Source organism: Micromonospora sp. IBHARD004, assembly GCF_052814115.1.
In genome coordinates this window covers 668,940-779,641 of sequence record NZ_CP199934.1, presented here as the reverse complement: position 1 = coordinate 779,641, position 110,702 = coordinate 668,940, and the positions used below count along the sequence as shown (strand labels likewise).

General features: G+C 72.8%; 115 protein-coding genes and 2 tRNA genes (2 of these 117 cut by a window edge). 42 read left to right on the top strand and 75 right to left on the bottom strand.

Annotated elements, in window-relative coordinates:
• Positions 1-796: the 3' portion of a putative RNA methyltransferase gene (locus tag ACTWO6_RS03900; protein WP_446218259.1), read on the top strand. 62 nt of this gene lie to the left of the window's left edge; 796 of the gene's 858 nt are visible here — the last part of the coding sequence; its start codon lies off the left edge, out of view; the stop codon is at positions 794-796.
• Positions 797-801: 5 nt separating this feature from the next.
• Here ACTWO6_RS03900 and ACTWO6_RS03895 read toward each other — a convergent pair whose 3' ends face one another.
• The 13 genes from ACTWO6_RS03895 to ACTWO6_RS03835 form a co-directional block, all read right to left on the bottom strand.
• On the bottom strand, positions 802-1,482 hold the full coding sequence (locus tag ACTWO6_RS03895; protein WP_446218258.1) for a DUF4272 domain-containing protein: 681 nt from the start codon (positions 1,480-1,482) through the stop codon (positions 802-804).
• Between the two features lie 110 nt (positions 1,483-1,592).
• Positions 1,593-2,873, bottom strand: a complete 1,281-nt coding sequence (locus tag ACTWO6_RS03890) for a thymidine phosphorylase (protein ID WP_446218257.1) — start codon at positions 2,871-2,873, stop codon at positions 1,593-1,595.
• 58 nt (positions 2,874-2,931) lie between these two features.
• Entirely contained in the window at positions 2,932-3,639 is a 708-nt protein-coding gene (locus tag ACTWO6_RS03885) for a cytidine deaminase (RefSeq protein ID WP_446218256.1), read from the bottom strand.
• Between the two features lie 122 nt (positions 3,640-3,761).
• Positions 3,762-5,042: an ABC transporter permease gene (locus ACTWO6_RS03880; RefSeq protein WP_446218255.1), complete on the bottom strand. Its 1,281-nt coding sequence runs from the start codon at positions 5,040-5,042 to the stop codon at positions 3,762-3,764.
• 3 nt (positions 5,043-5,045) lie between these two features.
• Complete coding sequence (locus tag ACTWO6_RS03875; RefSeq protein ID WP_446218254.1) at positions 5,046-6,380, bottom strand: ABC transporter permease; 1,335 nt, start codon at positions 6,378-6,380, stop codon at positions 5,046-5,048.
• Complete coding sequence (locus ACTWO6_RS03870) at positions 6,377-7,918, bottom strand: ABC transporter ATP-binding protein (protein ID WP_446218253.1); 1,542 nt, start codon at positions 7,916-7,918, stop codon at positions 6,377-6,379. The genes ACTWO6_RS03875 and ACTWO6_RS03870 overlap by 4 nt, the downstream gene beginning before the upstream one ends.
• A gap of 270 nt (positions 7,919-8,188) precedes the next feature.
• Positions 8,189-9,256: a BMP family lipoprotein gene (locus ACTWO6_RS03865; protein ID WP_446220554.1), complete on the bottom strand. Its 1,068-nt coding sequence runs from the start codon at positions 9,254-9,256 to the stop codon at positions 8,189-8,191.
• Between the two features lie 277 nt (positions 9,257-9,533).
• Positions 9,534-9,875 (bottom strand): hypothetical protein, encoded by a 342-nt coding sequence (locus ACTWO6_RS03860; protein WP_446218252.1) that lies wholly within the window; start codon positions 9,873-9,875, stop codon positions 9,534-9,536.
• A 57-nt stretch (positions 9,876-9,932) separates the two neighbouring features.
• Positions 9,933-10,064: a hypothetical protein gene (locus ACTWO6_RS03855; RefSeq protein ID WP_446218251.1), complete on the bottom strand. Its 132-nt coding sequence runs from the start codon at positions 10,062-10,064 to the stop codon at positions 9,933-9,935.
• A gap of 134 nt (positions 10,065-10,198) precedes the next feature.
• Positions 10,199-12,010: a glycoside hydrolase family 13 protein gene (locus ACTWO6_RS03850; protein WP_446218250.1), complete on the bottom strand. Its 1,812-nt coding sequence runs from the start codon at positions 12,008-12,010 to the stop codon at positions 10,199-10,201.
• A gap of 226 nt (positions 12,011-12,236) precedes the next feature.
• Complete coding sequence (locus tag ACTWO6_RS03845) at positions 12,237-13,136, bottom strand: sugar ABC transporter permease (RefSeq protein ID WP_446218249.1); 900 nt, start codon at positions 13,134-13,136, stop codon at positions 12,237-12,239.
• Entirely contained in the window at positions 13,133-14,773 is a 1,641-nt protein-coding gene (locus ACTWO6_RS03840) for an ABC transporter permease subunit (protein ID WP_446218248.1), read from the bottom strand. The genes ACTWO6_RS03845 and ACTWO6_RS03840 overlap by 4 nt, the downstream gene beginning before the upstream one ends.
• Entirely contained in the window at positions 14,773-16,029 is a 1,257-nt protein-coding gene (locus ACTWO6_RS03835; RefSeq protein ID WP_446218247.1) for a sugar ABC transporter substrate-binding protein, read from the bottom strand. Before ACTWO6_RS03835 ends, ACTWO6_RS03840 begins: the two co-directional genes overlap by 1 nt.
• Before the next feature lie 197 nt (positions 16,030-16,226).
• Between ACTWO6_RS03835 and ACTWO6_RS03830 the strand changes: the two genes are divergently transcribed.
• Positions 16,227-17,315 carry a LacI family DNA-binding transcriptional regulator gene (locus ACTWO6_RS03830; RefSeq protein WP_446218246.1) on the top strand — a complete coding sequence of 363 codons (1,089 nt, stop codon included), beginning with the start codon at positions 16,227-16,229 and terminating at the stop codon, positions 17,313-17,315.
• Positions 17,316-17,575: 260 nt separating this feature from the next.
• Positions 17,576-19,213, top strand: coding sequence for a glycoside hydrolase family 13 protein (locus ACTWO6_RS03825; RefSeq protein ID WP_446218245.1), 1,638 nt, complete (start codon positions 17,576-17,578; stop codon positions 19,211-19,213).
• 147 nt (positions 19,214-19,360) lie between these two features.
• On the opposite strand, the gene ACTWO6_RS03820 is transcribed toward ACTWO6_RS03825, so the two are convergent.
• The 6 genes from ACTWO6_RS03820 to ACTWO6_RS03795 all read right to left on the bottom strand — a co-directional run bounded on the left by ACTWO6_RS03820 (position 19,361) and on the right by ACTWO6_RS03795 (position 24,000).
• A complete protein-coding gene (locus tag ACTWO6_RS03820; protein WP_446218244.1) occupies positions 19,361-19,804 on the bottom strand; it encodes a hypothetical protein in 444 nt (147 codons plus the stop codon).
• A 140-nt stretch (positions 19,805-19,944) separates the two neighbouring features.
• The gene (locus tag ACTWO6_RS03815) at positions 19,945-20,313 is read right to left on the bottom strand and encodes a GntR family transcriptional regulator (protein ID WP_446218243.1); all 369 of its coding nucleotides are present in this window, start codon (positions 20,311-20,313) and stop codon (positions 19,945-19,947) included.
• Between the two features lies 1 nt (position 20,314).
• Positions 20,315-21,250: a YihY/virulence factor BrkB family protein gene (locus ACTWO6_RS03810; protein WP_446218242.1), complete on the bottom strand. Its 936-nt coding sequence runs from the start codon at positions 21,248-21,250 to the stop codon at positions 20,315-20,317.
• 57 nt (positions 21,251-21,307) lie between these two features.
• The gene (locus ACTWO6_RS03805) at positions 21,308-21,892 is read right to left on the bottom strand and encodes a 2'-5' RNA ligase family protein (protein ID WP_446218241.1); all 585 of its coding nucleotides are present in this window, start codon (positions 21,890-21,892) and stop codon (positions 21,308-21,310) included.
• 23 nt (positions 21,893-21,915) lie between these two features.
• Entirely contained in the window at positions 21,916-22,941 is a 1,026-nt protein-coding gene (trpS, locus tag ACTWO6_RS03800) for a tryptophan--tRNA ligase (RefSeq protein WP_446218240.1), read from the bottom strand.
• 33 nt (positions 22,942-22,974) lie between these two features.
• Positions 22,975-24,000 (bottom strand): hemolysin family protein, encoded by a 1,026-nt coding sequence (locus tag ACTWO6_RS03795; protein ID WP_446218239.1) that lies wholly within the window; start codon positions 23,998-24,000, stop codon positions 22,975-22,977.
• A 173-nt stretch (positions 24,001-24,173) separates the two neighbouring features.
• On the opposite strand from ACTWO6_RS03795, the gene galE reads away from it, so the two are divergent.
• The gene (gene galE, locus ACTWO6_RS03790) at positions 24,174-25,157 is read left to right on the top strand and encodes a UDP-glucose 4-epimerase GalE (RefSeq protein WP_446218238.1); all 984 of its coding nucleotides are present in this window, start codon (positions 24,174-24,176) and stop codon (positions 25,155-25,157) included.
• A complete protein-coding gene (galK, locus tag ACTWO6_RS03785) occupies positions 25,154-26,332 on the top strand; it encodes a galactokinase (RefSeq protein WP_446218237.1) in 1,179 nt (392 codons plus the stop codon). The genes galE and galK overlap by 4 nt, the downstream gene beginning before the upstream one ends.
• Before the next feature lie 105 nt (positions 26,333-26,437).
• Here galK and cysN read toward each other — a convergent pair whose 3' ends face one another.
• The 10 genes from cysN to ACTWO6_RS03735 all read right to left on the bottom strand — a co-directional run bounded on the left by cysN (position 26,438) and on the right by ACTWO6_RS03735 (position 34,850).
• Positions 26,438-27,748: a sulfate adenylyltransferase subunit CysN gene (gene cysN, locus ACTWO6_RS03780; RefSeq protein ID WP_446218236.1), complete on the bottom strand. Its 1,311-nt coding sequence runs from the start codon at positions 27,746-27,748 to the stop codon at positions 26,438-26,440.
• Positions 27,748-28,659, bottom strand: a complete 912-nt coding sequence (gene cysD / locus ACTWO6_RS03775; protein WP_446218235.1) for a sulfate adenylyltransferase subunit CysD — start codon at positions 28,657-28,659, stop codon at positions 27,748-27,750. The genes cysN and cysD overlap by 1 nt, the downstream gene beginning before the upstream one ends.
• 79 nt (positions 28,660-28,738) lie before the next feature.
• Entirely contained in the window at positions 28,739-29,572 is an 834-nt protein-coding gene (locus tag ACTWO6_RS03770; RefSeq protein ID WP_446218234.1) for an inositol monophosphatase family protein, read from the bottom strand.
• Between the two features lie 106 nt (positions 29,573-29,678).
• Positions 29,679-30,269 carry an aminoacyl-tRNA hydrolase gene (pth, locus tag ACTWO6_RS03765; RefSeq protein ID WP_446218233.1) on the bottom strand — a complete coding sequence of 197 codons (591 nt, stop codon included), beginning with the start codon at positions 30,267-30,269 and terminating at the stop codon, positions 29,679-29,681.
• 100 nt (positions 30,270-30,369) lie between these two features.
• Entirely contained in the window at positions 30,370-31,068 is a 699-nt protein-coding gene (locus ACTWO6_RS03760) for a 50S ribosomal protein L25/general stress protein Ctc (RefSeq protein ID WP_446218232.1), read from the bottom strand.
• Positions 31,069-31,353: 285 nt separating this feature from the next.
• On the bottom strand, positions 31,354-32,334 hold the full coding sequence (locus ACTWO6_RS03755) for a ribose-phosphate diphosphokinase (protein WP_446218231.1): 981 nt from the start codon (positions 32,332-32,334) through the stop codon (positions 31,354-31,356).
• A 52-nt stretch (positions 32,335-32,386) separates the two neighbouring features.
• Positions 32,387-33,865 (bottom strand): bifunctional UDP-N-acetylglucosamine diphosphorylase/glucosamine-1-phosphate N-acetyltransferase GlmU, encoded by a 1,479-nt coding sequence (gene glmU, locus ACTWO6_RS03750; RefSeq protein WP_446220553.1) that lies wholly within the window; start codon positions 33,863-33,865, stop codon positions 32,387-32,389.
• 161 nt (positions 33,866-34,026) lie between these two features.
• A tRNA-Gln gene (locus tag ACTWO6_RS03745) sits at positions 34,027-34,098 on the bottom strand.
• Positions 34,084-34,644: a hypothetical protein gene (locus ACTWO6_RS03740; RefSeq protein ID WP_446218230.1), complete on the bottom strand. Its 561-nt coding sequence runs from the start codon at positions 34,642-34,644 to the stop codon at positions 34,084-34,086. Before ACTWO6_RS03740 ends, ACTWO6_RS03745 begins: the two co-directional genes overlap by 15 nt.
• Entirely contained in the window at positions 34,641-34,850 is a 210-nt protein-coding gene (locus ACTWO6_RS03735; RefSeq protein WP_446218229.1) for a hypothetical protein, read from the bottom strand. The genes ACTWO6_RS03740 and ACTWO6_RS03735 overlap by 4 nt, the downstream gene beginning before the upstream one ends.
• A 122-nt stretch (positions 34,851-34,972) precedes the next feature.
• Between ACTWO6_RS03735 and ACTWO6_RS03730 the strand changes: the two genes are divergently transcribed.
• Both ACTWO6_RS03730 and ACTWO6_RS03725 read left to right on the top strand, forming a co-directional pair.
• Entirely contained in the window at positions 34,973-35,956 is a 984-nt protein-coding gene (locus ACTWO6_RS03730) for an acyl-CoA desaturase (RefSeq protein WP_446218228.1), read from the top strand.
• A 170-nt stretch (positions 35,957-36,126) separates the two neighbouring features.
• Positions 36,127-36,813 carry a TetR family transcriptional regulator gene (locus tag ACTWO6_RS03725; RefSeq protein ID WP_446218227.1) on the top strand — a complete coding sequence of 229 codons (687 nt, stop codon included), beginning with the start codon at positions 36,127-36,129 and terminating at the stop codon, positions 36,811-36,813.
• A 13-nt stretch (positions 36,814-36,826) separates the two neighbouring features.
• Here ACTWO6_RS03725 and ACTWO6_RS03720 read toward each other — a convergent pair whose 3' ends face one another.
• The 6 genes from ACTWO6_RS03720 to ACTWO6_RS03695 all read right to left on the bottom strand — a co-directional run bounded on the left by ACTWO6_RS03720 (position 36,827) and on the right by ACTWO6_RS03695 (position 42,847).
• Positions 36,827-37,303 carry a DUF4383 domain-containing protein gene (locus ACTWO6_RS03720; RefSeq protein ID WP_446218226.1) on the bottom strand — a complete coding sequence of 159 codons (477 nt, stop codon included), beginning with the start codon at positions 37,301-37,303 and terminating at the stop codon, positions 36,827-36,829.
• 113 nt (positions 37,304-37,416) lie between these two features.
• Positions 37,417-37,872, bottom strand: a complete 456-nt coding sequence (locus ACTWO6_RS03715) for a DUF4383 domain-containing protein (protein WP_446218225.1) — start codon at positions 37,870-37,872, stop codon at positions 37,417-37,419.
• A 93-nt stretch (positions 37,873-37,965) separates the two neighbouring features.
• Complete coding sequence (locus ACTWO6_RS03710) at positions 37,966-39,774, bottom strand: ABC-F family ATP-binding cassette domain-containing protein (RefSeq protein WP_446218224.1); 1,809 nt, start codon at positions 39,772-39,774, stop codon at positions 37,966-37,968.
• A gap of 236 nt (positions 39,775-40,010) precedes the next feature.
• Positions 40,011-40,964 (bottom strand): 4-(cytidine 5'-diphospho)-2-C-methyl-D-erythritol kinase, encoded by a 954-nt coding sequence (locus ACTWO6_RS03705; RefSeq protein WP_446218223.1) that lies wholly within the window; start codon positions 40,962-40,964, stop codon positions 40,011-40,013.
• 84 nt (positions 40,965-41,048) lie between these two features.
• Positions 41,049-41,918: a 16S rRNA (adenine(1518)-N(6)/adenine(1519)-N(6))-dimethyltransferase RsmA gene (gene rsmA, locus ACTWO6_RS03700; protein ID WP_130331454.1), complete on the bottom strand. Its 870-nt coding sequence runs from the start codon at positions 41,916-41,918 to the stop codon at positions 41,049-41,051.
• A gap of 32 nt (positions 41,919-41,950) precedes the next feature.
• On the bottom strand, positions 41,951-42,847 hold the full coding sequence (locus tag ACTWO6_RS03695; RefSeq protein ID WP_446218222.1) for a TatD family hydrolase: 897 nt from the start codon (positions 42,845-42,847) through the stop codon (positions 41,951-41,953).
• A gap of 82 nt (positions 42,848-42,929) precedes the next feature.
• Between ACTWO6_RS03695 and ACTWO6_RS03690 the strand changes: the two genes are divergently transcribed.
• Both ACTWO6_RS03690 and ACTWO6_RS03685 read left to right on the top strand, forming a co-directional pair.
• A complete protein-coding gene (locus ACTWO6_RS03690) occupies positions 42,930-44,180 on the top strand; it encodes a hypothetical protein (protein WP_446218221.1) in 1,251 nt (416 codons plus the stop codon).
• 132 nt (positions 44,181-44,312) lie between these two features.
• A complete protein-coding gene (locus ACTWO6_RS03685) occupies positions 44,313-45,164 on the top strand; it encodes an alpha/beta fold hydrolase (protein ID WP_446218220.1) in 852 nt (283 codons plus the stop codon).
• A gap of 64 nt (positions 45,165-45,228) precedes the next feature.
• On the opposite strand, the gene metG is transcribed toward ACTWO6_RS03685, so the two are convergent.
• Both metG and rsmI read right to left on the bottom strand, forming a co-directional pair.
• Positions 45,229-47,031: a methionine--tRNA ligase gene (gene metG / locus ACTWO6_RS03680; protein ID WP_446218219.1), complete on the bottom strand. Its 1,803-nt coding sequence runs from the start codon at positions 47,029-47,031 to the stop codon at positions 45,229-45,231.
• Between the two features lie 146 nt (positions 47,032-47,177).
• Complete coding sequence (gene rsmI / locus ACTWO6_RS03675) at positions 47,178-48,017, bottom strand: 16S rRNA (cytidine(1402)-2'-O)-methyltransferase (RefSeq protein WP_446220552.1); 840 nt, start codon at positions 48,015-48,017, stop codon at positions 47,178-47,180.
• Positions 48,018-48,109: 92 nt separating this feature from the next.
• Here rsmI and ACTWO6_RS03670 point away from each other — a divergent pair, with 92 nt between their 5' ends.
• From ACTWO6_RS03670 to ACTWO6_RS03660, 3 genes are all read left to right on the top strand, one after another.
• Positions 48,110-49,819: a dolichyl-phosphate-mannose--protein mannosyltransferase gene (locus ACTWO6_RS03670; protein ID WP_446218218.1), complete on the top strand. Its 1,710-nt coding sequence runs from the start codon at positions 48,110-48,112 to the stop codon at positions 49,817-49,819.
• A gap of 337 nt (positions 49,820-50,156) precedes the next feature.
• Positions 50,157-51,440 carry a VWA domain-containing protein gene (locus ACTWO6_RS03665; protein WP_446218217.1) on the top strand — a complete coding sequence of 428 codons (1,284 nt, stop codon included), beginning with the start codon at positions 50,157-50,159 and terminating at the stop codon, positions 51,438-51,440.
• Positions 51,441-51,442: 2 nt separating this feature from the next.
• The gene (locus ACTWO6_RS03660; protein ID WP_446218216.1) at positions 51,443-52,222 is read left to right on the top strand and encodes a peptidase; all 780 of its coding nucleotides are present in this window, start codon (positions 51,443-51,445) and stop codon (positions 52,220-52,222) included.
• Positions 52,223-52,274: 52 nt separating this feature from the next.
• Here the strand turns inward: ACTWO6_RS03660 and ACTWO6_RS03655 are convergent, their stop codons facing one another.
• Positions 52,275-52,541, bottom strand: a complete 267-nt coding sequence (locus tag ACTWO6_RS03655; protein ID WP_446218215.1) for a hypothetical protein — start codon at positions 52,539-52,541, stop codon at positions 52,275-52,277.
• A 146-nt stretch (positions 52,542-52,687) separates the two neighbouring features.
• Between ACTWO6_RS03655 and ACTWO6_RS03650 the strand changes: the two genes are divergently transcribed.
• Together ACTWO6_RS03650 and ACTWO6_RS03645 are read left to right on the top strand one after the other, a co-directional pair.
• Positions 52,688-52,903, top strand: a complete 216-nt coding sequence (locus ACTWO6_RS03650) for a hypothetical protein (protein ID WP_446218214.1) — start codon at positions 52,688-52,690, stop codon at positions 52,901-52,903.
• Positions 52,904-52,915: 12 nt separating this feature from the next.
• Complete coding sequence (locus ACTWO6_RS03645) at positions 52,916-53,572, top strand: 4'-phosphopantetheinyl transferase family protein (protein WP_446218213.1); 657 nt, start codon at positions 52,916-52,918, stop codon at positions 53,570-53,572.
• A 125-nt stretch (positions 53,573-53,697) separates the two neighbouring features.
• Here the strand turns inward: ACTWO6_RS03645 and ACTWO6_RS03640 are convergent, their stop codons facing one another.
• The gene (locus ACTWO6_RS03640) at positions 53,698-54,222 is read right to left on the bottom strand and encodes a DinB family protein (protein ID WP_446218212.1); all 525 of its coding nucleotides are present in this window, start codon (positions 54,220-54,222) and stop codon (positions 53,698-53,700) included.
• Positions 54,223-54,346: 124 nt separating this feature from the next.
• On the opposite strand from ACTWO6_RS03640, the gene ACTWO6_RS03635 reads away from it, so the two are divergent.
• On the top strand, positions 54,347-54,700 hold the full coding sequence (locus ACTWO6_RS03635) for a hypothetical protein (RefSeq protein ID WP_446218211.1): 354 nt from the start codon (positions 54,347-54,349) through the stop codon (positions 54,698-54,700).
• 51 nt (positions 54,701-54,751) lie between these two features.
• Here the strand turns inward: ACTWO6_RS03635 and ACTWO6_RS03630 are convergent, their stop codons facing one another.
• The 3 genes from ACTWO6_RS03630 to ACTWO6_RS03620 all read right to left on the bottom strand — a co-directional run bounded on the left by ACTWO6_RS03630 (position 54,752) and on the right by ACTWO6_RS03620 (position 58,442).
• Positions 54,752-55,645 (bottom strand): IS5 family transposase, encoded by an 894-nt coding sequence (locus tag ACTWO6_RS03630; protein ID WP_446218210.1) that lies wholly within the window; start codon positions 55,643-55,645, stop codon positions 54,752-54,754.
• A gap of 163 nt (positions 55,646-55,808) precedes the next feature.
• Complete coding sequence (locus tag ACTWO6_RS03625) at positions 55,809-57,782, bottom strand: potassium transporter Kup (protein WP_446218209.1); 1,974 nt, start codon at positions 57,780-57,782, stop codon at positions 55,809-55,811.
• A 126-nt stretch (positions 57,783-57,908) separates the two neighbouring features.
• Positions 57,909-58,442, bottom strand: coding sequence for a LysE family translocator (locus tag ACTWO6_RS03620; RefSeq protein ID WP_446220551.1), 534 nt, complete (start codon positions 58,440-58,442; stop codon positions 57,909-57,911).
• Between the two features lie 198 nt (positions 58,443-58,640).
• On the opposite strand from ACTWO6_RS03620, the gene ACTWO6_RS03615 reads away from it, so the two are divergent.
• The 3 genes from ACTWO6_RS03615 to ACTWO6_RS03605 all read left to right on the top strand — a co-directional run bounded on the left by ACTWO6_RS03615 (position 58,641) and on the right by ACTWO6_RS03605 (position 62,015).
• A complete protein-coding gene (locus ACTWO6_RS03615) occupies positions 58,641-59,585 on the top strand; it encodes a LysR family transcriptional regulator (protein WP_446218208.1) in 945 nt (314 codons plus the stop codon).
• Between the two features lie 594 nt (positions 59,586-60,179).
• Positions 60,180-60,716: a hypothetical protein gene (locus ACTWO6_RS03610; RefSeq protein WP_446218207.1), complete on the top strand. Its 537-nt coding sequence runs from the start codon at positions 60,180-60,182 to the stop codon at positions 60,714-60,716.
• A gap of 813 nt (positions 60,717-61,529) precedes the next feature.
• Complete coding sequence (locus ACTWO6_RS03605) at positions 61,530-62,015, top strand: hypothetical protein (RefSeq protein WP_446218206.1); 486 nt, start codon at positions 61,530-61,532, stop codon at positions 62,013-62,015.
• A 127-nt stretch (positions 62,016-62,142) separates the two neighbouring features.
• On the opposite strand, the gene ACTWO6_RS03600 is transcribed toward ACTWO6_RS03605, so the two are convergent.
• The 7 genes from ACTWO6_RS03600 to ACTWO6_RS03570 form a co-directional block, all read right to left on the bottom strand.
• Complete coding sequence (locus tag ACTWO6_RS03600; RefSeq protein WP_446218205.1) at positions 62,143-62,460, bottom strand: DUF4279 domain-containing protein; 318 nt, start codon at positions 62,458-62,460, stop codon at positions 62,143-62,145.
• A gap of 116 nt (positions 62,461-62,576) precedes the next feature.
• A tRNA-Ala gene (locus tag ACTWO6_RS03595) sits at positions 62,577-62,650 on the bottom strand.
• A gap of 199 nt (positions 62,651-62,849) precedes the next feature.
• On the bottom strand, positions 62,850-63,647 hold the full coding sequence (gene sepX / locus ACTWO6_RS03590; protein ID WP_446218204.1) for a divisome protein SepX/GlpR: 798 nt from the start codon (positions 63,645-63,647) through the stop codon (positions 62,850-62,852).
• Positions 63,648-63,825: 178 nt separating this feature from the next.
• Positions 63,826-64,434 (bottom strand): GNAT family N-acetyltransferase, encoded by a 609-nt coding sequence (locus ACTWO6_RS03585; RefSeq protein ID WP_446220550.1) that lies wholly within the window; start codon positions 64,432-64,434, stop codon positions 63,826-63,828.
• A gap of 88 nt (positions 64,435-64,522) precedes the next feature.
• Positions 64,523-65,836: a molybdopterin molybdotransferase MoeA gene (locus ACTWO6_RS03580; protein WP_446218203.1), complete on the bottom strand. Its 1,314-nt coding sequence runs from the start codon at positions 65,834-65,836 to the stop codon at positions 64,523-64,525.
• Positions 65,833-66,792, bottom strand: coding sequence for a UTP--glucose-1-phosphate uridylyltransferase (locus ACTWO6_RS03575; RefSeq protein WP_446218202.1), 960 nt, complete (start codon positions 66,790-66,792; stop codon positions 65,833-65,835). Before ACTWO6_RS03575 ends, ACTWO6_RS03580 begins: the two co-directional genes overlap by 4 nt.
• Before the next feature lie 9 nt (positions 66,793-66,801).
• Positions 66,802-69,021 (bottom strand): diguanylate cyclase, encoded by a 2,220-nt coding sequence (locus ACTWO6_RS03570; RefSeq protein ID WP_446218201.1) that lies wholly within the window; start codon positions 69,019-69,021, stop codon positions 66,802-66,804.
• A gap of 83 nt (positions 69,022-69,104) precedes the next feature.
• Between ACTWO6_RS03570 and ACTWO6_RS03565 the strand changes: the two genes are divergently transcribed.
• The 3 genes from ACTWO6_RS03565 (at position 69,105) to ACTWO6_RS03555 (ending at position 71,041) form a co-directional block, all read left to right on the top strand.
• On the top strand, positions 69,105-69,770 hold the full coding sequence (locus tag ACTWO6_RS03565) for a 5-formyltetrahydrofolate cyclo-ligase (RefSeq protein WP_446218200.1): 666 nt from the start codon (positions 69,105-69,107) through the stop codon (positions 69,768-69,770).
• A 40-nt stretch (positions 69,771-69,810) separates the two neighbouring features.
• Positions 69,811-70,167 carry an FmdB family zinc ribbon protein gene (locus tag ACTWO6_RS03560; RefSeq protein ID WP_446218199.1) on the top strand — a complete coding sequence of 119 codons (357 nt, stop codon included), beginning with the start codon at positions 69,811-69,813 and terminating at the stop codon, positions 70,165-70,167.
• Positions 70,168-70,609: 442 nt separating this feature from the next.
• Positions 70,610-71,041, top strand: a complete 432-nt coding sequence (locus tag ACTWO6_RS03555; protein WP_446218198.1) for a flagellar biosynthesis protein FlgA — start codon at positions 70,610-70,612, stop codon at positions 71,039-71,041.
• A gap of 54 nt (positions 71,042-71,095) precedes the next feature.
• Here ACTWO6_RS03555 and ACTWO6_RS03550 read toward each other — a convergent pair whose 3' ends face one another.
• A complete protein-coding gene (locus ACTWO6_RS03550; RefSeq protein ID WP_130331398.1) occupies positions 71,096-71,278 on the bottom strand; it encodes a hypothetical protein in 183 nt (60 codons plus the stop codon).
• A 218-nt stretch (positions 71,279-71,496) separates the two neighbouring features.
• Here ACTWO6_RS03550 and ACTWO6_RS03545 point away from each other — a divergent pair, with 218 nt between their 5' ends.
• On the top strand, positions 71,497-71,877 hold the full coding sequence (locus tag ACTWO6_RS03545; RefSeq protein WP_446218197.1) for a hypothetical protein: 381 nt from the start codon (positions 71,497-71,499) through the stop codon (positions 71,875-71,877).
• Between the two features lie 12 nt (positions 71,878-71,889).
• Here the strand turns inward: ACTWO6_RS03545 and ACTWO6_RS03540 are convergent, their stop codons facing one another.
• Positions 71,890-72,372, bottom strand: a complete 483-nt coding sequence (locus ACTWO6_RS03540; protein ID WP_446218196.1) for a DUF2231 domain-containing protein — start codon at positions 72,370-72,372, stop codon at positions 71,890-71,892.
• 200 nt (positions 72,373-72,572) lie between these two features.
• Between ACTWO6_RS03540 and ACTWO6_RS03535 the strand changes: the two genes are divergently transcribed.
• Positions 72,573-73,001 carry a Fur family transcriptional regulator gene (locus ACTWO6_RS03535; RefSeq protein WP_446218195.1) on the top strand — a complete coding sequence of 143 codons (429 nt, stop codon included), beginning with the start codon at positions 72,573-72,575 and terminating at the stop codon, positions 72,999-73,001.
• Positions 73,002-73,071: 70 nt separating this feature from the next.
• Positions 73,072-73,935 (top strand): oxygenase MpaB family protein, encoded by an 864-nt coding sequence (locus tag ACTWO6_RS03530; protein WP_446218194.1) that lies wholly within the window; start codon positions 73,072-73,074, stop codon positions 73,933-73,935.
• 6 nt (positions 73,936-73,941) lie between these two features.
• Here ACTWO6_RS03530 and ACTWO6_RS03525 read toward each other — a convergent pair whose 3' ends face one another.
• The 9 genes from ACTWO6_RS03525 to ACTWO6_RS03485 all read right to left on the bottom strand — a co-directional run bounded on the left by ACTWO6_RS03525 (position 73,942) and on the right by ACTWO6_RS03485 (position 81,200).
• Positions 73,942-74,772 carry a RecB family exonuclease gene (locus tag ACTWO6_RS03525; protein WP_446220549.1) on the bottom strand — a complete coding sequence of 277 codons (831 nt, stop codon included), beginning with the start codon at positions 74,770-74,772 and terminating at the stop codon, positions 73,942-73,944.
• A 146-nt stretch (positions 74,773-74,918) separates the two neighbouring features.
• Positions 74,919-75,533, bottom strand: coding sequence for a MarC family protein (locus tag ACTWO6_RS03520; RefSeq protein WP_446218193.1), 615 nt, complete (start codon positions 75,531-75,533; stop codon positions 74,919-74,921).
• A 31-nt stretch (positions 75,534-75,564) separates the two neighbouring features.
• On the bottom strand, positions 75,565-76,431 hold the full coding sequence (locus ACTWO6_RS03515; RefSeq protein WP_446218192.1) for a PHP domain-containing protein: 867 nt from the start codon (positions 76,429-76,431) through the stop codon (positions 75,565-75,567).
• 50 nt (positions 76,432-76,481) lie between these two features.
• Complete coding sequence (locus ACTWO6_RS03510) at positions 76,482-77,750, bottom strand: hypothetical protein (protein WP_446218191.1); 1,269 nt, start codon at positions 77,748-77,750, stop codon at positions 76,482-76,484.
• Positions 77,747-78,484, bottom strand: coding sequence for a SigE family RNA polymerase sigma factor (locus ACTWO6_RS03505; RefSeq protein WP_446218190.1), 738 nt, complete (start codon positions 78,482-78,484; stop codon positions 77,747-77,749). Before ACTWO6_RS03505 ends, ACTWO6_RS03510 begins: the two co-directional genes overlap by 4 nt.
• 104 nt (positions 78,485-78,588) lie before the next feature.
• Positions 78,589-79,464 carry a PH domain-containing protein gene (locus ACTWO6_RS03500; RefSeq protein ID WP_446218189.1) on the bottom strand — a complete coding sequence of 292 codons (876 nt, stop codon included), beginning with the start codon at positions 79,462-79,464 and terminating at the stop codon, positions 78,589-78,591.
• A 6-nt stretch (positions 79,465-79,470) separates the two neighbouring features.
• Positions 79,471-79,629 carry a hypothetical protein gene (locus tag ACTWO6_RS03495; protein ID WP_200215318.1) on the bottom strand — a complete coding sequence of 53 codons (159 nt, stop codon included), beginning with the start codon at positions 79,627-79,629 and terminating at the stop codon, positions 79,471-79,473.
• 118 nt (positions 79,630-79,747) lie between these two features.
• Positions 79,748-80,389 (bottom strand): DUF6758 family protein, encoded by a 642-nt coding sequence (locus ACTWO6_RS03490; RefSeq protein WP_446220548.1) that lies wholly within the window; start codon positions 80,387-80,389, stop codon positions 79,748-79,750.
• 187 nt (positions 80,390-80,576) lie between these two features.
• On the bottom strand, positions 80,577-81,200 hold the full coding sequence (locus ACTWO6_RS03485) for a TrmH family RNA methyltransferase (protein WP_446218188.1): 624 nt from the start codon (positions 81,198-81,200) through the stop codon (positions 80,577-80,579).
• Positions 81,201-81,344: 144 nt separating this feature from the next.
• Here ACTWO6_RS03485 and ACTWO6_RS03480 point away from each other — a divergent pair, with 144 nt between their 5' ends.
• Positions 81,345-82,010 carry a hypothetical protein gene (locus ACTWO6_RS03480; protein ID WP_446218187.1) on the top strand — a complete coding sequence of 222 codons (666 nt, stop codon included), beginning with the start codon at positions 81,345-81,347 and terminating at the stop codon, positions 82,008-82,010.
• Between the two features lie 77 nt (positions 82,011-82,087).
• Here ACTWO6_RS03480 and ACTWO6_RS03475 read toward each other — a convergent pair whose 3' ends face one another.
• Both ACTWO6_RS03475 and ACTWO6_RS03470 read right to left on the bottom strand, forming a co-directional pair.
• Positions 82,088-82,579 carry a hypothetical protein gene (locus ACTWO6_RS03475; protein ID WP_446218186.1) on the bottom strand — a complete coding sequence of 164 codons (492 nt, stop codon included), beginning with the start codon at positions 82,577-82,579 and terminating at the stop codon, positions 82,088-82,090.
• 95 nt (positions 82,580-82,674) lie between these two features.
• Positions 82,675-83,190, bottom strand: a complete 516-nt coding sequence (locus tag ACTWO6_RS03470; protein WP_446218185.1) for a MaoC family dehydratase — start codon at positions 83,188-83,190, stop codon at positions 82,675-82,677.
• Positions 83,191-83,735: 545 nt separating this feature from the next.
• On the opposite strand from ACTWO6_RS03470, the gene trxA reads away from it, so the two are divergent.
• From trxA to ACTWO6_RS03455, 3 genes are all read left to right on the top strand, one after another.
• The gene (trxA, locus tag ACTWO6_RS03465; protein WP_446218184.1) at positions 83,736-84,098 is read left to right on the top strand and encodes a thioredoxin; all 363 of its coding nucleotides are present in this window, start codon (positions 83,736-83,738) and stop codon (positions 84,096-84,098) included.
• Positions 84,099-84,268: 170 nt separating this feature from the next.
• Positions 84,269-84,709, top strand: a complete 441-nt coding sequence (locus ACTWO6_RS03460; protein ID WP_446218183.1) for a hypothetical protein — start codon at positions 84,269-84,271, stop codon at positions 84,707-84,709.
• A complete protein-coding gene (locus ACTWO6_RS03455) occupies positions 84,706-85,617 on the top strand; it encodes an MFS transporter permease (RefSeq protein WP_446218182.1) in 912 nt (303 codons plus the stop codon). The genes ACTWO6_RS03460 and ACTWO6_RS03455 overlap by 4 nt, the downstream gene beginning before the upstream one ends.
• 45 nt (positions 85,618-85,662) lie before the next feature.
• Here ACTWO6_RS03455 and ACTWO6_RS03450 read toward each other — a convergent pair whose 3' ends face one another.
• A complete protein-coding gene (locus tag ACTWO6_RS03450) occupies positions 85,663-86,082 on the bottom strand; it encodes a thiol-disulfide oxidoreductase DCC family protein (protein WP_446218181.1) in 420 nt (139 codons plus the stop codon).
• A gap of 92 nt (positions 86,083-86,174) precedes the next feature.
• Here ACTWO6_RS03450 and ACTWO6_RS03445 point away from each other — a divergent pair, with 92 nt between their 5' ends.
• Entirely contained in the window at positions 86,175-88,241 is a 2,067-nt protein-coding gene (locus tag ACTWO6_RS03445) for an intein-containing Rv2578c family radical SAM protein (protein ID WP_446218180.1), read from the top strand.
• A 26-nt stretch (positions 88,242-88,267) separates the two neighbouring features.
• Entirely contained in the window at positions 88,268-88,675 is a 408-nt protein-coding gene (locus ACTWO6_RS03440) for a CoA-binding protein (protein WP_446218179.1), read from the top strand.
• A 20-nt stretch (positions 88,676-88,695) separates the two neighbouring features.
• Here the strand turns inward: ACTWO6_RS03440 and ACTWO6_RS03435 are convergent, their stop codons facing one another.
• Positions 88,696-89,310, bottom strand: coding sequence for a TetR/AcrR family transcriptional regulator (locus tag ACTWO6_RS03435; protein ID WP_446218178.1), 615 nt, complete (start codon positions 89,308-89,310; stop codon positions 88,696-88,698).
• 95 nt (positions 89,311-89,405) lie between these two features.
• Here ACTWO6_RS03435 and ACTWO6_RS03430 point away from each other — a divergent pair, with 95 nt between their 5' ends.
• Positions 89,406-90,062 carry a PH domain-containing protein gene (locus tag ACTWO6_RS03430; RefSeq protein ID WP_446218177.1) on the top strand — a complete coding sequence of 219 codons (657 nt, stop codon included), beginning with the start codon at positions 89,406-89,408 and terminating at the stop codon, positions 90,060-90,062.
• 195 nt (positions 90,063-90,257) lie between these two features.
• Here ACTWO6_RS03430 and ACTWO6_RS03425 read toward each other — a convergent pair whose 3' ends face one another.
• A complete protein-coding gene (locus ACTWO6_RS03425) occupies positions 90,258-91,454 on the bottom strand; it encodes an acyl-CoA dehydrogenase family protein (protein ID WP_446218176.1) in 1,197 nt (398 codons plus the stop codon).
• A 182-nt stretch (positions 91,455-91,636) separates the two neighbouring features.
• On the opposite strand from ACTWO6_RS03425, the gene ACTWO6_RS03420 reads away from it, so the two are divergent.
• Positions 91,637-92,053, top strand: a complete 417-nt coding sequence (locus ACTWO6_RS03420; protein WP_446218175.1) for a DUF4190 domain-containing protein — start codon at positions 91,637-91,639, stop codon at positions 92,051-92,053.
• 7 nt (positions 92,054-92,060) lie between these two features.
• Here ACTWO6_RS03420 and ACTWO6_RS03415 read toward each other — a convergent pair whose 3' ends face one another.
• Positions 92,061-92,951, bottom strand: coding sequence for an SDR family NAD(P)-dependent oxidoreductase (locus ACTWO6_RS03415; protein ID WP_446218174.1), 891 nt, complete (start codon positions 92,949-92,951; stop codon positions 92,061-92,063).
• Positions 92,952-93,071: 120 nt separating this feature from the next.
• Here ACTWO6_RS03415 and ACTWO6_RS03410 point away from each other — a divergent pair, with 120 nt between their 5' ends.
• Entirely contained in the window at positions 93,072-93,599 is a 528-nt protein-coding gene (locus ACTWO6_RS03410; RefSeq protein ID WP_446218173.1) for a DUF4190 domain-containing protein, read from the top strand.
• Between the two features lie 67 nt (positions 93,600-93,666).
• Here ACTWO6_RS03410 and ACTWO6_RS03405 read toward each other — a convergent pair whose 3' ends face one another.
• Positions 93,667-94,623: an HpcH/HpaI aldolase/citrate lyase family protein gene (locus ACTWO6_RS03405; protein WP_446218172.1), complete on the bottom strand. Its 957-nt coding sequence runs from the start codon at positions 94,621-94,623 to the stop codon at positions 93,667-93,669.
• 127 nt (positions 94,624-94,750) lie between these two features.
• On the opposite strand from ACTWO6_RS03405, the gene ACTWO6_RS03400 reads away from it, so the two are divergent.
• The 3 genes from ACTWO6_RS03400 (at position 94,751) to ACTWO6_RS03390 (ending at position 97,134) form a co-directional block, all read left to right on the top strand.
• Positions 94,751-95,575 (top strand): SDR family NAD(P)-dependent oxidoreductase, encoded by an 825-nt coding sequence (locus ACTWO6_RS03400; protein WP_446218171.1) that lies wholly within the window; start codon positions 94,751-94,753, stop codon positions 95,573-95,575.
• Between the two features lie 49 nt (positions 95,576-95,624).
• Entirely contained in the window at positions 95,625-96,404 is a 780-nt protein-coding gene (locus tag ACTWO6_RS03395; protein WP_446218170.1) for a GNAT family N-acetyltransferase, read from the top strand.
• A gap of 142 nt (positions 96,405-96,546) precedes the next feature.
• On the top strand, positions 96,547-97,134 hold the full coding sequence (locus ACTWO6_RS03390; RefSeq protein WP_446218169.1) for a hypothetical protein: 588 nt from the start codon (positions 96,547-96,549) through the stop codon (positions 97,132-97,134).
• A 3-nt stretch (positions 97,135-97,137) separates the two neighbouring features.
• Here ACTWO6_RS03390 and ACTWO6_RS03385 read toward each other — a convergent pair whose 3' ends face one another.
• The gene (locus tag ACTWO6_RS03385) at positions 97,138-99,297 is read right to left on the bottom strand and encodes an amino acid permease (protein ID WP_446220547.1); all 2,160 of its coding nucleotides are present in this window, start codon (positions 99,295-99,297) and stop codon (positions 97,138-97,140) included.
• 101 nt (positions 99,298-99,398) lie between these two features.
• Positions 99,399-100,355, bottom strand: coding sequence for a DMT family transporter (locus ACTWO6_RS03380; RefSeq protein ID WP_446218168.1), 957 nt, complete (start codon positions 100,353-100,355; stop codon positions 99,399-99,401).
• A gap of 104 nt (positions 100,356-100,459) precedes the next feature.
• Between ACTWO6_RS03380 and ACTWO6_RS03375 the strand changes: the two genes are divergently transcribed.
• Positions 100,460-101,173 (top strand): HAD family hydrolase, encoded by a 714-nt coding sequence (locus tag ACTWO6_RS03375; RefSeq protein ID WP_446218167.1) that lies wholly within the window; start codon positions 100,460-100,462, stop codon positions 101,171-101,173.
• Between the two features lie 46 nt (positions 101,174-101,219).
• Here ACTWO6_RS03375 and ACTWO6_RS03370 read toward each other — a convergent pair whose 3' ends face one another.
• Both ACTWO6_RS03370 and ACTWO6_RS03365 read right to left on the bottom strand, forming a co-directional pair.
• On the bottom strand, positions 101,220-101,684 hold the full coding sequence (locus ACTWO6_RS03370) for a hypothetical protein (RefSeq protein WP_446220546.1): 465 nt from the start codon (positions 101,682-101,684) through the stop codon (positions 101,220-101,222).
• A 150-nt stretch (positions 101,685-101,834) separates the two neighbouring features.
• Positions 101,835-102,704: a PhzF family phenazine biosynthesis protein gene (locus ACTWO6_RS03365; protein ID WP_446218166.1), complete on the bottom strand. Its 870-nt coding sequence runs from the start codon at positions 102,702-102,704 to the stop codon at positions 101,835-101,837.
• Between the two features lie 33 nt (positions 102,705-102,737).
• Here ACTWO6_RS03365 and ACTWO6_RS03360 point away from each other — a divergent pair, with 33 nt between their 5' ends.
• The 3 genes from ACTWO6_RS03360 to ACTWO6_RS03350 all read left to right on the top strand — a co-directional run bounded on the left by ACTWO6_RS03360 (position 102,738) and on the right by ACTWO6_RS03350 (position 105,882).
• The gene (locus tag ACTWO6_RS03360) at positions 102,738-104,024 is read left to right on the top strand and encodes a magnesium transporter MgtE N-terminal domain-containing protein (protein WP_446218165.1); all 1,287 of its coding nucleotides are present in this window, start codon (positions 102,738-102,740) and stop codon (positions 104,022-104,024) included.
• Entirely contained in the window at positions 104,017-104,622 is a 606-nt protein-coding gene (locus ACTWO6_RS03355) for a DUF1003 domain-containing protein (RefSeq protein ID WP_446218164.1), read from the top strand. Before ACTWO6_RS03360 ends, ACTWO6_RS03355 begins: the two co-directional genes overlap by 8 nt.
• Before the next feature lie 111 nt (positions 104,623-104,733).
• Positions 104,734-105,882 (top strand): Mrp/NBP35 family ATP-binding protein, encoded by a 1,149-nt coding sequence (locus ACTWO6_RS03350; protein ID WP_446218163.1) that lies wholly within the window; start codon positions 104,734-104,736, stop codon positions 105,880-105,882.
• Between the two features lie 66 nt (positions 105,883-105,948).
• Here the strand turns inward: ACTWO6_RS03350 and ACTWO6_RS03345 are convergent, their stop codons facing one another.
• Together ACTWO6_RS03345 and ACTWO6_RS03340 are read right to left on the bottom strand one after the other, a co-directional pair.
• Positions 105,949-106,374, bottom strand: coding sequence for a preprotein translocase subunit TatB (locus tag ACTWO6_RS03345; RefSeq protein WP_446218162.1), 426 nt, complete (start codon positions 106,372-106,374; stop codon positions 105,949-105,951).
• 72 nt (positions 106,375-106,446) lie between these two features.
• A complete protein-coding gene (locus ACTWO6_RS03340) occupies positions 106,447-107,757 on the bottom strand; it encodes a S1C family serine protease (RefSeq protein ID WP_446220545.1) in 1,311 nt (436 codons plus the stop codon).
• Between the two features lie 254 nt (positions 107,758-108,011).
• Here ACTWO6_RS03340 and ACTWO6_RS03335 point away from each other — a divergent pair, with 254 nt between their 5' ends.
• Positions 108,012-108,620 (top strand): O-methyltransferase, encoded by a 609-nt coding sequence (locus ACTWO6_RS03335; protein WP_446220544.1) that lies wholly within the window; start codon positions 108,012-108,014, stop codon positions 108,618-108,620.
• Between the two features lie 58 nt (positions 108,621-108,678).
• On the opposite strand, the gene ACTWO6_RS03330 is transcribed toward ACTWO6_RS03335, so the two are convergent.
• Positions 108,679-110,151: a leucyl aminopeptidase family protein gene (locus ACTWO6_RS03330; RefSeq protein WP_446220543.1), complete on the bottom strand. Its 1,473-nt coding sequence runs from the start codon at positions 110,149-110,151 to the stop codon at positions 108,679-108,681.
• Between the two features lie 144 nt (positions 110,152-110,295).
• On the bottom strand, positions 110,296-110,463 hold the full coding sequence (locus ACTWO6_RS03325) for a DUF3117 domain-containing protein (RefSeq protein WP_007455245.1): 168 nt from the start codon (positions 110,461-110,463) through the stop codon (positions 110,296-110,298).
• A gap of 188 nt (positions 110,464-110,651) precedes the next feature.
• Between ACTWO6_RS03325 and ACTWO6_RS03320 the strand changes: the two genes are divergently transcribed.
• Positions 110,652-110,702 carry the start of a PaaX family transcriptional regulator gene (locus ACTWO6_RS03320; RefSeq protein WP_446218161.1) on the top strand. It continues 768 nt past the right edge of the window, so only the first 51 of its 819 coding nucleotides appear in the window; it begins with the start codon at positions 110,652-110,654; the stop codon falls past the right edge of the window.

Sequence of the window (110,702 nt, the reverse complement as noted above, 5' to 3'; positions counted from 1 at the left end):
CACCGCGGGCACCGCCCGCGCGCTGCGCTGCCCGCGCCGGCACAGCTTCGACGTCGCCCGCCAGGGATACGTCAACCTGCTCGCCGGCCGCGCCCCGCACGCCGGGGACAGCGCCGAGATGGTCGCCGCCCGTGCCGACTTCCTCGCCGCCGGCCACTACGACACCGTCGCCGAGGCCCTCGCCACCACCGCGCTCCCGTACGCCGAGCGCCCCGGCCAGCCGTACCCGCTGGTGGTGGATGCCGGCGCCGGGACCGGCCGGTACCTCGCCGCGGTGCTGGCGGCGCTGCCGGACGCCGCCGGTCTGGCCCTGGACGTCTCCAAGCCGGCGCTGCGCCGCGCGGCCCGGGCCCACCCACGCGCGGCGGCGGCGCTCGCCGACACCTGGCAGCGCCTCCCGCTGGCCGACGCCTCCACCGCCGTGCTGCTCAACGTCTTCGCCCCGCGCAACGGCGCCGAGTTCCACCGGGTGCTCGACCCGGCCGGCGCGCTGCTGGTGGTCACCCCGGCCGAGGACCACCTGGTCGAGCTGGTCGACGCCCTGGACCTGCTCAAGGTGGACCCGGCCAAGGCGGACCGGGTCGCCGGCAGCCTGGCCGGGCACTTCACCGAGGAGTCGAGCGAGGTACGTCGGGCCCGGCTCGCGCTCACCCGCACCGAGGTGGCCACCCTGGTCGGGATGGGCCCGAGCGCCTGGCACACCGACCCGACCCGGCTCGCCGAGCGGATCGCCGCCCTGCCCGAGCCGGTCCCGGTGACGCTCGCCGTCCGGCTGGCCGTGCACCGGCCGCGCTGACCGGGTCAGGTGGAGAGGTCGACCTCTTCCCAGCCGGGCGGCTCGTCGTGGTACGGGCCGCGGAGGACCACCGCCCACTCCAGCGCCCACCGGCGCTGCCCGACCGCGTTGGCGTCCACCAGCCCGGGCGGCCTCCGGCCGGCCCGCTCCGTCGCCAGGTACGCCCAGTCCAGGCAGTAGTGCAGGTCGAGCAGGGCCGCCGCGTCGGCGGGGTGCTGCGGGGCGGCCAGGATCCGCGACCGCCACTGGGCGAAGGTCTCCCCGCCGGCGACGTGCGGCATCCGCTCCACCAGCCGCTCGTCCACCGGCACCGTCGGGTCGAGCTCCTTGGTCAGCCCAAGCACCCAGGCCAGCGAGAAGAGCGCGTCGTGGTGCAGCACGAACGACCGGTGGTCGCCCTTGCCGCCCATCACGAACTGCCACTCCGGCGGCGTCACCATGTCGACCAGGTGCGAGGCGAGCAGCCAGCTCATCGCCGCCTGCGGGGGCATCCCGAAGCACCGGGCCAGGATCACGTGCAGCACCGCGATCCGGGCCTCGATCTCGACGGTGGGTCGCAGCTCGATCTCGTCGCCCGGCTCCCACACCAGCGGGAACTGGGACGGCGGTAGTGGCAGGCCCAGCCGGGACAGCTCGTCGAGGCTCGCCTCACGGACGGCCCGGGGATCGGGGGCGGGTACGCGCACGGCTCAGGTCCCTGTCTGCTCGCAACGGCTCATCGCCGGTCTGTCCCCCCTGGGCAGGGAGAATAGCGGCTCCGGGTGGCCAGCACCACGGCACCACCGACCGGAATTGATCAGCCGATGCGCTCGATGACCAGCGGCGTCGCCGCCGGCGCTTCCGGCGCGATCCGGACCGCGCGCTCCGCCTCGGCGAGCGCCGCCGGGATCCGCTCCGCGTGCTCGGCACGCAGCTCGTACAGGGGATCGCCGGCACGTACCGGGTCACCGGGGCGCTTGTGCAGCACCACCCCGGCCGGGATGCTCACCGGGTCCTCCTTGCGGGCCCGCCCGGCGCCGAGCCGCCACGCGGCCACCCCGATGGCGTACGCGTCGACGGAGGCGACGAAGCCGTCCTCGGCGGCGCGGACCACCTCGACCTCGTTGGCGGTGGGCATCGGCGCGTCCGGGTCGCCGCCCTGCGCCCGGATCATCGTCCGCCAGACGTCCATCGCCCGGCCGTCGCGCAGCGCCGCCTCCGGGTCGGCGTCCGGCAGGCCGGCCGCGGCCAGCATCTCCCGGGCCAGCGCCAGGGTCAGCTCCACCACGTCCGCCGGGCCGCCGCCGGCCAGCACCTCGACCGACTCGGTGACCTCGACCGCGTTGCCGACGGTCAGGCCGAGCGGGGTGGACATGTCGGTGAGCAGGGCGACCGTCCGCACGCCGTGCGCGCCGCCCAGCTCGACCATGGTCCGGGCCAGCTCGCGGGCGTTGTCCACGGACTTCATGAAGGCGCCCGAGCCGACCTTCACGTCGAGCACCAGCGCGCCGGTGCCCTCGGCGATCTTCTTGCTCATGATCGAGCTGGCGATCAGCGGGATCGCCTCGACGGTGCCGGTGACGTCGCGCAGCGCGTACAGCTTGCGGTCCGCCGGGGCCAGCCCCTCGCCGGCCGCGCAGATCACCGCGCCGACGTCGCGGAGCTGGGCGATGAACTCGTCGTTGGTCAGCGCGGCCCGCCAGCCGGGGATCGACTCCAGCTTGTCCAGGGTGCCGCCGGTGTGGCCCAGCCCGCGCCCGGAGAGCTGCGGCACCGCGCCGCCACAGGCGGCGACGAGCGGGGTGAGCGGCAAAGTGATCTTGTCACCGACCCCGCCGGTGGAGTGCTTGTCCACGGTCGGCCGGGACACCGACGACAGGTCCAACCGCTCCCCGCTGGCGATCATCGCGGCGGTCCACCGGGCGATCTCCGGCGCGGTCATGCCGCGCAGCAGGATCGCCATGGCCAGCGCCGACATCTGCTCGTCGGCCACCAGCCCCTTGGTGTACGCGTCGACCACCCAGTCGATCTGGCCGTCGCTCAGCACACCCCCGTCCCGCTTGGCCCGGATGACGTCGACCGCCGTAAAAGCACTCACCAGAAAGTTCCTCTTCAGTCGTTGCGGACGTCGACCAGGGCCCCGCGCCCGGCGGAGCTCAACCAGCCCAGCGGATCGGAATCTCCATCGGCGGCTCGCCCTCACCGGCCCAGAAGATGGCGCCGGCCGCGTCGACCACCACCACCCGGGGCGTACGGGCCAGCCCCCAGGTGACCGCCTCCGCCGGGTCGTTCCAGGTCGGGCCCTCCTCCAGCACGCCGGTCTCGGCGCCCTCGGTGTCCCCGGCGGACCGCTCCCAGTACGCCGTCCAGACCTGCTGCCCGGCGGAGAGGTCCGGGTGGACGAAGACCGTGCCCCGCCCCCGCCAGGCGGCCAGCCGCTCCGGCACCACCGGCACCGGGGTCTCGCTGACGACGGCCTCCAGGTCCTCCACGCCGAAGGCGTGCGGCAGCAGCTCGGCCATCCGCAGCGGCCGGCCCTTCGTCTCGACCAGACACTCCGGGCCACCGTGCTCCCAGAGCAGCTGCCGGCACCGGCCACAGGGCATCAGCGGCTCGCCGGTGGCGTCGACGCAGGACATCGCGACCAGCCGGCCGCCGCCGGTGGCGTGCAGCGAGGAGACCACCCCGCACTCGGCGCAGAGCGTGACGCCGTACGCGGCGTTCTCCACGTTGCAGCCGACCACCACCCGGCCGTCGTCGACCAGGGCGGCCGCCCCGACGGGGAACTTCGAGTACGGCGCGTACGCGTGCCGCATCGCCTCGGTGGCCGCGGCGCGCAGCCGCTCCCAGTCGATCTCGGTCATCCCACCATTCTGCCCAAGTCACCCTGGTCGAACGCGGGAAGGGGTACCCCTGTGCCGGTCGACACCCGGAACGAGCGGGCCCGGCGGGGAAATCCCCCGCCGGGCACGGATCAGCTCAGGGCTCAGCCCTTGATGTACGGCTTGCCGTCCGCGGCCGGCGCCCGGACCCGGCCGACCAGCCCGGCCACCGCCAGGATCGTCGCCAGGTACGGCAGCATCGCCAGGAACTGGCTGGGGATGCTGCTGCCGATCGCGCCGAGGTAGGTGGCGAGCTGGTCGGCGAAGCCGAAGAAGAGCGCCGCGAGCAGCGCGCCCGTCGGGCTCCACCGGCCGAAGATCAGCGCGGCCAGGGCGATGAAGCCCTTACCGCCGATCATGTTCTTGGTGAACGAGTAGAAAGCCAGCGTGTACGAGGCGCCGCCGATGCCGGCCACCATTCCGGCGAGGATGACGTTGCGGTAGCGCAACCCCAGCACCTTGACGCCGAGGGTGTCGGCGGCGGTGGGGTGCTCGCCCACCGAGCGGGTCCGCAGGCCCCACCGGGTGCGGAACAGCGCGATGTGGATGACCAGCACCAGCAGCAGGCCGAGGTAGAGGAAGATGTTGCCGCGGAACAGCGCCGGCCCGATCAGCGGGATGTCCTTGAGCAGCGGGATCTCCCAGTTGCTGAACCGGGGCGCGCTGTTGTACTTCTCCGCGTTGGTCTGCATCAGCCGCTCGTAGAGGAAGCCGGTGATGCCGACCGCCAGCAGGTTGAGCACGATGCCCATGACGACCTGGTCGACCAGGTAGCGGATGGCGAAGACCGCCAGCAGCAGCGAGATGAACGCGCCGCCGATCGCGGCGGCCACCAGCCCCACCCAGACGTTGCCGGAGATGCTGCCGAAGAGGGCGCCGGCGAAGGCGCCCATCAGCAGTTGGCCCTCGATCGCCACGTTGACCACGCCGGTGCGCTCGCAGAGGACACCGGCGAGCGCGCCGAAGATCAGCGGCAGGGCGAGGATGAACGTGCCCCGCACGATGTTGACCAGCGGCATGAAGTTGCGGCCCTCGGGGGCGGCGGAGACCTGCCAGCACAGGAAGCTCAGCACGAAGGCGACCAGCCCGACGCCAAGCAGCGTGGTGAACCAGCGCTTCGGCACCCCCGCCAGCAACGCGCCGCCGGCCGCGGCGGCGATGATCCCGAAGAAGATCGCGCCGGTCGTGCCGTTGACCGCCAGCGCCGCCCCGCCCTCGGTCTCGCTGAGCGTGAAGCGGGCCTGCTGGCCGGTGGCGAGCGCTCCGAAGAGCACCGCCGCGAGCACGCCCAGCGCCAACAGGACGGCACCCGTCTTGCGGGTGCGCGTCCAGAAGCCCTCGTCGACCGTGGCGACGGCGACGTCGGGGACAGCCGTGGTGGACATGCCTTACCAGCCCTTCGCCAGGCTCGTCTGCAACCGGGCGGCGCGGGCGGCCCGGAGCTGGAAGATCGCCTTCACCAGGGCCGGTGCGGCGATGAAGATGACGATCAGCGCCTGGAGCACGGTCACCAGCTCCAGCGAGATCCCCGAGTACGACTGCATCCGGTTGCCGCCGGCCTGCAGCGCGCCGAAGAGCAGTGCGGCGAGCAGCACGCCCCACGGCTTCACCCGCCCGAGCAGCGCCACCAGGATGCCGTCGAAGCCGATCTGCGCGATCACCAGCGGGGTCAGCGCGTCCGCGGTCGAACCGAGCACCATGTTCGACCCGCCAAGGCCGGCCAGCAGACCCGAGATCACCATGACCAGCACGTACGTCTTGGTGACGCTGATGCCCGCGGTCCGGGCGGCGTCCGGGTTATCGCCGACCGCGCGCAGCTCGAAGCCGAGCGTGGAGCGGTTGAGCAGCCAGGCGACGAACCAGGTGACCAGCACCGCGAGCAGGATCCCGGCGTGCACCCGCAGGTTGTCGCCGAGCAGCCGGGGCAGCTGCGCCGAGGACTCGACCGGCTTGCTGATCGCGTCGGAACGGTTCGGGTTCTGCACCCCGTTCTGGACGATGATCCAGGAGAGGAAGTAGACCGCGACGTAGTTGAGCATGATCGTGTTGATCACCTCGTGGGCGCCGGTCCGCGCCTTGAGGATGCCCGGGATGAAGCCCCAGAGCGCGCCGCCGGCCGCGCCGGCGATCAGCGCGACGAGCAGGTGCAGCACGGGCGGCAGCGGCAGCGCGAAACCGGCGAGGGCGGCGAGGATGACGCCGATGGTCGCCTGACCCTGGGCGCCGATGTTGAACAGGCCGCCGCGGAAGGCGAGCGCGACCGAGAGGCCGGTGAAGACCAGCGGCGCGGTGTAGGTGAGCGTCTCCGAGATCGGGCTCAGCGCGGCGGTGAAGCCGGACGCCTGCGGGTCGAAGATCGCGCCCTTGAACAGGTTCGCGTACGCCTCGCTGACCACCGTCCAGCTGGAGTTGAGCGCGTCCGCCGGCCGGGCGGTGATGTAGCCGTAGGTGGCCAGCACCTCCGGGTCGGAGACGATGATCAGCACCGCGCCGACGAGCATCGCCAGGACCACCGCGAGCACCGTGACGGTGACCGTGTTGGCGGCCCAGAGGTTCTCCAGGAACAGCCGGCCCAGCGAGGGGCGGGGCTGCTCCTCGGGCCGCTTCGGGGCGGTGGCGGTCGTCGCCGCGCGGTCGGTGTTGCCGACCGCGTTCTGCGCCGCCTGGGACTCGGTCGCCGGCTCCTTGTCCGGGGAGCCCGACGCCGGGTTCGGGTTGCTCATGCCTCGTCCTCGTTACCAGGGCCCTCGGGGGCCGGGGCCGCCGTGCCGCCGGGCTCGCCGGCCGTACCGCTGGTGCTGCCCGGTGCCGCCGCGGCACCGGCCGTCTCCGGGCTGATGCCGGCCATCAGCAGGCCGATCTCCTCGCGCGGAGTGTCCGGGCCGACGATGCCGATGATCCGGCCCCGGTACACCACCGCGATCCGGTCGGCGAGGCCGATCACCTCGTCCAGCTCGCTGGAGACCACCATGACCGCGGTGCCGATGTCCCGCTCCCGGATCACCCGGCTGTGGATGAACTCGATCGAGCCGACGTCCACGCCCCGGGTCGGCTGGGCGGCGATGAAGAGCTTCAGCGGCCGGGACAGTTCCCGGGCCACGATCACCTTCTGCTGGTTGCCGCCGGAGAGGGTGCCCACCGTGGCGTCGGCCGAGGGGGTACGGATGTCGAACTGCTCGATCCGCTCCTTCGCCGACTTCTCGATGGCGTCCGGCTTGAGCGACAGACCCTTGCCGAAGGGCGGACGGTCGTAGATGTCCAGCACCAGGTTCTCCGCCACGGAGAACTCCTTGACCAGGCCGTCGACGCTGCGGTCCTCCGGCACATAGCCGACCCCGGCGCGGAGCACCTTCTTGGTCGACCAACCGTGCACGGCCTGGCCGTCGAGGGTCACCGTGCCGGCGAGCACCGGCCGCAGGCCCATGATCGCCTCGATCAGCTCGGTCTGGCCGTTGCCCTGAACACCCGCGATGCCGAGCACCTCACCGGCGTGCACAGTCAGGTCGACGCCGTCGACCGCGCGGATCTGCCGGTCGTCGTCGACGACCAGGCCGGAGACCTCCAGGATCGGCCGGCCCGGGGTGGCGGGCTGCTTCTCCACGGTCAGCCGGACGCTGCGGCCGACCATCAGCGCGGCCAGTTCGTCCCGGCTGGCGGTCGGCGAGGCGGTGCCGACGGTCTTCCCGCGCCGGATGACGGTGATCCGGTCGGCGATCGCCTTCACCTCGCCCAGCTTGTGGGTGATGAAGACGATCGACTTGCCGGCGGCCTTGAGCGACCGCATGACCGTGAGCAGCTCCTCGGTCTCCTGCGGGGTGAGCACCGCGGTCGGCTCGTCCAGGATCAGCAGGTCGACGTCGCGGGTGAGCGCCTTGACGATCTCCACTCGCTGCTGGATGCCGACCGGGAGGTCCTCGATCACCGCGTCCGGGTCGACCCGGAGGTTGTACCGCTCGGAGACCTCGGCGACCTCGCGCCGGGCGCGCCGCCGGTCCAGGAAGCCGGCGATGCCGCCCTTGACCTGCTCGGCGCCGAGCATGACGTTCTCGGCCACAGTGAAGACCGGCACCAGCATGAAGTGCTGGTGCACCATGCCGATCCCGGCCGCGATCGCGTCCGACGGGCCCTTCAGCTTCAGCGGCTTCCCGTCGACCAGGATCTCGCCCTCGTCGGGCTGGTAGAGCCCGTAGAGGACGTTCATCAGGGTCGACTTGCCGGCGCCGTTCTCGCCGAGCAGGGCGTGGATCTCTCCAGGCTCCACCGTCAGGTCGATGTGGTCGTTGGCGACCAGATCACCGAACCGTTTGGTGATGCCGCGCAGTTCGAGTCTCAGCGCAACCTCCTGGAGTGCGAGCGATGGTGCAGCGTAGCCGCTGCCGCCGGGCGCCGAGCCGGCCCGGTCCCGGGTGGTGCGGATCGGCCGCCCCGGCGGCGCGGGTGTCCCCGCGTACGCCGAGGCGGCCGGATCGTCAAGCCTGGTGCCCGCCGGCCTCCGCTGCCGATGATCTCACCGCGGCGGCCGGCGGACGGGTCACTTGGTCGGCTGGGCCTTCGAGGTGACCGTGATGGTGCCGGCGGCGATGTCCGCCTTGATCTTGTCGACCTCGGCCTTCAGGTCCGCGGGGACCTTGCTGTCGAAGTCGTGGTACGGGGCGATCGACACGCCGTTGTTCGCCAGGGTGCCGACGAAGCCCGGCTTGGCCTGCAGCTTCTCTCCACCGGCGGCCTTGAGCACGGCCTCCTTGACGGCGTCCGGGATGTTCTTGACCACGGTGGTCACCAGCGCCGGGCAGTTCGGGGTGCTCTCGCAGCCGTCGACGTCCACCCAGACCACCGAGTACTTGCCGCCGGACTTCTGGGCGGCGTCGGTGGTGCCGAGGCCGGCGCCGCCGGCGACCGGCATGATGATGTCCGCGCCCTGGGCGACCAGGGTGTCGGAGACCTTCTTGCCCTCGTCCTGCTTGACGAAGTCGTTGGTGAAGGAGCCCTTCTGGGTCGCCTTGTCCCAGCCCAGGACCTGGACGTTCTTGCCCTTGGCCTTGTTGTAGTACGCGACGCCGTCGGCGAAGCCGTCCATGAAGATGGTCACCGGCGGGATCGGCAGACCGCCGTAGGTGCCGACCTTGCCGCTCTTGCTCATCCCGGCGGCCAGGTAGCCGGCCTGGAACGCGGCCTGCGCGGTGTCGAACTGCATCGGGTAGATGTTGTCCACGCCCGGGTTGGCGTCCACGATGCCGAACTGCTGGTTCGGGTTCGCGGTGGCGGCCTTCTTGGTGGCGTCGGACATCAGGCCGCCGACCGCCAGGATGAAGTCGCACTTCTGGTTGACGAACCCGGTCAGGTTGACCTCGTAGTCCGCCTCGGCCTTCGACTGGACGTTCTTGATGTCGATGTTGTCGTTGGCCTTCTTGGCCTCCTGCAGGCCCTTCCAGGCCGAGGTGTTGAACGACTTGTCGTCGATGCCGCCGACGTCCGTCACCATGCAGGCGCTGTACTTCTTGGCACCGTCGCCGGCGCCCTTGTCGTCCTTGGGGGCCTCACCACACGCGGCGGCGCCCAGCACGAGCCCACCCGCCACGAAAGCGGAGGCGATCCGCATCCCACGCACAGAGCGCAAGACGTCTCCTTCCCATTGCACACCGCGTTCCCAGCGGTGGCAGCCCTTGAGCCGGCCTGCGCTGCGCCGCCGGCGTCCCACGTTACGGACGGGAGCGTACGCCCGCGCCCACCCACCGGCCGACAATCGTGCACGAACGTTGAGTGCCTGTTATCCGTACGTAACCGTTGCGTGGGCCAGATCACCATTCGTGCCGCTATCGTCCCCGAAGCGGTGTCGCGAACGTCCGTTTCCCGTGGCCTTTCCCCTGCTCCCGACGCTACCGCCAGAAGACCGCCACCGCCGCGTTCACCAGGGTCAACCCGATGATCGCGAGGAAATGGCCACGGTTGACCGACTCCCGCTTACGGGAGAAGAAGACCATGACAAAGATCAGCAGCGCGAGCACCAACTTGGTAACAAGTTTGGCGGGCGCCGGCTCGTCGCCGTCGCGCAGCGGCGCGGAGAGGCCCAGGCCGGTCAGCAGACCGATCACCGAGCCCCACAGCATGGCGGCGTTGATCCGCAGCCGGCCGCTGACGTACTGGGCGATCGAGCCGCCGAGCAGCAGCGCGAACCCGATGAGATGGACGTAGAGAAGTACCAGCCGAAGAGCTTCCACGGCGGCCATCCTCCCCCATCAACGACGGTTTGTAGTAGCCGGCCCGCCGAGCCGAGCTCATACCGTGACCTCGGCCGGTCGCCGGCCCGGCGCCGACGCGCCGGCCGTCGCGGGCGAGCCGTGCCGGCCGACCGCCACCAGGGCGAGGCCGACCAGCGCGTAGCCGGCCAGCGCGTAGCCGGCCAGCACCGCGACGGACCGGCCGGCGCCCGCACCGTCGAAGAAGGCCGCCGAGCGGAGCCGGGGCCGCCGGCCCCGACCGGCAGGAACGGCGTCCGCACGCTGCGCGCGACCCGCTGACCCGCCCGGCCGGGCCGTCCGGGTCAGGCGAGGCGCCAGACCTGGAAGGTGGGGCCGTCGCCGGGGAGGGTGACCGCGCCGCCGGCGTCGAGCCGCAGGGCCGGCGCGCCGCCGTGGACGTTCTCCCCGGCGCGCAGGCCGGCCAGCCGGACCGGGGCGCCCGCCGCGCGGCGGGCCAGCACCAGCACCGAGCCGGTGGGGGCCTCCCGCAGGAAGACCAGGGTGTCCGCGTCGGCGTGCACCCAGCGCAGGCCGCCGTGGCGCAGCGCCGGCTCGCCGCGCCGCAGCGCCAGCAGCGACCGGTACGCGGCGAAGGTCGCCTGGTCCCAGCTCGCCGGCCGGTGCCACGGCATCGGGGTACGCGACCCCTCCCCGTTGGTGCCGGTCAGCCCCAGCTCGTCACCGGCGAAGATGACCGGGGTGCCCGGCATGGTGGCGAGCAGGCCGGCGGCGACCTCCTGCCGGGCGGCGTCGCCGACCACGGTCCGGATCCGGGCCGAGTCGTGCGACCCGAGCAGCTGCCACGAGTGCACGTACGACCGCCAGGAGATCAGCGACCGGTAGGTGTTCATGGTGGCCAGCACCGCGCCCGCGTCCCGCTGGCGCACGCCGCCGGGAGTGCCGAGGAAGTTCGGGACCGGGGCGTCACCAAGCCGCAGCCAGGACCAGACCGGGTCGGTGAAGCCGACGTAGTTCATCGTGCCGTGCCAGCCGTCCCGGTCCAGGTCGCCGGTGTGGTCGTGGCCGTGCTCGGCGAGCAGCAGCCCGTCCGGCCGGGTCTCCGCGACCACCTCGCGCAGCAGCCGCGCCACCTCGTGGGTGAACGCGTCCGCGCCCCGGCGGCCGGTCATGTTGGCGACGTCGACCCGCCAGCCGTCCAGCCCGTACGGCGGGCGCAGCCAGCGACGCAGCAACGAGTCCCGGGCCGTGGCGAAGCGCCGGCGCAGCTCGGCGCTGCCCCAGTTCAGCTTCGGCAGCGACTTGACCCCGTTCCAGGACTCGTAGTCGCCGGTGGCCTCGTCGAAGTAGTACAGCTCCCGCTCGGGCGCGCGCACGTCGGCCGCGGCGCTGGTGAACCACTCGTGCGCGTCGCCGGTGTGATTGCTGGTGATGTCGCCGAGCAGCCGCCAGCCCCGGGCGCGGACCGCGTCCGCCAGCCGGGCCAGCGCGGCGTCGCCGCCGAGCAGCGGGTCGACGGTGTCGAAGCTCGCCGCGTCGTACCGGTGGTTGGACCGGGCCGGGAAGATCGGGGTGAGGTAGACGGTGTTCACGCCGAGCCGGTCCAGGTGGTCCAGCCGCTCGGTGACGCCGTCCAGGTCGCCGCCGTAGAACTGGTACGGCGTCTCCGGGCCCCGCCCGATGACCGGGGTGTCCCAGGCGCAGGGGATGGCCCAGTCCGGCGCGGTCCGGCCGTCGGCGGCGGCGGAGCGGGCGAACCGGTCCGGGAAGATCTGGTAGATCACCGCGTCCCGGGCCCAGGCCGGCGGCGGGGCGTAGCTGACCAGCTTGAAGTCGCCGTTGTCGGGCACGTCGTGGTCGACCACGCCGGCGGCGTTCAGCCAGCGGTAGCCCGTGGCGCCGGAGAGCATGAACCGGTAGTTGCTGACCGGGTTGCGGACCTCGACGTCGGCCCGCCACCACACGTCGCCGCCCTCGGTGCGGTCGGCGGTGGCCTCGGCGAAGCGCGGCTCGCCGTCGCCGGTGGTCCGGACGTGCACCTGGCGCACGTCGGCGCCCTCCGGGACCCGGACGAAGACCGGCACGGTCTGCCCGAGCGCGGGCTCCTGCTCCGGGACGTAGGTCGCGGATCCGTCGTGGTGCGGCTGCAGGGACATGGCGGTTCCTTTCGCGTCGGTCGGACGGGGAGAGAGAGGGGTCGCCCGCCGCGGCCGGTCTCCCGGCCGCGGCGGTCAGCCCGTGACTGCTCCGGTGTACGTCGACACGACGCCCTTGCCGCAGCGTGCTTGACCAGCTCGGGGTGGCCTGAGCGGGGCCGCGAAGCCGACCGCTCGCCGCGCCCTCAGCGAAGGGTGGCCACCCCTCGGACTAGTCCTATCCGATTTATCCCTTTACCGCTCCGGAGGTGAGGCCGGAGACGATGTAGCGCTGGAGGAGTTGGAACACCAGCACCGTCGGGACGGCGGTGAGCAGCGTGCCCGCCGCGAACATCCCGAAGTTGTTGTTGCGCTCACCGGCCACCAGGCCGAACATGCCGACCGCGAGGGTCTTCGACTCGGTGTTGGTGAGGAACACGTTGGCGATCATGAACTCGTTGATCGTGCCGATGAACGACAGCAGCGCGGTCACCGCCAGGATCGGCGCCACCAGCGGCAGCATGATCCGGAAGAAGACCTGGGCGTGCGTGGCGCCGTCCATGGTCGCCGACTCGTCGAGCTCCCGGGGCAGGGTGTCGAAGAAGCCCTTCATCAGCCAGGTGTTCATGCCCAGCGCGCCGCCCATGTAGAGCAGGAACAGGCCCCACGGGGTGTTGAAGCCGATCGCCGGCCACAGGTCGGTGACCGTGGTGAAGATCAGGAAGATCGCCACGATCGCCAGGAACTGCGGGAACATCTGGATCAGCAGCAGCGTGAGCAGGCCGAACCGGCGGCCGGCGAAGCGCATCCGGGAGAACGCGTACGCGGCGAGCGAGGACAGGAAGATCGACACGAAGCTCGCGCCACCCGCGATGACCAGCGAGTTGAGGAACCAGTGGCCGAACGCGGTCCGGTCGAACAGGTTGGTGAAGTTCTCCAGCGACGCCCCGGTCGGCACCAGCTCGGTGGAGGAGAGGGTGCCCAGCGGGTTGAGCGCCGCCGAGAGCACGAAGAGAATCGGGAAGAGGCTGAACGCCACCGCCAGCACCCCGACGACGTGCCGCCAGCCCACCTGGGCGAACCAGCGACTCCTCGGCTTCCCCTTCGCGTTGCGGTTGGCGACGGGGGCCTCCGCGTAGGTCGTCACGAGTACACCTCCTCCTGCTGCCGGGTACGCCGGAAGCTGATCGCCGACACCGTCGCCACGATCGCGAAGATGAAGATCGAGACCGCGGCCGCCATGCCGAACTCCGCGCCCTGGGCGCCGAAGGCCAGCCGGTAGGTGTAGGTGATGAGCAGGTCGGTCGCGCCGTTGGTCGGGTTGTCCGCCGCGAACGGCCCACCCTCGGTGGTGAACCAGATCGCGTTGATGTTGTTGAAGTTGTACGCGAACGAGGCGATCAGCAGCGGCGAGAGCGCGACGAGCAGCAGCGGCAGGGTGACCGCCCGGAACGACTGCCACGGCGAGGCGCCGTCGACCGAGGTGGCCTCGGTCAGCTCGCGCGGGATCGCCTGGAGCGCGCCGGTGGCCACCAGGAACATGTACGGGTAGCCCAGCCAGAGCTGCACCAGCAGCACCGCGGCGCGCGCGGACCAGGTCTCGCCGAACCAGTCGACCCCGAGTCCGAACAGGTTGTTGACCAGGCCGAAGTCGGTGTTGAACATGTCCCGCCAGACCAGCAGCATCGCGAACGACGGCATGGCGTACGGCAGGATCAGCAGCACCCGGTAGAGGTTGGTGCCGCGCATCCGGGGCGAGTGCAGCGCGAGCGCGATGGCCATGCCGAGCAGGAAGGTGAGCCCGGTCGAGCCGATCGCGAAGGCGAAGTTCCAGATCAGGGTGCCGAAGAACGGGCCGGAGATGTTCGGGTCGGTCAGCACCCGGTTGAAGTTCTTCAGCCCGACGCTGACCTGCCAGCCCTGGGTCAGCCGCTCACCGTCGGCGGCGACGAAGGAACCGGTCGCCTCGTCGGCGGTCCAGGTCTTGCCCGTCTCGCTGTCCTTGATGCAGTCGCACCCGCCGTCGTACGCCCGGATGGCCTTGCCCTCGTAGGCGCGGGACAGGCCGTTGGAGCGCAGGGCCCCGCCGGGGGTCGGCACCACCAGGTTGATGATCTCCGGGCTGCGGGCGCTGGCCTGGCCGAAGTTGAGGATGGTGTAGCCCTCGGCGGCGGTGACCTTGCCACCCGGGGTGACCGTGACCGAGCCGGCGTCGAGCGGGCGCAGCCCCGCGCCGTCGCCGGCGGAGACGGCGCCGGTCTTCGGGTCGGTGACCAGGAAGACCAGCGGGCCGGTGGTCGGGTCGCCCTCGGTGGCGATGGAGAGGGCGTACTCGGTGGAGCCGGCGACCTGCTTCACCGAGGAGCTCTGGATGGCGACGATCGCGTCGTCCTTGCTGCCGCGGTGGCCGTCGCCGAAGTTCGTGAAGGCGGTGCTCGCGGTGTAGAGCACCGGGAACACCTGGAAGGCGATCAGGAAGAGCGTGCCGGGGACCAGGTACTTCGCCGGGATGTGCCGGCGGGTGAGATAGAGGTAGCACAGGCCGGCGGTGGTGGCCGCCAGGATGGCCAGGCCGACCCACATCCTGGCCTCGATGAGCGGGAAGGCCGCCCAGATCGCGATCCCGGCCACCAGGCCGAGCAGGACCACCTTGACGACGAGGCCGGTCGCGGTGATCGGCGCGTGGTTCCGCGCGTTACGGGACTTGCGCGGGAGCCCGGAGCGGATGGGCTCCCGGCCCGGGGCCTGCATGGCAGACCCCGGGCCGGACAGCGACGTGCTCATTACTTGATCTGACCCGCGATGGTCTTGCCGGCGGCGGTGATCGTCTTGGCCGGGTCGGCGCCACCGATGACGGCGGCCTCCGCCTTGCCGAACGGGTCCCAGATCGCGGCCATGGCCGGGATCGCCGGGAGCACCTGGCCGTTCTTACCGGCCTCCTGGAACTTGGCCAGGTCCGGATCGGTGCCCTTGACCTGCTCGAAGGCGGCGGTCAGCGCCGGCGGGCGCGGTTCGGCCTTGTACAGGGCGACGGCCAGCTCCGGCTTGGTCACGTAGTTGGTGACGAACTCCTGGGCCAGGGCCTTGTTCTTGCCCTTGGCGGCGACGTAGAACGCCTGGACGCCCACGAACGGCTGGGCCTCCTTGCCACCGGCGAAACCGGGGACCGGGGAGATGTCGTAGGCGATGTTGGCCTTCTTGGCGTCGGCGATCGCCCACGGGCCGGAGACCAGGAAGGCGCACTTCTTGCCGGTGAAGGTGGCGATGGAGTTCTCGCCGGTGATGGAGCGCTTCAGCGCACCCTCGCCCTTCTCACCCAGCTTCGCGATCTTCTGGAAGGCCGCGATCGACTCCGGCTTGCCCACGCCCAGGTCCTTCGGGTCGTAGTCGCCGTTGGCCGTGGTGCCGAAGAGGTAGCCGCCGCCCGAGGTGTACAGCGGGTAGACGTGGTACGCGTCGCCGTTCTGGCCGGACTGGAGGCAGAGGATCTCGCTGGCCTTCTTCTCGGCCTTGAGCTTCTTGCCGGTGGCGACCAGGTCCTCGATCGTCTTCGGCGCCTCGGGGGCCAGCGCCGTGTTGCGGATGAGCGCGACGTTCTCGGTGGCGTAGGGGACGCCGTAGAGCTGGCCGTTGAAGGTCACGGCCTTGATCGCGGTCTCGTTGAAGCCGCTCTTCTGCTCGGCGGCGAGCTGCACCGGGTCGATGGCGCCGTTCTGCACCAGGTTGCCGATCCAGTCGTGCGCGCCGACCACGACGTCCGGGCCACTGCCCTGCTGGGAGGCGGTGACGAAGTTGGTCTGCAGGTCCTTGGAGACGGCCTGCACCTCGACGGTGACACCGTTGTCCTTGCCGAACTGCTCGGCGAACGGCTTGAGGGCGGCGGTCCGCTTGTCGTCGGCCCAGATCACCAGCTTGCCGGTCGCGCCCGCGGGCTTGGCGGACTCCTTGGCAGCCGGCTTGTCGCTGTCACTGCCGCCGCAGCCCGAGGCGGCGAGCGCCAGGCCGAGGACAGCGACCACACCCGCGGTACGGATGCGCATCGGTACTCCTGTCGTCATGGCGGCCAGCCGGGGGAAGGGCGGCCCGCCAGTGGAAACCCTGAAAGGTCTTGCTGACCGGCGCTAGGGTGCCGCGCCGCTGCTGTCGCTTGTTGCCGGGACGTTAGCAAGACGTTGCAGGGAATGGAAGGGATTGCAGGGCTGTACGCAAGAACTTGCCCTTGAGCTAAAGTGCCGCCATGCGCGCTCGACTGTCCGACATCGCCCAACAGGCCGAAGTCAGCGAGGCCACGGTGTCGCGGGTGCTCAACGACCGCCCCGGTGTGGCCCCCGAGACCCGGCAGGCCGTCCTGACCGCCCTTGATGTGCTCGGCTACGAGCGCCCGGCCCGGCTGCGCAAGCGCAGCGCGGGGCTGGTCGGGCTGGTCGTCCCGGAGCTGGAGAACCCCATCTTCCCCGCGTTCGCCCAGGTCATCGAGTCGACCCTGGCGCAGAGCGGGTTCACCCCGGTGCTCTGCACCCAGACCCCGGGCGGGGTCACCGAGGACGAGTACGTCGAGATGCTGCTGGACCGGCAGGTCTCCGGGATCGTCTTCGTCTCCGGCCTGCACGCCGACACGGCGGCCAACCACGACCGGTACCGCGCGCTGATCGCCCGACCGCTGCCGATCGTCATGATCAACGGGTACGCCCCCGGCATCGACGCCCCCTTCGTCTCCTGCGACGACCGGGAGGCCGCCGAGCTGGCCGTCGCCCACCTGGTCGCGCTCGGCCACCGGAAGATCGGTCTGATCACCGGCCCGGACCGGTTCGTGCCGGTGCAGCGGAAGGTCACCGGCTGGAAGGCCGCGATGACCCGGCTGGCCGGCCTGCCGGAGGCCGAGCTGGAGGGGTTCGCAGAGCTCTCCCTCTTCGGCGTCGAGGGGGGCGAGGCCGCTGCCGGCCGGCTGATCGAGCGCGGGGTGACCGGAATCGTCTGCGGCTCCGACCTGATGGCCCTCGGCGCGATCCGGGCCGCCCGGCAGCGCGGCCTGACCGTCCCCGGGGACCTGTCGGTGGTCGGCTACGACGACTCGCCGCTGATCGCGTTCACCGACCCGCCGCTGACCACCATGCGCCAGCCGGTGGCCGCGATGTCGGTCGCCGCGGTCCGGGCGCTGGTCGACGAGATCAACGGGCACGCCGCGCCACACTCGGAGTACGTCTTCCGCCCGGAGCTGGTGGTCCGCGGCTCCACCGCGGTGGTCCGCCAGCCCGGCGCCACGCCGGCCGCGCCGGCCGAGACGCGGCAGCGCCCGACGCCGCCCGCCCTGGCGGTCCCGGCCTGACCGCCCTTCCGCACCCCGCGGTGGACCGACCCCTCCGGTGGCCGGGACACCGCGCTTGCGCCGCGACTCGTACGTCCCGACCAGTGGGAGAACACTCGGTGTTGTTCCGAGCTGGCTGGGCGTGACGGACGTCATTTCTTGCGCAAGGAATGCTTGACTCTTGCAGCGCCGGGCCGGCATTCTGCTCAGGCAGCCGCCCCCACCACCCACGCCCGCGCGGCCTGCCGCCGTCCCGCGCCACAGAACGGGGATCGTCACCGATGACCGCCGCCACCAACCCCACGCCGCTGGCCTCCGACGACGACTGGTGGCGATCCGCGGTCGTCTACCAGGTCTACGTCCGCAGCTTCGCCGACGCCAACGGGGACGGCGTCGGTGACCTCCAGGGCATCCGGGAGCGCCTGCCGTACCTGCGCGACCTCGGGGTGGACGCGCTCTGGCTGACCCCCTTCTACACCTCGCCGCAGATCGACGCCGGCTACGACGTCGCCGACTACCGCGACGTCGACCCGCTTTTCGGCTCGCTCGCCGACTTCGACGCGATGATCACCGACGCGCACGCCCTGGGCCTGCGGATCATCGTCGACCTGGTGCCCAACCACACCTCCAGCGCGCACCCGTGGTTCACCGCGGCCCTGGCCGCCGGCCCCGGCTCGGCCGAGCGCGACCGCTACCTCTTCGCCGACGGCAAGGGCGAGCAGGGCGAGCTGCCCCCGAACGACTGGGAGAGCATCTTCGGCGGCCCGGCCTGGACCCGGCTGCCGGACGGCCAGTGGTACCTGCACCTGTTCGACCCGGCCCAGCCCGACCTGAACTGGCGCCACCCCGAGGTGCGCGCCGAGTTCGAGGACGTACTGCGCTTCTGGCTGGACCGAGGCGTGGACGGGTTCCGGATCGACGTGGCGCACGGCATGATCAAGGCCGAGGGCCTGCCGGACGTCGGGTTCAACTCGATGACCACCGGCCAGCGCCAGTCGGAGCTGCTCGGCAAGGGCCGGCTCCCCTACTTCGACCAGGACGAGGTGCACGACATCTACCGCGCCTGGCGGCCGATCCTGGACAGCTACCCGGGCGGCCGGATGGCGGTGGCCGAGGCCTGGGCGGAGACCCCGCAGCGGCTGGCCCGCTACATCGGCCCGGACGAGCTGCACCAGGCGTTCAGCTTCGACTTCCTCGACGCCACCTGGTCGGCCGACTCGTTCCGCAAGGTGATCGACACCGCGCTGGCCGAGTCCACCATCGTCGGCGCCCCGACCACCTGGGTCCTCTCCAACCACGACCGGCAGCGGCACGTCACCCGGTACGGCGACGGCGAGGTCGGGCTGCGCCGCGCCCGGGCCGCCGCCCTGCTGATGCTGGCCCTGCCCGGCTGCGCCTACGTCTACCAGGGCGAGGAGCTGGGCCTGCCGGAGGTGCTGGACCTCCCCGACGAGCTGCGCCAGGACCCGGCGTTCCTGCGGACCGGGGAGAGCCGGGACGGCTGCCGGGTGCCGATCCCGTGGAGCGGCGAGCTGGCCCCGTACGGCTTCGGCCCGGCGGGCAGCGAGCTGAGCTGGCTGCCGGCCCCGGCGACCTGGCGTGCCCTCTCGGTGACCGCCCAGACCGGCCTGCCCGGCTCGACGCTGGAGCTCTACCGCGCGGCGCTGCGGATCCGGCACGAGCACCCGGCGCTGGCCGGCACCACCGGCGGCGTCACCTGGCTGGAGACCGAGCCCGGCGTGCTGGCGTTCCACCGGACCGCCGGCGACACCGTGCTGACCTGCGTGGTCAACATCAGCGGCGCCGAGGTCACGATCGACGGGTACGGCCGGCCGATCGTCGCCAGCGCCGACCTCACCGAGCAGGGTGCCGGACACGTCCTGCCGGTTGACGCAGCTGCGTGGTTCGAACGGCGCTGAGCCGGGTAACCCGCCATTGACCTGGTCGTCCGTTGTGCCCCGCGCCGACGGGCGGCTGGGCCACCGACCCCTTGTGGTGGGGGGTGAGGTGGCGCCGGCGCCTCGGGGAGTCCGCTTCCCGAGGTGCCGGTGTCCATCCGGGACGGCTCAGGCCCCCTTGCTGGTCAGCAGCTTGGCGATCCGGGCGAACCCGGCTCGCAGCTCGGCCTCGCTGGGCGCGGTGAGCGGCCCCGCCACCGGCTCCTGCTCGGCGGCCAGCTCCAGCTCCTCGTCGATGACGTCTTCGAAGTCGCCGTAGAGGTCGGCCTGGTCGACCTGGGCGGCCTCGTCCTCGGCGGCGATCTGCGCGGCGGCGATCTCGCCCCGGATCTCGTCCGCGGACAGCGCCGGCAGCAGCGGCTCGACCACCGCCATCAGCTGCTCCTCGGCGACCACCGCCTCGGCCAGGGCGAGCGCGTGCGGTCGCTCGTACGGCCCGCAGACCACCGGCTCCCACTCGTCGACGTCGCTGAGCGGGCCGAAGGTGATGATCCACGGCAGGCCCAGCATCGGCGAGTCGTCCGGCAGGTCGAGTGTCACGAGAGCGCCCACGCGCTCATCATGGCCGTTCGCGGCGCGGACGTGTGCGGCATTCACCTCAAATGCCGCTTCTCCCCCTGTCACCCTCATGACACCCCCCTCACGATCACGCCTCCTCCACCACCCACCGCCCGCGCCCGCCGAAGCCGGGGTCAGCCGGGGTGGGCGGCGTCCAGGGCGGCGCGGACCAGGGCCAGCGCCCGGTCCGGCGGCACGCCGAGCCGCACCGCCTCGGCGGCGTACCCGGCGGCGGCGCGCTGCAGCCGGTCGGTCGCGTCGTCGCGCCCTGGCGCCACCACGGTGCCGTGCCGGCCCCGGGTCTCCACCAGCCCGGCGGTCTCCAGCTCGCGGTACGCCCGGGCCACCGTGTTCACCGCCAGACCGAGGTCGGTGGCGAGCTGCCGGACGGCGGGCAGCCGGGTGCCGACCGGCAGCCGGCCGTCCCCGATCATCCGGGCGAGCTGCCCGCGCACCTGCTCGTACGGCGGCACCGCCGAGGTCTGGTCGATCCGGATCCGCATGTCAGCCCGCCCCTCCCGGCGTGCCCGGCTCGGTCTCCTCGTCGACCTCCACGTCCACCTCCGCGGCCGAGCCGCCCTCCGCCAGGTCGACCACCCGGCCGTAGGGGCTGGTGGCGGCCAGGGCCGCGCCGAAGAGCACCAACTGGTTGAGCAGGTAGAGGTAGAGCAGCAGCCCCACCGCGGTCGCCACCACGGTGTACGCCGGGTTCCGCTCGGTCCGTACCACGTAGTAGCGCCCGACGGTGTTCAGCAGGGTGATCCCGACGGCGACCACCAGGACGACCGGCCGCAGCCGGCGGCGGCTCATCCGCAGCCGGGGCACCGCCACCAGCAGCGCGGTGGCCAGCACCGCGTTGATCAGGACGCTGAGCATCGCGCTGACCGTGGTCAGGCCGACCGAACCGGTGCTGCGCAACAGGAACCGCAGCAGCGACTCCAGCGCGTCGACGGCGGCCACCGAGACGCCGAGCAGCACGAAGATCGCCACCAGCACGCCCAGGTCGACCACACGGCGGACCAGCAGGTTGCCGGGCTGCTGGTTGAAGCCGTACATCAGCCGCTGCGAGGAGCGGATCGCCTCCACCCACCCGATCCCGGTGATGACCAGGATGATCAGGCCGATCACCCCGACGGTGTTGCTGCTCTGCGCGATCTGCTGCGGGTCCAGAAAGGGCAGGTTCTCGTCGAGGAAGTCCCCCGCCGCCTTGCTGACCTCGTCGTTGTCCTGGAGGATCGCGCCGAAGACCCAGTACGCGACCAGGGCGAGCGCGAAGACCGCGAAGAAGCCGTAGTAGGCGATCGCCGCCGCGAGCCGGCCGCCCAGCACGTCGGCGTAGAGCGTCCCGGCCCGCCAGAGGTGGTCGAAGACCGCCGAGCGCCGCCGGACCGCGTCCACCCGGCGGCCCAGACTGGCCTCGATCCGGCCGATCACGTTCACCACGTCATCCTCGCCGATCCGGAGGCGGCACGCGGGCAGCCGGGCCGCGCGGTCAGCTCAGCCGCCGAGCCGGAAGTCCCGGCGGGGCTGCCACCGGGTCTGCCCGCTGTGCGAGAAGAGGGTGAACGCCTCCACCTCGAAGAGCGCGGAGAAGTCGGCCAGATCCTCGTACGCCCGGTCCAGCGCCTCCGGGGCGACGTCCTGCGCCACCGTGACGTGCGGGTGGTACGGGAAGCGGGCCTCGCGGTGCAGCTCGGGCGCCGAGCGGATCGCCGAGGCGAGCAGCTCGCACTCGCTGATCCCGGCCGCCACCGCCACGAAGACCACCTGGGTCACCGGCCGGAAGGTGCCGGTGCCCCGCAGGTGCAGGGTGAACGGCAGGTGGGCGGTGGCCACCTCGGCGAGGTGCTTCTCGACCGCCGGCAACGCCGCCACCGGGATCTCGGTCGGCCCGAGCAGCGTCACGTGCGCCGGGACGGCCTGCGGGTCACCGGCCTCGACCCGGCGGCGGGTCAGCGTCCCGCCCCACGGCTCGGGGATGTCCACCGCGATCCCGATCTGGATGGTGTCGCCGGCGTCCGGCACCCCGTCCCTGCGATCCACGCTCCGCGCCACCCCTCCGGCCACCGACTGCGTCCCCACCCGTTCCCGTCGCGTCCGGGCCGCTACTCGAAGCGGACCGGCGGGAAGAACCCGACCCGCTCGTACGCCGTCCGCAGCGTCGCCGCGGCGACCGCGCGGGCCTTCTCCGCGCCCTGGGCGAGCAGCTTGTCCAGCTGGGCCGGGTCGTCCAGGTAGGCGCGGGTGCGGTCCTGGATCGGGGTGACGAACTCCCGCACCACCTCGGCGAGGTCCTTCTTCAGGTCGCCGTACCCCTTGCCCGCGTACGCGGCCACCAGGTCGTCGATGCCCCGCCCGGAGAGCGCCGAGTAGATGGTGAGCAGGTTGGAGATGCCCGGCTTGGTCTCGACGTCGAAGACGATCTCACGGCCGGTGTCGGTGACCGCGGAGCGGATCTTCTTGGCCGAGCGGGCCGGATCCTCCAGCAGGTCGATGATGCCGGCCGGCGAGGAGGACGACTTCGACATCTTGGCCGTCGGGTCCTGCAGGTCGGTGATCTTCGCGGTGTCCTTGACGATGTGCGGCGCGGGCACCGTGAAGGTGGGCCCGAACAGCGAGTTGAACCGCTGGGCCAGGTCCCGGGAGAGCTCCAGGTGCTGGCGCTGGTCCTCGCCGACGGGGACCGCGTTCGCCTGGTAGAGCAGGATGTCCGCGGCCTGCAGGATCGGGTACGTGAAGAGGCCGACGCTGGCCCGCTCGCTGCCCTGCTTCTGCGACTTGTCCTTGAACTGGGTCATCCGGCTGGCCTCGCCGAAGCCGGTGATGCAGCCGAGCACCCAGGCCAGCTGCGGGTGCTCGGGCACCTGCGACTGGACGAACAGGGTGCTGCGCTCCGGGTCGAGCCCGACCGCGAAGAGCTGGGCGGCGGCGAGCCGGGACCGCTGCTTGAGCACCTTCGGGTCGTGCCCGGCGGTGATCGCGTGCAGGTCGACCACGCAGTAGAACGCGTCATGGGTCTCCTGCAGGGCCACCCAGTGCCGTACCGCGCCCAGGTAGTTGCCGAGGTGGAACGAGTCGGCCGTCGGCTGGATGCCGGAGAAGACGCGCGGGCGGGCGGGTACGTCGGACATGCCGGCAATTCTGTCAGCAACGCGCGGCGTACGTCATGACGGGCCGGCGGGTCGGCTCTCCGCCGGGACCGCCGGCGCGTTGACCTCGCGCCGTTGCTCGGGCAGACGCGCCGTGGAGACCGCGAGCCGGGAGACCCGCCGCCCGTCGAGGGCGAGCACCCGCAGCAGCCAGCCGTCGGTCGGGTCGTCCGGGTCGGGTCCACCGACCTCGTCCGGCCCGTGGGTCACCGGCACCTCGTCCCCGGCGACCGGGAGCCGGCCCAGGGCGGCCATCACGAAGCCGCCGACCGTCTCGTACGGCCCGGCCGGCAGCGGGACGCCGGTGCGCTCGGCGAAGTCGGCGAGGTTGAGCCGCCCGTCGACGACGGCGGGCAGCCCGGCGTGGCCCGGGTCGGGCGGGGTGTCGTACTCGTCGTGGATCTCGCCGACCAGCTCCTCGATGAGGTCCTCGCAGGTGACGATGCCGGCGGTGCCGCCGTACTCGTCGACGACGACGGCGAGGTGGTGGCCCTCCCGGCGCATCTCGGTGAGCGCGGCGAGCACCCGCTTGCTGCCGGGCAGCTGCTTGACCTCGCGGGTCAGCTCGCCGACGGTGGTGCACGGGTCGCGGTCGGGGCGGAGCAGCACGTCCCGCAGGTGGACGAAGCCGACCACGTCGTCGTGGGTGCCGTCGACCACCGGGTACCGGGTGTGCGTCTCGGCCCGGACCAGCCGCTCCGCCTCGGCGATGGTGAGCCGGGCGGAGAGGAAGACGACCTCGGTGCGGGGCATCATCACCTCGCGGACCAGGCTCGCCCCGGCCACCAGCACCTCGTCGATGATCCGGCGTTCGTCGGGGTCGAGCAGCGTGTTCGCGGCGACCAGGTCGCGCAGCTCCGCCTCGCTGATCCGTTCCCGGCCGGCGGTGGGGCTGGCCCCGAGCAGGTCGGTGACGAGCCGGGTGGCGCCGTCGGCGGCGCGGACCACGAGCCGGGCGACGGTCCGGGCGACCGGCCCCGGTTCGCGCCGGGGCGGCCCCGGCGGTCGTCGCCGGAGCCCGGGACCACCTGCTTCCCGCATGACAAGGATCGTAGACAGCACCGGCTCGGCACCTGCCCAGATGTTCGGATCTGTTCAATCGTGGCGGATCGTGGTGGAATAGCGGCTGGTCACGCAGAGCGCGGGCACAGCCGACGGTCGTAGGGTGATCACGAACGGCCGCGGCGGGAGCGGCCAGGCAGGAGGAACCCGACGTGAAACTGCTCGTCACCGGCGGCGCAGGCTACATCGGCAGCGTGGTGACCCGGATGCTGCTGGACAACGGCCACGACGTCACGGTCCTGGACGACCTGCGGACCGGTCACCGGGAGGCCCTCGCCCCCGAGGTCACCCACGTCGACCTGCCGATCCACGAGGCCGCCCGGGTGCTCACCCCGGACGCCGGCTTCGAGGGCGTGCTGCACTTCGCCGCCCTGATCGCCGCCGGCGAGTCGATGGTCAAGCCCGAGCTCTACTGGCACACCAACACCATCGGCTCGCTCGCCCTGCTCGACGCGGTCCGGGCCGCCCGGGTGCCCCGGCTGGTCTTCTCCTCCACCGCCGCCGTCTACGGCAACCCCACCGAGGTGCCCATTCCGGAGACCGCGGTCAAGGCGCCCACCAACACCTATGGGGCGACCAAGCTGGCGGTCGACATGGCGCTCACCTCCGAGGCGATCGCGCACGACCTGGCCGCCGTCTCCCTGCGCTACTTCAACGTCGCCGGGGCGTACCTGCACGGCGGCCGGGCCATCGGCGAGCGGCACGACCCGGAGACCCACCTGATCCCGCTCGCGCTCCAGGTCGCCGCCGGCAAGCGGGAGAAGCTCCAACTCTTCGGCGACGACTATCCCACGGTCGACGGCACCTGCATCCGCGACTACATCCACGTCGAGGACCTGGCCCGCGCCCACCTGCTGGCGCTCGACGCCGCCGCTCCCGGCCGGCACCGGATCTACAACCTGGGCAACGGCAGCGGCTTCACGGTCAAGCAGGTGGTCGACGTCGTCCGCGAGGTCACCGGGCACCCGGTGCCGGTGGAGGTGGCGCCGCGCCGCGAGGGCGACCCGGTCGAGCTCGTCGCCTCGTCCGCGCTGGCCCGCGAGGAACTGGGCTGGGTGCCGGCGAAGCCCACCCTGCACGACATGGTCGGCGACGCCTGGGCCTTCTACCGCACGCACGTCCTGGAGCAGCGGTGACCGAGCCGGGCACGCCGGCCGGCGCCGTCGCGGAGCGCGCCACCGCCGGCTTCCGTGGGCGGTACGGCGCGGAGCCCGCGGGCCGCTGGGCGGCTCCCGGGCGGGCGAACCTGATCGGCGAGCACACCGACTACAACGACGGTTTCGTGCTGCCGTTCGCGCTGCCGCTGCGCACCGTCGTCGCCGCCGCGCCGCAGGACGGCGAGCGCTGGGCGGTCTGGTCGGAGCTCGCCGACTCCCCGGTCGAGTTCGGCGCCGCCGAGGCCGACCAGCCCGGCGGGGTCACCGGCTGGGCCGGGTACGTCGCCGGGGTGGTCTGGGCGCTGCGGGCCGCCGGCCACCGCGTGCCCGGCGGCCGGCTGGCCATCGCCTCCGACGTGCCGGTCGGCTCCGGGCTCTCCTCCTCGGCGGCGATCGAGGCGGCGACGCTCGCCGCCCTGGTCGACCTGGGCGGGCTGGACCTGACCGACGACCGGCGGCCCCGGCTCGCCCAGCGCGCCGAGAACGAGTACGTCGGCGCGCCCACCGGGATCATGGACCAGTCCGCGGTGATCCGCTGCCGAGCCGGGCACGCGCTCTTCCTGGACTGCCGCACCGAGTCCGTCGAGCAGATCCCGTTCGACCTGGACGCCGCCGGGCTGGCCGTGCTGGTGATCGACAGCCGCGCACCGCACCGGCACGCCGACGGCGAGTACGCCTCCCGCCGCAAGTCCTGCGAGCGGGCCGCCGAGCTGCTCGGGGTGACCGCGCTGCGGGACGTCTCCCCCGCCGAGCTGGACGCCGCGCTCGACCGGCTCGACGACGAGGAGATGCGCCGCCGGGTGCGGCACGTGGTCACCGAGGACCAGCGGGTGCTCGACACCGTCGCGCTGCTGCGCGCCGGCCGGATCCGCGACATCGGACCGCTGCTGACCGCCTCGCACGCCTCGATGCGGGACGACTTCGAGATCACCGTGCCGGAGATCGACACCGCCGTCGAGGCGGCCCTGGCCGCCGGGGCGTACGGGGCCCGGATGACCGGCGGCGGCTTCGGCGGCTGCGTCCTCGCCCTGGTCGACGCCGACGCGGCCGACCCGGTGGCCGCCGCGGTGACGGCCGCCTACGCCGAGCGGGGCTTCCCCGCCCCCGCCCACGTCACGGTCCTCCCGACGGGCGGCGCCCACCGCCTCCCCTGAGCGACCCGCGCCTTTCGGGGCCGCCAGGATCGTGCCGGCCACCACGCGGAAGGCCCGCGTCAGGAGCCTGACGCGGGCCTTCCGATCGAGACTGTGGAGCGCGGGTCAGTCGGCCTCGACGATCATGCCGGCGCCGACCGTGCGGTTGGTGGCCTCGTCGATGATGACGAAGCCACCGGTGGTGCGGTTACGGCGGTACTCGTCCGCCAGCAGCGGCACCGTCGTCCGCAGCCGGACCCGGCCGATCTCGTTCAGCTTCAGCTCGGCGGCCGACTCGTCCCGGTGCAGCGAGTTGACGTCCAGCCGGTAGTGCAGCCCTCGCACGATCGCCCGCGCCGAACGGGTGGTGTGCTTGATCGCGTACTTGCCGCCCACCTGCAACGGGCGGCTCTCGTCCATCCAGCAGACCATCGCCTCGATGTCCTGCGCGACGGTCGGGGCGTTGTGCGGCCGGCAGATCATGTCGCCGCGCGAGATGTCGATCTCGTCGGTCAGCCGGACGGTCACCGACATCGGCGGGAACGCCTCGTCCACCGGGCCGTCGGCCGTCTCCACCGAGGCGATCCGGCTGGTGAAACCGGACGGCAGCACCATCACCTCGTCGCCCGGCTTCAGCACGCCGGAGGCCACCTGACCGGCGTAGCCCCGGTAGTCGGTGACGGTGGTGGACTGCGGACGGATCACGTACTGCACCGGGAACCGGACGTCGACCAGGTTGCGGTCGCTGGCGATGTGCACCCGCTCCAGGTGGTGCAGCAGCGACGGCCCCTCGTACCAGGGCATGTTCTCCGACCGGGTGACGATGTTGTCGCCCTTGAGCGCGGAGATCGGCACCACGGTCAGGTCCGGCACGTCGAGCTTCGCGGCGAACGCGGTGAACTCGTCGGCGATCCGCTCGAACACCTCCTGCGACCAGTCGACCAGGTCCATCTTGTTGACGCAGAGGACCAGGTGCGGCACCCGCAGCAGCGAGCAGAGGAACGCGTGCCGGCGGGACTGCTCCACCAGACCCTTGCGGGCGTCCACCAGGATCAGCGCCAGGTCGGCGGTGGAGGCGCCGGTGACCATGTTCCGGGTGTACTGGATGTGCCCCGGGGTGTCGGCGATGATGAACTTCCGCCGCGGGGTGGCGAAGTAGCGGTACGCCACGTCGATGGTGATGCCCTGCTCCCGCTCGGCCCGCAGGCCGTCGGTGAGCAGCGCCAGGTTGGTGTACTCGTCACCCCGGGCCGCGCTGACCGCCTCGACCGCGGCGAGCTGGTCGGTGAAGAGCGACTTCGTGTCGTACAGCAGCCGCCCGATCAGGGTGGACTTGCCGTCGTCGACGCTGCCCGCGGTGGCGAACCGCAGCAGGTCCATCGGCCGGCCCTCGGGCAGCCCGGTGTCGGCGGCCGGAGCCGCGGTGTCGACGCTCATCAGAAGTAGCCCTCCCGCTTACGGTCCTCCATGGCGGCCTCGCTGACCCGGTCGTCGCCGCGGGTCGCGCCGCGCTCGGTGATCCGGGTCGCGGCGACCTCCTCGATAACCCGCTCCACCGTGTCGGCGTCCGAGCGGACGGCCGCGGTGCAGGAGGCGTCACCCACCGTGCGGTAGCGCACCTGCGCCTTGAACCGCTCCTCGCCCGCCCGGGGGCGGAAGAACTCGTTGACCGCGTACAGCATGCCGTCCCGCTCGATCACCTCGCGCTCGTGCGCGTAGTAGATCGACGGCAGCGGGATCCGCTCGCGGGCGATGTAGTGCCAGACGTCCAGCTCGGTCCAGTTGGAGAGCGGGAAGACCCGGATCGACTCGCCCGGGTGGTGCCGGCCGTTGTAGAGCGACCACAGCTCGGGACGCTGGTTCTTCGGGTCCCACTGGCCGAACTCGTCGCGGAAGCTGAACACCCGCTCCTTGGCCCGGGCCTTCTCCTCGTCCCGGCGGGCGCCGCCGAAGAGCGCGTCGAAGCGGTGCTTCTCCACCGCCTCGAGCAGCACGGGGGTCTGGATGCGATTGCGCGTCCCGTCCGCCGCCTCGCGGACCATCCCCTTGGCCAGGGCCTCGGGCACGCTGGCCACGATCAGCTGCAGGCCCAGCTCGGCGACGCGCTGGTCGCGGTACTCCAGGACCTCGGGGAAGTTGTGCCCGGTGTCGACATGCATCACCGGGAACGGGATGTTGGCCGGGGCGAACGCCTTCTGGGCCAACCGGAGCATCACGATCGAGTCCTTGCCACCGGAGAAGAGCAGCACCGGGCGCTCCATCTCCGCGACCACCTCGCGCATCACGAAGATGCTCTCGGCCTCGAGCGCGTCGAGGTGCGAGACCTGGTACGCGGCGGGGGCGGTCATGACACGGCCTCGATTCGCTCGGATCCGCTCATGGGGATTCCAGACCTTTCCGGTCGGACACGTGAGGAAGAACGACAGGTTACCCGGAATGCCGCTGCAGCGCTGCAAGCAACCGACTGGCGAGATCCTTGCGACAGACCAGCAGGTCGGGCAGACGCGGGTCGGCCTCGTTGTATTTCAGCGCAGAACCGTCGATCCGGGAAGCATGCAGTCCGGTGGCCGTCGCCACAGCGACCGGAGCGGCCGAATCCCACTCGTACTGACCGCCGGCGTGGATGTACGCGTCGACCTCACCGGTGACCACAGCGGCGATCTTCGCGCCCGCCGAGCCCATCGGCACCAGATGCGCGCCGACGTCCGCTGCCAGATCGGTCAGGAAAACCGGCGGACGGCTACGGCTGGCGGCCAACCGGATGGTCCGTACGCCACCCGACGTGGCCGCCTCCAACGTCATCGGCGGGTACGCCGGCGGGTAGTCCGTGCCCAGCACCCGGTGCTGGGCCGGCAACCCCACCGCGCCCGCGACCAAGCCGTGCGGGGTCGGCGCGTGCCGCGCCCAGAGCGCCACGTGCACCGCCCAGTCCGACCGACCCTCCTCGGCGAACTCCCGGGTCCCGTCCAGCGGGTCGATGATCCAGACCCGGTCGGCGTTCAGCCGGGACACCGCGTCGCTGCTCACCTCGGCCGTCCACGCCAGCCGGGAACCCTCGTCCTCCTCGGAGAGCACCGCGTCGGCCGGACGCCACTTCGCCAGCTCGGTACGGATCAGGTCGTGCGAGACCTTGTCCCCGGCCGACTTCAACGCCCCCGCGTCCGCGAAACCCATCTCCGCGCGCAGGTTGACCAGCGCCTGACCGGCCCGCGCCGCCAACCACCGGGCGAACGCGCCGTCGATCATCGGAGGACTGCCCATCTACCGCTCCCGTCGCCCGGCCGCGACCCGCGTCGTCGGCTCCCGCCACGCCAGAAGGCGCAGACTACCGGCCCGGACCGCCCGGACCACGGACGCCCCGCCCTCGTCAGCCGCCGTGGAAGAGGTTCTGCGTCGGCTCCACACCGCGGATGACCACCGACTCCACCACGTCCGCCGCGCGGTCGACCAGGAACTCCAGCTCCTTGCGCTCCGCCGCGGAGAAGTCCGACAGCACGTAGTCGGCCGGGTCCTGCCGCCCCGGCGGCCGGCCGATGCCGAACCGCACCCGGACGTACTCCTTCGTGCCGAGCGACTTCGACATCGACCGCAGCCCGTTGTGCCCGCCCTCGCCGCCGCCGCACTTCACCCGCAGCTGCCCGTACGGGATGTCCAGCTCATCGTGCACCGCGATCACCCGGCCCGGCGGAATCTTGTGGAACTGGGCCAGCGCGACGACCGGGCCACCGGAGAGGTTCATGTACGTCAGCGGCTTCACCAGCACCAGCTTCGGCCCGCCGAAGCCGAGCCGCCCCTCGGCGACCTCCGCCACCGCGCGCTTGTGCCGGCCGAACTTGCCGCCCACCCGGCCGGCGAGCAGCTCGGCCACCATGAAGCCGACGTTGTGCCGGTTACCCGCGTACTCCCGACCGGGGTTGCCCAGGCCGACCACCAGCCACGGCCCCGCCTCGTCCGTCACGCCACGCCCCTCCCGCGCCGCCGCCACCCGGCGGCCGTCCCGATACGCCGACAGGCGCCCCCGAAAACCGGGAGCGCCTGTCGCACAGCTTGCGGACCGATCAGGCCTCGGCCCGCGCCTCGGCCGGAGCCGCCTCGCCCTCGGCGGCCGGCGTCTCGGCACCCTCGGCGGCGGTGGTCTCCTCGCCGACCTCGGCCTCGGCCTCCTCGGCGGCCTCCTCGACCTCGGGGAGGGTGGCCTCGAGCTGCTCGGCGGTCGGGGCGGCGGTCACCGTGGCGATCGGCAGCTCCGGGTCGGCGGCCAGCTCGACACCGGCCGGCAGCTCGACGTCGCCGGCGGTGACCTGGACGCCCGGCACCGCGCCGTCGATCGAGGCCTCCAGGTGGTCCGGCACCTTGGTGGCGTCGGCGGTCACCGAGAGGGTGTCGTGGTCGTGCACGATCAGGGTGTCCCGCGCGGCCTCACCGGTCAGCTGGACCGGGACCTCGACGGTGACCTTCTCGCCGCGACGGACCAGCAGCAGGTCGACGTGCTCGAAGGTGTCCTTGATCGGGTCGCGCTGGATCGCCTTCGGCAGCGCCAGCACCTGGGTGCCGTCGCTCACCTCGATCGCGAAGAGCTGGTTGGCGCCACCCTTGCGGATCGCGGCCGCGAACTCACGCGCCGGGAGCGCGATGTGCGTGGGCTTCTCGCCGTGGCCGTACAGCACGGCGGGCACCTTGCCGGCCCGGCGGGTACGACGGGCACCACCCTTGCCGAACTCGGTACGGGGCTCGGCGCTGATCTTTACCTCGGACACGGGGAAACTCCTGATGCTTTCGCTGCGGCGGCTTGTCGTCTGGCGGTGCTGGGGCGAGGGGCTCGCTGGGGCTCATGCGTCATGAACGACTGCCCGGAGCACCGCGTCGATGACGGCGCCTCCGTGCGGTGCTTTTCAGCGACCCGCCGGGCACCCTCGCCGTGGCAACCGCACCAGTCTACCCGAGGGAATTCCGAGCTTTCCGGCAGTCCCCACATCACCGTTCCCGTCGGCCCGTGGGCCGACGGGAACGGCGCCGGCGCGCGACGCTCGCCGCGCGGAAGATCAGCTCAGGCCACCGAAGAGGGTGGTCACCGAACCATCGTCGAAGACCTCCCGGATCGCCCGCGCCAGCAGCGGCGCGATCGACAGCACGGTGAGCTTGTCGAGCTGCTTCTCCGGCGTGATCGGCAGGGTGTTCGTCACCACGACCTCGCTGATCGGGCTGTTCTTCAGCCGCTCGGTCGCCGGGTCGGAGAGCAGGGCGTGGGTGGCGGCGACGACGATCTCGGCCGCGCCGGACTCCTTCAGGATGTCGGCGGCCCTGGTGATCGTGCCACCGGTGTCGATCATGTCGTCGACGATCAGGCAGACCCGACCCTCGACCTCACCGACCACCCGGTTCGCCACCACCTGGTTGGGCTTCAGCGGGTCCCGGGTCTTGTGGATGAACGCCAGCGGGCAACCGCCCAGCCGGTCCGTCCAGCGCTCGGCCACCCGCACCCGGCCCGAGTCCGGCGCCACCACGGTCATCGGCCGGCCCGCGTACTTGCGCTCGACGTACTCGGCGAGCACGTCCATCGCGAAGAGGTGGTCCACCGGGCCGTCGAAGAAGCCCTGGATCTGCGCGGTGTGCAGGTCGACCGTGAGAATCCGGTTCGCCCCCGCCGTCTTCAGCAGGTCGGCGATCAGCCGAGCCGAGATCGGCTCCCGGCCGCGGTGCTTCTTGTCCTGCCGCGAGTACGGGTAGAACGGCAGCACCACGGTGATCCGCTTGGCCGAACCGCGCTTCAGCGCGTCGATCATGATCAGGGTCTCCATGACCCAGGTGTTGACCCCGTGCGTCACGGACTGCACCACGAAGGCGTCCGAACCACGCACCGAGTCCTTGAACCGGACGAAGATCTCACCGTTCGCGAAGTCGTACGAGTCGGAGGGGGTCGGCGCGACGCCGAGCACCTCACCGATCTCCTTGGCCAACTCCGGAAAGCCACGTCCGGAGAAGAGCATCAGGCTCTTGCGGTTTTCGGCGACGATGCTGCCCATGGGCCCGTCTGCTCCCGTTGGTCGGTGGTTCCCGGCGCGGTGGAGCCGGGGACTATTCGGTTGCAGTATCCCCCGCGACGGCCGGTCCTCCCACGGTCTCCGGACCCTCGTGCATTGGCTCACCTTCGCTTGCCGTCGGGGCACTCTCCGACGCACCCTCGGCGGCCTGCCGAGCCCGCTCGGCTGCTGCCGCGGAGACCGTGCCCGGCCGCTTGCGGGCCACCCAACCCTCGATGTTGCGCTGCGGCGCCCGGGTCACCCCCAGCGAGCCCGGCGGCACGTCCTGGGCGATCGCGCTCCCCGCCGCGACGTACGCCCCGGCACCCACCTCGACCGGCGCGATCAGGCTGGTGTCACAGCCGACGAAGGCTCCCTCGCCGACCGTGGTCCGGTGCTTGTTCACCCCGTCGTAGTTCACGAAGATCGTCGCCGCGCCGATGTTCGCCTTCGCCCCGATCGTCGCGTCACCCACGTACGACAGGTGCGGCACCTTGGCACCCGCGCCGAGCTCGGAGTTCTTCACCTCGACGAACGTGCCGACCTTCGACTTCTCGGCCAGTCGCGCGGCCGGCCGCAGGTACGCGTAAGGGCCGACGCTGGCCCCGGCGCCCACCTCGGCGCCCACCGCGTGGCTGCGCAGCACGGTCGCGCCCTCGCCCACGGTGGTGTCGAGCAGCGTCACGTCCGGCCCGACGACCGCGCCGGCGCCGACCGCCGTCGCGCCCTGGAGCTGGGTGTTCTGGTCGATCACCGCGTCCCGCTCGACGGTCACCGTCACGTCGATCCAGGTGGTGTGCGGGTCGAGGATGCTCACCCCGGTGCGCATCCAGCCCTCGTTGACCCGGTCGCGCAGCAGCCGGCGCAGCGCGGCCAGCTCGACCCGGTCGTTGCAGCCCAGCGTCTCCACGTGGTCCGCGGCGACGTGCACGGCGACCGGCTCACCGGCGTCGCGGAGCAGGCCGAAGACGTCGGTCAGGTACTCCTCGCCCTGCTCGTTGTCGGTGGAGAGCTTGCCCAGCGCGTCGCGCAACCGCGCCACGTCGAAGGCGTAGATGCCGGCGTTGATCTCCCGCAGCCCCCGCTGCTCGGGGCTCGCGTCGCGCTCCTCGACGATCTGCTCGAGCCGGCCGGCGGCGTCCCGCACGATCCGGCCCAGGCCGGTCGGGTCGGGCACCTCGGCGGCGAGCACGGTCGCCGCCGCGCCCGCGCCCTCGTGCGCCTCGACGAGCGCGGTGACGGTCTCCGGCCGCAGCAGCGGCACGTCGCCGTTGATCACCACGACGGTGCCGGTGGCGTCCGACACCGCCTCCAGCGCGATCCGCACGGCGTGCCCGGTGCCGAGCTGCTGGGCCTGGAGGACCGGGGTGGCCCCCGGGGCGATCTCGGCCAGGTGGGCGCGGACCTGGTCGGCGCCGTGCCCGACCACCACCACGGTGCGGTCCGCGCGCAGCGGCGCGGCCGCGGCCAGCACGTGGCCCAGGAGGGTACGACCGAGTAGCGGGTGCAGCACCTTGGGCAGGGACGACTTCATCCGCTTGCCCTCACCGGCGGCGAGCACGACAACGGTGCGGAGGTGGGGCTGGGGCACGACGTGGCTCCCGTCGGGACGGCGGACAGTCTCGCGGCCATGCTAACCAGACCACAAGGCAGGCCGTTGAATACCCCGACAAGGACGCCTGTACCGGGAAACTGCTCGGCCGCCAGGATTCGAACCTGAAACTCAAGAACCAAAATCTTGGGTGTTGCCAATTACACCACGGCCGACTGCAACGCCCGATAGCTTAGCGCCTGCCGCAGGCCGCCACGAGACTCACTCCGGGGCTTGAGCGTCGGGCGCTGCATGCACTCCACGCCGATCCCCAGCTTGTCCGCCCACCATCTCCCGGCCGCTTCGGCGTCGGCGTTCTCATGGATGCCCACCCGGTACCGGAGATCCGTGCGGGATCGCCCGTTCGCCTCGATGAACCTGATGAACAGCTCCACCAGCCGGATGTCACTGTTGGTGAAGATCAAGTCGTACCGCTGGTTCTCAGGCTTGCTCTTGGTGCCCTCACACCAGTAGAGCGCAGCACCGATCAGGAGGATCTCTCGCAGGTCTCCGCTGCCTGCCCAGGCGGCAGCCCGCTGACGTGCCTCCGACTCCCTCAGCAGTCGCTGCTCCCGCCGTTCATCATTCCTGATTCTGCGCAGCAAGGCCGCGTCGACGCGGCGCTTTCGCACACGTTCCGAATCCAGATCGAGCGGCAGGTGCTTCACCCACTGGTACGCGGTCGACTTGCTCACCTCCACCCGGGCCGCGGTGTCGTTCACCGACCAACCTTCAGCCCGGAGCGCCACCGCCTCGGCGCGCAGCCCGTCCTTGGCGTTGGGGCGCCGGGTCCACTCCGGGGGCGGAACCCCCGCAGCAGTTCGTGGACGCGGTTGCGGCCGACGCCGAGGCGGGCCCGGATGTCACGGACGGAGAGCTGCTCGACGACGCGCAGCCGGCGCGCCTCGGCGGCGAGAGGATCGGTCACGACGCGTAGGTTAGAACGGGCGTACGACAGTCACTCCATCCACGATCGACACTCTCCGGTGTGATCTAGAAACCCTCCGGTTACGGTGACGGAGGGCGTGACCCGTACCGCTGGGAGGTGCCATGTCGACCGCCCTCACCGACCCGAACGCCGCCGGTCCGAAGCCGCTGACCCAGGGCCACCAGTCCCGGGGCATCCTGGTCGCCCTCTGGGCCTTCGTGGTCATCCCGTTCCTCGCCCTGCTCGCCGCCGTACCGGTCGCCTGGGGCGGCTGGCTGAGCTGGACCGACATCGCCGTGGCCGGCTTCTGGTACGTGCTGTCCGGGCTCGGCGTCACCGTCGGCTACCACCGCTACTTCACCCACGGCTCGTTCAGGGCCAAGCCGTGGCTGCGGGTGGCGTTGGCCGTCGCCGGTTCGTTCGCCGTCCAAGGCGAGATCATCCAGTGGGTGGCCGACCACCGCCGCCACCACGCCTTCTCCGACCTGGAGGGTGACCCGCACTCGCCGTGGCGGTTCGGGGAGAGCGTCGGCGGGCTGGCCAAGGGGCTGTTCCACGCCCACGTCGGCTGGCTGTTCAACCGGGAACTGTCCAACCGGGAGCGGTTCGGCCCGGACCTGCTCGCCGACCCGGCGACCCGGCGGGTCGACCGGCTCTTCCCGCTGCTGGTGGTGGTCTCGGTGCTCGGGCCGGCGGCGATGGGCGGGCTGCTGACCTGGTCCTGGCCGGGCGCGCTCACCGCGCTCTTCTGGGGCGGGCTGGTCCGGATCGCGCTGCTGCACCACGTCACCTGGTCGATCAACTCGGTCTGCCACGTCTACGGCGAGCGCCCGTTCGCGGTCCGCCAGGGCGACCGGGCGTCGAACTTCTGGCCGCTGGCCGTCCTGTCGTTCGGGGAGAGCTGGCACAACCTGCACCACGCCGAGCCGACCAGCGCCCGGCACGGGGTGCTGCGCGGCCAGATCGACATGTCCGCGCGGGTGATCTGGCTGCTGGAGAAGGCCGGCGCGGCCTGGGCGGTGCGCTGGCCGAAGCCGGAACGCATCACGGCGAAGCTGGTCCGCCCCGAGCGGGTCACGGCCGGGTCGGTGCGGCCGGAGGAGTGAAACCGGTCGGTGGGTCGGGCACCCACCTGGCAGGATGGCCGGGTGATCGAGCTCCCACACCGCCGGCCGGTCGGATGCCGCCACGGCGCGGGCCGCCGGGCCGGCGGGGTCACGACGTGAGCAGGCAGATCCCACGGCAGGGCGTCACCGAGCGCCAGCGAGGTGACGAGATGACCGAGGTTCCCGGCAACGATGCCAGCGCCGCGCGACGGCGGGCCGTCCCGGCGGCGAAGTCCTCCTCCCGGGTACGGATGTCCGCGGCGCAGCGGCGCGAGCAGCTGATCTCGATCGCCCGGCAGATCTTCGCGGAGCGCGGCTTCGACGCCACCTCGATCGAGGAGGTGGCGGCCCGGGCCCGGGTCTCCAAGCCGGTGGTCTACGAGCACTTCGGCGGCAAGGAGGGGCTCTACGCGGTGGTGGTGGACCGGGAGGTCCGCTCGCTGCTGGAGCGGATCACCAGCGCGTTGACCGCGGGGCACCCCCGGGAGCTGCTGGAGCAGGCGGCGCTGACCCTGCTGACGTACATCGAGGAGGAGACCAGCGGGTTCCGGGTGCTGGTCCGGGAGTCGCCGCTGATGTCGGCGACGGGCAACTTCAGCAGCGTGATGAACGACGTCGCGCACCAGGTGGAGCACATCCTGGGCGCGGAGTTCTCCAGCCGGGGGTACGACCCGAAGCTGGCCGAGCTCTACTCGCAGGCGCTGGTCGGCATGGTGGCGTTGACCGGCCGCTGGTGGCTGGAGGTGCGCAAGCCGCGCAAGGAGACGGTTGCCGCGCACCTGGTCAACCTGGCGTGGAACGGGCTGTCGCACCTGGAGGCCAAGCCGGGCCTGATCACGGTCCGCAAGCCGGGCTGACCGCCGGGCGGGGTCAGCGGGCGCCGGCCTCGGAGATCGGGTGGTTGCGGCGGCGACGCTCGGCCTCCGCGTGCTCCTCGGTGCCGACCTTGTCGTAGAGGCCGGTGGCCAGCAGCACCAGCCCGAACAGCATTGACACGAGGACGGTCGACATCGAGAAGTTGAGGAAGTTCGCCGGGGTCTGCAGCACGGCCATCATCAGGATGCTGGTGACCAGGAAGACCACCCCGGCGGTGAGGTTCATGTAGTGGCCGAGGTTGCCCCGGCGGGACGCCCCGATCATCAGGAAGATGCCGAACACCACGGAGACCAGCGAGAAGGCCAGGTTGGTACGGAGTCCGAGCGCGTAGTTCGAGCTGCGGTCGAAGAGGCCGTCGCCCCAGGTCTCGAAGACCCCGTACACGCCGAAGACCAGGATGTAGAGCCCGACGAGCCCGGAGAGGACCCGGTAGAGCGGCCGCGCGGGGTGGTTCATCGGAAAGTGCGGCATGAGCTCCTCCAGCCAAGTGACCGATTTAGCCACATTGTCACTTGACCGGGAGGGGCATGTCCCCGAAAGCGCCGAAGGCCCGGCAACGGCCGGGCCTCGCGAGCGCAGGAGGGTCAGAGGACGAGGCGGGCCTTCTCGAAGGCGTCCTGCTCCTCGTCGGTGCCGACCTTGCCGTACATGCCGACCATCAGCAGGACCAGGGAGAGGAGGAGGGTCACGATGACCGTGACGATGGAGAAGTTGAAGATGTTCGCGTCGGTCCGGATGAAGGCCAGCCCGGCCAGGCCGAGGACCATCAGCGCGTACGCCAGCCACTGGTTGATCGCCACGTCGAGGTTGCGGCCGATGACGGTGCCGGCCAGGATCACGAGCCCGAGCAGGACGGCGAGCAGCGAGTAACCGGTGTTGGTGCCCTGGCCGAGGACCGTGGTGTCGTTCTGGGCGAGGACGTCGTTGCCGGCGCTCGAGATGATGCCGAGCACGCCGAAGACCACGAAGTACAGACCAACGAGCCCGCCGATCGCCCGGTAGATCGGCCGCGCGGGGTGGTTGACGGGGGTGTGGGCCATGTCTACGTCTCCAAGACCGTTCGGGTGAGGGGTCGCCGACGATTGTCCCGCACGCCGGGCTGTGACGCCGCACACCCCCCACCCGTGGCCGGTTCAGCCGGCCGGCAGCTCCTCGGCGAGGGCGAGCCAGGCCTCCTCGGTCCCTTCCCGCTCGGCCCGCAGCTCCTTGAGCTGGGCATCCAGCTCGGCGACCTTGGCGTAGTCGGTGGCGTTGGCGGCGAGCTGGTCGAGCAGGGTGGCCTCCTTCTGCTCCAGCTTGCCGACCTGCCGTTCCAGCCGGCTCAGCTCCTTCTTCGCCACCCGTACCTCGGCGGCGGACATGCCGCTCGGGGCGGTGGCCGCTGCCGCCGGGGCGGACGGGACCTCGCCGCGGGCCGGGCCGGGCTGGACGCCCGCGGCGCGGGCCAGGTACTCGTCGACCCCGCCGGGCAGGTGCGCCAGTCGCCCGTCCCCGAACATCCCGTACACGCTGTCGGTGACCCGCTCGATCAGGTAGCGGTCGTGGCTGGCCACGATGATCGTGCCGGGCCAGGAGTCGAGGAGGTCCTCCAGCGCGGCGAGGGTGTCGGTGTCCAGGTCGTTGGTGGGCTCGTCGAAGAGGAGCACGTTCGGCTCGCCGGCGAGCAGCCGGAGCATCTGCAGCCGGCGGCGCTCGCCGCCGGAGAGGTCGCTGACCGGGGTCCAGAGCCGCCGGTCGTCGAAGCCGAAGATCTCGGCGAGCTGGGCGGCGGAGATCTCCCGGTCGCCCAGCTGGACCCGGCGGGCGACCTCCTCGACGGCTTCGAGGACCCGCAGGTTTCCGGAGAGTTCGGCCAGCTCCTGGGAGAGGAAGGCGGGCTTGACGGTGGAGCCGGTGGCGAACCGGCCGCCGTCGGGGCGGCTCAACCCGGCCAGCATCCGCAGCAGGGTGGTCTTCCCGGCGCCGTTGCGACCGAGCACGGCGATCCGGTCGCCGGGACCGACCTGCCAGGTGACGTCGTGCAGGATCTCCTTCGGGCCGGCGTGCAGGGTGACGTGTTCCAGGTCGTACACCTGCTTGCCGAGCCGGGCGGTGGCGAGCCGTTGCAGCGACATGGTGTCGCGCGGCGGCGGCACGTCGGCGATCAGCGCGTTGGCCGCGTCGATGCGGAACCGCGGCTTGGAGGTACGGGCGGGCGGGCCACGGCGCAGCCAGGCGATCTCCTTGCGGAGCAGGTTCTGCCGGCGGGCCTCGGTGGCGGCGGCGACCCGCTCCCGCTCGACGCGGGCGAGGGTCCAGGCGGCGAAGCCGCCCTCGTACGCCCGGACGGCCTGGTCGGCGACCTCCCAGGTGTTGGTGCAGACCGCGTCCAGGAACCACCGGTCGTGGGTGACCACGACGAGCGCGCCCTTGCGGCCGACCAGGTGCTTCGCCAGCCAGTCGACGCCGCCGACGTCGAGGTGGTTGGTGGGCTCGTCGAGGATCAGCAGGTCGGCCTCGCGGACGAGCAGCGCGGCGAGGGCGACCCGGCGGCGCTCGCCGCCGGACATCGGGCCGACCGGCTGGTCGAGGCCGAGGTAGGGCATGCCGAGCCCGTCGAGGATGGCCCGGACGCCGGCGTCGCCGGCCCACTCGTGCTCCGCGCCCATGCTCTGGCCGAGCCAGGCGGTGCCGAGCACCACGTCGCGGACGGTGGCCTCGGGGGCCAGGGTGAGGCTCTGCGGCAGCCAGAGCACGCGCAGGTCACGGCGGTGGGTGACCCGGCCGTCGTCGGGCTCCTCCTGCTTGGTGAGCATCCGCAGCAGGGTGGACTTGCCGGCGCCGTTGAGGCCGACCACGCCGATCCGGTCGGCGTCGTCGAGGCCGAGCGAGACGTCGGTGAGCAGCGGCCCGGCGGCGCCGTACCCCTTGGACACCCGGTCCAGGTTGACGATGTTGGCCACGACCTCACCTACCTCCCATGATCAAGGCGTCCCGGTGCCGGGGGCACGTGGGACGCCTGCGACGTTTCAGGGTACGCGGGCACCTGGCCGGGTGCCGGGCCCCTGGGGGTCAACCGGCCCCGGCGCCCGCTTGTTCCGTCCCGGCCGCAGCGGTGACGTGCCCGCCGCGTCCGCCTCGTGGGCGGCGGCCGCCCCGGGCGGGCCCGACGACGCAGGGCCAGGGTGGCCCGGGCGGCTCAGACGATGCGCGCTCCGGCCACCGGGCCGTGCGCGACCCGGGCCTCCCGGCACACCCCGGCGGCCTCGAGCTCGGTGGCGATCCGGCCGGCGTGCGCCTCGTCGGTGGCGAGGAAGACGCAGGTCGGCCCGGAGCCGGAGACGATGCCGGCGAGCGCCCCGGCCGCCTCCCCCGCCTTCAGGGTGTCGGCCAGCGCCGGGCGCATGCTCAGCGCGGCGTCCTGCAGGTCGTTGCCGAGGGCGGCGGCGAGCACCCGCGGGTCGCGCTGGCGCAGCGCGCCGAGCAGCGCGTCGGTGCTGCCCAGCGCCTCGCCCGCGGTGCCGGCGTCGCGGAGCCGGTCCAGCTCCCGGTAGGCGGCGGGAGTGGAGAGGCCGCCGTCGGCGACCGCCACCACCCAGTGCCAGGAGGTGGGGCGGGCCAGCACCGGGCTGACCGCCTCGCCCCGACCGGTGCCGAGCGCGGTGCCGCCGTGGATCAGGAAGGGCACGTCGGAGCCGAGGTCGGCGGCGATGCCGGCCAGCTCGTCCCGGGAGAGCCCGGTGCCCCAGAGGGCGTCGCAGGCGACCAGGGCGGCGGCCGCGTCGGCGCTGCCGCCGGCCAGCCCACCGGCGAGCGGGATCTGCTTGCGCAGGTGCAGCCGGGCGTGCGGCAGGACGCCGGCGTACCCGGCGAGGGCGTGGGCGGCCCGGATCACCAGGTTGGTGTCGTCCAGGGCCAGCTCGCCGGCCCCCTCCCCCTCCATGGTCAGGGTGAGGGTGTCGCCCCGCCGCGCGGTCAGCTCGTCGTAGATCGAGATCGCGTGGTAGACGGTGTTCAGCTCGTGGTAGCCGTCGCGGCGCAGCGGACCCACCCCGAGGTGCAGGTTGACCTTGGCGGGCACCCGGACCTTGACCGGTCCGCTGGCCCCGCGTCGCTGCTCGTCCTCGTCGTCCGGTCGCCAGGCCTCGGTCACGGGGCGATGTCCCGCGGGCGCAGGCGGATGTCGAACGGCTTCTCCACGGTCAGCTCCTCGGCGGGGTCGGACAACGGCGCCAGCCTACTGCGCGGCCGGCGCGGCGGTCGGGGCCGACGCGGCGATGGCGGCGAACTGCTCCACGGTGAGTGACTCCCCGCGGGCACCCGGGTCAACCCCGGCGGCGGTGAGCGCGGCGGCGGCCCGGTCCGCGCCGCCGGCCCAGCCCGCGAGGGCGGCCCGCAGGGTCTTGCGGCGCTGCGCGAACGCCGCGTCCACCACGGCGAAGACCCGCTCCCGGGGCACGTCGGGGCGGGGCGGCTCGCGGCGGGTGAAGGCGACCAGGCCGGAGTCGACGTTCGGCACCGGCCAGAAGACGTTCGGCGGGACCTTCCCGGCGGCCCGGGCCCGGGCGTACCAGGCGAGCTTGACCGACGGGATGCCGTACACCTTGGAGCCGGGCCCGGCGACGAGCCGGTCGGCGACCTCCTTCTGCACCATCACCAGGCCGTGCCGGAGGGTCGGCAGCTCGGCGAGGAGGTGCAGCACCACCGGCACCGCGACGTTGTAGGGCAGGTTGGCCACCAGCGCGGTGGGCGCCGGCTCGGCCAGCTCGGCCGCGCGGACGCGCAGCGCGTCGGCCCGGTGCACGGTGAGCCGGGCGGCGTCCGGGCCGGCGAACCGGGCGGCGGTCTCCGGCAGCGCGCCGGCCAGCGTCGGGTCGATCTCCACGGCGTGCACGTGCGCGGCGACCGGGAGCAGCGCCAGGGTGAGCGAGCCGAGGCCGGGGCCGACCTCCAGCGCCACGTCGTCCGGCGCGAGCCCGGCGGTGGTGACGATCCGGCGGACCGTGTTCGGGTCGTGCACGAAGTTCTGGCCGAGCTTCTTGGTGGGGGCGACGCCGAGACGCGCGGCGAGTTCCCGGATCTCCGCCGGGCCGAGGAGACCGGTCACGCCCCGTAGCGTAGCGGCGGGTTCCGGTCCGCTCACCACGGGCCGAAGACGCGGTCGCCGGTCGCCGAGATCGCCGCGCAGAGCTCGTCGAGGTCCGCGCCGGTGGTCGCGGCGAGCGACCGGACCGTCAGCGGGATCAGGTACGACGCGTTCGGCCGTCCCCGGTGCGGCATCGGGGTCAGGTACGGCGCGTCGGTCTCCACCAGGATCTGGTCGAGCGGGGTGAGGGCGGCGGCCTCGCGCAGGGCCCCGGCGCTGCCGAAGGTGACCGTGCCGGCGAAGCTGAGCAGGTAGCCCCGGCGGACGCACGCGGCGGCGAACTCGGCGTCGCCGGAGAAGCAGTGCAGCACCACGGTGTCGGGGGCGCCCTCGTCGTCGAGGATGCGCAGCACGTCGGCGTGCGCGTCCCGGTCGTGGATGACCAGCGCCTTGCCGTACCGCTTGGCGATGGCGATGTGCGCGCGGAAGCTCTCCTCCTGCGCGGCCCGCCCCTCGTCGCCGGTACGGAAGAAGTCCATCCCGGTCTCGCCGACGCCGCGCACCCGGTCCCGGGCCGCGAGGGCCTCGATCTGGCGCAGCGCCTCGTCCAGGTCGGCCAGCCGGGGCGCCTCGTTCGGGTGCAGCGCCACCGTGGCCAGCACGGCCGGGTACTTCTCGGCGACGTCGGCGCCCCAGCGAGACGAGTCGATGTCGACGCCGACCTGGACCAGCCGGTCCACGCCCACGGCGGCGGCCACCTCGATCGCCGCGGCGACCGGGTCGTCGGCGGGTCCGCCGGGCACGCCGGCCTCGCTGACGGTGATGTCCAGGTGGGTGTGGCTGTCCAGTACGAGCCGGGGCAGCGCCTCCGGGGCGGGCGGGAACTCCCCGGCCCGGCGGGCCGCGCGCTGCTTGCGGGATTCGGTCTGCTCGGTCATCGCGGTCAGCATCACACACCGACCGGTTGCCGCGTTCCCGGACCGCCACCGACTGTTCACCTACGCAACATCTGTCACGCTTAGCGTCCCGGTGGTGACCGTCACCCCCCAGGCCAGCGGTACCGCGTCGGAGCGGGCCGGGCTGCACGTGACGTACGACGGCCGCGTCCACCCGGCGGAGGAGATCGCCCGGGGCGCGGCGTACGAGCTGTTCAGCGCGGCCGAGGTGCCCGGTTTCGAGTGGGCGCCCCGGCCGGCCGCCACCCACCCGTGGCGGAAGTTCGTGCACGTCACCGAGGTGACGGCGGTGCACGGGGGGACCGAGCCGACCGAGGAGGCGGAGTCGCCGCTGCTGATGCCGGTGCACCGGGAGCGGGGCTGGGCGCAGGTGCACCAGCTCAGCCAGCAGCCCGCCGCGGCCGGCGACCCGGTGCTCGCCGCGGTCCGCGCCTCGGCGGTGATCCGGCCGGGCACCCGGATGGTCAAGGTGCTCTCCGCCCGCCAGCTCGGCGGGTACGTGCGGGGTTGGCTGCCGCACGGCTTCTGCTACCGGGAGCACGACGTCGCCCACCTGCGGACGCCGGCCGGGATGGCCGTGCTGCGGGGTGATGGCGAGGGCGGCCGGGACGGCACCGACGTGGCGTACGCGCTGCGCTGGCGGGCCGCCGGCCCGGACGACTACGACGGGCCGGTCGGCGCCGCGCACCAGGGACTGACCGCGCTGCCGCCCCAGGACCGGCTCGGGCCGCCGGTGCTGGGCACCGGGTTCGTGCCGAGCAACGGCCAGCTCATCCCGGAGTTCGTCACCCGGGACTTCGCGGACCTGCCCATGCCGGCCAACGCCACCCTGCTCGCCTACCCGGCGGAGGGGGTGGAGGTGGTGCTCTACACCTACCAGGCGGAGCAGCGCGGCTGGCTGCGCATGGTCGGCCCGCAGTGGCGGCACCTGCTCGCCGCGGTGCCCGGCCTCTCCCCCGACCAGGAGTACGTGCCGACCGGTGACGCGCCGCGCTCCACCCAGCTCGTCGGCGGCTACGCGGGCGGCGAGTACGAGGCGGTGGCCGACCAGCCCGGCGGGTTCCGGGTGCTGGCGATGACCCGGGCGGCCCGTTACCCGGTGGACGCGGCGGCCCGTCGGCTGCGGCATGCCACCTGGCGGGGCGTGCCCTGCCTGGTGCTCCGGGAGGAGGCGGGCTGGCTGCGGCTGCGGCTGTGCCACCCGGACCCGGACGCCGTGGCCACGACCGGGGCACAGTGCCACGAACGGGGCGTCTACGAGACCTGGGCGCCGGGCGCCGAGCTGGCCGACGACCGGGTGGTGGACCTGCCGTATCCGGGGGCATGACGGGGGGCGGGTCGGGAAAGCGGGCGGTCCGACCCGATCGCCCGGGGCTGACCGTCGGCCCTCGGGCATAACAGGGGATGGTCCGGGAATGCGCGGGGCGGCCGAAACGCAGCACCGGATCAGGAGATGACCATGCCCTTCATCACCGTGGGGACGGAGAACTCCGCCCCCATCGACCTGTACTACGAGGACCACGGCTCCGGTCAGCCGGTCGTGCTGATCCACGGCTTCCCGTTCAACGGGGCGACCTGGGAGAAGCAGACCAACGCCCTGCTCGACGCCGGATACCGGACGATCACGTACGACCGGCGCGGCTTCGGCGCGTCCGCCCAACCGGCGATGGGGTACGACTACGACACCTTCGCCGCCGACCTCGACGTGCTGATGACCGAGCTGGATCTGCGCAACGTGATCCTGATCGGGCACTCGATGGGCACCGGCGAGGTGACCCGCTACCTGGGGTCGTACGGCTCGGGGCGGGTGGACCGGGCCGTGCTCCTGGCCCCGCTGGCGCCGTACCTGCTGAAGACCGCGGACAACCCGGAGGGGGTCGACAAGAGCCTCTTCGACGGCTTCCAGCAGGCGATCCGCGCCGACCGGTTCGCCTATCTCACCCAGTTCTGCAACGCGTTCTTCAACTACGAGGAGAACAAGGGCAAGCTGGTCAGCGAAGAGGCGTTCCGGGGGCACTGGGAGATCGGCGCGCGGGCGTCGGCGAAGGGCACCCACGACAGCGTGTCGGCCTGGCTGACGGACTTCCGGGGCGACCTGCCACGCATCGACGTACCGGTGCTGATCGTGCAGGGCGACAAGGATGCGGTGCTGCCGTACCCGAAGACCGGGCAGCGGTTGCAGCCGATGTTGCCGAACAGCAAGTTGATCACGCTTCCGGGCGCGCCGCACGGCACCCCGTGGACGAACGCCGACCAGATCAATCAGGCGATCATGGAGTTCATCAGCGCGCCGTCGATGGCCCGCGCCTGACCCGACGCCGGCACGGACGCGGCCCCCGGGATCTCCCGGGGGCCGCGTCGAGGTCGGTTCGGGCTCAGCCGGCGAGCCGGGTCAGCTCCTCGTCGACGATGGACGGGTCGAGCTTGCGGAAGACGGGCTTCGGGGCGGCCAGCGGTCGGCCCGCCTCCAGCGGCACGGACTCCCAGCGCGCGCCGACCGTGTAGTCGCCGGTCAGCACCGGGTACCCCGGACCGCCGTCGAGGTCCTCCACCTCCACGATCGAGGGCATCGGCGCGTGCACCCCGGTGCCGCCGAGCAACTCGTGGACCTGCTGGGCGGAGTGCGGCAGGAACGGGGTGAGCAGCGTGTTGGCGTCGCTAATCACCTGGAGGGCGACGTGCAGGATGGTGCCCATCCGCGGCTTGTCCGCCTCGTCCTTGAGCTTCCACGGGGCCTGCTCGGAGAGGTACCGGTTCGCCTCGGCGACCACCTTCATCGCCTCGCCGATGGCCTGCTTCTGCCGGTGCTTGGCGATCAGGTCGCCGACGACGGCGAAGCCGGCCCGGGCGGTGGCGAGCAGCGCCTCGTCGGCCTCGGTGAGCCCGGCCGGGTCGATCGGCGGGATCGCGCCGAAGTTCTTCGCCGCCATCGAGACGGACCGGTTGACCAGGTTGCCCCAGCCGGCGACCAGCTCGTCGTTGTTGCGGCGGAGGAACTCGGCCCAGGTGAAGTCGGTGTCGTTGCTCTCCGGGCCGGCGACGGCGATGAAGTAGCGCAGCGCGTCGGCGTCGTACCGCTCCAGGAAGTCCCGGACGTAGATGACGATCTTGCGGGAGGAGGAGAACTTGCGCCCCTCCATGGTGAGGAACTCGCTGGAGACCACCTCGGTGGGGAGGTTGAGCCGGCCCAACTCGCCCGGCTCGCCGTCCCGGCTGCCCTCGCCGGAGTAGCCGCTGAGCAGCGCCGGCCAGATCACCGAGTGGAAGACGATGTTGTCCTTGCCCATGAAGTAGTAGCCCCGGGCGTCCTTCCCCTCGCCGTCGGCGGACCACCACTTCCGCCAGGCCTCGGGGTCGCCGGAGCGGCGGGCCCACTCGATGGAGGCGGAGAGGTAGCCGATCACCGCGTCGAACCAGACGTAGATCCGCTTGTCGGTGCGGTCCCGCCAGCCGTCCAGGGGGATCGGCACGCCCCACTCCAGGTCACGGGTGATGGCCCGGGGCTGGAGGTCGTCGAGCAGGTTCCGCGAGAAGCGGAGCACGTTGGGGCGCCAGCCCTCCCGGGTGTCCAGCCACTGCCGCAGCACGTCGGCGAGGGCGGGCAGGTCCAGGAAGAAGTGCTCGGTCTCGACGAACTTCGGGGTCTCCCCGTTGATCTTCGACTTCGGGTTGATCAGGTCGATCGGGTCGAGCTGGTTGCCGCAGTTGTCGCACTGGTCGCCGCGGGCGCTGTCGTAGCCGCAGATCGGGCAGGTGCCCTCGATGTACCGGTCGGGCAGGGTCCGGCCGGTGGACGGGGAGATCGCCCCCATGGTGGTCTTCGGGACGATGTAGCCGTTGCGGTACATCCCCTCGAAGAGCTCCTGCACCACGGCGTAGTGGTTGCGGGTGGTGGTCCGGGTGAACAGGTCGTAGGAGAGACCGAGGCCGTGCAGGTCCTCGACGATCACCCGGTTGTACCGGTCGGCCAGCTCGCGCGGGGTGACGCCCTCGGCGTCGGCCTGCACCTGGATCGGCGTGCCGTGCTCGTCGGTGCCGGAGACCATGAGCACGTCGTGACCGGCCATCCGCATGTACCGGGCGAAGACGTCGGAGGGAACGCCGAATCCGGATACGTGGCCGATGTGGCGCGGGCCGTTGGCGTAGGGCCAGGCGACCGCGGCGAGAACGTGACTCATGACCAGCAAGCCTAGTGACCGTCTCGGGGTGGCGGCGAATCAATAGGCACCCCGGGGTGGCGGCGGGTGGCCGGGGGCGGCCGCACCCCGTCGGCCGCTGGTGATCACCGTGGGCTTTCTCGCCGCCGCCTGGTGACCGGCGGCGGTCAGCTGTGCACGACGCCGTAGACCTCGCGGCGGCGCAGCCCGTACTCGGTCGCGACCTCGGTGATGGCGTCCCGCCGGGACAGCCCGGCGGACTCGCGCTCGGCCACCGCCGCCCGGAGCGTGTCGTCGTCGGGCCGGGCCGCGGCGGCGGGCGGCGCGCCCGCCACCACCAGGGTGATCTCGCCGCGGGGCTCGCCCTCGGCGGCCCACTCGGCCAGCTCGCCCAGCGGCCGGCGGACCACCTCCTCGTACGTCTTGGTCAGCTCCCGGCAGAGCGCGGCGGGCCGGTCGTGGCCGAACGTGGCGGCCAGGTCGGCCAGCGCGGCGGCGATCCGGTGCGGGGCCTCGAAGAGCACCAGGGTGCGTTCCTCGGCGGCCAGGGCCCGCAGCCGGGACCGGCGGGCGCCCGGTGAGCGGGGCAGGAAGCCCTCGAAGCAGAACCGGTCGCTGGGCAGCCCGGACAGCGCCAGGGCGGTGGTCACCGCGCTGGGCCCGGGGGCCGCGGTGACCGGGACGCCGGCGTCGAGCGCGGCCCGGACCAGCCGGTACCCGGGGTCGGAGACGCTGGGCATGCCGCCGTCGGTGACCAGGGCGACCACGTACCCGGCGGTGAGCACCTCGGCCAGTTCCGGGGTGCGGCGCTCCTCGTTCCCCTCGAAGTAGGAGACGATCCGGCCGGGGACCGTGACGGCCAGGTCCCGGGCCAGCCGGGTGAGCCGCCGGGTGTCCTCGGCGGCGACCACGTCGGCGGTGGCGAGCACCTCCCGGAACCGGGCCGAGGCGTCGGCCGGGTTGCCCAGCGGCGCGCCGAGCAGAATCAGCCGCCCTACCTCGGACATTTCACCCACGAATGGCGCTCCTTCATCGACGGCGGTGCCAATCTCGGAGACGACAGGCACCACCGGGCACCTTCGCAGCCTACGATCGCCCGGTGACGAGTGCGTCGACAGCACAGAGCGTGAGCGCGGGCCGGTCCGGGTCGGACCCGACGACGACCGGCCACCCCGCCGCCGACGGGTCCGCGGCGGCGGGCGGGGGCGGCGTCCCCGCGATCGTCCGGCGGCGGCTCGCCACCGTCGACGCCCGGCTCGACGGGCACGCCTGGCTGGCCACCGGGGTGGTCGTGCTGATCGCGGCGATCCTGCGGTTCGTCGGGCTGAGCGGCCCCAACGGCAAGATCTTCGACGAGATCTACTACGCCCGCGACGCGTACGGCCTGATCGACCGGGGCGTCGAGTGGAACTACAAGGACAACGGCCCGTCGTACGTGGTGCACCCGCCGCTGGGGAAGTGGCTGATCGGGTTCGGCGAGTGGGCCTTCGGCTACCAGGACGCCGAGACGAAGATCTCCGTCCCGGGGCACCTGATGACCACCGCCCCCGAGTTCGGCTGGCGCTTCGCGGCGGCCGTCGCCGGGACGCTCTCGGTGCTGCTGCTGGTCCGGATCGGCCGACGGCTGTTCCGCTCCACCACGCTGGGCTGCGCGGCCGGGCTGCTGCTCGCCCTGGACGGCTTCCACCTGGTGCTCTCCCGCACCGCCCTGCTCGACATCTTCCTGCTGCTCTTCGTGCTGGCCGCGTTCGGCGCCCTGGTGCTCGACCGGGACGCCCGACGGCGCCGGTGGGCCCGCGCGCTGGACGCGGGGCTGGACCCGTCCCGTCCGGGCCGGGCCGGCCGGCCGTCGTCGGGCTGGCGGGACTGGCCGTGGTGGCGGCTGCTCGCCGGGGTGCTGCTCGGCTGCGCCTGCGCGGTCAAGTGGAGCGGCCTCTACTTCGTGCCGGCCTTCGCGCTGCTGGTGATCCTCTGGGAGGTCGGCGTCCGCCGCTCCGCCGGGGTACGCCGTCCGTGGCGGGACGCCCTCCTCGACGAGCTGCCCTGGCTGCTGCTGGCCGGGGTGCTGATGGTCGGCACGTACCTGCTCACCTGGTCCGGCTGGCTGCTCAGCGACGACGGCTACTACCGGCTGGCGAGCCGCTACCCGAACACCCCCGGGCTGAGCGACGCCCCGGTGATCGGCCCGCTGCTCAACCTGTGGGAGTACCACAAGGCCGCGTACGGCTTCCACACCACGCTGGACGCCCCGCACAAGTACCAGTCCTGGCCGTGGCAGTGGCTGCTGCTCGGCCGGCCGGTGGCCTTCTACTGGTCGGGCGACGGCGCCTGCGGCGCGCCGAGCTGCGCCTCGGAGATCCTGCTGCTCGGCACCCCGCTGCTCTGGTGGTCGTTCCTGCCGGCGCTGGTGGCGACCGGCTGGCTCGGTGCGGCCCGGCGGGACTGGCGGGCCGGGGCGATCCTGCTCTGCGCGGCCGCCGGCCTGCTGCCCTGGTTCTGGTTCGCCCTGGACGGGCGGACGATGTTCTCCTTCTACGCCGCGCCGGCGCTGCCGTTCCTGGTGCTGGCGGTGGTCTACGTGCTCGGCGCGATCATCTCGCCGGCCGGGGCGCCCGTCGGGTCGACGGTCGCGGTCGCGCCCGCGGCGGAGGAGGTCTCCGACCGGCGGCTGGTCGGCGGGATCATCGCCGGCGCGTACGTGCTGCTGGTGGCGCTCTGCTTCGCCTACTTCTACCCGATCTTCGTGGGCCGGCTGCTGCCGTACGCGGACTGGTCGGCCCGGATGTGGCTGGACGGCCGCTGGATCTGAGGCCCGAGCGGCGTGGCCCGTACGGCCGCCGGAGCGGGTCGGGCAAAGAGAAGCGCGCCCCGATCGCCTGCCACGGGGGAAGCGGGCGATTGGGGCGCGCATGAAGAGCTTAACCACACCCCAGCATGTTCACAACGGGTGGAGTTGGGTCAGATTGCCGAGGGATGCACCACCGGCCGAATGGTTCACATCCGGCAGCTGACAACGGGTCATCCGACGGAAACCTTACGAATTCATGACGACCGGGCGGGCGCCTCGGTCACCCCCGCCACGTCGCCGGGGGATCACGATCTGACCCGGATGATCATCTAAAGTGGATCTCACTACACTTCGGCCGGTGATCAACAAGAGACGATCGACGGCCGTCCTGTTGGGACTGCTGGCCGCGACCGCGCTGATCGGCCCGACGCTCGCCGCGGCCGATGAGGAGACCACCGAGCCCCCCGCCGAACCGCCCAAGGTCGAGCTGGTGCTCGACGTCAGTGGCTCGATGCGGGCCCGGGACATCGACGGGCGCAGCCGGATCTCGGTCGCCCAGCAGGCGTTCAACGAGGTGGTCGACGCGCTGCCGGACGAGACCCAGCTCGGCATCCGGGTGCTCGGCGCGGCCTACCGGGGCAGGGACAAGAAGAAGGGCTGCCAGGACACCCAGCAGATCGTGCCGGTCGGCCCGGTCGACCGGGCCCAGGCGAAGGCGGCCGTGGCCACGCTGCGACCGACCGGCTTCACCCCGGTGGGACTGGCGCTCCGCTCGGCCGCCCAGGACCTCGGCACCAGCACCACCGTCCGCCGGATCGTGCTGATCACCGACGGCGAGGACACCTGCGCCCCGCCCGACCCGTGCGAGGTGGCCCGGGAACTGGCCGCGCAGGGCACCCGGCTGGTGGTCGACACCCTGGGCCTGGCCCCCGACGAGAAGGTACGCCGGCAGCTGCTCTGCATCGCCGGCGCGACCGGCGGGACGTACACGGCGGCGCAGAGCGCCGACGAGCTGAGCGGCCGGATCAAGCAGCTGGTGGACCGGGCCCGGGACACGTACACGGCCACGCCGACGGTGGTCGGCGGCGCGGCGGGGTGCGGGACCGCCCCGCTGCTCGCCCCCGGCGTCTACACCGACCGGGAGGCGTTCTCCGAGCACCGCTGGTACCGGGTGCCGGTGCGGGCCGGACAGGAGCTGCGCGCCTCGGTCAGCGTGGCGCTGGACCGGCCGGTAAACCCGGACTACGGGGTGCTGCTGCGGGTCACCGCACCGGACGGCCGGGAACTCGTCCGGGGCATGGACGCCGGCAGCGGACGTACCGACGTGATCTCCGCCGGCCTGCGCTGGTCGGCGGCGGAGGACGCCGCGACGCCGACGCCCGAGCCGAGCGGCACGCGGCCCGCGCAGACGATCTGCCTGGTGGTCAGCAACGCCTTCGCGCCCCGCCCCGGCACCGAGGCCACGCCCGGCATGCCGGTGGAGCTGACCGTCGACGTGGTCGCCTCCTCCCCCGCCCCGGACGGCCCGGACCTGGGCCGCGGCTGGACCCTGCTGCTCCTGCTCACCCTGGCCGGGCTGCTCACCGGACTGGCCGCCGGGCTGCTCACCCGCCGGTGGGTCGCCACCTGGAGGGAGAACTGAGGATGCGTACCCTGCTCAGGTCCGCCGCGGCGCTGGTCGCCGCCGGACTGACCTTCGCCCCGGCCGCCGCCTCGGCCGCCCCGACGCCCATCCCCTCGCCGGGCGCGGCCACGGTCACCAAGGCCGGCACGTCCTTCCTCACCGCCACCGCGATCACCGCCGGCCAGCCGGTCCGGGTCGGCGCCTCGACCGGTGACCACCTCTACTGGGCGTTCCCCGCGCAGGCCGGGCAGGTTCACCAGGTCACCGCCACCGTCACCTTCCCGAAGGGCCGCAGCGGCAACTCCACCTGGACCGTGGACGTCTTCGACGGGCTGCGTCGCCGGCAGGCCTGCACGGCCGGGGCGCAGACACCGACCGTGGACGCGGCGGCGACCAGCGTGACCCTCGGGTGCACGCTGCGCCGGGTCCGGTCGTGGGCCGAGCCGTGGTCCGCCGACCCGCTGCCCGGCACCTACTACGTCCGGCTCTCGGTGGTCGACCTCCCGGAGCCGGATCTGGGCCAGCCGATCGACGTGGACCTGCTGGTCGGCGCGGACGGCGAGGCCGGCGCGTCGGGCGACGACGGGGATCTGGAGGCACCCCTGGTGCCGGCCAGCCGCGCCGGGACGGTGCTGACCACCGAGCCGACCGCCGAGCCCGTGGCGGAGGAGGAGAGCAGCCTCACCGGCTGGCTCCCCGAGCCCGGCTCGCGCTGGGTCTGGACCACGGCCGGCGGCGTCCTCGCCGCGGTGGCCGGGGTGGTCGGCTTCGCCCTGACCCGGCGGCCCCGCCGCCGGTGAGCCGCCCGTGGTGGCCGTTCCGCCGCTCGGGGCGGCCACCACAGGGCGGAGGTCAGGCGGTGCGCGGGTTGCGCGGCACCCAGCCGATGAAGCGGTCCTGCAGGGACGAGACCGGCGCGGTGCGCAGATCCTGACTGGCGGCGGCGAGGCAGGATCCGAGGTAGACACTCAGCGAGGCCCGGTCCACCTGATACTCGTCGAGCAGTCGGTTCCGCTTCGTGCTGCACGGCCAGTCGTCGCCGCAGGTGCTACAGATCCAGTCAGGAGTCACCGGAGCGTGCTCGCCCGGCCGTTTGCCGGATTCGTCCCCACCTGTCATCCCATATCCCCTCGCCGTGTCCGGACAGTCGGGCCGCCGTTGGCCGCGGCGCTGCCGTCGAGTGTGGATTTCAGTTCCCCCCAATGACGCCCGTAGAGCGCTACGAGACTCTCCGGCGTTACACCGTTGCGGTACGTTCACCGGTCATGGCCGTCCGACAGCTGACCGTCGACCGGTTCCTCGCCCGGCGGGCGGGGCTGCCGTCGGCCGACGAGGCGGCGGCCCAGGTGGTGCCGGCGTACCTCGGGGCGTACGGGCTGGCGGGGCCGGAGACCTTCGACCAGTGGCTGAGCCGGGGCGCGTCGAGGCGGGCCGTGCCGCGCGGCTCGACGCCGAGGTGGCGCGGCTGCGGTCGTACCTGAAGGAGGTGGGTGATGCGTGACCTGCTGCCGGCGGCGGTCGCGGTGGCCGTGGCCGGCCCCGACGACTGGGCCGGCGACCTGCTCCCCGCCGAGCTGGCCTGCCTGAGCGACCGCGCGGTGCCGAGCCGTCGGCGCGACTTCACCGCGGGCCGGGTCTGCGCCCGGCGGGCGCTGGCCGCGCTCCGGCTGCCGGCCGCGCCGGTGTCCGCGGCGGCCGACCGGTCCCCGGTCTGGCCGGCCGGCGTGGTCGGCGCCATCACCCACACCCACGGCTACTGCGCGGCGGCCGTGGCCCGGTCCGGCGAGATCCGGTCGGTCGGCATGGACGCCGAGCGGCACCGGGAGCTCACCGCCGGGGTACGCCGGATGATCTGCCTGCCCGAGGAGGAGGCGGAGCTCGCGGGGCTGCCGGCCGGGGTCTCCTGGCCGGCGGTGGTGTTCAGCGCCAAGGAGACCGTCTACAAGCTCTGGCACCCGGTCGTCGGCACCTGGCTGGACTTCCACGACGCCCGGGTGATTCTCGACCCGGACGCCGGGACGTTCACCGCCCGGATCGCGCCCGCCCGGCTGCACGCCGCCCCGGTCGCCGAACCGCCGGCGCTGGTCACCGGGCGGTTCACCGTGGACGCCGACCTGGTCCGCACCGCCGCCGTGCTGCCCTCGTCCTGAGGCCGTGGCGGGCTGATTGTTCGTCACCGGTACCGTCGGTGCGACTGAAGATCTTCGAAGGCGCCCGGACGCTGACCCGTACGCGACGGGACGTCGAGAGGACTTCCCACGATCGGGCCGAGCGGTCAGCGGGTGACGTCGTGCACGTGGTGCTCGATGTCGTGCAGGAAGTAGACCGCAAAGGTGCGCACCGTGAAGACCGAGCCGTTGCTGCGCCGGCCCGGCCGCTCCCACTGGTCCACCCGGACCGCGTCGAACGCCGCCGCCGTCGCCTCCGCCTCCGCGGCCAACTGGTCGGCCACCTGCGCCGGGGCCTGGTGGAAGTAGTCCTCCTCGACGGCCGTCGCGTCCTGGTCCCAGTTGGCGAAGACCGGATCGTCCTCCCGCAGCATCAGCTCCAGCCGCTCGCGGAAGATCCGGCAGGTGTCGCGGACATGGCAGGCGTACTCCACCGGGGACCAGACGGTCGGCGCCGACCGTACGGAGGCGTCGTCCCGCGCCAGCGCGGCCCGCCAGGTCGGGATCGTGGCCCGCAGCCGCTCCTCCGTGGACGTGACCTCCTGCGGGGAGAAGCCGCACTCCGCACAGCCTTCGGTGATGACGAAGGTCCAGTCGGCGGTCTCCGGGGTGATGGCGGGTGGCAGCTGCATGGGCGAAGTCTGCCATCCCGCGCTTTCGGGTCGCCGACCCGTGGCGGACCTCCTCCTGACCGGGACCGCCCGCACCACCGCGAACCGTTAAGGTGCACTCTCGGCCGACCGGCGGAGGACAACGATGGACAACCGAACGGATCCGATCGAGATCATCGCCCGGGTGTCAGAGCAGGACGGCAAACAGCGCGCCTTCGAGGTGTGGCTCCACAAGGCCAACAAGGAAGGCTGGTCCGTGACGGTGGAGTCGACCTCGGTGGATGCGCCGGGCGACGAGTGCGGAGTCGTGGACATCGAGGGTCTGAAGTACCAGATCCGCCACGCGAGGCGAGTCCGGCAGCAGGTCGCCATCGTGCCCGCCGGACAGCACCTGATCGCTGCCGCCGTCAAGCTGTCGCTGGGCGAATCGGACGGCTTCTCCTGGACGTCGGAGTTCGTGCACGCGGCCTGGGCTGAGCCGGTCATCGAGGATGACTAGGGCAGACGCTCGCCGCATCACCAACGACTAGGCCGTGTTTCATAGCTCGGGTCAGAGCCACTCGTTGATCGCGACGACGTGGAGTGTGGCCTGGTAGCGCACGGCGAGTTTGTCGTACCGGGTGGCTACGGCGCGGTGGCGTTTGAGCTGGTTGATGCCGCACTCGACCGCGTGGCGCTGCTGGTAGATGTGGGGGTCGAAGGTCGGCGGTCGGCCGCCCTTGGACCCCTTCTTGCGCCGGCTGGCGGCCTGGTCGATCTTGATGGGGATCGTGGCCGGGATGCCGCGCCGGCGTAGCTCCGCCCGATTGGCGCGGGAGCTGTACGCCTTGTCTGCGAGGACCCGGTCGGGTCGGGTGCGGGGTCGGCCACCGTCCGGCCGGGGGACCCGGATGCGGGCCAGGACCCGGGTGAACTGGGGGCTGTCGCCGCGGTGGCCGGCGGTCAGCAGCATCGCGAGGGGTTTGCGGCCCTGCTCGCAGGCCAGGTGCAGCTTGGTGGTCCAGCCACCCCGCGAGCGACCCAGGGCATGATCAGCCGGCTCGTCTTCGACCCCGCCTGGTGGTTCCTTCTGCAGCTCAGGTTGGGTGCGGGCACCAGCGGCGTGCTGATGCGCCCGACTGATCGTGGAATCGACACTGACGTCCCAGGTGATCAGACCGGCAGCGTCGGCACGGGTCTGCAGCCCGGTGACGATCCGCTGCCAGACTCCCGCACGCTGCCAGCGGCGGAACAGTCCGTAGACCGTCTGCCAGGGCCCGTAGCATTCCGGCACGTCCCGCCAGGGTGAGCCCACCCGCACCCGCCACCGGATCCCGTCGATGAGCTGCCGTTTACTCCACTTCGGCGGTCGTCCTGGCTTCCTGCCCTTCGGCAGCAGCGGCTCCAGCGCCGCCCACTGCCCGTCAGTCAGGTCGAACCGCCTCGTCACCGCTATGGTGGTCACGAGGTCTCCGTGCTGATGGTCGTCTTGGTCGATGAACCATCTACCGGAGACCTCGCTGTTTATCGATCACCGACACACCAGCGGCCGTAACCTGCCCCACCCAGTCAACCTATGAAACACGGCCTAGCCGGGCCATGGCTCGCCGCGGCTGATCGGGGCGGGCTCAGACGGGGACTTCAGCGCTGAGGACGATGGTGCGTTCCTCGGGCAGGTGAAGGAACTCGGCTTGACTGGCGGCGTTGTGGGCGAGGGCGATGAACAGGCGTTTGCGCCAGATGGCCATCCCGGGCTGACGAGTGCAACGCAGTGTGATCCTCGAGACGAAGTAGGAGACCTCGTCGCGGGCGACATCTTCGGCGAGGGGGTGGGTGGCGGCGTGGCGCAGGACCTCGGGGAAGTCGGTGGGGTCTTGGAAGCCGAAGACGGCGGTGATGTGGATGATGCCGTCGTTCGGGTCGCCGAGATCGTCGATGGTCAGGCGTTGCTCCCATGGAATGTGTGGGACGTTGGCGGTGCGACCGGTGATGATCACAATTCTGTCGTGCCGAACGTGGTTGTGCGCCACGTTAGCGCGCAGCGCCAGAGGGGTGGTCTCCTTGTTCGGGTGGGGGAACACCGCGGTGCCCGGCACCCAGGGGATGTTCGTGGCGTGCAGGGTGTCGATGAAGTCGCGGAGCGGTCCTTCGCGTTCGGTCCGCCGGGCGGTGACCAGTTCGGCTCCGCGCCGCCACGTCAGCAGGGTGGTGAACAGGATGATCGCGATGAGCAGCGTCAGCCAGCCGCCGTGGGTGACCTTGGCCAGGTTCGCGGTGAAGAAGGTCAGCTCGATGGTGCCGAAGACGACCGCGAACAGCGCCAGCTGCCAGGTGGTCCAGTGCCACCGCGCCCGCGCGACGACCAGGAACAGGGTTGTGGTGATCAGGAATGTGCCGGTGACTGCCACCCCGTAGGCGGCGGCAAGGTTCGTGGATGAGCCGAACGCGAACGTCACTAGCAAAACTGCCGCGAACAGGCTCCAGTTCACCCCGGGCAGGTAGATCTGCCCGTACTCGCGGCGGGAGGTCTGCCGGATGCGCAGGTGGGGCAGGAAGCCCAGCCGCATGGCCTCCCGGGACACCGAGTACGCCCCGGAGATCACCGACTGGGACGCGATCACCGTGGCGACGGTGGCCAGGACGACCATCGGCAGCCGCGCCCAGTCTGGCAGGAGCAGGAAGAACGGATCAGACCGGCTGTCCGGTGTTCGTAGGATCAACGCGCCTTGCCCGAGATAGTTGAGGGTCAACGCGGGAAACACGATCGCGAACCAGGCCCGGCGGATCGGGGCGCGGCCGAAGTGCCCCATGTCGGCGTAGAGCGCTTCGGCACCGGTGATCGCCAGAACCACGGCACCCATCGCGATGAACGCGATGACCGGGTGGTCCACGACGAACAGGGCCGCATACGTCGGTGACAACCCGGCCAGAACGCCCGGGTGCCGCACCACCTCGGCCACGCCGGCGACGCCCAGACAGGCGAACCAGAGCACCATGATCGGCCCGAACACGGCCCCGACCCGTCCGGTGCCCCATCGCTGGATCGCGAACAGCAGGGTGAGGATCACCGCCGACACCGGCAGCACCACCACCGCCCACCGCGGGGAGATCACCTCCAGCCCTTCCACCGCCGACAACACCGAGATCGCCGGGGTGATCACACTGTCGCCGTAGAACAGGGCGGCGCCGAGCGCTCCCAGCGCCAGCACGCCAGCGGCGCGCCTTTCGCTGGCCTTCAGCAGCGCCCTTCGAGCGAGGGCCGCCAGGGCCATCACCCCGCCCTCGCCCTCGTTGTCGGCCCGCAGGATGAAGATGACGTACTTGACCGACACGATCAGGATGATCGACCAGAAGACCCACGAGATCACCCCGAACACGTCGGGAGCGTCCGGTGTCAGACTGCGGTCGAGGGTGAAGACTGTCTTCAGCGCGTACAGCGGGCTCGTGCCGATATCGCCGTACACCACACCCAGCGCGCCCAGCAGCAGCGCCAGCCCCGCCCTACGATGACCCGTCAGCGATGTCTGGGACGCCGTTCCACCGTCCTCCGTCGGCCCGTTGCCGCCAACCGCAGACTGCTCGTTGTTCGCTTGATCCGACACCCCACAGGCATACCAACCCGCACGCCGCTCCCTACAGCGGACCGGGAAACTGCGCCGATCTGATTCGGTCTTCGGCTAACGGCCTTTGACCTGGGGTGGAGCGGAGCCGCACTGCTGGCTCAGCGGTCAAGCACCTGCTGCGACCGCGACACCGAGACACAGCAGCGTCACTCCTGTGAATGCCTGCATGACGCGCCGGAAGGCCGGTCTGGTGACTCGCGAGCGCCCCTTGTCGATGGCCCACACGAAACAGCAGAACCAGGCGCCTGACACGGACGCCCAGACAACGCCTAGGGCGACGCAGGATGCGAGGACCGGGCCATGCGTAGTGACGAACTGCGGCAGCAACGACACGGCGAAGACACCCGCCTTGGGATTACCCAGGCTGGTGGCCACACCGACGAAGAAGGCGCGCCTGCCCTCTCCGGAGACCCGTTCCTCGACCGCATTTTGCAAAGCAGCTGGCTGACGCAGCGACCACAGGGTCTGCGCGCCCAGGGCACAGAGCACGGCGGCACCGCCGATTCGGATGCCCAGGTACGCGCCGGGGCTGGCCAGCAGCACCGCCGACAGCCCGACTGCCGCGGCGACGGCCCACACCACTATGCCCGTGGCGGCGCCCGCCACGGTCAGTAACCCCGCCCGTCGATCGAATACCAGCGTCTGCCGCGTTATCGAGGCGTTGTTGGCCCCGGGGCAGGATTGCCAGCAAGGCGACGGTGAGGACGAAAGCGGGAAAGTGCGTGGGCACGAGGCGTTCCTGTTCCGGATGTCGGCGCGAGTGTTCCGAGCCAGCGTGACACCGCCGACAGAGGTAACAGAAGTTGGTCCTCTTACTCCGGCCGTTAAGATCTGCTAATGCAGACCGACCCGGCGCAGCTGCGACTCCTCGCGCTGATCCGCACCCACGGCTCCCTCGCCGCGGCGGCCGAAGCCCTAGGCCTCACACCCGCCGCCGTCTCCGGACAGCTCGTCAGGGCGGAACGGGACTGGAAGGTGCCCCTGGTCGTCAGGGGTCCGCGAGGTGCTCGTCTGACCCCGCCGGGCCACGTGCTCGCCGATGCCGGCGACGTCATAAACGAGCAGTGCGGACGTGTCGGCGACCGTCTCACCGCCCTCATGGGCCCCCTATCGCGGCGGCTGCGGATCGGCACCTTCCAGACCGCCGCTCAACACCTGCTACCGCCGGCACTGACCGCCCTGCGTCACCAGCACCCCGATGCCGAGTTGTCAATCGTGGAGATCGCCTCCGACCGGGGCATCGGCCTCGTTGAGGCCGGAGACCTCGACGTCGCTGTCATCTCCAGCTACAGCGCCGATCTCACGCCGCCACCGACCGTTCGAGCGCATCGACTGCTGACCGACCCGCTCGCACTGTGCCTGCCCGACGATCACCCGCTCATCCGTCGCCAACGGAAACCGCAAGGGCTGCGGCTCGACCAACTTCGAGACCAACCGTGGATCGTCATCATCGCTGGGTACGCCGCCCGCCAGCAGTTCGACCAGGCCGCCGCCGGCGCAGGCTTCACCCCACGCGTGCAGTTCGAGACAGAGAACTACAACGTCGCCCAATCCCTCGTCGGCACCGGCATCGGCGTCGCCATGCTCTCCCGACTGACCATCGCCCCCACGCCCGGAGCCGTCCACCGCGAGCTCACCCGGCCCCGGCTACACCGCCAGATCTACGCGGTCACCGCAGCCGAAACCACCCTGACTCCGCTCGCGCCGACCTTCACCACCCTGCTGAACCAGGTCAGCAAGGAGCTGGCCAATGCTTGGGCAGCACAGCCAGTAGGGGTCTGATCCGCCGCTGAGCGGCGAGGAAGCCAAGCTGCTGTTGAAGGCAGCAATTAGTGACCGGCTCTACGCCGTCGCTCTCGCTCGCGCCAAGATCACGACAAGCATCGCGCCCACGCCGGGCCGGCCTGCTGTAGAAGATCGAAAAAGGCCGTCTCCGACTAGCGGAAACGGCCTTTGACCTGGGGTGGAGCTGAGGGGATCTGAACACTGGTGGGCGGGTCCGCGATCGCCGGCTCACGCGCCGATGTGACCGTCCGCAGCCGCTGGCCTGAAGACTCGCCTACAAGGCATATCCGGTGATAGTCGCGGCGTCCGTCGCCGTTCGAGACGTCCGCGACGTCCCCCTGATCCGTCCGCTGGTATCCGCCGACGGCCGGCTCCGTTGATGTCAACCGCGGACATCGGCTACTGCGGTACTGCCGTCGCACGCCGAAGTATGGCTCGGTTTGCCGCACCACCCGCTCGGGCAGAAGACGACGGAGTCGGGTGATGCGAGGAGCGTAGGTGGTGAGTTCGCACGGACCTTCTGTTCCGGCCGGGCATCACACTGGTCCCCGCTGGGCGCCCGTCGCCCCGATAGCCACGGCCCTATCCGCGGTGGCCGTCGCGGCCGCCGGAGCGTTCCTCCTTCGCCGACCGGACGACATCGGCCGGATCCTCGGACCTGCGATCTACGGGCTCGGCGTGGTCGGTCTGGTGGGCATCACGGCTCGAGCAGTGGCGGCCAGGGCCCAGTACTTCGCCAAGTTCGGCGTGCCTACGGCGTGGACACGGCCTCCGGTGCGCGGTGTGGACGACGTCGACCTGCGCCGATGGGAGAACATGATCCGTGGGTTGCGGGCACCATGGCCGAACGAACGCGACGCGGTTCTAACCGCGGCGCGTGCCCGGGCCGAGGGATTGCCGTCCATCGTGTTCCCGGCTGTCCTCGCGCCGCTGGTTTCCGTCGTGGGCGTCGTGCTGCTAGGGCGTGTACCCGAATCGCCGCTGTCGATCGTCGTGCTGCCCAACCTTCTCATCGGGCTCGTTGCGGGGGTCGTCGCAATGCGCTACGGCGTGGACGGGTGGCGGGCTCGCGTCTACCTCACACAGTTCTCCGCGCCCGCCGGTCCCGCTCTCCCGCCACCTGGGTGACCCGGCCAGGGGCCACACAGCGCGAGGTTGGGCCTGCGGCCGGGTCGGGAAGACCGGACCAGCGACCTACGCATTACGAGTCGGTTCCTCGGTGCTGGTCTACCGCCTGGTCCTCGTCCCCGAAATAGTGTCCTGGTCCGCGATCGTTCGCTGATGCTCGCCGGTTTGGCTGCTCGCTTGGCTGCTCGACGTGACCCTGACGCCTCGCTTGCAAGGCGCTTCCGGTAAGACTCGCAGCGTCCGCTGACGTCCACTGGGTGGGGGGCCGGCGGCGAGATACGTACGAACATGTCCGGCGACGGCCACCCCGTCGATGTCAACGACTGATGTCAAGCCGCCCCTGCTACTGCTCCCGGCTCGCCGGCGGCATGACCCCGGACGAGGGGAGCCGGTGCCATACACCGAGCCTCGGCAGGTTCCGTCTAGCGTGAAGAGGGCCCCGGCATGCACCGCAGAGCCCTCTTCCACTCCCCCCATTCCCCCTTATGCGTCGACCCCCATACCCGATCTTGAACAGCAGCAAACAGCGTGGCGGGGTGGCGTTGGTGGGTATTAGAGGGCCATGGACATGGACCTGGAGCAGTGGCAGGCGTTGGCAGACCGGCACCGGCAGTGTGATGACGACCCCCGCCGGTGTCGAGACTGCCAGGCCTATTGGCCGTGCTCGTACCGCCTCCGCGCGGACCGCTACGGGGGCGCAGAGCCCGGTCGTCATGGCGTAGCCCTGCTGGCTGAGGCCTAACGATGTAACAAGCACCCGGGATGGTCGCGCCTCTATCGATGTGAAGTCCAGCCCGGGTCAAGGGCACCACCGTGCCTGACCTTTCCGCCATCGCGCGCGAGCGCGCAGCGCTAGCGACTGTTGCCGACACGATCATGGCAGCGTCGGTCGGCAAAGGCCTGAGGGTGGCCGTGGCCTGCCCAAACTCACACCTCGCCGTGGTCGATTACCTGGCGCAGGCGCTGCACGCCCGTGGCCGCGCCTGCCGATGCCTGCCCGCGAAGCCGAACCCGGTAGGCGCAGGCGGCCCACCGCCAGATCGGCAAGAGAACAATTCGACAGTTGTCGTGATTACGTCCGGATCGGCCAAGGAGACCGACCGTGGGGTGCAGCGCGTGAACATCACCGTAGCTGCCAGCGTCCCCACGCCACCCAATGGCGACGTCAGCCACCAAAAGACAGGCGAGCCGCACCCAGCGGCGGTCGGTGTACCAGACATCATCCTCGACTACCACGATCCGGACGGGCCCCTGATCCGCTACATGGCGCCCCACCTGTCGACAGGCGACCGGCTGTAGGCCTCCGGTACAACCACTTGGCTACTTGCGTGGCTACTCGGATCGTCGGCACCATCGGCCACGTACCCCCGCCGGGGGAGCCTGGTCGCCGTAACCAGCCAGTGTCACCGAAGCTCGCCCTGCGCGCTCATGCACTGGCGGCCTTGTCGCTCCTCGCGGTCGTCGTCGTCGCGTAGCAGCTGTTTGCTGCTTCCGCGTGACCGAACAACCGGTCAACGACCCGGGTGATTTGGTCGTCCACGGTCAACCCAGGCTTGCGACAGGCAACCTTCCACCGGTGCCTGGCGGGCCTCGCGGGGTCGGCCTGACGACTGCCGCGAACGACAATCTCGTCCGGCTCGATGCCGAGCCTCGCCGTGATCTCGGCGGCCGGAACCAGAGTCGAGGTCAGCGCAAGTACGCGTACTGGGCGACGATCACCGCCGGACCCTACCCACGCAGGCACTAGCGGCGCTGGAAACAGTCCTGTTGTCAGTACGCATCGGTGGTTGCTGTACTCCGCTGCTGTACAAGATCGAAAAAGGCCGTCTCCGGCTAGCGGAAACGGCCTTTGACCTGGGGTGGAGCTGAGGGGATTTGAACCCCTGACCCCCTCGATGCGAACGAGGTGCGCTACCGGTCTGCGCCACAGCCCCTCCGCCGGCGAACCGGCGTCGGTCCCACCCGGCTTTCACCGGGCGGGCCGGCGACAAGGCTAACAGGTCACCCGCCCTCCGAGCGAATCACCCCGCCGCGCCACCCTCCCCACCACCGATCATGGAGTTGTGGCGGCGCACGGAACCGCCCATACCGGCACCGACCGGGCGACATAACGACGGGCGCGGGCGGCGAGGGTCAGGCCGAGTGGGGGTTGCGGCCGGACTGGTAGGGGCGGCCGCGGAGGCCGCCGGTGCGGCGGTAGGAGACCGAGCCGCCGGCCGCCGCGGCCGGGGGGAGGTCGCCGGGGCGGTCGAGGCCCATCGCCGTACGGCGGACTGCCTCGCGCTGGGCGGCCAGGCGGCGCTGGGCCTCCCGGCGGGCGGCGGCGCGGCGGGCCTGCTCGCGGCGCACCTCGGCCTGCCGGGCGGCCAGCCAGGCCGCCTCCCGGGCCTCCGCGCGCCGCCGCCGGCGCTCGGCGAGGGCGCGTTGCCGCAGGTGTACGACGTACGCCATGAGCAGCATGCCGGTGACCGAGACGCTGATCCAGAACCCGGGGCTGACCACGACCACGCCGATCAGCTCGACGAAGTTGAGCAGCAGCAGCGCGGCCAGCACCCGGCGGCGGCGGTAGATCGCCGGGGTGTGGTGGCGCCGCTTCGGTGGGTGCCGTCGGCGGGACCGGCTCGGGGCGGCCGGCACCGCGCGCAGCCGGTTCGGGCGGCGCGGGACGGGCGGGGCGGAGACCGGGGCGGTCAGACTCCCCGTGCTCGCATCCTCACTCAGCGTGACGACGAGGGAGCGAGACGGATTGACCGGGCGCCGTCCCGGCACAGTGCGGCGCCGCCGGCGGCGCTGGAGCACCCGCGCCGTCGACTGCGCCCGCTCCGCCACCAGCCGCTCGGTGGCGTCGTACCGGCGGACCAGCGCCGGCGCGAGGGCGAGCAGGCCGGCGGCGGCGAGGACGGCGAGGAGCACCGAGGTCGGCACCCTCACCCCTCCCGTCACCGAGTTCGGGGCAACCGCCGGTCGGCCGCAGGATCTTCCCCGGATGGTCGTCCACGGCGCAGATCCTGCGGGCGAGCGGCGCTTGCCACAGCTTGCAGTTACTTGAGGTTACGGGCCGCCGACCGAGTTGACCGTGCGCCGCGCCGGGCGTCGAGCGTGGGACGCTTCACCCCGCGTTGTCACGTACGCGGTGCCACCGGGCCAGCAGCCCGCCCTCGGCGGCCACTTCCTCGCCGGTCATCGCGTATCCGATGTGGTCCCGCCAGGTGCCGTCGATGTGCATGTAGCGCACGTGGTACGCCTCCTCGCGGAAGCCGAGTTTCTCCACCACCCGCCGGGACGGCCGGTTCTCCGGCCGGATGTTCACCTCGACCCGGTGCAGCCCACCCGGACCGAACGCGTGGTCGACGGCGAGCGCCACCGCGGTGGGGATCACCCCGCGACCGGCCACCCTGGAGTCCACCCAGTAGCCGACGTACCCGGAGCAGAACGCCCGCCGGACGATGCTGCCGATGTTGAGGTGGCCGACCAGCCGCTCCCGCCCCTGTTCGCGCAGGCAGACGGCGAACGGCATGCCGTCACCGGTGCGCGCCGAGCGGCGCTGGTCGGCGTGGACGTAGCGGAACGCGGCCGGCGAGTTCGACTCGTCCCAGCTCCCGGGCAGATGCGACTCCCAAGGGGACAGCCAGGCCCGGTTGGCGCGCCGCACCTCCGACCAGGCGGCCGCGTCGGAGCGCCGGTACGGCCGCAGCACCACCGGACCGTCCACCAGCACCGCCGGCCACCCGGGCGGCCGCTGGAACCAGCTCACCGGGCCTGCCTTCCGTTCGCGACTGAGGGGCTCGCAGGCTCGCTCCTCGCGCTCACCGGCGCCGGTCCAACAGGAGCACGTCCACAGTCGAGCCCGCGGCGGCGGTGGTGACCCGCTCGCCGAGCACCAGCAGCCCGTTCGCCTCGGCGAGGCCGGAGAGGGTGAACGGCCCCCCGCTGAGCGGCTGCACCGTGTACCCGCCGCCGCGCCGCTCGGCCACGTGCGCCGGGCGGAACTCGCGCAGCCCCACCGGGGAGGAGACGGTCTCCAGCAGGTGCGCGCGGACGCTGGGCCGGAACACCGGCTCCGCGCCGGCCAGCAGCTGGATGGCCGGCCGGGCCAGCACCTCGAAGCCGATCAGCGCCGCGCCGGGCTCACCGGGAAGACACACCACCGGCACCTCCTCGGCGCCGACCGTACCGAATCCGAGGGCCGTTCCGGGATAGAGGGCGACATCGGTGAAGGCCACCGGTCCGGCCCGGCCGCCCTCCCGGCGGGACAGGATCCGGCGGACCATGTCGCCCGGGCCGGTGCCGGTGCCGCCGGTGGTGATGATCAGGTCGGCCCGCAGCGTCTGGTCCTCCAGCAGGCCGCGCAGCCCCTCCGGGTCGTCGTCGCAGATCCCCACCCGGTACGCCAGCGCGCCCGCCTCGGCGGCGGCGGCGGTCAGCGCGTGCGAGTTCGCGTCCACCACCTGACCGGGCTGGCTGCCCCGGCCCACGTCGACCAGCTCGTCGCCGGTGGCCACGATGACCACCCGTGGGCTGGGCCGGACCACCACGTGCCCGATGCCGGTGGCGGCGAAGACGGCGACCAGCGCCGGCGAGACGTACGTGCCCGCCCGGGCGAGCAGGGTGCCGGCGGGCAGCTCCTCACCGGCGCGGCGGACGCCGTACCCCCGCTTGGGGGCGCGGAAGATCTCCACCGCGGCCATGCCCTGGTCGGTCCACTCCACCGGGACCACCACGTCCGCGGCGATGGGCAGCGGCGCCCCGGCGGCGACCGAGAAGCACGAGCCCGGGGTGAGCCGGACCGGCCGCCAGCTCGCCGCGCCGAGGTCGCCGACCACGTTCAGCCGGATGCTGTGACCGCCGGGCGTGCCGGAGGGGGCCGGGACGTATCCCGGCCCCCGGCTCCCTCCGGAGATGTCCTCCCAGCGCGCGGCGTACCCGTCCACCGCCGCCTGATCGAAGGCGGGGAACGAGTGCGGCGCGACCACGTCCTCGGCGAGGACGTTGCCGTATGCCTGGGTCAGATCGAGGTCGAGCGGAGGCAGCGCGCGTAACCTGCGCAGCACGCTGCCCAGGTAGTCGGCGAGCGGCGTCAACTCGTTCGCGGCCGCCTCGGCGTCGGCCGTCGCGGTCATGTACTGGAACCGCCCGACGCGTCGGAGTTGACGAACTCGACCAGCCACTTGCGGAACTCGGCGCCCAGGTCGTCCCGCTCGACGGCGATCTGGACGACCGTCTGGAGGTAGCCCAGCGGCATGCCGGTGTCGTAGCGGGTGCCCCGGTAGACGATGGCGTGCACCGGCGTGCCCTCGGTGCGCAGCAGTTCCATCGCGTCGGTCAGCTGGATCTCGCCGCCGCTGCCCGGCTCGGTCCGACGGATCGCGTCGAAGATCTTCCCCGGCAGCACGTACCGGCCGAGGACGGCGAGGTTGCTCGGCGCGTCCTCCGGCTTCGGCTTCTCCACCATGCCGGTGACCTTGACGACCTCGCCGATGTCGGTCAGCTCGGGCTCGGCCGGCTCGACCGAGGCGATGCCGTAGCGCTTGGTGTCGGCCGGGTCGACCTCGAAGAAGGCCAGCACGACGCCGCCGGTGCGGGCCTGCAGCTCCATCATCGCCGGCAGCAGTGGCTCGTCGAGCTTGACGAACTCGTCGCCGAGCAGCACCGCGAAGGGCGCGTCGCCGACGTGCGACTCGGCGTACCCGACGGCGTGGCCGAGGCCGAGCTGCTCGGGCTGCCGGCAGGTGTAGATCTCGGCCAGCTCGCTGGGGCGGCGCACCGCCTCCAGCGTCTTGGTGTCGCCCTTCTCCTCGAGCTTGGCCTCCAGGTCGGGGCGGCGGTCGAAGTGGTCCACCATCGACGTCTTGCCGCGACCGGTGATCAGCAGGACGTCGCCGATGCCGGCCTGGGTGGCCTCCTCGACGATGTACTGCAGCACCGGCCGGTCGACCACCGGCAACAGCTCCTTCGGCACCGCCTTGGTGGCCGGCAGGAACCGGGTGGCCAGGCCGGCGGCCGGAATGACGGCCTTGACCGCGCGCGGACGACCGGTCGCGGCGGTCGTTGAGGGATTCGCTGAGTGCTCCGACATGTCGCGAGACTATCGGCCACGGCTCTGCCGCGGCGGGTGAGGACCGGAAGACGCGCCGCCCGGGGGCCCGGCCGCGGCATCCACGGCGCCGGCCCGGGGCAGTCCGTCGGGCGGGCTCAACGCCCCGGCCACCACCGAGATCTCCTGCGTGGGTGCCGGGTCCGGCGGCTGCGCCAGCCGGTAGCCGTCCCGGCCGGCGGCCTTGGCCGCGTACAGGGCGTCGTCCGCCGCGTCCAGCACCTGCTGCCCGGTGGCGGCGTGGTCGGGGTAGACGGCGATGCCGATGGAGACGGTCACCGGCACCCGTACCGGCTCGCCCGAGTGCCCGTCCACCGGCACCGGGCTGTCCCGGACCACCGCGCCGAGCCGCTCGGCGACGATGGCCGCGCCCCGGGCGTCGGTCTCCGGCAGCAGCACCACGAACTCCTCGCCGCCGTGCCGGAAGGCCAGGTCCACCTCGCGAATCTCCCCGCGTACCCGGCGGGCGAACTCGACCAGGACGGCGTCCCCGGCGGCGTGCCCCCAGGTGTCGTTGACGTCCTTGAACCGGTCCAGGTCCAGCGCCAGGACGCTGAGCATCCGGCCGAACCGGTTGGCCCGCTCCACCTCCCGGCGGATCGACTCGCGCAGGTAGCGGTAGTTCCACAGCCCGGTGAGCGGGTCGGTCAGCGACAGCCGCTGCGCCTCCTCGTGCACCCGCACGTTGTCCACCGCGACCGCGGCGTGCCCGGCGAAGGTGCGCAGCGTCTCCAGGTCGTCGTCGTCGAACTCGTCGGCGCCGAGCCGGTCGTAGAGGACCAGCACCCCGAGCGTCCCGCCGCCGGCCGCGCCGGCGTCGCCGTCGGTGCCGGCCGGCGGGTGCCCCGGCCGGTCGGGGCCGCCGCGCCAGCCCAGCTCCGCCGCCCCGGGCGCCGCGAAGGGCACCGCGATGTACGTCTCGCACAGCGGCTCCCCGGTCGGCGCGGTCGCCGGCTCCCACCGGCCGCGCAGCGGCTCCCCGGTGGCGACCACCGCGCCGACGACCCCCGAGCCGACCGGCACCCGCAGCGTGGCCGCGTCGGCCGGGTCGTCGACGGGCCAGCGCCCCTCCAGTCCCTCTGCGCACTGGCCGACCAGCACGCCGCCGGCGTCGAGCAGCAGCACCGCCCCGGCCCGGGCGCCGGTCGCGGCGATGGCGCTGTGCAGGATCACCCGCAGGATGCGTTGCAGGTCGTGGGTGCTGGCCAGGGTGTCGCCGAGCACCGCCAGATGTCCGCGCAGCTGGTCCCGGCTGCTGGTCAGCGCGGTCACGTAGGTGCCGGTCTCCCGGGTCATCCGGTTGAAGGCGAGGGCCAGCCGGCCGATCTCGTCCCGGCTGCGCACCGGCACCCGCGTGTTCAGATCGCCGTGCGCCACCCGGTCCACCGCGCCGGCCAGCTCCACGAGCGGCCGGGTGGTGACCCGGGCCAGTCGCCAGGCGGTCAGCACCGCCAGCAGCGCGGCCAGCACCACCGCGCCGACCAGCGCGACGTCGAGGCCGGGTGGGCGTTCCCCGGGGACCGAGAGGACCAGCGGCAGCGGCTGTCCCGGGGCCGGGCCGACCCGGCGGACGTACCGGCCGTCGCCGGTCTCGGTGACCCGGTCCCCGTCGATCCGGTCGGCGGCGGCGAGCACCGCCGCGCGTACCTCCCGGTTCTCGGTGGTGTGGGTGACCCGGACGGGGCCGGCGGCGTCGTCGAGGAGGGTTACCGCGACGCCGGTCACCGCGGCGAGGCGCGCGACGAACGCCGGGTCGACGGGCTGCGCGGCGGTGACCGTGCCCAGGTCGGCACCGGCGGGGTCGCGGAGCTGGACCCGGGCGGCGAGCGCGCGGACCGGTCCGGCGGCCGGCGGGGCGCCGGAGCAGTCCTGCCAGGGCTCGGCCGGCCCGTCGGGGGTGGCGTAGGTGGTCCGGCCGGCGGTGTCGATGATCCGGACGGCGGCGGCCAGGCCGCGGCCGACGACCTGGGCAGCCGCGCCGGGCCGGGCGGCGGGTTCGGCGACCAGGGCGACCGCGTCGGCCGCCGCGCGCAGTTGCTGGCAGAGGGCGTCCACGGAGGTACGCACCCCGGCGGCGGCCAGCCCGAGCCGCTCGGTGGAGCGGCCCCGGTCCACGGCCGACATGGTCGAGCCGACGAAGAACGCGCCGAGCAGGACGGGGCCGAGCACCACCGCGAGGAAGGCTGCCGTCAACCGCCCGCGTAGCGTCAAGCTTCCCCCCGGAAGTTCCGCGCCCGTTGCTGCGATGCTGACACAGAGCGACGGAGAGGCAAGCGTTGCGTCAGGAGTGTTGCGTGCCGGAATTTTCTGATGGAGCGGATGTGACGCATGAGGCGAAGCGGGACATGCGAATCGCACTTCTCGCCCACCGCCGGTCGTTGACCACCGCCCAGCGCGCGGAAGCCGCGGCGCGCGTCCAGGCCGAGCTGGTCTCCCTGGTACGCCGGCTGCGCCCGACCCGGATGACCGCGTACGTCCCGGTCGGCTCGGAACCCGGCGGCCCGGACCTGCCGGCGGTGCTGCGGGCGGCGCTGGAGCCGGCGGCCGAGCTGCTCCTGCCGGTGCTCCGCGACGACCTGGACCTGGACTGGGCGGCGTACACGGACCCGGAGTCGCTGGTGGCGGCCGGACGTGGGCTGCGGGAGCCGGCGGGCCCCCCGCTGGGGCGGTCGGCGGTGGCCGACGCCGGGCTGGTGGTCGTCCCGGCCCTCGCGGTGGACCACCGGGGGCTGCGGCTGGGCCGCGGCGGCGGCTCGTACGACCGGGCCCTGGCCCGGGTGCCCGTGACGACCGTCACGGTGGCGCTGCTGCACGACGGGGAGCTGGTGGCGAGCGTCCCCGCCCAGCCGCATGACCGCCCGGTCCGCGCCGCGATAACGCCCGCCGACGGGCTGCGTACCCTTGCGGAGGCACCCGGTGTGGGACCGCCCGCTTCCACTGGACGAACCCGGGCCCGGTGACGCACCATTGGCACTCGAATACATCGAGTGCCAACCGGCCGTGCCAGATCCGGAGGAGAACGTGCCCACGTACCAGTACGCCTGCACCGCGTGCGGCCAACAGCTCGAGGCGGTGCAGTCCTTCTCTGACGAGCCGCTGAACGAGTGCCCGGCGTGTGCGGGGCGGCTGCGGAAGGTCTTCAACTCGGTCGGCATCGTCTTCAAGGGCTCGGGCTTCTACCGCACCGACTCGCGCTCCTCGGGCGCGGAGACCACGGCGAGCACCCCGAGCAAGCCGGCCAAGTCGGAGTCCTCCTCCGGCGGCGACTCCGGCTCGTCGAGCGGCTCGTCGACCGGCTCGACCAGCGGCGGGGCCGCCAAGACCCCGGCCGCCAGCACCTCCAGCTCCTCGTCCTGACCCCGGCCCGCCGCTGCCAAGTCGGCTCGCGTCCGCCGGCGCGCGTTCGGCGATGATCCACTCAAGGTCGGCGACATGGGGGCATTCAGGTCCGGTGGACACCCCCATGTCGGCGAGCCGGTGTCGATCATCGCCCGGACCCGCCCGATCGGCTCCCGCCGCCACCGGCCGCTGAGCCCGCCGGCCCGGCCGGCCCACGGATCCGTTCGGGCGTAGCACACGCCCTGCCGACGCGGGGGTTGTCCACAGGCGGGCCGGTTGTCCACAGGCGGCCGGCTCCGGCCCTGTCTCCCGGGTCTCCCGCTCCTAACCTGCTGACCGGCGCTGTCCGGACGGCGGCGCCTAGCGGCCGAGGCGGGGAGGCGCTGGCGTGACGGCGAGCGAGGGATCACTGCGTCCGGTGCGCTGGCGCGGGCTGCCGAGGGGCGGGACCCTGCTCCGGGTGACGCTCGTCGCGATGCTGCTCGGCCTGGCCGCCGCCGTCCTGCGGATACCGTCCGGCTGCCCACCCGGGGCGGCCCCGGCCGCGCTCGGCCCGACCCCGTCGGACAGCCCGGCCGCCACCCCACCCGGGTCCCCCGGCGGCGCGCTGCCGCTACCCGACGGCGCGGTGGGCGTCCCGGTCCGGCTCGCCGAGCCGGCCGCCCTCGCGGTGCTCCGCCCGGGCGCCCGGGTGGACCTGCTCGTCGTACCGGCCGGCGGGGCGGCCGGGGCGGCCGTTCTCGTCGCCGCCCGGGCGCTCGTTCTCGACGTGGTGGGTGCGGACGCGGTCGACGGTTCGTCGGCGCTCTACCTGGCGCTCAGGCCCGAGCAGGCCCAGCGCGCCGTCGGCCTGCCCGAGGGGAGCCGGTTCGCCGTGGTCGTCCGGGGCTGAACCGGTCGTCGGGCCAGGGACGGGCCGGTCGCGCCAGGCCTCGGGACGGGTTGATCAGTCCCAGTGCGGCGGGCGCTCGGCGAGCAGCCAGTCGTCGTTGCCGCCGGCCCGCTCGCCCCAGCCACGGTCGGTATCGTCCGCCGTCTGCTCGGGCAACACCACGAAGTCGTCGCTGAGGTCGACCGTACGGTCGTCGTCGCCGCGCGTGCCCTGCACGCCGGGGTCCTCGGTGCTCACGAGCGGTAAGGATACCGCCGTCCGGGGACGACGTCGCGCGTCACGCAGCGGTGACGGGCGATCCGCCCGGACGACCCTGTCTTCCCCGGCCCCGCCGAACCCGTCCGGGCCGACCGCACCGACCCGCGCCGGTTGATCGACTCCACCTCCCCGATGTGGCGGCATCGCCTGACGCGTCGGGCGGCCGTCCGGCCGAGCCGTTGGTAGCGTCGGACGGCGTGACGACGCCGAGCGGAGCCAACCCCGGGGACGAGTTCTGGCGGCGACCGCCGGACCAGCCGCCGACCGACGAGACCAGCGAGCCGACCGCGGGTGCGGGTGCCGGTGGGCCCACGGCCGGCCCGGGCGCCGGCGTGGCGGCCGCGGGCGCCACCCCGGGTGGGTACGCCGGTCCCCCGCCGACCGTGCCGCCGCCGCCCGGCTGGCGACCGCCGGTGCACGTGCAGGTGCCGCCGCCGCGACAGCTCCCTTCGCAGGACATGGCCGGCATGGACGGCGCCGAGCAGCAGGCCGAACGGCTCACCTACGGCGTCGGCGCGGTGGCCGCCGTGGTGCTGGTCCTTCTGGTCTGCCTGCTCTGCTCCCGGGTGATCTTCTGAGCCGAGCCGGCGTCAGACGATGTCGCTCCAGACCATCCTGGCTCCGCTGTCCCCGGTGAGATAGACGTACACCAGGGCGAAGACCGCGAGGACGACGACCCCCCCGGTGAGCACCCAGACCAGCCAGGAGGGCAGCACCCGCACCCGTTCGAGCCCGCTGGTCACGAGCAGCAGCACGAGGGCCGCCACGGCCAGGCCGATGGTGAGCCAGAGCAGGGTCTCGCCGTACTCGGAATGTTCCTGGATCTTCTGCAGGCTCTCCGGCGGGTAGCCCCGGCTCCGGAGCACCTCCTCCAGCGCCTCGCCGGACTCGGTGGCCACGAAGGTGACGATCGGGGTCAGCACGGCGAGGACGGCCACCGCCCAACCGAAGCGGGACCGCCAGCTGGGCAGCACCCCGTACCCGACGGAGAGCAGCGCCAGCAGCGGCACCAGCACCACGACGGCGTGGATGACCAGGACGTGACCCGGCAGACCATTGACTTCCCTGAACACCGACACCTCCGGCGAGTGGACGGGTACCGCGGGTGATCAGCGTACGACGCTTGTGACGGCCGCCGCTGTTCGTCACTCCGGTACACGCGGGGCCCGGGGCCGCGGTTCACCGGGAGTCGGGGCCACCTGGACGCTGTGGCCCGGGCCACCCCTGTCCCGGCTCGCTTGTCGCCCCGGTGAGCCCGTGCTGTCATTACGTCATGTCCACTGGTGAGGAGCTGCTCCGGTCGAGGGGCCTGCGGGTGACCCGACCGCGCCTCGCCGTGCTGGACGTGCTCGCCGGAGGGGGCCACCTGGAGGTCGACGAGATCACCCGCCGGGTCCGCGAACGGCTGGACTCGGTCTCCACCCAGGCGGTCTACGACGTGCTCGGCGCGCTGTCCCGGGCCGGGCTGTCCCGGCGGATCGAGCCGGCCGGCAGTCCCGCCCGTTACGAGGCCCGGGTCGGGGACAACCACCACCATGTGGTGTGTCGGGGCTGCGGGGAGATCGCCGACGTCGACTGCGCGACCGGCAGCGCCCCCTGCCTCGACCCGAACACCGCCCACGGCTTCGAGGTGGACGAGGCGGAAGTGACCTTCTGGGGTCTCTGCCCCACCTGCCAGGCCCGCCGCTCCGCCGACGACTGAGGTCGTCCGCGCCGGGCCGCGCACGAACCGGGCCGGGCCGGGCGATGCCGCCGCGTGGCACTCTTGGGCGGTGGACTCCGATGACCTCGGCCTCTTCGGACCGGGATCGGTCACGTGGAAGGTGCACGAGGAGCCGATCCTGATCGTCGCCGGCCTGCGTTCGCTCTACCTGCAGGCGCTGCACCCCCGGGCCATGGCGGGGGTGGCTGCGAACAGCCGCTACCAGACCGACGCGTGGGGTCGCCTGGTCCGCACCGCCACCTACGTGGCGACCACGGTCTACGGCACCACCGCCGCGGCGGAGGCGGCCGGCCGCCGGCTGCGTACGCTGCACGCCCGGCTGCGGGCCCGCGACCCGTTCACCGGCGAGGAGTTCCGGATCGACGACCCGGAGCTGCTGCGCTGGGTGCACGTCACCGAGGTCGAGTCCTTCGTCAGCACGGCCCGCCGCGCCGGGCTGGCCCTGACCGACGACGAGGTCGACGGCTACTACACCGAGCAGCGGCGGGCGGCGGCCCTGGTCGGGCTGGACCCGGCGGACGTGCCCGGCACCGCTGCCGAGGTGGACGACTACTACCGGCGGATCCGGGGCGAGCTGCGGATGACGAGGGAGGCGGCCAAGACCGCCCTCTTCCTGACCGCCCCGCCGATTCCGTGGAAGCTCAGCCTGCCGGTCAAGCTCGGCCTGCACCTCGGTCCGCCCCGGTGGGCGTACCTCGGGATCGCCGGCACCGCGCTGGGGCTGCTCCCGGCCTGGGCCCGCCGGATGTACGGCGGCCTGGGGCTGCCGACCACCGCGCTCTCGGCGGACCTGAGCGTCCGCGCGCTCCGGCTCGCCCTCGCCGCGCTGCCCCGCCGCTACCGGGAGGGGCCGTTGCAGCAGGCCGCCAAGGAGCGGGCGGCCCGGCTGACCGCCACCACCGAGGCCGCCTGAGCCGGGTCAGTCCTGGTCGGCGGAGCGCTCCACGGCCGCCCACGGGTCCTTGCCCGGCGTCTGCGCGCCGGTCGGGCAGGTGCGGCGGAAGTCGCACCAGCCGCAGCGCGGCCCCGGGGTGGTGGGGAAGGCCTCGTCCGGGTCGGCGCCCTCGGCGACCGCCCGCTCGGCGGCCATGATGTCCCGGGCCGTCTCCTCGGCCCGGCCGAGCTGGCGGGCCAGCGACTCGGGGGTGTGGTCGTGCGCGGCGACCGTGCCGGTGGGCAGGTGGTGCAGTTCGACCCGGCGGCAGGGCCGGCGGAACACCCGCTCGGCCGCGTACGCGTAGAGGGCGAGGGCCTGCGAGCCGCGGGCGTCGTCGGCGTCCAGGCCGGTCCGGCCGGTCTTGTAGTCGACGATGACCAGTTCCGGGCCGTCCGCGCCGGGCCGGGAGTCGATCCGGTCGGCGCGGCCGTTGAAGGCCAGCACCCCGGTCTTCACCGCCACCACCCGCTCCACGCCGACCGGCTCGTCGCCGGGGTCCAGGCCGGCGACGTACGACTCCAGCCAGGCCAGCGCCCGGCGGTAGGCGTCCCGCTCCTGCTCGTCGTCGCGGTAGCCCTCGCGCACCCAGGTGCCCCGGAGCAGGGTGGCCAGGGCCTCCGGCCGGCGGCGCTCCGGGGCGAGCGCGTACCAGTTCTTCAGGGCGGTGTGCACGCTGGCGCCGAGCGAGTTGTGCGCCCACGGCGGACCCTTCGGCGGCGCCGGACGGTCGACGTAGGAGTAGCGGTAGCGGCGCGGGCAGTCGGCGTACGCGCCGAGCTTGCTGGGGGTGCAGACGAAGAGCCGCTCCGGCATGCCCTCGAAGCCGAGCTGCTCGGCCTGCTCGGCGCGGGGCCGGGGGGCCCGGCCGCCGGTGCCCGGTCGTCCGGTCGGGGAGGGTCGTCGCACGCCTGAGATCCTGCCACCCCGGTACGACACCGGGCCGCGGCGGGCCGGCGCGGTCAGCGCATGGTGAGGTACTGGGTCACGAAGGCGGCGATGGCGTCGGCGATGAGCTGCACCGCGATGGCGGCCAGCAGCAGGCCGGCGATCCGGGTCAGCACCTCGATCCCGCCCGGCCGGAGGATCTTGACGATCACGCCGGAGAAGCGCAGCACGACCCAGACGGCCACCATGACCGCGACGATCGCGGCGGCGATCGCGGTGTAGTCGGCCAGGCCGCCGGCCCGCTGGACGAAGAGCATGGTGGCGACGATGGCGCCCGGCCCGGCCAGCAGCGGGGTGCCCAGCGGCACCAGGGCGATGTTGGACGTCACCTGCTGGCTGGGGTCGTCCGCCTTGCCGGTCAGCAGCTCCAGGGCGACCAGGATCAGCAGCAGCCCTCCGGCGGCCTGCAACGCCGGCAGTTCGACGTGCAGGTAGGCGAGCAGCGTCTGCCCGGCCACCGCGAAGATCACGATCACCCCGAGCGCCAGCGCGACCGCCTGCCAGGCCGCCCGGTTCCGGTCCCGGGCCGGCAGCGGCCCGGTCAGCGCGAGGAAGATCGGCATCATGCCCGGCGGATCGGTGATCACCAGCAGGGTCACGAAGACCTCTCCGAAGAGCTTGAGATCCACCCGGACACGGTAGCGGCAGCGTCCAGAGGGTTCAGCCCGAAGCGACCGGGGTCACCCCGCTCGCCGCGGCGACGATCCGCTCGTACGCCTCGGGGTCGGTGGTGTGCGCGCCGAGCCGGACCGTCTTGTGCGTGCCGTGGAAGTCCGACGACCCGGTGACCAGCAGGCCGAGCTCGGCGGCGAGCCCGCGGACGTGGGCCCGCTCGGCCGGCGAGTGGTCCTCATGGTCGGCCTCCAGTCCGGCCAGCCCAGCCGCCGCCAGCTCCACGATCAGCTCGTCCGACACGATCCGCCCCCGGCGGGTGGCCCGAGGGTGGGCGAAGACCGGTACCCCGCCGGCCGCCCGGACCAGCGCCACCGCCCGGAAGACGTCGATGTCCTCCTTGGGCAGTCGGTACCGCTCCCCCAGCCAGTCCGGCCCGAACGCCTCGGTGGTGGTCGCCACCAGCCCGGCCCGGATCAGCGCCTGGGCGATGTGCGGCCGGCCGACCGTCCCGCCGGCCGCACCGGCCAGGATCTCGGGCCAGCTCACGTCGATGCCGTCGGCCTGCAGCAGCCGTACGATCCGTTCACCGCGTTCCTCCCGGGCCAGCCGCACCCGGGCCAGCTCGGCGACGAGCTCCGGCTCGGCCGGGTCGAAGAGGTACGCCAGCAGGTGCAGCGGGATCGCCGGCTCGACGCCGAACCAGCGGCAGGAGAGTTCCGCGCCGCGGATCAGGGTGAGCCCGGGCGGCAGCGCGCCTACCGCGGCCTCCCAGCCGGCGGTGGTGTCGTGATCGGTGACGGCCACGACGTCGAGCCCGGCGTCGGCGGCGGCCCGGACCAGCTCGGCGGGGCTGAGCGTGCCGTCGCTGGCGGTGGAATGGGTGTGCAGGTCGATCCGGGGCGCCGCGGTCATCCGCTGACGCTACCGGTCCCGGCCGGGGCGCCGCCGGTCCGCCCGGAGGGTCAGGAGACGGTGTCGCCGACCAGGACCGGCCGGTCGCCGGACGGAACGCCGTCGACCGGCGCCGCGCCGGGCCGCTCACCGGCGAGCACCCGCTCGACCCGCACCCGGACGAGCCCGCCGGCGCCGTCGACGTGCAGCGCGGTCCCGGTCGGCGTCCAGGCCACGACGTCGGTCACCGCCGGCCCGGCGGCCCGGGCCGACACCGTCGAGCCGAGCGTGCCCAGGTCGACCAGGAGCGCACCCTTGCCGGCCCCGTTCACCAGCAGCCACCGCCCGTCGGCGGAGACCCCGCCCCGGCCGTCGGTGCCCAGCTCCGGACCGCAGCCGGTGCGTATTGGGGCGAGGCCGCGGGCCGGGTCGAGCAGGGCGAGGCAGGGCCGCCGGGGCGTACCGGCGGAGACCTGGCCGACCACCCGGCCGTCGGGCAGCACGCCGTAGACGTTCAGCACCCTCCGCTCGGCGGTGGACGGCAGTGCGCCGGCCAACCGGGGCCAGACGGCGAAGCCGCCCTGCCCGGGCTGGCGGACCAGGACCGCGTCACCGGCGAAGCCGACCGGCACCGCGCCGTCCGGGGCTGGCGTGCGGGTGGTCGCGAGGAGCTGGCCACCGACCAGGCCGGCGGCGAACACGTCCCGGCCGTCGCGCCAGGCAACCTGCCGTCCGTCGGGGGCCAGCGCGACCGCGTCCGCGCCGGCCAGCAGCACCTGCGGCGCGCTGCCGTTGGGCGGCACCCACCAGAGGGTACGACCGGCGGCGGTGGCCACCGACGTGACCAGCCAGCCGCCGTGGTCGGCGACCCGCTGCGCCCGCTCGACCGGGCCCACCCCGGTCAGCTCCCGCCGCTCGCCGCCGTTGCCCTCCAGCCAGGAGCCGATGATGAGATCCAGCTCGGCCCGGACCGGCCCCTCCGGCGGCGGCGTGCGCGGCGACGCGGTCGGCAGCGGCGACGCCGGCACGTTGCGGGGGTCGCCGAGCACCACGGCCGGGATGCCCTGGTGGCCGGGCCGGTCACCGAGCTGGGCCATGCCCGTGGTGACCAGCACCGTGACCGCCCCCGCCAGAGCGAGACCGGTCAGGGCACGCCGCCGTACCGTTCGGTTGGCCCGGCGGATGGCGAGGGCGGCCGGGTCGACGGCGAGCGGCCCCGGCGCGGCGACCCGGCGGGCGAAGGTCTCCCGCAGCGCCCGCTCCAGCTCGTCCTGCGTCACGGCGAATGGACGCTCCGGACCCTCGGTCTGGTTGTCGCAGGGGTTCGGCGTCCGGCTCATCGGGTCTCCGCCGGGACGGTGGCGGGCCGGACGGCGGCCGCGCGGCCGGAGAGGGCGGCCGGCCGGACGGCGGGCGCGGCCGGAGCGGTCGCGGGGGTCCGGGTCGCGGCGGGGGTCCGGGCAGCGGCGGGGGTCCGGGCCGCGGCGGGGGTCCGGGCCGCCGCGGGTCGGGGGCGTTCCGGGGTACGCGGTGCCGGCCGGGCGGGCGGCGTCGCGTCCTCGGCCGGCAGACCGAGGGCGGCCTGGGAGCCGAGCCGGCGACGCAGGGTGGAGAGCGCCCGCGAGGTCTGGCTCTTGACGGTGCCCGGCGAGATCTCCAGCAACGCGGCGGTCTGCGCCTCGGACATGTCCTCGTAGAAGCGGAGCACCAGCACGGCCCGTTGCCGGGCGGGCAGTGCGCTCAGGTGCCGCCAGAGCGCGTCGCGGTCGAGCTGCTGCTCGATCTCGTCGACCCCGGCCCGCTCGGGCAGCACGTCGGTGGGGCGTTCACCGTGCCAGCGCCGCCGCCACCAGCTGGTGGAGGTGTTGACCAGGACCCGGCGGGCGTACGGCTCGATGGCGTCGATTCCGCCGAGCCGCTTCCAGGCGAGGTAGGTCTTGGTCAGGGCGGTCTGGAGCAGGTCCTCGGCGGTCGCCCAGTCCCCGGCGAGCAGGTAGGCGGTGCGCAGCAGGGCGCCGGAGCGGGCCGCGACGAACTCGCGGAACTCCTCCTCCAGCGGATCCCTGCTCGCCACCGCTCACCTCCGCGCCCCGTCCTTCATGGCAGGCTGCCACGACCGGGGTGGTCGGGTCGACGGCAAATGGGTGCGCTGTTCATCCGATGTTCGGACGAAAAGTTTCACGCCCCGTCGTCGGCCTTGGCCTCGTCCGCCTCCTTGCCCAACCGCGCCTCGACCGCCTGCGGCTCGTACATCTCCTCGACCACACGCAGGTAGAGCTCGTTCGGGTTGGGCAGGTTCTTGATCTCGCGGAGAGCCTGCTCCTGGCCGGCGGACTCCAGCACGAAGGTGCCGTAGTTGAGCGCCCGGCCGCTCGGCGTCTGCTCGTACTTCATGTCGGTGACCCGGACCAGCGGCATCATCGCGACCCGCCGGGTGATGATCCCGTTGACCACCATCACCCGCTTGTTGGTGAGGATGAAGCGGTCGTACCACCAGTCGGCGACCCGCCAGGCGACCCAGCCCATCACCGCGAACCAGAGCAGCACCGCGACCGTGGTCAGCGCGCCCACGTCCCGCCCGGCGAGGAAGCCGGAGAGGTAGCCGAGCACGAAGGTCGCCACGATGCCGACGATGATCGGGGTGGAGAGGTGGATCCAGTGCCGCTTCCACTCGCCCCGGTACCGCTCGGTGGGGAAGAGGTAGCGGGCGACCAGCGAGCTGGGCTCGTCCTCGAGCGGCAGCACCCGGCGGGGGGCCATGCCGGCGGCGTCGGCGCGCAGCCCGGCCAGCTCGTCCTCGGAGATCTGCGGCGGCTGGTAGCCGGCCTCCGGATCCCGGATCCAGGCCCGGCCGGAGCGGCCCTCACCGGCGTAGCCCGGCCCGTCGCCGAAGCCGGCGTCGTCCGAAAGGGAGGGACCGTCGCCGAGGCTCGGGCCGGCGCCGTAGCCGGGACCGTCGTCGGGCCCGATCCGGGGGATCGGCTCAGTGTCGCGCTCCCGGCGCTCCCGGTCGGGATCGTCGGGATCGAAGGGTGGACCGGAGGGGCTTCCCATCGGCGGCTAGGCGACGAGGCTGGTGAAGAAGTCGCCGAAGCCCTGAGCGATGTCCATGATGCCGCCGCCGAGCGACTTGGCGACGTCCGCGGCGGAGTTCGGGCGGTAGGCGATGAAGAAGATCAAGAATGCGACCAGGGCCCAGGTGAGGACCTTCTTGACCATGGTGGGCCATCCTCTCGCGCGGCGCCGGGTCCGTTTACCGCAGTGGCACCCAGAGTATCAGCATGATGTCGTACAGTGAATATCTGCGTTCGCACTCCGACTCGCCCGGACCGGCCGGTCAGGCCGCTCCGTGCAGGTACGGAGATGGTGCGCCGTACACGAGTTCAGGCGGAGTCCACTCGGCGAGGTCGTGCAGCACGACTTCTTCCGCGAGGAGGTGACCCGCACTCGCCGGCCAGGCTATCGCATGCAGCCACATACCCCGAGCCTCGCCGGCGTACGCGCTTCGATCTGTCGGGGAATTCACCAGCCACAGTGGAGTGGGATGGCCGCCCACCCGGATCTTGGCGTGCGGCACGCGTTCGGCGTGACCAGGGCCGGGGTCGGTCAAGGCCGCCGCCAGCTCGGGACCCGGGTCCGGCCCGGGCATGCCGGCGAACCGGGTGCCCAGGCCGACGCCCGGCTCCTCCGCCACGAAGAGCAGGTCGGCCGGTCCACCGTCCAGGGGGGCCGGACCGGCGCAGGCCACCGCCGTGGCCCGTACGCCGCTCCGCTCGTCCCCGGCCCACGCCACCCCGGTCAGCGTCCAGCCGGTCGGGAGCGGCCAGGGGCACCAGAGCGGTACGCCCGGCCGGTCGGGCGGGTCGGCGGCCGCCACCAGCTGCTCGACCACGCTCGCCACGATCTCGGCGCCGATGTGCTCGGGCACGTGCAGCGGGGACACCGGTCCGCACCGCAGGCAGCGTGACTCACCGTGCATCAGGTCCGGCTCCCGCACCGGCCCCGCACATCTCGGACAACTCACCGCGACACTCACACCCCCACCGTCACCCCGCACGGCCGGCCCGTCAAGCGGAGCGGACGGTTGGCGAGGGGATTCAGCCCGACGGTGGGGCCGGCGGGCCGGCCGGGGGATTCAGCCCGACGGGCGGCCGGAGACCCGCTGGTCAGTCCGGCGGCGGGCCGGCGTACGAGCGGATCCAGGCGTGCATGGCGATGCCGCTGGCCACCCCGGCGTTGATCGAGCGGGTCGAGCCGTACTGGGCGATGGAGAAGAGCTGGTCGCAGGCGGACCGGGCGGCGTCGGAGAGGCCGGGGCCCTCCTGGCCGAAGAGGAGGACGCAGCGACGTGGCAGGGTGGTGCTCTCCAGCGGCTTCGAGCCCGGCAGGTTGTCGATGCCGACGATCGGCAGCCGCTCGGCCGCCGCCCAGTCGACGAACTCCTCGATCGTCGGGTGGTGCCGGACATGTTGGTAGCGGTCGGTCACCATGGCGCCCCGCCGGTTCCACCGCCGCCGGCCGACGATGTGCACCTCGGCGGCGAGGAAGGCGTTGGCGTTGCGGACCACCGTGCCGATGTTGAAGTCGTGCTGCCAGTTCTCGATGGCCACGTGGAAGTCGTGCCGACGCCGGCCCAGGTCGGCCACCACGGCCTCCCGCCGCCAGTACCGGTAGCGGTCGACGACGTTGCGTCGGTCGCCCTCGGCGAGCAGCTCGGGGTCGTACCGCGGGTCGTCCGGCAGGTCGCCGGGCCACGGCCCCACACCCACGTCGAGCTGGTCACCGGTCACGGTTTCCAGAGGGTACGGCCCCCGCCGGCCGCCCCCGCGCCGAGGGTTCCGCCCCTGGCCGGCCGGTGTCGGGTCTCCGTCACCGCGCGGGGCCCAGGCCCGGCCCTCCGCCACCTAGGCTTCGGCCACGGACGGGGGTGCGGGATGAACGCACGGGTACGGATCACGACGACGGCTCTGCTCGCTGGCCTGGCGACGGCGGGCTGCGGCCCGGTCACCGACGCGGCCGGGCCGGGCGGCACGGCGAGCACGGCCGCCGCCGACCGGGCGACGAGCGCCATCACCGCGGCTGGCCCGACCCCCGGACCGTGGCCGAATCCGAGCGCCCGGCCGATGGACCGGGTGCTGCGCACGGGCATGCGGATCGGCGACGACGAGCTGATGCTCAGCCCGTCCACCAGCCACATCATCGACACCGCCTGGTTCGACACCCGCACCGGCCGCTACCACCCCCTGCCCGAGGACGAGAACTTCCGCTCGGCCTACGGAGACGACCGTTCACTACCCTTCTTCGAGGTACGCGAGCGGCCCGCCCCGGACGGCCGGCTGATCACCTTCGGGTTCGCCTCGGCCCGGGTGGCGCGGGCGACCATCGTCCAACCGGGCTATCCGACGGCCACGCTCACCGTGGCGCCCTGGGGCGGGGACCCCGGCACAACCCTGTTCTGGGCGGCCCGCCCCGGTCGGTCGATGGTGGCGGACGCGCCCGCCGGGCAGCGTGCCGTCTGCGTCCTCTACGACCAGGCGGGCAAGGTGCTCGGCCGGCTGGTGCTCGCCGAGCCGCAGTTCACTCAGCGGGAGGACGGCTGACCCGCCCGGCGGTCGGTGCGGCCGCGCCCAGCCGGTGCCGATCGGGTCCCGGCGGCCCGGGCGTGGTCGGCCAGGGCTCAGCGCAGCCCCAGCGCGCCGCCGAGCCGGTCGAGGAACCGCCGGTCGGCCGGGCTCGACTCGCCAGCGGCGGCCCGGCAGACCCGCGCCGCGACCGACTCCACCCACTGCCGGTACGCCGCCGAGTCCGCCGGATCGGCGCGGCGTTCCAGCACGCGTACCGCCGCCCGGCAGGCGGCCAGCAGGTCGACCACGTCGGTGAGCCGCTCGGCCGCGGCGGAGGTTCCGTCGTGGCGGGCGTAGATCGCGGCCACCACGGCCCGGACCAGGTCGCTGTCGAAGGCCCGCCCGGCGGCCACGGCGTCCAGACCGGCGAGCCCGGCGGCGACCCCCCGGGGCGGACGCCCGGGGCCCGGCGAGGCGGCGGCGACGAGGACCCGGCCCGGCAGGCCGGTCAACAGGTCCCACTCCACTGCGGAGTAGACGGCGGTGGTCAGCGGTGCGGCACGGCGTCCGGCAGAGGGCGGCTCTCCGGCGACGGAGTGGCTCATGGGGACCTCCGGCGTCAGCATATGCCCCGGGCCGCGGAAAGGGCCCCTTCCCCACCGGAACGCGGTGGGCAAGGGGCCCCTGGGTCGTACGGAGGTCAGCGCGGCTCGGGGAAGCTCGGCCGCTCCGGGTCGACGCCCTCGGGCACGGCGGCGGCCGCGTGCTCCTTCTTGGGGACCATGACCTTGCGGCGGAAGACGCAGACCAGCGTGCCGTCCTGGTTGTAGCCGCGGGTCTCCACCGCGACCACGCCCCGGTCCGGCTTCGAGGAGGACTCGCGCTTGTCCAGCACGGTCGTCTCGCCGTAGATGGTGTCCCCGTGGAAGGTGGGGGCCACGTGCCGCAGCGACTCGATCTCCAGGTTGGCGATCGCCTTGCCGCTGACGTCCGGCACGGACATGCCGAGGAGCAGCGAGTAGATGTAGTTGCCGACCACCACGTTGCGCTTGAACTGGCTCGCCGTCTCGGCGTAGTGGGCGTCCATGTGCAGCGGGTGGTGGTTCATGGTGAGCAGGCAGAAGAGGTGGTCGTCGTACTCGGTGACCGTCTTGCCCGGCCAGTGCCGGTAGACCGCGCCGACCTCGAACTCCTCGTAGTAGCGGCCGAACTGCATCCTTGTCCCCTTCGACGGGCGGCGATGGAGTTCGGCACAGCATGCCTTACCGCTTGTTAAGGCGACGACCGGGGCGCTGGTGGCGAGGAAATGTCACATCGACCACAACCGGGGGGAGACGCAATGAGCGGCGGGGCCCTCCCCGGCACCCGCCGCCCACGCTCTGATGCGACAGATTCTGCCGTACGCCGATACCCGCCGGACAGAGACGGGCGTCACATTTATCCTTTTGTAACACTACTCAGAGTCATCTGGGTCGCCTGCGGGAGCGATCTCCGGAGGCCTAATCGCTCCATGTCAAGGCTCAAGTTACCGCTTCGTAGCGTTGAGTCGGATGGATCTCCCTGGGAGCGCTCCCATCACGGCTCGTCACGCAAGTGTCTGGTGCACTTGCGCTCCGCAGATCGGGAGACACGGATATCGTTCGATACCCCTGCCGGTCACCGTTCCGTCACCCGGCGTTTCGGCACGCCAACGCCGGGAATTCGACGACACCCACCCTGGTTCCAGTGGACGTAGGTAATCCGCGCTGATCGGAGAGTGCAATGGCAACGGTTGAGCTGACCACGGCCAACTTCGACGAGGTGACCGAGAGCGACGGCATCGTCCTGCTCGACTTCTGGGCCGACTGGTGCGGCCCGTGCAAGCGGTTCGCCCCCGTCTACGAGCGCTCGTCGGAGAAGCACTCCGACATCGTCTTCGGCAAGGTCGACACCGAGGCGCAGCAGGAGTTGGGCGCCAAGTTCAACATCCGCTCGATCCCGACGGTGATGGCGATCAAGGACGGCGTGATCGTCTACAACCAGCCGGGCGCCCTGCCGGAGTCCGCGCTGGAGAACCTGATCGAGCAGGTCGAGCAGCTCGACATGGACGAGGTCCGCAAGCAGATGGCCGAGCACAAGCACTGATCCACCACCGCGCCGGCGCCGGCCGGGTCCCCGCCAGGGGGCCCGGCCGGCGCCGTTTCCGCAGGTTCCCTGCCACCCTCCGGACGCCCTCGGCCGCCGACATGGTCAGCGAGGAGTGGACGACGGAAGGACGCCTTCCGGGTGCCCCGATCCCGTATCGTCCCGAACCGATGGAGACCTTGACCACCCGCGGGCGCGCGGTCCGGCTGGGCGTGACCGCGCTCGGGCTGGCACTGCTCCTGGTCGGCACCGTCCGGGGCACCGACGACGACTTCCCGTTCGGGCCGTTCCGGATGTACTCCACCTCGGACCCGCCGGACGCCCCCGCCCCGGACACCCGGGTGGAGGGCGTCGACCGCACCGGCGCGGTGGTCGAGCTGGGCCAGGGCGCCACCGGCATCCGCCGCGCCGAGATCGAGGGCCAGCAGGGCCGCTACGCCGCCGACCCCGCGCTGCTGCGCCAGGTCGCCGACGCGTACGCCGAACGACACCCCGCCGCGCCCGCGCTGGTCGAGGTACGGATCGTGATCCGCTGGTACGGCATCCGGGACGGCCGCCCGACCGGCCGGTGGACCGACGAGACCGCCGTGCGCTGGCAGGCCGACCGGTGAGCGGCTGGCTGACCGAGGCGGTCCCCCGCGGCCGGGTGGCCGCCTTCCGCACCCTGGTCTACCTCTTCGTCGCCGCGGACCTGGTCGTCTTCACCCCCTGGGTACGCACCCGGGTCGACGTGCCCGGCGAGCTGTACCACCCGCTGCTGATCGGCCGGCTGCTCCCGCTGCCCACCCCCACCCCCGCGCTGGTCGGCGCGATCTTCTGGGCGCTGCTGGTGCTGGCCCTGCTCGCCGCGACCGGACGGGCGCCCCGGCTGCTCGGCTGGACGGTCTTCGCGCTCTACTTCGAGTGGATGATCGTCGCGATGAGCTACGGCAAGGTCGACCACGACCGGGTCGGGCTGCTCGTCGCGCTGGCCGCGCTCCCCACCGCCGGCCGGGCCCGGCACGGCGACCCCACCCGCACCGAGGCCGGCGGCTGGGCGCTGCGGGTCACCCAGATCGCGGTGATCTGCACGTACTTCCTGGCGGCCTGGGCCAAGTTCCGTTTCGGCGGGCTGGACTGGGCGACCGGGTCGGTGCTGGCGCGCGCGATCATCCGACGCGGCACCGACCTGGCGGACCTGATCGCCCAGGTCCCGCACCTGCTGATCGTCGCCCAGTTCGGCATCCTCGCCTTCGAGCTGCTCAGCCCGGTGGTCTTCGTGCTGCCCGCACGGTGGCGGCTGGCGACCGTGGGCTTCTTCTACTCGTTCCACCTGGTCACCGTCGCGACGATCACCATCTCGTTCGCCCCGCACCTGGTGGCGATGACCAGCTTCCTGCCGCTGGAGAAGGTCCGCCCGGCGGTGTGGGCGCGTCAGCTCCTCGCCCGCCGAGGCCGGCCCGCCGACCCGGACGACGACGCCTCACCGTCGACCGCCCTGACCGGCCCGGAGCCGGCGGTCGGCCCGGCCACGCCGTAGCGTGCACCGCCCGCGGCGCCGTCCGGAGGTCGACGGCCAGTTCGGTCAGGAGCCGGCGGTGGGCCGGCCGGTCGGGCCGTAGAGGCGTTCCCGGGCCTCCTGCGGCAGGGAGCACGCCGCGGTGCCGCCGGGCAGCCGGTGCCGGTTGCGGGCCACCCAGCGGTACGCCGGCCAGGCGGCGGCCCGCACCGGCGGGAAGCGCAGGCCGGCCCCGGCGGCCCGCCAGAGCGGCGCGCTGTCGCCCAGCAGCCTGGCGATGGCGTCGGGGCCCGACGCGCGGGAGCCGTCGGCGCCGACCCACTGCACCGCCTCCTCGCACTCGGCCTCCGTCAGGCCGAGCGCGGCGAGGTCCGCGAACTGCCAGGGCAGCACGCGGACGCCGGTCGGGATGCGGCGCTCGATGAACTCGGCGCAGCGGCTGCAGAAGGCGCAGTCGCCGTCGTAGACGAAGGTCGACGTCTCCATGCCCCCCATCCTCCACCCGCCCGGCGCGCATCGGGCACCGGTGTCCGGCGAGTCACTTGCACATCGTTCGTACGCGTGTTCGAATGAGGTTCATGCGCTGGGAGAACCTCTCCGCTCCCCCGGACGAGGGGATTCCCGACGGGGCAGCGCCAGCGGCTCCACCCCTGCCGCTGGCGCTCCCCGGCGCGATCGCCCGCACGTTCGACACCCCGGGCTTCGCCGGGATGACCTTCTACGAGGTGCGGGCCAAGTCGATCATCAACCGGGTGCCCGGGGAGTCCCGCGTCCCGTTCGAGTGGACGATCAACCCGTACCGGGGCTGCTCGCATGCGTGCCGTTACTGTATGTCTGGTGATACCCCGATCCTGATGGCGGACGGCCGCACGAAGCCGATCAGCGAACTGGCGCCGGGCGACCGGATCTACGGGACCGAGCGCCGGGGTGCCTACCGTCGATACGTCGTCACCACCGTCCTCGACAAGTGGTCCACGGTGAAACCGGCCTACCGGGTGACCCTTGAGGACGGCACCACCCTGGTCGCCAGCGGCGACCACCGCTTCCTCTCCGAGCGGGGCTGGAAGTACGTGACCGGCACCATGGCCGGCGCCGGACAGCGCCCCTACCTGACGACCAGCAACCGGCTGATCGGCACCGGCCGCTTCGCCGCTGGCCCCAAGGACTCGGCCGACTACCGGCAGGGCTATCTCTGCGGCATGGTCCGGGGCGACGCTCACCTCGGCAGCTATTCATATCCGTCCGGGAAGGTGCACCGGTTCCGGTTGGCCCTGGCCGACGACGAGGCGCTGCGCCGTACGGAGCGTTTCCTCTCCGATGCGGGGGTCGAAACGCGGCGCTTCTCCTTCAGTGCGGTCAGCGCCACTAGACGGGCGATCACCGCCATCCGCACCTCGAAGCAACGCGACGTCGAGGCGATCACCGAGCTGATCCGCTGGCCGGAGGAGCCGACCGACGACTGGCGACTGGGCTTCCTCGCCGGCATCTTCGACGCCCAGGGCAGTTGCAGCACGGGCATCTTCCGGATCAGCAACGGCGACGACGACATCCTCGACTACACCGCGGACGCCCTTAGCCACTTCGGGTTCACCTCGGTGCTCGAGGATCCGGACCGACCGAACCGGGTGCGCCAGATCCGGCTGACCGGTGGTCTGCCGGAAAGGCTGCGCTTCTTCCATCTGACCGATCCGGCGATCACCCGCAAACGGTCGATCGAGGGCGCGGCGCTCAAGTGCCAAGCAGCCCTGCGGGTGGTGAGCATCGAGTCGCTCGGGCTTGAGCTCCCGCTGTGGGACATCACCACGGGCACCGGCGACTTCATCGCCAACGGGGTGGTCAGCCACAACTGCTTCGCCCGCAACACCCACACCTTCCTCGACCTGGATGCCGGGGCGGACTTCGACCGGAAGGTGATCGTCAAGGTCAACGCGGGTGAGCTGGTCCGCCGCGAGCTGGCGGCCCCGCGCTGGCGCGGCGCGCACATCGCGATGGGCACCAACGTGGATTGCTACCAGCGGGCCGAGGGGCGCTACCGGCTGATGCCGCCGGTCATCGAGGCGCTGCGCGACTTCGCCAACCCGTTCTCGATCCTCACCAAGGGCACGCTGATCCTGCGGGACCTGCCGCTGCTGCGCCAGGCCGCCGAGGTGACCCGGGTCGGCCTCTCCTTCTCCGTGGGCTTCGTCGACGAGGAGCTGTGGCGCAAGGTGGAGCCGGGCACCCCGAGCCCGCAGCGTCGGCTGGATGCCGTCCGCCAGCTCACCGACGCCGGGTTCGAGGTGGGGGTGCTGATGGCGCCGATCCTGCCCGGGCTCAGCGACGACGACGTGTCGGTCGAGGCGACGGTGGCGGCGGTCGCCGCCGCCGGGGCGACCAGCGTGACGCCGCTCGCCCTGCACCTGCGCCCCGGCGCCCGCGAGTGGTACGCGCACTGGCTGGCCCGGGAGTTCCCGCACCTGGTCCCCCGCTACCGTCAGCTCTACCAGGCGGGCGCCTACGCGCCGCAGGCGTACCAGCGGGAACTGACCGCGCGGGTGCGGATCGCGGCGCGCCGGCACGGGCTGCACCGGGCCGAGGTCGGCGACACCCGGCGGCTGCCCGAGCCCGCTCCGGCGACACCGTCCGAACAGCTCACCCTGCTCTGAGGGCGGCCCGGCGCTACAGTCGCGGGGTGCGTACCGCTCAGCAGATCCTCGCCGACTCCGCCGTGATCGCCGTCGTGGGCGCGTCCCGCGACCCCGGCAAGGCCGCGCACAGCGTGCCGTTGCAGATGCAGCGGTACGGCTGGCGGATCATCCCGGTGAACCCGACGGTGGACGAGCTCTTCGGCGAGAAAGCGTACCCGTCGCTGGCCGACATCCCGCACCCGGTCGACCTGGTCGACGTGTTCCGCCCCGCCCGGGACGCGGTCGACGTGGTGCGGCAGGCGGTGGCGATCGGCGCCCCAGCAGTGTGGTTGCAGCTCGGCATCGTGTCGGCCGAGGCGCGGCGGATCGCCGAGGAGGCCGGCATCGACTACGTCGAGGACCGGTGCCTCATCGTGGAACGGGCTGCCGGCGGGCTGACCCGGCTCGACTGAGCGGACCGGGCCCGCGCCGCTCATTCCCCCGGCTCGTCTGGCCCGAAGACCAGGTCCAGCTGGGCGTCGAAGGCGGTGAGCGCCGTCTCCGGCGGATAGTGGCCGCCGAGCAGGTAGACCCCCAGCCCTTCCATGATCGCCAGCAGCCCGACCGCGGCGCGGTCCGGGTCGACGCGGCGGTCGGCCGTCCCGGCCGCCTGTGCGACGCGGATCTGCCCGGCGACGAAGGCCAGCAGCCCGGCGGTCTCCTCATGCAGCGCGGCGGCGACGGTAGGGCGGACCGCCGTGTAGGCCAGGAACGCCAGCGCCACCCGCCCGTCCGCCCGGCGCGACTCGTCGAGCGGCAGCAGCTCGGCCAGCATGGTCCGCAGCAGCGTACGCGGGGAGGGGTCATCGCCGAGCGCGGCGACCGCCCCGGTCACCCGCGCCTCGGAGCGTTCGTGGACCACCGACAGCGCGAAGGTCATCATCTCGTCCTTGGTGCGGAAGTAGTGCTGCACCATCCCGGAGGAGACGCCCGCCTCGGTCGCCACGTGCCGCAGGCTGACCGCTTCCAGCCCGTGTTCGGCGGCGACCCGCATCAGCGCGTCGGCGATCAGCTTGCGGCGCTCCCGGTGGTCGACCCGTTTCGGCATGCCCCCATGTTTTCACAATACGACTGCATTGACACGCCGCCGCCCGTTGGTTACGTTGCAACTGCAACGTAAAAGACCTGGAGGGCGAGGTGGCCGTGCCGAAGCAGAGTCGTCCCGTCGCGCTGCTGCGGCGCGCGGTCGTCTACGAGGTGAACATGTGGCGCAGCCTCGGCCGCTGGCTGCTGCGCCGGCCCCTCGTGCTCGCGCCGGGGGCCGAGGCGTTCAGCTACGTCGGGGTGGTGAAGCCGATCCTCGGTGTCTTCATCGGGCTCTCCGCGATCGAGATCCCGATCTTCGACCTGATCATGCGGCACACCGTGCCGTGGCCGTCGGTGCGGCACACCGCTCTCGCGCTCGGCGTCTGGGGTCTGCTCTGGATGATCGGCCTCTTCGCCAGCCTGCGGATCCACCCGCACGTCGCCGACACCGGCGGGCTGCGCGTCCGCAACAGCTTCTCGGTGGACTTCCTGGTGCCCTGGACGGCCGTCGCCCGGGTCGACGCCCGCTACCGATCGCTGCCGTCCAGCCGGACCATCCAGGTCGAGCACGACGACACGGCGACGATCCTGAACGTCGGCACCGGCAGCCAGACCAGCGTCGACGTCGCGCTGCACGAGCCGCTCTCCGTCCCGCTGCCCAAGGGACCGAGCGAACCGGTCACCGAGATCCGGCTCTACGCCGACGACCCGGCGGCACTGGTCGCCCGGGCCCGCCAACACCTGGCGCTCTCATTCCGCGGCTCGGACAGCTAGGCACGGCATCGACCACGCCGATGCCGTGCCTCACGGGAACGGCGGCGCGTGATCGACACCGGCGTACCGTACGGGTCCGACGCCCGACCCCGCTGTCCCGCCGGCCGACCAGGTCCGGGGCCTGTCAGCGGGCGGCCGACGGAGACGACGACGGCCGGTCACCGCGCCGGAGCCGGCGGGTGACCGGCGCACCCGTCAGAGCTTGTACTCCTTGAGCAGGCCGCGGGAGATGATCGTCTTCTGGATCTCTGAGGTGCCCTCGCCGATGAGCAGGAAGGGGGCCTCCCGCATCAGCCGCTCGATCTCGTACTCCTTGGAGTAGCCGTAGCCGCCGTGGATGCGGAAGGCCTCCTGGACGACCTCGGCGCAGTACTCGGAGGCGAGCAGCTTGGCCATGCCGGCCTCGACGTCGTTGCGCTGGCCGGCGTCCTTGAGCCGGGCCGCGTTGACCATCAGCGAGTGGGCGGCCTCGATCTTGGTACCCATCTCGGCGAGCTTGAACGCGATGGCCTGGTGCTTGGCGAGCGGCTGGCCGAAGGTGCGGCGCTGCTGGGCGTACGCGACGGCCAGCTCGAAGGCGCGGATGGAGATGCCGCAGGCGCGGGCGGCGACGTTGACCCGGCCGACCTCGATGCCGTCCATCATCTGGTAGAAGCCGCGGCCCACCTTGTCGGCCCCGCCGAGGACCGCCGACTCGGGGACGGTGACCCCGTCGAGCACCATCTCGGTGGTCTCGACGCCCTTGTAGCCCATCTTGTCGATCTTGCCGGGGATGGTCAGCCCGGGGGCGGTCTCGCCGAAGCCCGGCTCCTTCTCCAGCAGGAAGGTGCTCATGTTGCCGTAGACGGAGTCGGCGCCGGTGTCGGTCTTGACCAGGGTGGCCACCACCGACGAGTACGCCCCGTTGGTCAGCCACATCTTCTGGCCGTTGAGCACGAAGCGGTCGCCGTCCCGGACGGCCTTCGACTTGATCGCCGAGACGTCGGAGCCGCACTCCGGCTCGGACATCGAGAAGGCGCCGCGCACCTCGCCGGTGGCCATCTTCGGCAGCAGCCGGGCCTTCTGCTCGGCCGAGCCGTGCTGGGAGATCAGGTACGCCACGATGAAGTGGGTGTTGACGATGCCGGAGATCGACATCCAGCCGCGGGACAGCTCCTCGACCACCAGGGCGTAGGTCAGCAGGGACTCGCCGAGCCCGCCGAACTCCTCGTCGATGGTGAGGCCGAACAGCCCCATCTCGCGCATCCCGTCCAGGATGTCGGTCGGGTACTCGTCGGCGTGCTCCAGCCGCTGGGCGTGCGGAATGATCTCCTTGTCCGCGAACTCCCGGACGGTTTCCAGGATCGACCGCTGCACATCGGTCAGGCCGGGCGTCTGGGCGAGTCGGGCCATGTCAGCCTCCGGGGGATCGGCGCATTACTCGTGGGTAACTGAACGCTCGGTCAGTATCGGTCCCGCGACCGGCGAGGCCAAGGTGACCAGTCCACACAACCGCTGTGAAAAGGTTCACCGCTGCGGGTAGCGTCCGCAAGAGAGAAGGCGGTTGAGCTGGGACGAAAGGGGGGCGAGCGAGGGTGAGCCATCCACCACCCGGGGAGCCGGAGCAGCCCCCGTCGCCGTACGAGCCGCCGTCCTACGGCCAGCCGCCACACCACGACCCGTACGGGCAGCAGCCGCAGTGGGGGCAACAGCCCCCGTACGCACCGCAGCCGCCGTACGGCCAGTACGGACCGCCCGGCGGGGGCGGCGGTGGCACCAACGTCATGGCGGTCCTGTCGCTGGTCTTCGCCTTCGTCTTCGCCCCGGCCGGCATCGTCCTCGGCCACCTGGCCAAGCGGCAGATCCGGCAGACCGGCGAGGAGGGCGACCAGCTCGCCACCTGGGGCCTGATCCTCAGCTACGTCTTCACCGCCATCGGGCTGCTCGCCTGCTGCGGCTGGATCGCCATCACCATCTGGGCGAACTCCGACAGCGGCGGCTCCTACAGCTGAGCCGGCCTCAGCGGAACTCCGCCTCGCGGACGCTGTTGCCGCCGTCGACGACGAGCATCTGACCGGTGATGTACGACGCGGCCGGCGAGCAGAGGAAGGCGATGGCCGCGGCCACCTCGTCCGGGGTGCCCGGGCGGCCGACCGGCGTGCCCAGCCCCTGCTTGATCTCGGCCATGGTGGACGCCGCCGTGTAGATGGTGCCGGGGGCGACCGCGTTGACGGTCACCCCGTCGGCGATCATCTCCATCGCCAGGGCCCGGGTCAGCCCGACCACGCCCGCCTTCGCCGCCGCGTACGCGGCCTCGGTGGGGAGCGCGTTGACCGCGCCGGCGGTCGCCGCCAGGTTGACGATCCGACCCCAGCCGCGCTCGGCCATCCCGCTGATGAACGCCCGGCTGCACAGGAACGCGGTGGTCAGGTTCCGGTCGATCTCGCCGCGCCACTCGTCGTAGCTGAGCTGGGCCACCGGCCGCAGCACCTCGGGGCTGGCCCGGCTGGCCAGGCCGGCGTTGTTGACCAGCACCTCGACGTCGCCGAGCTGCTCGGCCACCGCGTCGGCGAGCGCGCCCACCTCCGACTCGTCGGTCAGGTCGGCGACGAAGCCGGTCACGCCCAGCTCGCCGGCCCGCTCGTGGATCCGCCGGGTGGTGGAGACGATCGCGACCCGGGCCCCCAGGTCGGCCAGCCGGCGGGCAGTGGCGTAGCCGATGCCGTCCGGGCTGCCCGCCCCGGTGACCAGGGCGACCCGGCCGTCGAGGCGCATGGTGACCGGTTCGGCGAGCGGCGCCGGCTGGTCCTGGTCGGCGGAGCCCGCCGGGGTGCTGCCTCGGCTGCGCCGGGCCAGGCCCGGACGGCTCACGTCCCGTCTCGGTCGGCCGCCACGCGCGTCAAGTGCCATGCCGCGATCCTGCCCGCTGTGGACCTTCCGGGCAACGCGGCACCCGGAAAGGGGGTGCTCGGTTTTGGGTCGGGCTGGCTACCCTGACGGCGCACCCGCACCCAACGGAGATGAAACCTGATGAGTTATCCCCCGCCATCCGGTGGTTGGCACGACCCGTCCGCGCCCGGGCAGCAGTCCACGCCGCCCGCCGACCCGACCCTTCCGATGGGCGGCAGCCCGATCCCCGCCCAGCCCACCTCCGCCGACCCGTACGCCCCGGCCAACCCGTACGCCGGGACGCCGGGCGGGCAGCCGACGGCCGACCCGTACGCCGCGGCCGGCTACCCGCCGCCGGCCTACCCGCCGCCGGCCTACCCGGGGTACGGCTACCCGGCCGCGGCGAAGACCAACACCATGGCCATCGTGGCGCTGGTGCTCTCGCTGGTCGGCTTCGCCTCCTGCATCACCGCGCCGATCGGCGCGATCCTCGGCCACGTGGCCCGCAAGCAGATCCGCGAGACCGGCGAGCAGGGCGAGGGGATGGCCAAGGCCGCCATCATCGTCGGCTGGATCCTCACCGGCCTGCTGGTGCTGCTGATCGCCTTCTACGTCGTGGTGATCGTGATCGCGGTCGCCAACGGCGACACGAGCAGCAGCCGCTACTGACGAGGGAAGGGCCGTCCCGGTCGGCCGGGACGGCCCCCCGCGCCGCCCCGACGGGGGCGGCCTGCGCTCACTCCGACGGCGGGGTGAAGCTCGACGTACGGGTCATCCCGGCCGCGCGCCCCTTGGCGGCGATCACCAGGGCCATCTTGCGGGACGCCTCGTCGATCATCTCGTCGCCGAGCATCACCGCGCCGAGCTTGCCGCCCGCCTCCGAGGTGTAGTGGTCGTACGCGTCGAGGATCAGCTCCGCGTGGTCGTAGTCGGCCTGGGCCGGGGAGTAGACCTCGTTGGCCGCGTCGATCTGGCCCGGGTGCAGCACCCACTTGCCGTCGAAGCCCAGCGCGGCCGAGCGCTTGGCCACCTCGCGGAACGCGTCGACGTCCCGGATCTGCAGGAACGGGCCGTCGATGGCCTGCTTGTCGTGCATCCTGGCGGCCATCAGGATCCGCATCAGGATGTAGTGGTACGGGTCGCCCGGGTAGTCCGGGATCAGCGCGCCGACCACCAGCGACTTCATGTTGATCGAGGCCATGAAGTCGGCCGGGCCGAAGATGATGGTCTCCACCCGGGGCGAGGCGGCCGCGATGGCGTCGACGTTGACCAGGCCGGCGGCGTTCTCGATCTGCGCCTCGATGCCGATCCGGCCGACCTCCAGGCCGAGCGTCTTCTCGATCTGGGTGAGCGTCAGGTCCAGCCACTGCACCTGGGCGGCGTTCTGCACCTTCGGCAGCATGATGCAGTCCAGGTTCGCGCCGGCGCCCTCGACCACCTCGATGACGTCCCGGTAGGTCCACGGCGTGGTCAGGTCGTTCACCCGGACCACCCGGGTCTTGCCGGCCCAGTCGCCCTCGTTCAGGGCGGCGACGATGTTCTTCCGGGCGTCCGGCTTGGCCAGCGGGGCGACCGCGTCCTCCAGGTCCAGGAAGACCTGGTCGGCCGGCAGGCCCTGGGCCTTGCCGAGCATCTTGACGCTGGAACCGGGTACCGCGAGGCAGGACCGGCGGGGGCGACCGACAGCGGCCATGGATGCGCTCCTTCCGGCGTCCGGCGGGCACGCCGACGCCGATGAGTGAAAAGCCGAAAACTTAACGATCCCAAAGGGCGTGGTGACGTCACGGTAACCTCGTGCCGTGACCGGGGTGAATGGACCTGTGGAAGATCTCACTGGGCGTCGGACCGTGGTGGTGACGGGCGCCAGCTCCGGCATCGGACTGGCCGCCGCCGTCGACCTGTCCCGCCGGGGCGACCGGGTGGTGCTGGTCGGCCGGGACCCGGCCCGGCTGCAGTCGGCCGGGGACCGGGTCCGCGAGTCCTGCGGCGAGCGCCCGGAGCTGTTCCGCGCCGACTTCGCCGTCCTCGACGACGTCCGCCGGCTCGCCGAGCGGCTGCGGGAGTCGTACGACCGGATCGACGTGCTGGCCAACAACGCCGGTGCCATCGTGCTCCAGCCGGCGACCACGGTCGACGGTTTCGAGTTGACCATGCAGGCCAACCATCTGGCCCCGTTCCTGCTCAGCAACCTGCTCGCCGACCGGATCGGGCGGATGGTGGTGACCGCCTCCGGCGCGCACCGCAGCGGGGCGCTGGACCCCGACGACCTCAACGCCGCGCTGCGCCGCTACCGCCCGATGCAGGCGTACGGGACCAGCAAGCAGGCGAACATCCTCTTCACCGCCGAGGCGGCCCGGCGCTGGCCGGACGTGCCGGCGTACTCGTTCCACCCGGGCGTGGTGCGGACCCGGTTCGGCAACGAGAGCCGGCTGGTCGCGCTGGGCATGCGGCTGCTGCCGTTCCGCAGCCCGGAGAAGGGCGCGGAGACGCTGGTCTGGCTGGCCAACCAGGACCCGTCCCGGCTGATCGACGGCGGCTACTACCACGACCGGCGACCGCGCCGGCCGCTCGCCAAGGCGGCCGACCCGCGGCTCGCCGCCCGGCTCTGGAAGGCCAGCGCCAAGGCCGTCGGCATCGACGGCTGACAGGTTTTCCGGTGTCGGAGCGGGCCCTCCCGCTGCGATACTCCGCCGCATGACGGGGAACCACACCGGTGCGCGGAGCACCGACGCCGGCCGGTCGACGAGCGCCACGGAGGCCGGCGGACCGGCCGGGGAGTTGCGGGTGGGCGGCGAGGACGCGGAGCTGTCGGCCCGGCTCGAACGGGAGCTGACCGCGTACAACAACGCGGCGACCGGCGCGGACGACGAGGCCGAGCTGTCGGTGCGGGTGACCGGCCCGGACGGGGAACTGCTCGGCGGGCTGGCCGGCTGGACCTGGGGTGGTCGGGCGGGCGTCAACATGCTGTGGGTCCGGGCGGACCGCCGGCACCAGGGCTGGGGCGGCCGGATGCTGCGGGCCGCCGAGGAGGAGGCCCGGCGCCGGGGCTGCACGGAGATCTCCCTGTCGTCGTTCTCCTTCCAGGCGCCGGGCTTCTACCGGCGGCACGGCTACTCGGACACCGGCATCCGGGACGGCATCCCGGGCGGGCACGTCGGCCACCACTTCTGGAAGCCGCTGGTGGAGAACCCCGCCGGCGTCGTGCGCCTGGTCGCGCTGGTCGACTTCGCCGCCGACGCGGTCGAGGCCGGCCAGCGGTACGAGGACCGGGTGCTCGCGCTGCTCGGGCGGCACGGTGGGCGGCTGGAACGGCGGCTGCGTACCGGCGACGGGCGGCGCGAGACGCACGTGATCCGGTTCGCCGGCCGGTCCGGCTACGAGTCGTTCCTGGCCGACCCGGAGCGGGTCGCGTTGCGCGACGGGCTCGGCGAGGCCGCGCCGGTCACCCAGGTGCTGGAGGTCAACGAGGTCTGACCGACCTCGCTCTCCTCCACTTCACCACGCGGGACCGGCCAGAACAAGACTTGATCTTGGTGCTGGCGGCGCGCACCCTCATCGGCATGGACTTCGATCCCCTGGCCACCGCCCGGCGGGCGCTCTGGATCGGCGGCGCCCAGTGGGCCGGCAAGACCACCTCGCCGTCACCCTGGCCCTGCGGTACGGGCTGACCGCGTACCTCTACGACCGGCACGACGCCCGGGGGCACGAGGACCGGCGGTTTGCCGAACGGGTCCGGCGCGGTGAGCCGGCCACCGGCCCCGACCCGGACGCGGTCTGGGTGCACACCGATCCCGGACGGATGGCCGCCGACACCCTGGCCGGCTTCCCGCGCCGCTTCGAATGGGTGCTGGACGACCTCAGCGCCCTGGTCAGCGGCCGGCGGGTGGTCGTCGAGGGGTGGGGGCTGCGGCCGGAGCTGGTCGCCCCGGTCGTCGAGTCGACCGGGCAGATGGTGGTGCTGGTGCCGACGCCGGAGTTCCGGGCGTACCAGGCCGGACGGCTGCCCCGGGCGACCGCGCGGCACCCGGGGGTCAGCGACCCGGAGCGCGCGCTGCGCAACCGGCTGGCCCGGGACGAACTGGTCGCGGCGGACGCCGCCGCCCGGGCCCGGGAGCTGGGCGTACGGGTGATCGAAGTGGACGGCGGCCGGGACGCCGAGGCGGTCAGCGGGCTGGTCGCGGAGCACTTCGCGGCGTACCTGTGAGCCTCACTCGGAGATGTGCACCGGGATGCTGGTGACCACCACCCCCGGCAGCGCCCGCAGGGCGGACCGCAGCCGCTGCTCGGCCCGGCTGTGCAGCAGCCGGTGCCAGCGGCGGCGCAGCACCACCTCCGGCACGATCACGGTCAGCGTCAGCTCGGCCCGGGCGGCGTGCAGCGCCTCCAGGTAGTGCGCCAGCGGCCCGATCACCGCCCGGTACGGCGAGACGATCGTCTCCAGCCGCACATGGTCACCCCAGGCCCGCCACTGCTCCCGGAACCGGTCCGCCTCGGCGTCCTCCGGCGCGATGTGCACGGCCAGCGTCGGCTGGCCCAGCGACGCCGCGTACGCCAGCGCGCGCAGCGACGCCCGGTTCAACCGGGCGACCGGCACGATCACCAGGTGGCGTACCTCCTGGGGCAGCTCCTCGCCCTCGGCGGGCCCGGCGCGTGCCACGGACCCGTCCGCTGGCGGCGGATGCAGCGCCAGCGCCCGGTCCAGCGTGGCGTAGTGCCCGTGGATCCGGCGGAAGAGCAGCACCAGCAGGGGCACGGCGATCACCACCACCCAGGCACCCTCGGCGAACTTGGCGACCGCGGCCGTCAGCAGCACCAGCCCGGAGAGCGCGGCACCGACCGCGTTCAACGCCAGGCGATGCCGCCAGCCCCGGCCGTGCCGGCGCCGCCAGTGCACCACCATGCCGGCCTGGGAGAGGGTGAACGCGAGGAAGACCCCGACCGCGTAGAGCGGGATCAGCGACTCGGTGTGCCCGCCGAACACCACGAAGATCACCGTCGCCGTGAGGGCGAGCGCGACCAGCCCGTTGCTGAACTCCAGCCGGTCACCCAGGTGCAGGAACCGGCGGGGGGCGTGGCCGGCCCGGGCCATGAAGAAGAGCAGCCGGGGGAAGTCGTTGAACGCGGTGTTCGCCGCCAGCAGCAGGATCAGCGCGGTGGTGGCCTGGAGCAGGGCGTACCAGGGGCCGGTGGGGAAGGTGACCCGGCCGAGCTGGGAGAGCAGGGTCTCCCCCGGCCGGGGCACCAGGCCGGCCAGGTGGATCAGGACGACCAGCCCGGCGAAGAGCACCACCAGCATGCCGACCATCCAGCCCAGGGTGGTGCGGGCGTTGCGCCACTCGGTGGGCCGGAACGCCGGCACCGCGTTCGACACCGCCTCGATGCCGGTCATCGACACCGCGCCGGAGGCGAACGCGCGCAACACCAGCAGCAGACCCAACCCCTCGGCCGCCGGCACCGCCGGTGGGGGCGCCGGCGCGAACCCCCGGCCCGCCGCGCGCAGGTAGCCGACCACCAGCAGCGCCACCAGGGTGGCCACGAAGGCGTACGTGGGCAGCACGAAGATGTTGCCGGCGGTCCGCACCCCGCGCAGGTTCCCGGCCAGCAGCACCGCGATCACCAGCACGCCGAGGGGCACGGCGACCGGGCTCAGCCCGGGCAGCGCCGAGGTGACCGCGTTCATCCCGGCCGCCACCGACACCGAGACGGTCAGCACGTAGTCGAGCATCAACCCGGCTGCTGCGATGAGCCCGGCGGTGGCGCCGAGGTTGTCACCGGCCACGATGTAGGAGCCGGCGCCGTGCGGATAGGCCGGGATGGTCTGCCGGTACGACAACCCCACCGCGATCATCAGCACGACCAGCAGGGCGGCCAGCGGCAGGGAGAGCCCGAGCGCCCCGCCGCCGGCCAGCACCAGCACGGTCAGCATCGCCTCCGGTCCGTACGCGACCGAACTGAGCAGGTCCGAGGAGAGGACCGGCAGGGCGACCAGCTTCCGCATCCGCTCGTACAGCACGGCGGAGCTGCGCAACGGCGGGCCGAACAGCGCCTGCCGGAGTCGGGTCAGCCCGCGCCCCAGCCGCGAGCCGGGCAGCTGCGCCGGCTCGGTGGCGACCAGCTCGTCCGGCTTTTCGACGGTGAACATCTCGATCGGCGCCAACCGGCCGAAGCGGCTCGGCGCCGGCCGGCGCCCGTTGCGACCCAGCGTCGGGTCGACGGGCAGCTCATCCGGCCGGCGGGCGCCGCGCCAGCGTTCGCCGATCCGGCGCAGCGCCGCGCGCTCGTCCGGCGCCAGCGGGGGAAACTCGGCCGAGGGCGTGACGACGGTGCCGCGCCCGGCCTCGTCGTCGTCCGCCTGCTCCCGCGCCATCCCCACCCCCGCACTTTCACGGAAAGCCGCCCCGCCGGCTGGGGAATGGCCACTCTTCACGGGAATCCGTGGAGCCGGGTCAGGGGAAGGGCGGCGGTGGCTCAGTCGCCGAGGGGTGCGGGATCGGCGGGCAGGGGCACCGGGGCGGGGCGGCGGGGGGCACGGGCGCCGGCGAGCACGACCACGACCACGCCGGCCAGGAGCAGGCCCAGACCGGGCAGGGCGAGCGGGCGGGGCAGCTGACCCAGCCACACCCAGGCGATCAGGGCCGCCCCGGGCGCCTCCAGCAGGATCAGCACGCTGACCGTGGTGGCGGAGATCCGGTGCAGGGCGTAGTTGAACATCGAGTGGCCGAGCAGCTGGGCGCCGGCCACCAGGCCGAGAATGGCCAGCCAGGTGGCGCAGTCGTAGCCGTGCAGGCGTACCCCGCCGAGCAGGCATACCACCAGCAGGATCGCCGCGCAGACGCCGTAGCAGATGGTGGTGTACGTGGTGGTGCTGATGGTGGCCCGGGCCCGCTCGCCGAAGGCGGTGTAGACGGCGGCGAACATCCCGCCCGTCACGGCGAGCAGGTCACCGGCGAAGGCCCGGCCGGAGGCGCCGAAGTCGGCGCCGGTGGCCAGCGCCGCGCCGACCACCGCCACCGCGATGCCCGCCCAGACCGCCACCGGCAGGCGCCGGCCCTGCCAGCGGGCAATCAGCCCCTGCCACACCGGCTGCGTCGCGCCCAGCGCGGTGGCCGCGGCGACCGAGGTGAGCTGCGCGCTCGGCATCCAGGTGGCGAAGTGCGCGGCCAGCGCCACCCCGGACAGCACGCAGTACAGGCCCTCCCGCCGGCCGGCGCCGACGGCCAGCGCGCGGAACTCCCCACGCCGCTTCACCAGCGAGAACGGGCCGAGCACGGCCACCGAGAGCAGGTTGCGCCAGAACGCGATGGCGAGGGCGGGAGCGGCCGCGAAGGCGACCAGCGGGGCGGAGGACGAGACGGCCGCGACGGCGACCACGACCACGCCGACGGTCAGCGGGTCCAGGGGCGGGCGGTGCGGATCGGAGGACACGGAGAGCAATCCTCACACGGCACGGGACAGCACGGACCGTCAGTACTCCGTTACGATCAGCGCGTCCGCGCCGGCGACCCCTCGACGCCCGGAGGCGCTCCCCCATGCCCAGGTTCCAGGCGGTGTTGTTCGATTTCTTCGGCACGCTCACCCGGTCCGTCCAGCGCGGCGCGGCCCACCGCTCCACCGCCGAGCTGCTCGGCTGCCCGAGTGACACCCTGGTGGAGGTGCTCGACCGCACCTACTACCAGCGGGCCAGCGGGCTGCTCGGCAACGCCGAGGCGACCCTGCGCTGGGTCTGCGACCAGGCCGGCGTGCACCCGTCGGACGCGGCCGTCCGGGCCGCCGTCGCGTCCCGTCACCGGGCCGTACGCGCCGACACCCGGCTGCGGGACGAGGCGGTGCCGGTGCTCGCCGGGCTGCGCCAGCGGGGCGTACGCACCGGGCTGATCAGCGACTGCACGCACGAGCTGCCGGTGTTCCTGCCCCGGCTGGCGATCGCCCCGCTGCTGGACGTCCGGGTCTTCTCCGTGCAGGTGGGACGCTGCAAGCCGGACCAGGCGCTCTACCTGGCCGCGTGCCGGCGGCTCGAACTGGCCCCGGCCGACTGCCTCTACGTGGGCGACGGCGGCAGTCAGGAACTCACCGGCGCCGAGCGGGCCGGGATGACGGCGGTCCGGCTGGCCGCGCCGGACCTGGCCGAACACATGGTCTTCAACGCCGAACGGGGCTGGACGGGACGGGCGCTGACCTCGCTGACCGAGGTCCTCGAACTGGTCGACGCCGCCGTCGAGCCGGTCGCCTGCGCCGTCCCCTGACCCGGCCGACGCCGGCGACGCGTCCGGGGGTGCGTAGGGCGGCGGGTCAGCGGCGGCGGACCTTGTGCAGCCGGAACGGCTTGCGGGTGGCCCGCACCACCGGGGCCGGCCGCGGCTCCTCCGCCAGGGACTCCGCCGGCAGGTCGGCGCCCGCGACGGGCGCACCCGCCGGCGCCAGCCGGCTCAGCGCGCAGCCCTCGGCCGCCCAGCGGTCGACCAGGGCGGCCGAGGGACCGGGCGCGTTCAGCCGCTTCGCCGCGACCAGCGGCGCGGCCGTGGTCCACTCCTCGGTGCCCGGTCGCAGCCGGGTCACCCGGGCCGGCCAGGTGACGATCCGTCCGCCGTGGTCGCCGCGGAGGCTGACCCGGGCCTCGGTGGCGTCGGCCAGGCCGGGCGCGGACTGCTCGCCGGGCCCGGTGACGACGAGGAGCGCGCCCTCGAACGGCAGGCACCACAGCGCGTACGCCGGCCCGTCCCCGACGCTCACCCAGCAGACGGCCGCCTTCTTCATCGCCTCGTCGACCAGCGGCGTCGTCTCCCGGCCGTCCAGCTCGTCCGTCACCCGGACATCCTCTCGTACGCCGCCGGCCGGGCCGGCGGGGACCGTCAGCCGCACGGTATCGCCCGGCACGGCGTCGTGGCGGTACCTCGGCGGGGTCGGTCAGCCCACGAAGGGTGGGACGGCGATCTCGCCCCGCGCCACCGGCATCACCTGGCCGGCGACGGTCGCCCCCACGGCCACCCCGCCCGCCGCCGTGACGGTGCAGGCCAGCGCGGACGGCCGGTGGATCTCGACGCCCTGGCGCACGGCGTACTCCGAGCGCCCCTCGCCGGGGAGCAGCCCGGTGGCGACCAGCCAGACGCCCAGCCCGAGGGCCGCCGAGCCGGTCGCCGGGTCCTCCGGCACGCCGAGGCCCGGCACGAAGACCCGGGCGTGCGCGGTTTGGGTGTCGGGGTCCCAGGAGAAGACGCTGACGTGCTCCACGCCGTACCGCTTCGCCGCCGCCGCGTTCACCCGGGCGCGGGCCACCGCGTCCGGGCGTACCGGAAGGTAGGGGAACTCCAGGCCGCAGCCGGCCACCCGCGGCGGGGGGCCGGCGTGGTCGGCGGCGGTGAGGCCGGCCATCTCCAGCAGCGGCTCCGGGTCCAGCTCGGGGCCGAGGGTGGGCGAACCGCCGGTGAGCGTCGCGCCCGTCGCGGTCACCTCGATCGGCAGCACGCCGGCGCCGCACTCCTGGGTGACCCGGCCCACGTCGAACATCCCCCGGCGGCTGGCGGTGACCGCGGCGCCGACGCTCGGGTGCCCGGCGAACGGCAACTCCTCGGCCGGGGTGAAGATCCGCGCGCGGTAGGTCGCCCCGACCTGTGTGGGCGGCAGCACGAACACCGTCTCGGACAGGTTGAACTCCAGCGCGAGCGCCTGCATCTGCTCGGCGGCCAGCCCTTCGGCGCCGAACACCACGGCCAGCGGGTTGCCGGCGAAGGGGCGGTCGGTGAAGACGTCCACGATCTCGTAGGCCAAGGTCGACATGTTGATAAACACTAGGCCTTTAGGCTGGTGCCCGTGAGCATGCCGAACCGGGTCTACATCGCCCGACTCGCCGGAGTCGCCGTCTTCGACCCGAACGGTGACCAGGTGGGTCGGGTGCGTGACGCGGTGGCCCGGCTCCGGCCGACCCAACGCCCGCCGGAGGTGGTGGGGCTGGTCGCCGAGATGCCGATGCGGCGGCGGATCTTCCTCTCCATCAACCGGATCACCTCCATCGACGCGGACGCCGTCGTGCTCGGCAGCGGCACCCTCAACCTGCGCCGCTTCGAGAAGCGCCCGAACGAGCTGCTGGTGCTCCAGGAGCTGCTCGACCGGCGGGTGCAGTTGGAGCCGGGCGGCCAGCCGGGCACGGTGGTCGACGTGGCGATGGAGCACAGCCGGGGCGGCGAGTGGTCGCTGACCCGGGTCGCGGTCCGCGAGCAGACCGGCCGGCTCACCCGCCGCGGCCACCTGCACCAGGTCGAGTGGGACCGGGTCCGCGGCCTGAGCGACATCGCCGCCAACCGGGGTACGGCGAACCTGCTCGCCGTGCTGGAGGACATGCGCCCAGCCGACCTGGCGAACGCCCTGCAGGACCTGCCCGACGCCCGGCGCAACGAGGTGGCGGCCGCGCTGGACGACGAGCGGCTGGCCGACGTGCTCAGCGAGCTGCCCGAGCACGACCAGGTGGAGATCCTGGCCGCGCTGGACCGGGAACGCGCCGCGGACGTGCTGGAGGAGATGGACCCGGACGACGCCGCCGACCTGCTCAACGAGCTGCCCCCGCCGGAGCAGGACGTGCTGCTCGACCTGATGGAGCCGGACGAGGCCGACCCGGTCCGTCAGCTGCTGCGCTACGCCTCCGGCACGGCCGGCAGCGTGATGACGTCGGAGCCGGTGATCCTGCCGCCGGACGCCACCGTCGCGGAGGCGCTCGCCCGGATCCGGGAGGAGCAGCTCTCCCCCGCGGTGGCCGCGCAGGTCTTCGTGACCCGGGCGCCGATGACCACCCCCACCGGCCGGTACCTGGGGATGGTCCACTTCCAGCGGCTGCTCCGCGAGCCCCCGGCGGACCTGCTCGGCGGGGTGGTGGTCAACGACATCGACCCGCTCCGGCCGACCACGCCGCTGCCCGAGATCACCCGCCGGATGGCCACCTACGACCTGGTCGCCATGCCGGTGGTGGACCGCAGCATGCGGCTGGTCGGGGCGGTCACCGTCGACGACGTGCTGGACCACTCGCTGCCCCGCGACTGGCGGGACCGGGACGCCGTACCGGCCCCGTCCGCCGCCGAGGCGGAGCCGGGCGACACCGATGAGTGAGCAGCGCCGGGCCGAGCGGCTGGACCAGCCGCGCGAGCCCCGCGGCGTCAAGCTGCCCCGGTTCGACCCGGAGGCGTTCGGCCGGTGGTCCGAGGGCATCGCCCGGGGCATGGGCACGGCGAACTTCATCGTCTACATGACGGTGGTCATCGCCATCTGGTTCGTCTGGAACACGCTGGCCCCGACGAACCTGCAGTTCGACCCGTACACCTTCACGTTCCTGACCCTGGTGCTGTCGTTGCAGGCCTCGTACGCGGCGCCGCTGATCCTGCTCGCGCAGAACCGGCAGGCGGACCGGGACCGGGTGGCGCTGGAGGAGGACCGGCGGCGGGCGACCCTGCAGAAGGCGGACACCGAGTACCTGGCCCGGGAGATCGCCGCGCTGCGGATCGCGATGGGCGAGGTGGCCACCCGGGACTTCGTCCGCTCCGAGCTGGCCCGGCTCGCCGAGGAGCTGGACGAGGCGGCGCAGCGCCGGCAGAAGCTGGAACGCCGGAAGCAGGAGCGCGCCGCACGCGGCGGCGGCGAGTCGCTCGACGAGCCCCGCGACGACCTGGACGGCGACTTCGCGACCCGGGACGGCCGCCCGGAGGGCTGAGCCCGACGGGCGCCGGTCCACCGGCCCGGGCCTCGGACGGAGCCATCGATTCGCTCACACCGCCCCCCGCCAGCGGCGACCGCCGATGACCACCGACGTAACATTGCCGGCATGTCAGCACCCGTCAGCACCGTCTCCGACGCGATCCAGGCCGCCCTGGCCACCGTCAACGACCCGGAGATCCGTCGGCCGATCACCGAGCTGGGCATGGTCCGTTCCGCGGTGGTGGGCGACGACGGCGTCGTCCGGGTCGAGCTGCTGCTCACCGTGGCCGGCTGCCCGCTGAAGGACAAGCTGCGCAGCGACATCACCGCGGCCGTGGCCGCGGTGGCGGGTGTGACGGGTGTCGAGATCGAGTTCGGCGTGATGAGCCCCGAGCAGCGCCAGGAGCTCCAGTCGAAGCTGCGCGGCGGCGGCGCCAGCCAGGAGCCGGTGATCCCGTTCGCCCAGCCCGGCTCGCGCACCCGGGTGTACGCCGTGGCCAGCGGCAAGGGCGGCGTCGGCAAGTCCAGCGTCACGGTCAACCTGGCCGCCGCGCTGGCCTCCCGCGGCCTCGCCGTCGGTGTGGTCGACGCCGACATCTACGGCCACTCGGTGCCCCGGATGCTCGGCGCCGAGGGCAGCCCGACCCGGGTCGAGGACATGATCATGCCGCCGCAGGCGCACGGCGTGAAGGTCATCTCGATCGGCATGTTCACCCCGGGCAACGCGGCGGTGGTCTGGCGCGGCCCGATGCTGCACCGGGCGTTGCAGCAGTTCCTCGCCGACGTGTACTGGGGCGACCTGGACGTCCTGCTGCTGGACCTGCCCCCGGGCACCGGCGACATCGCCATCTCGGTGGCCCAACTGCTCCCCAACGCCGAGATTCTGGTGGTCACCACCCCGCAGACCGCGGCCGCCGAGGTCGCCGAGCGGGCCGGCGCGATCGCGCTGCAGACCCACCAGCGGGTGGTCGGGGTCATCGAGAACATGTCCTGGATGGAGCTGCCGGACGGCTCGCGGGTGGAGGTCTTCGGCGCCGGCGGCGGCGAGGCGGTCTCCGCGTCGCTGAGCCGGACCATCGGCGCGCAGGTGCCGCTGCTGGGTCAGATCCCGCTCGACACCCGGGTCCGCGAGGGCGGCGACGCCGGCAACCCGATCGTGCTGGCCGAGCCGGACGCCCCGGCCGCCAGGGCGCTCAACCAGATCGCCGACCGGCTGGCGGTCCGACGCGAGTCCCTCCTCGGCAAGCCGCTCGGCCTCAAGCCCGCCGGCCGCTGACCGCTGCCTGACGACGAAGGGGCACCCCGTGGCGGGGTGCCCCTTCGCGTGTCGGCTGCCCCCGGGTCAGGTGGCGTCGTCGTAGCTGGGGCGGGGAGCCGGGGCGGGGACGGCGCCGCCGGTGGCCGTGGCCGGGCGGGTGCCGTTGCCGCGCAGGTCCGCCGCGTTGGCGACGTCCTTCAGCTCGTTGTGCACGCCGGTGACGTCCGAGCGCAGGTTGTCGTACATGCTCTGCAGGGGCTTCCGGATCGCCTGCTCGTCGTCCTCGCTGAGCAGGTGCTTCCGGATAAACGCCTTCGGGTGCAGATCCTCCAGCTGGATGTCGGTGCCCAGCTCGCGGCTCAGGTCGCCGGTGGCGTTGCGGGCCATGTTGCGCAGGTTGCGGACCATCCGGAGGCCGTCGTTGATCACGGTGGGCAGCCGGTCCCCGAAGATCAGCAGCGCCAGGAGCAGCAGCGCGCCGATCTCCCACCAGTTCAGGTTGTCGAGCACTCCGGCCTCCTCGTCCGTGTCAGGGCAAGACTACGCACGTCGGGGGCCGCTCCGGGAGGGGGTGACCGGTGCTCACTTCGCATCTGCGGCGAGCGTCACCGAGGCGTTCTGCCGGGTGGATCCCCGCCGGTACTCGACCGTCACCACCGACCCGGGCGCGTACTTGCGGACCAGCGCGACCAGGTCCGTCGGCTCGGTCAACGGCCGGCCGTTCAGCCGCAGGATCACGTCGCCGGCCTTCAGCCCCGCCGCCGCCGCCGGGCCGGACGGCTCCACCGCGTTGAGGCGTACGCCGTTGCCGGCCGCCGCGCCCGTGCCGCCCACCTGGGCGCCGATCACCGTACGCCGGGCCCTGCCGGTGCCGATGATCTCCTGGGTGACCCGCTTGGCCTGGTTGATCGGGATGGCGAAGGCGAGCCCGATGTTGCCGGCCTCCTGCCCGTCGGCAACCAGTGACTTGATCGTCGAGTTCACCCCGACCACCCGGCCGGCCCCGTCGACCAGCGGGCCGCCGGAGTTGCCGTGGTTGACCGCCGCGTCGGTCTGGATCGCCGCGTAGTAGCGCACCGGGCCGCCCGGCTCGCCGGCCTGCATGGTCCGGTCCAGGGCGCTGACGATCCCTGCGGTGACCGTGTTGGCCAGCGAGAGCGGCGAGCCGATGGCGAGCACCGGGTCACCGACGGCCAGCGCGTCGGAGTCACCGAACTCCACCGGCCTGAGCCCGCTCCGGGACACCTTGATCACCGCGATGTCCGACTCCGGGTCCTGCCCGACGACGCTTGCCGGGGTCGTACTGCCGTCGTTGAAGACCACCGTGGCCTTGCCGGTGCCGCCCGCGACCACGTGGTCGTTGGTGATCACGTGCCCGTCGGCGCTGACGATGAAGCCGGAACCCTCGCTGATCCCGCCGAGGCTGGCCACCCGGACGGTGACCACGCTGGGCAGGACCTTCTCGGCGACGCGGGCCAGTGACTCCGGCTTGCGCTGGGCCAGGGCCGGGGCCTCGGCGGGACGGGCGCCGAGCACGGTGGCGGGGCCACCGCCGCGCAGGAAGGCGTAGGTCAGGGCGCTGCCGAGCGAGCCGGCCAGCAACGCGGTGATCAGCGAGATCAGCACGACCTGGCGCAGCCTCGGCCGGTTGGGGGCGTCCGGGTCGGTGACCGGCTCCGGCTCGCCGCCGTCGGCGGGAGCGGCCGGCACCACCACCGCGGCCGGTGCGTGCGGGTCGCGCCACGGGTCGGTGAGCGCGTCGGACCACCAGGGCGACGTCTGGCCACCCCCGTACGGCCCCGGCGGGGACCCGGACGCCGGCCGTCCCGCCGGTGCCGGAGTTCCGCCGGGCTGGCGCCAGTCCCAGCCGTCGGTCACGTCGGTGCCTCCCAGTCCGTCCCGCATCCCGCGCCGCGATCCGGCGGAGCCGTCCGGCAACGCCACGCGGGATACCGTCCAGGATTGCACGGATGCCCCGGGTGGAGTCAGCGGTTGCCGCCCGTGATCGTCAAGCGGCCGACTCGCGGCTGCGCCCGTCGGGTCCCGCCTCTAGGCTCATACCGCCAACCCGCCCCCGCACCACTCCCGCCGCCCGGAGGTGTCCCATCGCCACGGTCGCCAGTTCCGGCAACTCGACGGCCCAGGCCCTGCAGTTCGCCGAGTCCTACGTCACCGAGGATCTGGTGCTGCGGACCGCCCGCAGCCTCGCCCACGAGGTGGGTGTCGAGGCGGTGACGCCGGGCGCCGGCGCCGCGCTGCGGCTGCTCGCCGCCGCCGGCAACGCCCGGGCGGTGGTGGAGATCGGCACCGGCACCGGGGTCAGCGGCGTCTGGCTGCTGCGCGGCATGCGGGCCGACGGGGTGCTCACCACCATCGACGTGGAGGTGGAGCACCAGCGGATCGCCCGACGGATCTTCGTCGAGGCGGGGTTCCCGTCGGGGCGTACCCGGATCATCACCGGCCGGGCCCTCGACGTGCTGCCGCGGCTCGCGGACGGCGCCTACGACCTGGTCTTCGTCGACGCCGAGGCGACCGGCTTCACCGCCTGCGTGGACGCGGCGCTGCGGCTGCTGCGGCCCGGCGGGGTGCTCGCCCTCAACGGCACGCTGGCCGGCGGGCGGATCGGCGACCCGGCCGCCCGCGACCTTGAGACGGTCACCGTCCGGGAGACGATCAAGGCGATCCGGGAGTCGGAGCACTGGATCCCCGCGCTGCTGCCGGTCGGGCACGGCCTGCTCGCCGCCGTGAAGTGCTGAGCCGACCCCGCGTCCGGCGCACCGCCGGGTCCGCCGGGCGCGGGGGCGGACCGGGCCCTCAGCCCAGCGTGGGCAGCCAGCGCAGCAGCCCGCGTACGCCCCAGCCGGTGGCGCCCCGGGTCAGCTCGGCGTCGTCCTCCTCCGCCCAGGAGGGGGCGGACATGTCGACGTGCACCCAGCGGTCCCGCAGGTCACCGGTGAACTCGCGGAGGAAGAGCGCGGCGGTCACCGAGCCGGCACCGCGGGCCGGGGAGCTGTGCAGGTCGGCCAGCTCGCTGCCCAGGTACTCGACGTAGTCGGCGGGCAGCGGCATCCGCCAGGCGGCCTCACCGGCGGCGTCGATCGCGGCCAGCAGGTCGGCGGCGAGCTGGTCGTTCTCGCTGTAGAGGGCGCCGTGCCGCTTGCCGAGGGCCACCGCGTTCGCGCCGGTCAGCGTGGCGAGGTCGACCAGCAGGTCGGGGGCGAGCTCCTGGACCGCGTACGCCATCGCGTCGGCGAGCACCAGCCGCCCCTCGGCGTCGGAGTTGGTGGTCTCGCTGGTCAGGCCGCCGTAGTGGCGGACGATGTCGCCGGGGCGGAACGCGGACCCGCTGACCATGTTCTCCGCCAGCGGCGCCAGCGTGGTGATCCGCACCGGCAGCCGGAGCGCGGCGGCGCCCAGGGTCGCGGCGAGCACGGCGGCGGCGCCGGCCATGTCCTTGCGCATCAGCTTCATCGCCGGCACCGGCTTGATCGAGATGCCGCCGCTGTCGAAGGTGATCCCCTTGCCCACCAGCACGACGTGGGTACGCGCTTCCACCGGGTGCCAGTCCAGCTCGACCAGGCGGGGACCGCTGGCCGAGCCCTGGCCGACGGCGAGGATCCCGCCGAAGCCCTCGGCGGCGAGCTCCCCCGGCTCCCGTACCCGCAGGCGCAGGTCGGGCAGGCCGGCCACGGCCGCCGCGATCTGCTCGACGAACCACTGCGGGTTCTTCAGCGAGGAGGGGGTGTTGGTCAGGTCCCGGGCCAGCCGGGTCATCTCGGCGGTGGTCCGGGCTGCCGTCAGGGTCGGGGCGAGCGCGTCGGGGTCAGCCACCACGACGTCCACCTCGGCGAGCGCGGGTGCCCCGCCGGCCTCGGTCATCCGGAACCGGTACGACCCCAGCAGCAGCCCCTCGGCCAGGCCGCGCAGCGCCGTCGAGGCGTCGCCCGGAAGCATCACCGTGATGTGCGTCTCATCCCGGGCGGCCCGGGCGAGCGCCGCGCCGGCGGTCCGCCAGTCCCGCTCGTCGCCCTCGCCGACGCCGAGCAACACGAGCCGCTGCGGCGTCGCGCCGGGTCGCAGGTGCTCCCGCAGCTCGCCGGCGCGCCCGGTCAGCCGCGCGGCGGGCAGCAGGGCCGCCGCCTCAGCCAGCACGTCGCCGGGAGGCGGCGACGCGGTCGTGGCCAGCGCGGCCGGGGCGTCCGGGCCCTCGGCCGGCCCGACGGGACGAATGGGCAGGACGAGGGTGTCGAGCCGCGCGGGCCCGCTCACCAGACGAATCGCCAGCACGCTGGACCGTACCTCCAGAAAGTTCACGAAGCGGGACAGACCGCCGGTCACCGGCCTGCGAAGACCCTGAGCCACCGGCGGAGCCGGTGGCTCAGGGCAGGATGAACCGTCCGCACGGCGTGCGCCGCGCGGACCGCTCCTCGATCAGCCGGCGGCTGCCTTCAGCGCATCACCGAGCGCGTTGGCCTCGTCGGGAGTCATCTCGACGACGAGCCGGCCACCACCCTCCAGCGGGACCCGCATGACGATGCCCCGGCCCTCCTTGGTGACTTCCAGCGGACCGTCGCCCGTCCGCGGCTTCATCGCCGCCATGTTGTCTCCCCTCAGACCTACACCAGGGTCGGTGGGTTGCCCCACAGCCACTTCGTCATCACCGCCGCAGCCTTCGCGGGGTGTCGACCAATGATTTTCCCTGATGAACACCGCCGGACCCAAACCGAAGCAGCATTGATGTAACAGCATCTAGCTTATCTTGGATAGGCCTGTCACAATGTGCGGTCATGCAGGCACGGTCGGCACTCTTCGACCTGTACGGCGACCACCTCCGGGCG

Excerpts from the sequence above, each read along its gene's own strand:
- ACTWO6_RS03475 (WP_446218186.1), bottom strand. The coding sequence starts at position 82,579 with ATGAGCCACTCCGTCGCCGGAGAGCCGCCCTCTGCCGGACGCCGTGCC.
- ACTWO6_RS03850 (WP_446218250.1), bottom strand. The coding sequence starts at position 12,010 with ATGTCCCTGCAGCCGCACCACGACGGATCCGCGACCTACGTCCCGGAG.
- ACTWO6_RS03495 (WP_200215318.1), bottom strand. The coding sequence starts at position 79,629 with ATGGTCAAGAAGGTCCTCACCTGGGCCCTGGTCGCATTCTTGATCTTC.
- trpS (WP_446218240.1), bottom strand. The coding sequence starts at position 22,941 with ATGTCCGACGTACCCGCCCGCCCGCGCGTCTTCTCCGGCATCCAGCCG.
- ACTWO6_RS03425 (WP_446218176.1), bottom strand. The coding sequence starts at position 91,454 with ATGGCCCGACTCGCCCAGACGCCCGGCCTGACCGATGTGCAGCGGTCG.
- ACTWO6_RS03725 (WP_446218227.1), top strand. The coding sequence starts at position 36,127 with ATGACCGAGGTTCCCGGCAACGATGCCAGCGCCGCGCGACGGCGGGCC.
- ACTWO6_RS03405 (WP_446218172.1), bottom strand. The coding sequence starts at position 94,623 with ATGGCCGCTGTCGGTCGCCCCCGCCGGTCCTGCCTCGCGGTACCCGGT.
- ACTWO6_RS03825 (WP_446218245.1), top strand. The coding sequence starts at position 17,576 with ATGACCGCCGCCACCAACCCCACGCCGCTGGCCTCCGACGACGACTGG.
- ACTWO6_RS03795 (WP_446218239.1), bottom strand. The coding sequence starts at position 24,000 with ATGCGGGAAGCAGGTGGTCCCGGGCTCCGGCGACGACCGCCGGGGCCG.
- ACTWO6_RS03840 (WP_446218248.1), bottom strand. The coding sequence starts at position 14,773 with ATGAGCACGTCGCTGTCCGGCCCGGGGTCTGCCATGCAGGCCCCGGGC.
- trxA (WP_446218184.1), top strand. The coding sequence starts at position 83,736 with ATGGCAACGGTTGAGCTGACCACGGCCAACTTCGACGAGGTGACCGAG.
- ACTWO6_RS03880 (WP_446218255.1), bottom strand. The coding sequence starts at position 5,042 with ATGTCCACCACGGCTGTCCCCGACGTCGCCGTCGCCACGGTCGACGAG.
- ACTWO6_RS03395 (WP_446218170.1), top strand. The coding sequence starts at position 95,625 with ATGACGGGGAACCACACCGGTGCGCGGAGCACCGACGCCGGCCGGTCG.
- ACTWO6_RS03730 (WP_446218228.1), top strand. The coding sequence starts at position 34,973 with ATGTCGACCGCCCTCACCGACCCGAACGCCGCCGGTCCGAAGCCGCTG.
- ACTWO6_RS03615 (WP_446218208.1), top strand. The coding sequence starts at position 58,641 with ATGCAGACCGACCCGGCGCAGCTGCGACTCCTCGCGCTGATCCGCACC.
- ACTWO6_RS03355 (WP_446218164.1), top strand. The coding sequence starts at position 104,017 with ATGAGTGAGCAGCGCCGGGCCGAGCGGCTGGACCAGCCGCGCGAGCCC.
- ACTWO6_RS03885 (WP_446218256.1), bottom strand. The coding sequence starts at position 3,639 with ATGACCGAGATCGACTGGGAGCGGCTGCGCGCCGCGGCCACCGAGGCG.
- ACTWO6_RS03575 (WP_446218202.1), bottom strand. The coding sequence starts at position 66,792 with ATGTCGGAGCACTCAGCGAATCCCTCAACGACCGCCGCGACCGGTCGT.
- ACTWO6_RS03865 (WP_446220554.1), bottom strand. The coding sequence starts at position 9,256 with ATGCGGATCGCCTCCGCTTTCGTGGCGGGTGGGCTCGTGCTGGGCGCC.
- ACTWO6_RS03510 (WP_446218191.1), bottom strand. The coding sequence starts at position 77,750 with ATGAGCCGGACGCCGAACCCCTGCGACAACCAGACCGAGGGTCCGGAG.
- ACTWO6_RS03460 (WP_446218183.1), top strand. The coding sequence starts at position 84,269 with ATGGAGACCTTGACCACCCGCGGGCGCGCGGTCCGGCTGGGCGTGACC.
- ACTWO6_RS03835 (WP_446218247.1), bottom strand. The coding sequence starts at position 16,029 with ATGCGCATCCGTACCGCGGGTGTGGTCGCTGTCCTCGGCCTGGCGCTC.
- ACTWO6_RS03415 (WP_446218174.1), bottom strand. The coding sequence starts at position 92,951 with ATGGCACTTGACGCGCGTGGCGGCCGACCGAGACGGGACGTGAGCCGT.
- ACTWO6_RS03650 (WP_446218214.1), top strand. The coding sequence starts at position 52,688 with ATGGCCGTCCGACAGCTGACCGTCGACCGGTTCCTCGCCCGGCGGGCG.
- ACTWO6_RS03350 (WP_446218163.1), top strand. The coding sequence starts at position 104,734 with ATGTCAGCACCCGTCAGCACCGTCTCCGACGCGATCCAGGCCGCCCTG.
- ACTWO6_RS03695 (WP_446218222.1), bottom strand. The coding sequence starts at position 42,847 with ATGCTGACCGCGATGACCGAGCAGACCGAATCCCGCAAGCAGCGCGCG.
- ACTWO6_RS03830 (WP_446218246.1), top strand. The coding sequence starts at position 16,227 with ATGCGCGCTCGACTGTCCGACATCGCCCAACAGGCCGAAGTCAGCGAG.
- ACTWO6_RS03875 (WP_446218254.1), bottom strand. The coding sequence starts at position 6,380 with ATGAGCAACCCGAACCCGGCGTCGGGCTCCCCGGACAAGGAGCCGGCG.
- cysN (WP_446218236.1), bottom strand. The coding sequence starts at position 27,748 with ATGAGCGTCGACACCGCGGCTCCGGCCGCCGACACCGGGCTGCCCGAG.
- ACTWO6_RS03500 (WP_446218189.1), bottom strand. The coding sequence starts at position 79,464 with ATGGGAAGCCCCTCCGGTCCACCCTTCGATCCCGACGATCCCGACCGG.
- ACTWO6_RS03635 (WP_446218211.1), top strand. The coding sequence starts at position 54,347 with ATGGACAACCGAACGGATCCGATCGAGATCATCGCCCGGGTGTCAGAG.
- ACTWO6_RS03435 (WP_446218178.1), bottom strand. The coding sequence starts at position 89,310 with ATGCCGAAACGGGTCGACCACCGGGAGCGCCGCAAGCTGATCGCCGAC.
- ACTWO6_RS03525 (WP_446220549.1), bottom strand. The coding sequence starts at position 74,772 with ATGCCGGAGCGGCTCTTCGTCTGCACCCCCAGCAAGCTCGGCGCGTAC.
- metG (WP_446218219.1), bottom strand. The coding sequence starts at position 47,031 with ATGAGTCACGTTCTCGCCGCGGTCGCCTGGCCCTACGCCAACGGCCCG.
- ACTWO6_RS03445 (WP_446218180.1), top strand. The coding sequence starts at position 86,175 with ATGCGCTGGGAGAACCTCTCCGCTCCCCCGGACGAGGGGATTCCCGAC.
- ACTWO6_RS03535 (WP_446218195.1), top strand. The coding sequence starts at position 72,573 with ATGTCCACTGGTGAGGAGCTGCTCCGGTCGAGGGGCCTGCGGGTGACC.
- ACTWO6_RS03470 (WP_446218185.1), bottom strand. The coding sequence starts at position 83,190 with ATGCAGTTCGGCCGCTACTACGAGGAGTTCGAGGTCGGCGCGGTCTAC.
- ACTWO6_RS03410 (WP_446218173.1), top strand. The coding sequence starts at position 93,072 with ATGAGTTATCCCCCGCCATCCGGTGGTTGGCACGACCCGTCCGCGCCC.
- ACTWO6_RS03655 (WP_446218215.1), bottom strand. The coding sequence starts at position 52,541 with ATGACAGGTGGGGACGAATCCGGCAAACGGCCGGGCGAGCACGCTCCG.
- ACTWO6_RS03325 (WP_007455245.1), bottom strand. The coding sequence starts at position 110,463 with ATGGCGGCGATGAAGCCGCGGACGGGCGACGGTCCGCTGGAAGTCACC.
- ACTWO6_RS03755 (WP_446218231.1), bottom strand. The coding sequence starts at position 32,334 with ATGGGCAGCATCGTCGCCGAAAACCGCAAGAGCCTGATGCTCTTCTCC.
- ACTWO6_RS03720 (WP_446218226.1), bottom strand. The coding sequence starts at position 37,303 with ATGCCGCACTTTCCGATGAACCACCCCGCGCGGCCGCTCTACCGGGTC.
- cysD (WP_446218235.1), bottom strand. The coding sequence starts at position 28,659 with ATGACCGCCCCCGCCGCGTACCAGGTCTCGCACCTCGACGCGCTCGAG.
- ACTWO6_RS03490 (WP_446220548.1), bottom strand. The coding sequence starts at position 80,389 with ATGCACGGTGAGTCACGCTGCCTGCGGTGCGGACCGGTGTCCCCGCTG.
- ACTWO6_RS03660 (WP_446218216.1), top strand. The coding sequence starts at position 51,443 with ATGCGTACCCTGCTCAGGTCCGCCGCGGCGCTGGTCGCCGCCGGACTG.
- ACTWO6_RS03580 (WP_446218203.1), bottom strand. The coding sequence starts at position 65,836 with ATGACCGCGACGGCCGACGCCGAGGCGGCCGCGAACGAGTTGACGCCG.
- rsmI (WP_446220552.1), bottom strand. The coding sequence starts at position 48,017 with ATGTCCGAGGTAGGGCGGCTGATTCTGCTCGGCGCGCCGCTGGGCAAC.
- ACTWO6_RS03385 (WP_446220547.1), bottom strand. The coding sequence starts at position 99,297 with ATGGCGCGGGAGCAGGCGGACGACGACGAGGCCGGGCGCGGCACCGTC.
- ACTWO6_RS03715 (WP_446218225.1), bottom strand. The coding sequence starts at position 37,872 with ATGGCCCACACCCCCGTCAACCACCCCGCGCGGCCGATCTACCGGGCG.
- ACTWO6_RS03685 (WP_446218220.1), top strand. The coding sequence starts at position 44,313 with ATGCCCTTCATCACCGTGGGGACGGAGAACTCCGCCCCCATCGACCTG.
- ACTWO6_RS03515 (WP_446218192.1), bottom strand. The coding sequence starts at position 76,431 with ATGACCGCGGCGCCCCGGATCGACCTGCACACCCATTCCACCGCCAGC.
- ACTWO6_RS03480 (WP_446218187.1), top strand. The coding sequence starts at position 81,345 with ATGAACGCACGGGTACGGATCACGACGACGGCTCTGCTCGCTGGCCTG.
- ACTWO6_RS03815 (WP_446218243.1), bottom strand. The coding sequence starts at position 20,313 with ATGCGGATCCGGATCGACCAGACCTCGGCGGTGCCGCCGTACGAGCAG.
- ACTWO6_RS03640 (WP_446218212.1), bottom strand. The coding sequence starts at position 54,222 with ATGCAGCTGCCACCCGCCATCACCCCGGAGACCGCCGACTGGACCTTC.
- ACTWO6_RS03645 (WP_446218213.1), top strand. The coding sequence starts at position 52,916 with ATGCGTGACCTGCTGCCGGCGGCGGTCGCGGTGGCCGTGGCCGGCCCC.
- ACTWO6_RS03450 (WP_446218181.1), bottom strand. The coding sequence starts at position 86,082 with ATGGAGACGTCGACCTTCGTCTACGACGGCGACTGCGCCTTCTGCAGC.
- glmU (WP_446220553.1), bottom strand. The coding sequence starts at position 33,865 with ATGAAGTCGTCCCTGCCCAAGGTGCTGCACCCGCTACTCGGTCGTACC.
- ACTWO6_RS03770 (WP_446218234.1), bottom strand. The coding sequence starts at position 29,572 with ATGGGCAGTCCTCCGATGATCGACGGCGCGTTCGCCCGGTGGTTGGCG.
- ACTWO6_RS03375 (WP_446218167.1), top strand. The coding sequence starts at position 100,460 with ATGCCCAGGTTCCAGGCGGTGTTGTTCGATTTCTTCGGCACGCTCACC.
- ACTWO6_RS03370 (WP_446220546.1), bottom strand. The coding sequence starts at position 101,684 with ATGAAGAAGGCGGCCGTCTGCTGGGTGAGCGTCGGGGACGGGCCGGCG.
- ACTWO6_RS03365 (WP_446218166.1), bottom strand. The coding sequence starts at position 102,704 with ATGTCGACCTTGGCCTACGAGATCGTGGACGTCTTCACCGACCGCCCC.